The 115,343-nt window shown below is 36.0% G+C and carries 104 protein-coding genes, 1 tRNA gene and 1 other RNA gene (1 of these 106 running past the window's edge); 35 read left to right on the plus strand and 71 right to left on the minus strand.

Annotation, left to right across the window (positions count from 1 at the left end; all coding sequences use genetic code 11):
• Positions 1–13 precede the first annotated feature (13 nt).
• The gene (locus L1S35_RS06895) at positions 14–163 is read left to right on the plus strand and encodes a T9SS type B sorting domain-containing protein (protein ID WP_255700836.1); all 150 of its coding nucleotides are present in this window, start codon (positions 14–16) and stop codon (positions 161–163) included.
• Between the two features lie 239 nt (positions 164–402).
• Here the strand turns inward: L1S35_RS06895 and L1S35_RS06900 are convergent, their stop codons facing one another.
• The 19 genes from L1S35_RS06900 to L1S35_RS06990 all read right to left on the minus strand — a co-directional run bounded on the left by L1S35_RS06900 (position 403) and on the right by L1S35_RS06990 (position 17,596).
• Positions 403–1,101 carry a hypothetical protein gene (locus L1S35_RS06900; protein WP_236398374.1) on the minus strand — a complete coding sequence of 233 codons (699 nt, stop codon included), beginning with the start codon at positions 1,099–1,101 and terminating at the stop codon, positions 403–405.
• A 5-nt stretch (positions 1,102–1,106) separates the two neighbouring features.
• On the minus strand, positions 1,107–1,907 hold the full coding sequence (locus L1S35_RS06905) for an urease accessory protein UreD (protein ID WP_236398379.1): 801 nt from the start codon (positions 1,905–1,907) through the stop codon (positions 1,107–1,109).
• Positions 1,904–2,539 carry an urease accessory protein UreG gene (gene ureG, locus L1S35_RS06910; protein ID WP_236398382.1) on the minus strand — a complete coding sequence of 212 codons (636 nt, stop codon included), beginning with the start codon at positions 2,537–2,539 and terminating at the stop codon, positions 1,904–1,906. Before ureG ends, L1S35_RS06905 begins: the two co-directional genes overlap by 4 nt.
• A gap of 242 nt (positions 2,540–2,781) precedes the next feature.
• Entirely contained in the window at positions 2,782–3,465 is a 684-nt protein-coding gene (locus L1S35_RS06915) for an urease accessory protein UreF (protein ID WP_236398384.1), read from the minus strand.
• A complete protein-coding gene (locus L1S35_RS06920; RefSeq protein ID WP_236398387.1) occupies positions 3,462–3,953 on the minus strand; it encodes an urease accessory protein UreE in 492 nt (163 codons plus the stop codon). Before L1S35_RS06920 ends, L1S35_RS06915 begins: the two co-directional genes overlap by 4 nt.
• Complete coding sequence (gene ureC, locus L1S35_RS06925) at positions 3,953–5,674, minus strand: urease subunit alpha (protein WP_236398390.1); 1,722 nt, start codon at positions 5,672–5,674, stop codon at positions 3,953–3,955. Before ureC ends, L1S35_RS06920 begins: the two co-directional genes overlap by 1 nt.
• Positions 5,675–5,677: 3 nt before the next feature.
• Positions 5,678–6,037, minus strand: a complete 360-nt coding sequence (gene ureB / locus L1S35_RS06930) for an urease subunit beta (RefSeq protein WP_236398393.1) — start codon at positions 6,035–6,037, stop codon at positions 5,678–5,680.
• Positions 6,034–6,336: an urease subunit gamma gene (gene ureA / locus L1S35_RS06935; RefSeq protein ID WP_236398396.1), complete on the minus strand. Its 303-nt coding sequence runs from the start codon at positions 6,334–6,336 to the stop codon at positions 6,034–6,036. The genes ureB and ureA overlap by 4 nt, the downstream gene beginning before the upstream one ends.
• Positions 6,337–6,721: 385 nt before the next feature.
• Positions 6,722–7,119: a transfer-messenger RNA gene (ssrA, locus tag L1S35_RS06940) on the minus strand.
• Positions 7,120–7,384: 265 nt separating this feature from the next.
• Entirely contained in the window at positions 7,385–8,134 is a 750-nt protein-coding gene (locus tag L1S35_RS06945; RefSeq protein ID WP_305070381.1) for a maleate cis-trans isomerase family protein, read from the minus strand.
• A gap of 47 nt (positions 8,135–8,181) precedes the next feature.
• The gene (locus L1S35_RS06950) at positions 8,182–8,808 is read right to left on the minus strand and encodes a class I SAM-dependent methyltransferase (protein ID WP_236398399.1); all 627 of its coding nucleotides are present in this window, start codon (positions 8,806–8,808) and stop codon (positions 8,182–8,184) included.
• Positions 8,809–8,832: 24 nt separating this feature from the next.
• Positions 8,833–9,744 carry a fumarylacetoacetate hydrolase family protein gene (locus L1S35_RS06955; RefSeq protein ID WP_236398403.1) on the minus strand — a complete coding sequence of 304 codons (912 nt, stop codon included), beginning with the start codon at positions 9,742–9,744 and terminating at the stop codon, positions 8,833–8,835.
• A gap of 45 nt (positions 9,745–9,789) precedes the next feature.
• A complete protein-coding gene (locus L1S35_RS06960; protein WP_236398407.1) occupies positions 9,790–10,905 on the minus strand; it encodes a cupin domain-containing protein in 1,116 nt (371 codons plus the stop codon).
• A gap of 1 nt (position 10,906) precedes the next feature.
• Positions 10,907–11,887, minus strand: coding sequence for a carbon-nitrogen hydrolase family protein (locus L1S35_RS06965; protein ID WP_236398410.1), 981 nt, complete (start codon positions 11,885–11,887; stop codon positions 10,907–10,909).
• 60 nt (positions 11,888–11,947) lie between these two features.
• Positions 11,948–12,379, minus strand: coding sequence for an acyl-CoA thioesterase (locus L1S35_RS06970; protein ID WP_236398414.1), 432 nt, complete (start codon positions 12,377–12,379; stop codon positions 11,948–11,950).
• A 196-nt stretch (positions 12,380–12,575) separates the two neighbouring features.
• A complete protein-coding gene (locus L1S35_RS06975) occupies positions 12,576–14,159 on the minus strand; it encodes an AMP-binding protein (RefSeq protein ID WP_236398417.1) in 1,584 nt (527 codons plus the stop codon).
• A 74-nt stretch (positions 14,160–14,233) separates the two neighbouring features.
• The gene (locus tag L1S35_RS06980; protein WP_236398420.1) at positions 14,234–16,534 is read right to left on the minus strand and encodes an oxidoreductase; all 2,301 of its coding nucleotides are present in this window, start codon (positions 16,532–16,534) and stop codon (positions 14,234–14,236) included.
• A gap of 1 nt (position 16,535) precedes the next feature.
• Positions 16,536–16,988 (minus strand): SRPBCC domain-containing protein, encoded by a 453-nt coding sequence (locus L1S35_RS06985; protein WP_236398423.1) that lies wholly within the window; start codon positions 16,986–16,988, stop codon positions 16,536–16,538.
• Between the two features lie 2 nt (positions 16,989–16,990).
• Complete coding sequence (locus tag L1S35_RS06990) at positions 16,991–17,596, minus strand: flavin reductase family protein (protein ID WP_236398426.1); 606 nt, start codon at positions 17,594–17,596, stop codon at positions 16,991–16,993.
• A 142-nt stretch (positions 17,597–17,738) separates the two neighbouring features.
• Here L1S35_RS06990 and acs point away from each other — a divergent pair, with 142 nt between their 5' ends.
• Entirely contained in the window at positions 17,739–19,646 is a 1,908-nt protein-coding gene (gene acs / locus L1S35_RS06995; RefSeq protein WP_236398429.1) for an acetate--CoA ligase, read from the plus strand.
• A 58-nt stretch (positions 19,647–19,704) separates the two neighbouring features.
• Here the strand turns inward: acs and clpB are convergent, their stop codons facing one another.
• Positions 19,705–22,308 (minus strand): ATP-dependent chaperone ClpB, encoded by a 2,604-nt coding sequence (clpB, locus tag L1S35_RS07000; protein WP_236398432.1) that lies wholly within the window; start codon positions 22,306–22,308, stop codon positions 19,705–19,707.
• Between the two features lie 206 nt (positions 22,309–22,514).
• On the opposite strand from clpB, the gene ytxJ reads away from it, so the two are divergent.
• On the plus strand, positions 22,515–22,901 hold the full coding sequence (ytxJ, locus tag L1S35_RS07005; protein ID WP_236398435.1) for a bacillithiol system redox-active protein YtxJ: 387 nt from the start codon (positions 22,515–22,517) through the stop codon (positions 22,899–22,901).
• A 1-nt stretch (position 22,902) separates the two neighbouring features.
• Here the strand turns inward: ytxJ and proB are convergent, their stop codons facing one another.
• The 3 genes from proB to L1S35_RS07020 are packed head-to-tail and all read right to left on the minus strand — an operon-like array spanning position 22,903 to position 26,047.
• The gene (proB, locus tag L1S35_RS07010; protein WP_236398438.1) at positions 22,903–23,673 is read right to left on the minus strand and encodes a glutamate 5-kinase; all 771 of its coding nucleotides are present in this window, start codon (positions 23,671–23,673) and stop codon (positions 22,903–22,905) included.
• Complete coding sequence (locus L1S35_RS07015) at positions 23,657–24,853, minus strand: glutamate-5-semialdehyde dehydrogenase (RefSeq protein ID WP_236398442.1); 1,197 nt, start codon at positions 24,851–24,853, stop codon at positions 23,657–23,659. The genes proB and L1S35_RS07015 overlap by 17 nt, the downstream gene beginning before the upstream one ends.
• 9 nt (positions 24,854–24,862) lie before the next feature.
• Positions 24,863–26,047 carry a hypothetical protein gene (locus tag L1S35_RS07020; protein ID WP_236398445.1) on the minus strand — a complete coding sequence of 395 codons (1,185 nt, stop codon included), beginning with the start codon at positions 26,045–26,047 and terminating at the stop codon, positions 24,863–24,865.
• 252 nt (positions 26,048–26,299) lie between these two features.
• Here L1S35_RS07020 and L1S35_RS07025 point away from each other — a divergent pair, with 252 nt between their 5' ends.
• The gene (locus tag L1S35_RS07025) at positions 26,300–29,296 is read left to right on the plus strand and encodes a fibronectin type III domain-containing protein (protein WP_236398448.1); all 2,997 of its coding nucleotides are present in this window, start codon (positions 26,300–26,302) and stop codon (positions 29,294–29,296) included.
• A 71-nt stretch (positions 29,297–29,367) separates the two neighbouring features.
• On the opposite strand, the gene thrC is transcribed toward L1S35_RS07025, so the two are convergent.
• The 3 genes from thrC to thrA form a co-directional block, all read right to left on the minus strand.
• Positions 29,368–30,654, minus strand: coding sequence for a threonine synthase (thrC, locus tag L1S35_RS07030; protein WP_236398451.1), 1,287 nt, complete (start codon positions 30,652–30,654; stop codon positions 29,368–29,370).
• A 69-nt stretch (positions 30,655–30,723) separates the two neighbouring features.
• Positions 30,724–31,644, minus strand: a complete 921-nt coding sequence (locus L1S35_RS07035; RefSeq protein WP_236398455.1) for a homoserine kinase — start codon at positions 31,642–31,644, stop codon at positions 30,724–30,726.
• A gap of 98 nt (positions 31,645–31,742) precedes the next feature.
• Entirely contained in the window at positions 31,743–34,190 is a 2,448-nt protein-coding gene (gene thrA / locus L1S35_RS07040) for a bifunctional aspartate kinase/homoserine dehydrogenase I (RefSeq protein WP_236398458.1), read from the minus strand.
• A 198-nt stretch (positions 34,191–34,388) separates the two neighbouring features.
• Here thrA and L1S35_RS13315 point away from each other — a divergent pair, with 198 nt between their 5' ends.
• Positions 34,389–34,523, plus strand: a complete 135-nt coding sequence (locus L1S35_RS13315) for a hypothetical protein (RefSeq protein WP_255700832.1) — start codon at positions 34,389–34,391, stop codon at positions 34,521–34,523.
• 184 nt (positions 34,524–34,707) lie between these two features.
• A complete protein-coding gene (gene hutH / locus L1S35_RS07045) occupies positions 34,708–36,210 on the plus strand; it encodes a histidine ammonia-lyase (protein ID WP_236398461.1) in 1,503 nt (500 codons plus the stop codon).
• Between the two features lie 4 nt (positions 36,211–36,214).
• On the opposite strand, the gene L1S35_RS07050 is transcribed toward hutH, so the two are convergent.
• The 5 genes from L1S35_RS07050 to L1S35_RS07070 form a co-directional block, all read right to left on the minus strand.
• Positions 36,215–36,613, minus strand: coding sequence for a cupin domain-containing protein (locus tag L1S35_RS07050; protein WP_236398464.1), 399 nt, complete (start codon positions 36,611–36,613; stop codon positions 36,215–36,217).
• Positions 36,614–36,720: 107 nt separating this feature from the next.
• Positions 36,721–37,089 (minus strand): DUF1304 domain-containing protein, encoded by a 369-nt coding sequence (locus L1S35_RS07055; RefSeq protein WP_236398468.1) that lies wholly within the window; start codon positions 37,087–37,089, stop codon positions 36,721–36,723.
• Between the two features lie 71 nt (positions 37,090–37,160).
• A complete protein-coding gene (locus tag L1S35_RS07060) occupies positions 37,161–37,739 on the minus strand; it encodes a TMEM175 family protein (RefSeq protein WP_236398473.1) in 579 nt (192 codons plus the stop codon).
• Between the two features lie 17 nt (positions 37,740–37,756).
• On the minus strand, positions 37,757–37,966 hold the full coding sequence (locus tag L1S35_RS07065; protein WP_236398477.1) for a GldL-related protein: 210 nt from the start codon (positions 37,964–37,966) through the stop codon (positions 37,757–37,759).
• 59 nt (positions 37,967–38,025) lie between these two features.
• Entirely contained in the window at positions 38,026–40,572 is a 2,547-nt protein-coding gene (locus tag L1S35_RS07070; RefSeq protein ID WP_236398482.1) for an ATP-dependent Clp protease ATP-binding subunit, read from the minus strand.
• 264 nt (positions 40,573–40,836) lie between these two features.
• Here L1S35_RS07070 and gyrA point away from each other — a divergent pair, with 264 nt between their 5' ends.
• Positions 40,837–43,476: a DNA gyrase subunit A gene (gene gyrA / locus L1S35_RS07075; protein WP_236398485.1), complete on the plus strand. Its 2,640-nt coding sequence runs from the start codon at positions 40,837–40,839 to the stop codon at positions 43,474–43,476.
• A 67-nt stretch (positions 43,477–43,543) separates the two neighbouring features.
• A complete protein-coding gene (locus L1S35_RS07080) occupies positions 43,544–44,854 on the plus strand; it encodes a tetratricopeptide repeat protein (protein ID WP_236398488.1) in 1,311 nt (436 codons plus the stop codon).
• An 87-nt stretch (positions 44,855–44,941) separates the two neighbouring features.
• Here the strand turns inward: L1S35_RS07080 and L1S35_RS07085 are convergent, their stop codons facing one another.
• The gene (locus L1S35_RS07085; protein ID WP_236398490.1) at positions 44,942–45,304 is read right to left on the minus strand and encodes a hypothetical protein; all 363 of its coding nucleotides are present in this window, start codon (positions 45,302–45,304) and stop codon (positions 44,942–44,944) included.
• 298 nt (positions 45,305–45,602) lie between these two features.
• Here L1S35_RS07085 and L1S35_RS07090 point away from each other — a divergent pair, with 298 nt between their 5' ends.
• From L1S35_RS07090 to L1S35_RS07105, 4 genes are all read left to right on the plus strand, one after another.
• Positions 45,603–45,935 (plus strand): ribonuclease Z, encoded by a 333-nt coding sequence (locus L1S35_RS07090; RefSeq protein WP_236398493.1) that lies wholly within the window; start codon positions 45,603–45,605, stop codon positions 45,933–45,935.
• A gap of 8 nt (positions 45,936–45,943) precedes the next feature.
• A complete protein-coding gene (locus tag L1S35_RS07095; RefSeq protein WP_236398496.1) occupies positions 45,944–46,849 on the plus strand; it encodes a ribonuclease Z in 906 nt (301 codons plus the stop codon).
• Between the two features lie 31 nt (positions 46,850–46,880).
• On the plus strand, positions 46,881–47,525 hold the full coding sequence (gene pdxH / locus L1S35_RS07100) for a pyridoxamine 5'-phosphate oxidase (protein ID WP_236398499.1): 645 nt from the start codon (positions 46,881–46,883) through the stop codon (positions 47,523–47,525).
• A 323-nt stretch (positions 47,526–47,848) separates the two neighbouring features.
• Complete coding sequence (locus L1S35_RS07105) at positions 47,849–48,349, plus strand: CAP domain-containing protein (RefSeq protein ID WP_236398503.1); 501 nt, start codon at positions 47,849–47,851, stop codon at positions 48,347–48,349.
• Positions 48,350–48,436: 87 nt separating this feature from the next.
• Here the strand turns inward: L1S35_RS07105 and fumC are convergent, their stop codons facing one another.
• Positions 48,437–49,834 carry a class II fumarate hydratase gene (fumC, locus tag L1S35_RS07110; protein WP_236398505.1) on the minus strand — a complete coding sequence of 466 codons (1,398 nt, stop codon included), beginning with the start codon at positions 49,832–49,834 and terminating at the stop codon, positions 48,437–48,439.
• A gap of 208 nt (positions 49,835–50,042) precedes the next feature.
• Between fumC and L1S35_RS07115 the strand changes: the two genes are divergently transcribed.
• The gene (locus tag L1S35_RS07115; RefSeq protein WP_168710299.1) at positions 50,043–50,213 is read left to right on the plus strand and encodes a hypothetical protein; all 171 of its coding nucleotides are present in this window, start codon (positions 50,043–50,045) and stop codon (positions 50,211–50,213) included.
• Between the two features lie 54 nt (positions 50,214–50,267).
• On the opposite strand, the gene L1S35_RS07120 is transcribed toward L1S35_RS07115, so the two are convergent.
• Positions 50,268–52,727, minus strand: coding sequence for a TonB-dependent receptor (locus tag L1S35_RS07120; protein WP_236398508.1), 2,460 nt, complete (start codon positions 52,725–52,727; stop codon positions 50,268–50,270).
• A 78-nt stretch (positions 52,728–52,805) separates the two neighbouring features.
• Positions 52,806–53,150, minus strand: a complete 345-nt coding sequence (locus L1S35_RS07125) for an ArsC/Spx/MgsR family protein (protein WP_236398511.1) — start codon at positions 53,148–53,150, stop codon at positions 52,806–52,808.
• A gap of 63 nt (positions 53,151–53,213) precedes the next feature.
• Between L1S35_RS07125 and L1S35_RS07130 the strand changes: the two genes are divergently transcribed.
• Positions 53,214–54,170: a CPBP family intramembrane glutamic endopeptidase gene (locus L1S35_RS07130; RefSeq protein WP_236398515.1), complete on the plus strand. Its 957-nt coding sequence runs from the start codon at positions 53,214–53,216 to the stop codon at positions 54,168–54,170.
• Positions 54,163–55,203: an AMP-binding protein gene (locus L1S35_RS07135; RefSeq protein WP_236398517.1), complete on the plus strand. Its 1,041-nt coding sequence runs from the start codon at positions 54,163–54,165 to the stop codon at positions 55,201–55,203. The genes L1S35_RS07130 and L1S35_RS07135 overlap by 8 nt, the downstream gene beginning before the upstream one ends.
• Positions 55,204–55,247: 44 nt before the next feature.
• On the opposite strand, the gene L1S35_RS07140 is transcribed toward L1S35_RS07135, so the two are convergent.
• The 3 genes from L1S35_RS07140 to L1S35_RS07150 form a co-directional block, all read right to left on the minus strand.
• A complete protein-coding gene (locus L1S35_RS07140) occupies positions 55,248–55,673 on the minus strand; it encodes a DoxX family protein (protein WP_236398520.1) in 426 nt (141 codons plus the stop codon).
• Positions 55,674–55,754: 81 nt separating this feature from the next.
• Positions 55,755–57,386: a M1 family metallopeptidase gene (locus tag L1S35_RS07145; protein ID WP_236398522.1), complete on the minus strand. Its 1,632-nt coding sequence runs from the start codon at positions 57,384–57,386 to the stop codon at positions 55,755–55,757.
• A 56-nt stretch (positions 57,387–57,442) separates the two neighbouring features.
• A complete protein-coding gene (locus L1S35_RS07150) occupies positions 57,443–59,071 on the minus strand; it encodes an acyl-CoA carboxylase subunit beta (protein WP_236398525.1) in 1,629 nt (542 codons plus the stop codon).
• A gap of 443 nt (positions 59,072–59,514) precedes the next feature.
• Here L1S35_RS07150 and L1S35_RS07155 point away from each other — a divergent pair, with 443 nt between their 5' ends.
• The 4 genes from L1S35_RS07155 to L1S35_RS07170 all read left to right on the plus strand — a co-directional run bounded on the left by L1S35_RS07155 (position 59,515) and on the right by L1S35_RS07170 (position 63,691).
• A complete protein-coding gene (locus L1S35_RS07155; RefSeq protein ID WP_236398529.1) occupies positions 59,515–60,156 on the plus strand; it encodes a DUF47 domain-containing protein in 642 nt (213 codons plus the stop codon).
• Positions 60,157–60,181: 25 nt separating this feature from the next.
• Entirely contained in the window at positions 60,182–61,513 is a 1,332-nt protein-coding gene (locus L1S35_RS07160) for an inorganic phosphate transporter (RefSeq protein WP_236398532.1), read from the plus strand.
• A 116-nt stretch (positions 61,514–61,629) separates the two neighbouring features.
• Positions 61,630–62,853 (plus strand): porin, encoded by a 1,224-nt coding sequence (locus tag L1S35_RS07165; RefSeq protein WP_236398535.1) that lies wholly within the window; start codon positions 61,630–61,632, stop codon positions 62,851–62,853.
• Between the two features lie 70 nt (positions 62,854–62,923).
• On the plus strand, positions 62,924–63,691 hold the full coding sequence (locus tag L1S35_RS07170) for a dienelactone hydrolase family protein (protein WP_236398540.1): 768 nt from the start codon (positions 62,924–62,926) through the stop codon (positions 63,689–63,691).
• Positions 63,692–63,990: 299 nt separating this feature from the next.
• Here L1S35_RS07170 and lpxD read toward each other — a convergent pair whose 3' ends face one another.
• Both lpxD and prfB read right to left on the minus strand, forming a co-directional pair.
• Positions 63,991–64,989 (minus strand): UDP-3-O-(3-hydroxymyristoyl)glucosamine N-acyltransferase, encoded by a 999-nt coding sequence (lpxD, locus tag L1S35_RS07175; protein WP_236398542.1) that lies wholly within the window; start codon positions 64,987–64,989, stop codon positions 63,991–63,993.
• Between the two features lie 148 nt (positions 64,990–65,137).
• A protein-coding gene (gene prfB, locus L1S35_RS07180; RefSeq protein ID WP_236398544.1) for a peptide chain release factor 2 occupies positions 65,138–66,233 on the minus strand; the annotation gives its coding sequence in 2 pieces (ribosomal slippage) (positions 65,138–66,169 and positions 66,171–66,233; 1,095 coding nt in all).
• A gap of 145 nt (positions 66,234–66,378) precedes the next feature.
• Here prfB and L1S35_RS07185 point away from each other — a divergent pair.
• From L1S35_RS07185 to capA, 3 genes are all read left to right on the plus strand, one after another.
• Positions 66,379–67,404, plus strand: a complete 1,026-nt coding sequence (locus L1S35_RS07185; protein ID WP_236398548.1) for a threonine aldolase family protein — start codon at positions 66,379–66,381, stop codon at positions 67,402–67,404.
• Positions 67,405–67,502: 98 nt separating this feature from the next.
• Positions 67,503–69,554: a S9 family peptidase gene (locus L1S35_RS07190; protein ID WP_236398551.1), complete on the plus strand. Its 2,052-nt coding sequence runs from the start codon at positions 67,503–67,505 to the stop codon at positions 69,552–69,554.
• Between the two features lie 77 nt (positions 69,555–69,631).
• Positions 69,632–70,672, plus strand: a complete 1,041-nt coding sequence (capA, locus tag L1S35_RS07195; RefSeq protein WP_236398554.1) for a cysteate synthase — start codon at positions 69,632–69,634, stop codon at positions 70,670–70,672.
• A 50-nt stretch (positions 70,673–70,722) separates the two neighbouring features.
• Here capA and L1S35_RS07200 read toward each other — a convergent pair whose 3' ends face one another.
• The gene (locus L1S35_RS07200; RefSeq protein WP_236398557.1) at positions 70,723–71,142 is read right to left on the minus strand and encodes a hypothetical protein; all 420 of its coding nucleotides are present in this window, start codon (positions 71,140–71,142) and stop codon (positions 70,723–70,725) included.
• Positions 71,143–71,371: 229 nt separating this feature from the next.
• Between L1S35_RS07200 and L1S35_RS07205 the strand changes: the two genes are divergently transcribed.
• Both L1S35_RS07205 and L1S35_RS07210 read left to right on the plus strand, forming a co-directional pair.
• Positions 71,372–71,713 carry a PadR family transcriptional regulator gene (locus tag L1S35_RS07205; protein ID WP_255700833.1) on the plus strand — a complete coding sequence of 114 codons (342 nt, stop codon included), beginning with the start codon at positions 71,372–71,374 and terminating at the stop codon, positions 71,711–71,713.
• Positions 71,714–71,959: 246 nt separating this feature from the next.
• Positions 71,960–72,835, plus strand: coding sequence for a GldL-related protein (locus L1S35_RS07210; RefSeq protein WP_236398559.1), 876 nt, complete (start codon positions 71,960–71,962; stop codon positions 72,833–72,835).
• A 57-nt stretch (positions 72,836–72,892) separates the two neighbouring features.
• On the opposite strand, the gene L1S35_RS07215 is transcribed toward L1S35_RS07210, so the two are convergent.
• From L1S35_RS07215 to fahA, 4 genes are all read right to left on the minus strand, one after another.
• Complete coding sequence (locus L1S35_RS07215) at positions 72,893–73,606, minus strand: YebC/PmpR family DNA-binding transcriptional regulator (protein ID WP_236398562.1); 714 nt, start codon at positions 73,604–73,606, stop codon at positions 72,893–72,895.
• Between the two features lie 102 nt (positions 73,607–73,708).
• Entirely contained in the window at positions 73,709–75,733 is a 2,025-nt protein-coding gene (locus tag L1S35_RS07220) for a S41 family peptidase (RefSeq protein WP_236398565.1), read from the minus strand.
• 6 nt (positions 75,734–75,739) lie between these two features.
• Positions 75,740–76,822 (minus strand): glycine cleavage system aminomethyltransferase GcvT, encoded by a 1,083-nt coding sequence (gcvT, locus tag L1S35_RS07225; protein WP_236398568.1) that lies wholly within the window; start codon positions 76,820–76,822, stop codon positions 75,740–75,742.
• A gap of 68 nt (positions 76,823–76,890) precedes the next feature.
• Positions 76,891–78,174 (minus strand): fumarylacetoacetase, encoded by a 1,284-nt coding sequence (gene fahA / locus L1S35_RS07230; RefSeq protein WP_236398571.1) that lies wholly within the window; start codon positions 78,172–78,174, stop codon positions 76,891–76,893.
• A gap of 109 nt (positions 78,175–78,283) precedes the next feature.
• On the opposite strand from fahA, the gene glyA reads away from it, so the two are divergent.
• The 6 genes from glyA to L1S35_RS07260 all read left to right on the plus strand — a co-directional run bounded on the left by glyA (position 78,284) and on the right by L1S35_RS07260 (position 84,498).
• A complete protein-coding gene (gene glyA, locus L1S35_RS07235) occupies positions 78,284–79,558 on the plus strand; it encodes a serine hydroxymethyltransferase (RefSeq protein WP_236398575.1) in 1,275 nt (424 codons plus the stop codon).
• Between the two features lie 67 nt (positions 79,559–79,625).
• Positions 79,626–80,219: a MiaE family protein gene (locus L1S35_RS07240; protein WP_236398579.1), complete on the plus strand. Its 594-nt coding sequence runs from the start codon at positions 79,626–79,628 to the stop codon at positions 80,217–80,219.
• Positions 80,220–80,318: 99 nt separating this feature from the next.
• Positions 80,319–81,410 carry an efflux RND transporter periplasmic adaptor subunit gene (locus tag L1S35_RS07245; protein ID WP_236398582.1) on the plus strand — a complete coding sequence of 364 codons (1,092 nt, stop codon included), beginning with the start codon at positions 80,319–80,321 and terminating at the stop codon, positions 81,408–81,410.
• Positions 81,410–82,666: an ABC transporter permease gene (locus tag L1S35_RS07250; RefSeq protein ID WP_236398584.1), complete on the plus strand. Its 1,257-nt coding sequence runs from the start codon at positions 81,410–81,412 to the stop codon at positions 82,664–82,666. The genes L1S35_RS07245 and L1S35_RS07250 overlap by 1 nt, the downstream gene beginning before the upstream one ends.
• A gap of 3 nt (positions 82,667–82,669) precedes the next feature.
• Positions 82,670–83,344, plus strand: a complete 675-nt coding sequence (locus tag L1S35_RS07255) for an ABC transporter ATP-binding protein (protein ID WP_236398587.1) — start codon at positions 82,670–82,672, stop codon at positions 83,342–83,344.
• 113 nt (positions 83,345–83,457) lie between these two features.
• The gene (locus tag L1S35_RS07260; RefSeq protein WP_236398589.1) at positions 83,458–84,498 is read left to right on the plus strand and encodes a GMP reductase; all 1,041 of its coding nucleotides are present in this window, start codon (positions 83,458–83,460) and stop codon (positions 84,496–84,498) included.
• Between the two features lie 3 nt (positions 84,499–84,501).
• Here L1S35_RS07260 and L1S35_RS07265 read toward each other — a convergent pair whose 3' ends face one another.
• From L1S35_RS07265 to L1S35_RS07295, 7 genes are all read right to left on the minus strand, one after another.
• The gene (locus L1S35_RS07265) at positions 84,502–85,077 is read right to left on the minus strand and encodes a pentapeptide repeat-containing protein (RefSeq protein WP_236398592.1); all 576 of its coding nucleotides are present in this window, start codon (positions 85,075–85,077) and stop codon (positions 84,502–84,504) included.
• Positions 85,078–85,192: 115 nt separating this feature from the next.
• Positions 85,193–85,266: transfer RNA gene (locus L1S35_RS07270), tRNA-Arg, on the minus strand.
• Positions 85,267–85,323: 57 nt separating this feature from the next.
• Complete coding sequence (locus tag L1S35_RS07275; protein WP_236398595.1) at positions 85,324–85,470, minus strand: SsrA-binding protein; 147 nt, start codon at positions 85,468–85,470, stop codon at positions 85,324–85,326.
• 55 nt (positions 85,471–85,525) lie between these two features.
• Positions 85,526–86,422 carry a coiled-coil domain-containing protein gene (locus L1S35_RS07280; protein ID WP_236398598.1) on the minus strand — a complete coding sequence of 299 codons (897 nt, stop codon included), beginning with the start codon at positions 86,420–86,422 and terminating at the stop codon, positions 85,526–85,528.
• 101 nt (positions 86,423–86,523) lie between these two features.
• The gene (locus tag L1S35_RS07285; protein ID WP_236398601.1) at positions 86,524–88,392 is read right to left on the minus strand and encodes a M56 family metallopeptidase; all 1,869 of its coding nucleotides are present in this window, start codon (positions 88,390–88,392) and stop codon (positions 86,524–86,526) included.
• A gap of 1 nt (position 88,393) precedes the next feature.
• Positions 88,394–88,753, minus strand: a complete 360-nt coding sequence (locus L1S35_RS07290) for a BlaI/MecI/CopY family transcriptional regulator (RefSeq protein ID WP_236398604.1) — start codon at positions 88,751–88,753, stop codon at positions 88,394–88,396.
• Between the two features lie 116 nt (positions 88,754–88,869).
• On the minus strand, positions 88,870–90,093 hold the full coding sequence (locus L1S35_RS07295) for an MDR family MFS transporter (protein ID WP_236398606.1): 1,224 nt from the start codon (positions 90,091–90,093) through the stop codon (positions 88,870–88,872).
• A gap of 106 nt (positions 90,094–90,199) precedes the next feature.
• On the opposite strand from L1S35_RS07295, the gene L1S35_RS07300 reads away from it, so the two are divergent.
• Both L1S35_RS07300 and L1S35_RS07305 read left to right on the plus strand, forming a co-directional pair.
• Positions 90,200–90,790, plus strand: a complete 591-nt coding sequence (locus tag L1S35_RS07300; RefSeq protein ID WP_236398609.1) for a DUF1684 domain-containing protein — start codon at positions 90,200–90,202, stop codon at positions 90,788–90,790.
• A complete protein-coding gene (locus L1S35_RS07305) occupies positions 90,790–91,431 on the plus strand; it encodes a TatD family hydrolase (RefSeq protein ID WP_236398612.1) in 642 nt (213 codons plus the stop codon). The genes L1S35_RS07300 and L1S35_RS07305 overlap by 1 nt, the downstream gene beginning before the upstream one ends.
• A gap of 23 nt (positions 91,432–91,454) precedes the next feature.
• Here L1S35_RS07305 and L1S35_RS07310 read toward each other — a convergent pair whose 3' ends face one another.
• From L1S35_RS07310 to L1S35_RS07320, 3 genes are all read right to left on the minus strand, one after another.
• Positions 91,455–92,147, minus strand: a complete 693-nt coding sequence (locus L1S35_RS07310) for a T9SS type A sorting domain-containing protein (protein WP_236398615.1) — start codon at positions 92,145–92,147, stop codon at positions 91,455–91,457.
• 80 nt (positions 92,148–92,227) lie between these two features.
• Positions 92,228–93,895, minus strand: coding sequence for a T9SS type A sorting domain-containing protein (locus tag L1S35_RS07315; protein WP_236398620.1), 1,668 nt, complete (start codon positions 93,893–93,895; stop codon positions 92,228–92,230).
• A gap of 151 nt (positions 93,896–94,046) precedes the next feature.
• Positions 94,047–95,372 carry a DUF418 domain-containing protein gene (locus tag L1S35_RS07320; RefSeq protein WP_236398623.1) on the minus strand — a complete coding sequence of 442 codons (1,326 nt, stop codon included), beginning with the start codon at positions 95,370–95,372 and terminating at the stop codon, positions 94,047–94,049.
• A gap of 248 nt (positions 95,373–95,620) precedes the next feature.
• Between L1S35_RS07320 and L1S35_RS07325 the strand changes: the two genes are divergently transcribed.
• Together L1S35_RS07325 and L1S35_RS07330 are read left to right on the plus strand one after the other, a co-directional pair.
• Positions 95,621–96,343 carry a tRNA threonylcarbamoyladenosine dehydratase gene (locus L1S35_RS07325; RefSeq protein ID WP_236398627.1) on the plus strand — a complete coding sequence of 241 codons (723 nt, stop codon included), beginning with the start codon at positions 95,621–95,623 and terminating at the stop codon, positions 96,341–96,343.
• Positions 96,344–96,375: 32 nt separating this feature from the next.
• Positions 96,376–97,038 carry an HAD family hydrolase gene (locus tag L1S35_RS07330; RefSeq protein WP_236398630.1) on the plus strand — a complete coding sequence of 221 codons (663 nt, stop codon included), beginning with the start codon at positions 96,376–96,378 and terminating at the stop codon, positions 97,036–97,038.
• A 32-nt stretch (positions 97,039–97,070) separates the two neighbouring features.
• Here the strand turns inward: L1S35_RS07330 and L1S35_RS07335 are convergent, their stop codons facing one another.
• The 4 genes from L1S35_RS07335 to L1S35_RS07350 all read right to left on the minus strand — a co-directional run bounded on the left by L1S35_RS07335 (position 97,071) and on the right by L1S35_RS07350 (position 99,892).
• Positions 97,071–97,298, minus strand: coding sequence for a hypothetical protein (locus L1S35_RS07335; protein WP_236398633.1), 228 nt, complete (start codon positions 97,296–97,298; stop codon positions 97,071–97,073).
• A gap of 74 nt (positions 97,299–97,372) precedes the next feature.
• A complete protein-coding gene (locus tag L1S35_RS07340) occupies positions 97,373–98,659 on the minus strand; it encodes a cryptochrome/photolyase family protein (protein WP_236398636.1) in 1,287 nt (428 codons plus the stop codon).
• A gap of 62 nt (positions 98,660–98,721) precedes the next feature.
• Positions 98,722–99,420, minus strand: a complete 699-nt coding sequence (locus tag L1S35_RS07345; protein WP_236398639.1) for an SDR family NAD(P)-dependent oxidoreductase — start codon at positions 99,418–99,420, stop codon at positions 98,722–98,724.
• Between the two features lies 1 nt (position 99,421).
• Positions 99,422–99,892 (minus strand): SRPBCC family protein, encoded by a 471-nt coding sequence (locus L1S35_RS07350; RefSeq protein ID WP_236398642.1) that lies wholly within the window; start codon positions 99,890–99,892, stop codon positions 99,422–99,424.
• Positions 99,893–100,025: 133 nt separating this feature from the next.
• On the opposite strand from L1S35_RS07350, the gene L1S35_RS07355 reads away from it, so the two are divergent.
• Positions 100,026–100,880: a DUF2911 domain-containing protein gene (locus tag L1S35_RS07355; RefSeq protein WP_236398645.1), complete on the plus strand. Its 855-nt coding sequence runs from the start codon at positions 100,026–100,028 to the stop codon at positions 100,878–100,880.
• A 57-nt stretch (positions 100,881–100,937) separates the two neighbouring features.
• Here L1S35_RS07355 and L1S35_RS07360 read toward each other — a convergent pair whose 3' ends face one another.
• From L1S35_RS07360 to L1S35_RS07415, 12 genes are all read right to left on the minus strand, one after another.
• Entirely contained in the window at positions 100,938–102,659 is a 1,722-nt protein-coding gene (locus L1S35_RS07360) for a sodium:solute symporter family protein (protein WP_236398648.1), read from the minus strand.
• Positions 102,660–102,771: 112 nt separating this feature from the next.
• Complete coding sequence (locus L1S35_RS07365) at positions 102,772–105,261, minus strand: PIG-L family deacetylase (protein WP_236398651.1); 2,490 nt, start codon at positions 105,259–105,261, stop codon at positions 102,772–102,774.
• A 149-nt stretch (positions 105,262–105,410) separates the two neighbouring features.
• Positions 105,411–105,800, minus strand: a complete 390-nt coding sequence (locus L1S35_RS07370; protein ID WP_236398655.1) for a hypothetical protein — start codon at positions 105,798–105,800, stop codon at positions 105,411–105,413.
• 266 nt (positions 105,801–106,066) lie between these two features.
• Positions 106,067–106,561: a hypothetical protein gene (locus tag L1S35_RS07375; protein ID WP_236398658.1), complete on the minus strand. Its 495-nt coding sequence runs from the start codon at positions 106,559–106,561 to the stop codon at positions 106,067–106,069.
• A gap of 136 nt (positions 106,562–106,697) precedes the next feature.
• On the minus strand, positions 106,698–107,228 hold the full coding sequence (locus L1S35_RS07380; RefSeq protein WP_236398661.1) for a mechanosensitive ion channel family protein: 531 nt from the start codon (positions 107,226–107,228) through the stop codon (positions 106,698–106,700).
• 31 nt (positions 107,229–107,259) lie between these two features.
• Positions 107,260–108,471, minus strand: a complete 1,212-nt coding sequence (locus tag L1S35_RS07385; protein ID WP_236398664.1) for an AI-2E family transporter — start codon at positions 108,469–108,471, stop codon at positions 107,260–107,262.
• 27 nt (positions 108,472–108,498) lie between these two features.
• Entirely contained in the window at positions 108,499–109,092 is a 594-nt protein-coding gene (locus tag L1S35_RS07390; RefSeq protein WP_236398667.1) for a Maf-like protein, read from the minus strand.
• A complete protein-coding gene (locus tag L1S35_RS07395) occupies positions 109,079–110,002 on the minus strand; it encodes a geranylgeranylglycerol-phosphate geranylgeranyltransferase (RefSeq protein WP_236398670.1) in 924 nt (307 codons plus the stop codon). Before L1S35_RS07395 ends, L1S35_RS07390 begins: the two co-directional genes overlap by 14 nt.
• Positions 110,003–110,027: 25 nt before the next feature.
• Complete coding sequence (locus L1S35_RS07400) at positions 110,028–110,555, minus strand: KdsC family phosphatase (RefSeq protein WP_236398672.1); 528 nt, start codon at positions 110,553–110,555, stop codon at positions 110,028–110,030.
• Positions 110,539–111,300: a Rossmann-like and DUF2520 domain-containing protein gene (locus L1S35_RS07405; RefSeq protein ID WP_236398675.1), complete on the minus strand. Its 762-nt coding sequence runs from the start codon at positions 111,298–111,300 to the stop codon at positions 110,539–110,541. Before L1S35_RS07405 ends, L1S35_RS07400 begins: the two co-directional genes overlap by 17 nt.
• A 58-nt stretch (positions 111,301–111,358) precedes the next feature.
• Positions 111,359–114,700 (minus strand): tail fiber domain-containing protein, encoded by a 3,342-nt coding sequence (locus L1S35_RS07410; RefSeq protein WP_236398678.1) that lies wholly within the window; start codon positions 114,698–114,700, stop codon positions 111,359–111,361.
• A 61-nt stretch (positions 114,701–114,761) separates the two neighbouring features.
• Positions 114,762–115,343: the 3' end of a ligand-binding sensor domain-containing protein gene (locus L1S35_RS07415; RefSeq protein ID WP_236398681.1), read on the minus strand. It continues 2,409 nt past the right edge of the window; only the last 582 of its 2,991 coding nucleotides appear in the window; its start codon lies beyond the right edge, outside the window; the stop codon is at positions 114,762–114,764.

Genomic DNA, 115,343 nt, shown 5'->3' on the forward strand with positions numbered 1-115,343 from the left:
TCGTTATGGCAAACTGCTTAAACAAATCAGTCCGACAGGAGCGGGTTGGGATGGTACGTATAACGGACATCTGTTACCATCGGATGATTATTGGTTTACGGTTGACTTTGCAGAAGGCGGTGTGATGAAACAGTTTAAGTCACACTTTGCGATGAAGCGATAGAATTGCATCAATAAATTATAAATGAAAGCCCTGATTAAGTCAGGGTTTTTTTTATGAGAAAGAAAAATCAAACGCGATGATAGCCCCGACCTGCCTATCGGCAGGCTTGTAGGAGTGGAAATCCTTTTTTACCGTTTTGTACTTCGACAGGCTCAGCATGACAAAACGGTAAAAAAGATTGTAACGGATAGCGGGAGCAGGGTTGTAGAGAAATCTAAAACGTCTGCTTCTAAAAACTTTTACCACTCTAAAAAAACCATTCCGATGCCACAAATTACTATAATGGCGGCGCTAATTGTTTCGAGGTATTTTTCGGAATTTTTAAAGGTAAATAAGTGAGCGCTATAATAGCCTACTACCACCATTGCCAGCATGGTAATGACTGTCGAGAATGTGTAAAAGGCAATTAAAATTCCGACTTTACTCAAAGAATAATTGATAGATGGATAAATAATGAGCGGAATCATGGGTTCACTTGGTCCTGAAGCAAATATAAAAAACAGCACCCAAGGTGTCACTTTATAACGTTTATTGGCTTTTGTGTTTTGGTTATGCTGATGTTCGAAAACAAAAATATCTCCATTTTCAGAAGCATCAAAATGTTTGTGTATTTTATTTTTATTCAGGTTATATAGCGCATATAGCAAATATAAAATTCCAAAACCAAGTAACATCCAAGCAGCAAAGCCACCGCGAATGGCTTCGATATGGAATATTTTTTTTATGGACCATCCTAAAAAAATCCCTAAAATTCCTAAAATAACAGAACTTACTACATGTGCAATTCCACATAAAGCCGTCCAGAATAAAGTTTTCTTTAGACTCCATTTTTTGGAGCGGGAGAGTACAATAAATGGCAGGTAATGGTCTGGTCCGCTAAAAGTATGCACCGCACTAATGGATAAAACGGTTATAATTAGTAATGCGAATTCAGACATTTAAGTTAGAAATTAGTAGTTAAAGGTTGAACTTCACTAATAAAACTTTGAATCAATTCTTTTAACAACAAAAACAATTTTTCGGAATTGTGGTGTAAAATTTTAATAATTAAGCCATTGCCATTTGTCTCGGATGTTCCAAAAAGCAAATTTTCTTCTGCTGACAGAAAATCATCTATTTGTTGTTTGACTGATTTCAATTCCATGTTTTCATTAAAATAAATCAAACTGGCCTGATGTGTAAATCCTTCTAATTGCCCTAATTCTAATGGATTAATTTCTGATGGATTCATATATAAGTTTTCAAAAAGCACTAATTTGCCTTTTTTATAAATGGATGTTTTGTTTTGAAACTCGGTAAATTCAAACTGTTCGGCGTTTAATTTTCTTCCGCAAGTAAGTATTTCTCCCCAAATTAAAGTGGCATTTTCCTCTAAGTTAATAGTGTTGATTGCTTTGTAATTAGAATTTTTATGAGGAACTGTAGGATGTGGAAGGTATTTGAAAAAGCCGTTTTTACCGACTTCAACTTTCATATTTTGAGAAGCACATCCTTCCATAGTAAAAATGCGTTGAAACGATTGCGTTGAAAATTCCAATTGACAATTTTCCTGAACCTTAATTTCAAAGTCATAACAATCTCCATCTAAAATCCCCGGTGAAGAACTCATAAGCATCAGTTCTAAAATAGCTTGGTTTTTATCTTCACGGATTTCGGCGACTTTAAAAGGTGCCGTATGATAAGCCGATTTTAAATAGGTAATTTCATTTCGTAAAAAGGTGTCAATTTTAACTGTTGCAATCATCTCCAGAGTTTTGGTTCAGGAACTTCTTCCATTAAAGCATATTTTTTTATCCATCCAATGACATCGAATAATCCTTCACTTTTCATTAGATTGGTAAAAACAAATGGTTTTCCGTTTCGCATTTTTCTGGCATCGCGTTCCATGACACCTAAGTCGGCATTTACATAAGGCGCCAGGTCAATTTTATTTATCATTAGCAAATCGCTACGGGTAATTCCGGGACCTCCTTTTCGTGGAATTTTATCTCCTTCGGCAACATCAATTACAAAAATGGTGATGTCGGCCAAATCAGGGCTAAAAGTCGCCGAAAGATTATCGCCACCACTTTCTATAAATACTAATTCCATTTCCGGAAAGCGCTCTGCTAATTCTTCCACCGCTTCCAGATTCATACTGGCATCTTCGCGAATGGCTGTGTGTGGGCAGCCTCCGGTTTCTACACCTATGATTCGTTCGGCTGGTAGCAAACTGTTTTTTGTTAGAAATTCGGCGTCTTCCTGTGTATAAATATCATTTGTAATCACTCCGATAGAATAGGTACTGGCCAATTCGCGGGTTAGTTTTTCAATTAAGGCTGTTTTACCGGAACCTACAGGTCCTGCAATTCCAATTTTAATGTATTTTCTATTCATTTTAATTTTTAATTATCTCCTTGGGTGTAGTTCAATGTGATATTTTTTAACCACATAGGAACATAGTTTTTAAAAACTCTGAAAGACGTTTCACTTTATTTTGAGAAAATCATAGTTATATGAAACCAAGAATTGGTCTATCAAACTCTTTTTTTCTATGCTTCTATGTGGTTAACTTTTATATTTAGCAAATAATGTATTTTTCGATTAATTAAACTCAACTGTTTCTAATTGATAAAATTCTAAGACATGTATAATCGAGAATATAAATTTTCGTGTTGCATCGAACGAATGTCAAAGCCTACTGAACTTTTTCCTAATAATGCTTCGTTAGGAATCAATGCTTTTTCAGTTAACTGTTCCAATAAAGGCGTTATTTCAAACAACAATTTTTGTCCTGAATCCTGGCTTAATGGAATTAATTTCACTGCATTTGTAATATAACCTATTGCAGTATTATAGAAAAATCCTTCTAAGGCTTCCTTCTTTGGAATCTTTAGTTCGTGAGCATAGATTCCGAATAAAATGCAATAATGTCCAAATAGTTCTTTGTTCATAACAGCTTCTTCAATCTGAAAAGTAAGTGGAGATTGTATCCTCGGATTGAATATTTTCATTAGCCGCGTTCCAAGTTTCTGGCTTGCATTTCGGATTTCTTTAGGCAATTTTGAAGCATTACAAATCGAATCCAATTCGATTATTCTGTTCCAATTTTGATTCTTACAAGCCTCATATACTAAACTGACAAAGGCTGCTTCGTTGTATAGAATACTATTTGACAGTATTTGGGTTAAATATATCTTCATCGTTTCTGGCGAATTGACGATTTCTTTTTGCGTGTAGGTTTCCAGTCCGGATGAATGTGAAAATCCTCCAATAGGTAAGGTTGGGTCGCACAAATGCAGCAGATGTAATTGGGAACTCATACTTCTTTTTGTGTTAAATTCATGATTTTGGAAAATAAGGTTCCGCTTTCTCCATGAGGGGCAACACTTGTTTTTAGCGGATGCAACAGCGCTCTTTTTTCTTGATACACTTCAAATCCCATTGCAGTAAGTTGTCGGAAAAGTGGTTTTTCAAAAGGCACCAGCAACTCTTCCAGTTCATAAAATAAAGGCAGGTGTTTGTTGCCTATTTCGTAACATATTGAAGCCGTTTCAAAATTACTTTTGGGTTTGATTACTAGGCAATCGCAAGGAAGAATTCGAATTATATAGTCTTTCCCATTTTCTTGATGTATAATTTCTCCTTGCTGTAAATTCGGGTTTTCCTGTAAAAATTTGAATCGGAAATCTTTTCCGTCACCAGCGGTTTTATGTTGAATTCGTTTGTTGATTTCAAACCATTCCAAGTCAATCCAAATAGTTTCGGAATTAGGATTTAAGATGGTTTGTGGTTTTTGTGTAATCAGCATTAAAATAAAAAATAGCGTTGTGTTAATGGTAATTCTTTTGCCGGCTCGCAAGTAATTTTCTCTCCGTCTACTTTTACTTCATAGGTTTCTGGATTTACTTCAATATTTGGGGTTTTATCGTTGTGAATTAAATCCTTTTTACCAATGTTTCGACAGTTTTCAACAGGTAAAATGATTTTGTTTAATTCGTATTTGGCAATGGTTTTATTTTCAATAGAGATTTTGGAAACAAAGGTGATGCAGGTTTTATGCAGTGCTTTTCCGTAGGCTCCAAACATTGGTCTGTAAATTACAGGTTGCGGCGTTGGAATAGAAGCATTTGGATCGCCCATTCTTCCGGCTATAATCATTCCGCCTTTGATGATTAATTCAGGTTTTACTCCAAATAGCGCAGGTTTCCAGAGGATAATATCGGCAAATTTACCTTCTTCCAGTGAGCCAACATATTTGGAAATTCCATGAGAAATTGCCGGGTTGATAGTGTACTTGGCAATATATCTTTTTACTCTGAAATTGTCATTATTATTGGATTCGTCTTCTGCTAAAAATCCACGTTGCACCTTCATTTTATGTGCTGTTTGCCATGTGCGGGTAATGACTTCTGAAACTCTTCCCATAGCTTGAGAATCGCTGCTCATCATACTAAAAACACCCATGTCCTGCAGGATGTCTTCGGCAGCAATGGTTTCAGGACGAATTCTGGAATCGGCAAAAGAAACATCTTCAGGAACCGTTTTATCCAAATGATGACAAACCATTAACATGTCTAAATGTTCGTCAATAGTATTAATCGTATACGGTCTTGTTGGGTTTGTACTTGAAGGCAGGACATTAGGATACATGGCTGATTTTATAATATCCGGTGCATGACCACCTCCGGCTCCTTCAGTGTGGAAAGTGTGAATTACGCGACCGTTTATGGCTTTGATGGTATCTTCTAAAAAACCACTTTCGTTCAAAGTATCTGTATGGATTGCTACTTGAATGTCTAATTTATCTGCGACAGTAAGAGAAGCGTCAATCGTTGCAGGTGTCGCTCCCCAATCTTCATGTATTTTTAAACCCAAAGCTCCTGCTTCAATTTGTTCTATAAGAGGTTCAATTGTGGCGCAATTTCCTTTACCAAAAAAGCCTAAATTCATTGGAAAGGCTTCAGCAGATTCTAACATTTTTTGAATATTCCAAGCGCCAGGTGTTACTGTAGTTGCATTGGTTCCGTCTGCCGGTCCTGTTCCTCCGCCTATCATAGTTGTCACTCCACTGTATAAAGCATGGTCAATTTGTTGCGGACAAATAAAATGAATATGAGTGTCAATTCCACCAGCAGTAGCGATTAATCCTGCGCCACCGTGTACTTCTGTAGAAGCTCCGATAATCATATTAGGGGAAACTCCATCCATAGTATCCGGATTGCCTGCTTTTCCAATACCGACAATTTTGCCGTCTTTGATTCCGATATCACCTTTAACAATTCCCCAATGATCAATGACTATTACATTTGTAATTACAAAATCTAAAACACCTTCATTTCTGGTTGCTCTTGCTGATTGTGCCATACCATCACGAATGGTTTTCCCGCCTCCGAATTTGGCTTCTTCTCCATAAACGTTATAATCCTTTTCTATTTCGATAAATAATTCTGTGTCGCCCAAACGTACTTTATCACCAACGGTTGGTCCCAACATGTTGGTGTATTTTATTCTATTTATGTGTGTACTCATAATTTACTCTTTCAAAAACGCATTCAATTTTTCTTCAATAGAATCCAAATTCGCAGTATCAATAGTTCCGTCAACCAAATTATTAAATCCCACAAGTGTTTTTGTTCCGCCAATTTCGACTAATTCTATCTTTTTTTCTTCGCCGGGTTCAAAACGAACGGCTGTTCCTGCAGCAATATTTAATCGCATTCCCAGAGCTTTCATTCGGTCAAAATTCATTTTCTTATTGACTTCAAAAAAATGAAAGTGTGAGCCAATTTGTACTGGTCGGTCTCCAACATTGGTTACTTCGATAAAAATTGTTTTTTTATCAGAATTGATTTCAATTGGGTCGCTTTTTAAAATGTATTCGCCTGGTATCATTTGATTGGATTGTGAACAGTTACTAATTTAGTTCCGTCAGGGAAAGTGCCTTCTATTTGAATGTCGTGAATCATTTCAGGAATGCCTTCCATTACGTCATCACGAGTAAGAATGGTTGTACCGTAATGCATTAATTCTGCTACGGTTTTTCCATCCCGGATGGCTTCTAATAATTCGGAACTGATTAGGGCAATAGCTTCGGGATAGTTTAATTTTAAACCTCTTTTTCTTCTTTTTTGAGCCAATTCTCCGGCTGTATGAAGCAGTAATTTTTCTATTTCTTTTGGGGTAAGGTGCATTTATGAATTGAAAATTAATTTGATTTTAAACAAAGCATTAATAGATAAAATTATAATTTTTTTAATATGCTCGTGTAAAATCAGGGGTTCATTTTATAAAAATTGTATTTTCATTATTTTGCATATGTTTTTGATGGGGTATTGATAATTATTTAATGATTATTTGTGAAAAATGCAATAGAAGTTCGTGATTATAGCCCCGATTCCTTCGGCAGTCGCTCCACTCGTGTGCAGTGGAAATCCTTTTTTGTTTTTAAAGTAAAGCCCTTCGATTGCGCTCAGGGAGACAAACAAAAAAGATTGAAACGGATAGCGGGAGCAGTGGTGTAAAGAAGCACAAAGTTTCTGCTCCTAAAAATAAAAAATCCTGCCAATGACAGGATTTCTGTGGAGTCGCCGAGAATCGAACTCGGGTCCAAACAAGCAACTAAAGAGTTTTCTACACGCTTATTTTCTGATTGGATTTTCGATATAGTGATAGGCCAGAAACAGCCACACCATACTTATCTTCTTAAATTTTCGTAACAGCCCCGAAGCTTCACTGTTCTTAGGTTTATTTTTACGATTCACCTGTACCGACCGCCACAAACCAAAGCTATCGAGATGAATCCTGCTTTCCTACCTTGTAGGACGAGGCTAATCTTACTTTAATTCAGATTATGCAGCAAGAGCGTAGTTTCCTTCGCCGTTTATGTTTTTGTGAATTTGGATTTACGAGCAAAAAACACAATGCTCGACGTGCTTACAATTCAATTCGACTTGCTGTCAAAACCAGTCGACCCCAAGTGAATTTTTGAGTTATCAAAAATTGTTCCGCAAAAGTAGTCTATTAGATTAAAATTTACCAAGTAACCAGTAAATAATTATAAAAATTATAATCGTTGATAAGCAACCTCCACCAAGTTTTTTGGCTGTAACTCCGGCAATTAATGTTTTAAAGATTCCGTTCATGCTAGTGAAGTTATAAGTTTAATGTAGTTACAAAATTCTAAAAACAATCACTAGTTGTGTTATGGAATCTTTTTATAAAATTACATAATTGCTAGATTTAATATTTACCGCTTAACAATTCTCCACCAATGGCTGATTTGGCTTCGATGCCGAGTTTCTTCATCATTTCATAGGTTGTACAAACTGCGGCTGAAGTTACCGGAATTCCGATTTCTGCCTGGATTAAATCGATAGCCTCTAAAGAAGGCATTTGTACACAAGCTGATACTACTAAAACATCTACATTGGTTAAATCCAAGCGCTTATAAATTTCCAATAAATTCATCGGATTTTGAGCTGCGACTTCCAGATTATCCGGAATTTCAAGTGCAATACTTTCTTTTACTTTAAAGCCTTGATGTTCTATATAATCGACAACCATATCGGTTAACGGACGCATATACGGAGTAATAATCGAAACTTGTTTGGCTCCCAAAACTTTCAAACCATTAATCAAAGCTCCGGCTGAAGTTACAATAGGTGTAGGGAAATCATTGGCAATAGTTTCCTGGTGTAAATTCACTTCCGAAACACAGTGATAACCTCTTCCCATACTCATAATCGCCACCAAACACGCATAACCCATGACATCGACATGAGCATCGGATAATTCCTGAGCGCATTTTAAACTCATGGCATCCATGGCTTCAAGTTCTTCTTTAGTTACTTTTTTCATTCGCATTCTGCTTGAATGAAACGTAAAACGTTCCGGTAATATGGTTTCTCTAGAACGAAAAATCGCCGGGATTTCCGTTTCCATTGTTACGTTTGATGATGGTACAATTTGACCAATTCTGTATTTTTTCATTTATCAATTTGTTTTTGTCACCCTGAGCGCAGTCGAAGGGCTGTATTTCATTTTGTTGCAATAATAATTAAATCGGTAGTTCTTTCTTGGTTGTGAATATATTCTTTTCGATCAAGATAAATGATACTAAAATTATTTTCTTCAAGGGCTTTTGTCAAATAATCCGCTTGATGAAAGTTCTGGAACATTGTGTCACCGGTGCTTCCTGTTTTAAATCCAGATTTGGAATTGTTATCTTCCATTGTACTAATGTAGAGGATTCCGTTTTCATTTAATTTTTGACTGGCATCTTTAATAAATTTAATAGCTTCCTCTTTGGACAAATAAGGGAAACCAAAACCACATAGTATTCCGTCATATTTACGGGTAAGATTTTTTATTGCTCTGCAATCCATCAATTCAAAATGGGCTGTTGGATTATTGATTTTTGCCAATTCAATCATATTCGGAGCCAAATCAGAACTTAGAATTTTAAAATCAGGACGTTTTTCCAGTAGGTATTTTGTAATATTTCCGGGTCCGCAAGCCAATTCTAAAATTTCCGGGTTCCCTTTTTTTATCGAATTGCAAAACACATCGAGCGAATCATGGTACATGGAAACATCCATAAACTTGTCCTGATACACATTGGCAAGTTTATTAAATACTTCGATTGCTATTTTTGTCTGATCCATTGTCATTGCGAGGCACGAAGCAATCTAAATTTCCTTAACCGTATTAATTATTGTTCCAATTCCTTCCACTGTGGCTTCAATCACATCGCCATCGTATAACCATTCTTGTGGATCTCTTCCTGCGCCAACTCCGGATGGCGTTCCGGTTGCAATAATATCACCGGGTTCCAAAGTGAACACTGTGCTTAAATCTTCAATCAAATCATTTATATTAAATAGCATGAATTTGGTATTTGAGTTTTGCTTTTCAATACCATTTACACTTAAAGACAAATTCAAATCATGAGGATTTTTGATTTCATCTTTGGTAACCAAAATAGGTCCCATTGGTGCAAACGTATCTTGTCCTTTGGAAACAATCCATTGGCCTTCACGACGACAATCACGCGCCGAAATATCATTGATAACGGTGTAACCAAAGACATAATCAATCGCATCAGCTTTTGGAACATATTTTCCTTTTTTACCAATAACGACAGCCAATTCAACTTCCCAGTCTAATTGCGAAGTCAGTTTGGTGTTTTTAATGATATCAGTATTTGTAGCCGTAACTGTTGTTGGTGGCTTCGAAAAGATGATTGGTTTTTGAGGAAGTTTACCTGTTGTATCTAGTGTTCGGGCGCTTTCGGCAACGTGTTCGGTGTAATTCAAACCAATTCCAATAATGTTTTTTCTTGGTTTCGGAATTGGAGCAAGGAAGATGACTTCGTCCATTTCATAGGCGATTTCTGCAAAGAATGCCGGTTCAGTATCGGCAATCATATCGTTGAGTTCTTCCACTAATTCAAATCCCATATCAATTAATTCCAACATAGTTGACGGCAATGGAAAATTGGATATTTCACCAAAATCTTCCATATCGATAATTTGATTGTTGTGTATAAATCCGAGACGTGGTTCGTAGTTTTCTTTTATTGTATATGTTAGTAGTTTCATTTGTTTTAAGGTACTAAGGCTCTGAGGAGCTAAGGTTCTGAGGTTTTAGTTTGTTATTGTTTGATGTCCGTTGTTCTCTGTAAATTCTTTCCCTTGATACAATCCCAGTTTTTCAATTACCGGTAAATCGTTGAACGAAAACAAACACGCATCTTCAGTATCCGAAGCATTGTGATGTTCATGCCAAGCCCAGGACGGAACGCAGAAAATATCTCTTTCTTTCCAGTCAAAACGCTTTCCGTTGATTATGGAATAGCCTTTCCCTTTTGCACATTGATAGACAAATGAACCAGTATGTTTGTGTGCTTTTCCTTTAAATCCGGCCGGTAATAATTGGATTGATGCACCCATGGTTTGCATTACGTGACCGCCAGTCATTGGGTTGGTGTATTTCATCAGGATTCCATCGAAAGGATTTGGTTGATTTACTTTTGCAGCTTCAAGCAAAGCCGGATAAACTTTTTTCCAGGAATATTTGAATAAAGGCGAATAGGGTTTGTCCCAAACCAAATCAGCCGGAACCAATCCGTTTCCGTCAAACGATAAGGGCAAATGATTTACGGGTGAAATATGTGCCTGCTTACCATCGTAAACCGCATAATCATTAGCCTCTAAAGCATTCACTAACGGAATATCCAAACCATCCTGCCAGATACAGGTTTTTCCGCCTTCTTCAACACCGTGTTCGTGCCAGGTTGAATTGGGTGTAATCACAAAATCATTGACTTCGAGCATTATTTTATTGCCATCCACGACAGTGTAACCTTTGTCACCTTCCATGATAAAACGCAGAGCCGAAGCTTTGTGTCGATGTGCCGATGTACTTTCGCCCGGACGTGTTACTTGAATTCCGGTGTAGAGCCAACCAACTGCCGCTGAAACATCTTTTCTTTTGTCGTTTACCAAATACACAACTCTTCTTCCGGCTTGTTCCGGCGTAACCAATTCGGATGATTTTAAAACTAAGTCGCGTAAGCTTTCATATTTCCACAACATAGGAACCGATGAACTTCTTGGTTCCCATGGTTCGATATCGTTGGCAACGGTCCATAAGGCACCGGCACCAAGCGTTTCTAACTCTTTATAATATGCTTGTAATTCGGGTGAATCCTGAACTCTTGCTCTTCCAATTTGGTCGTCTGAATAGCTATTTGTTTCCATGCTATTTTTTATTAAATTCTTCGTGATTATCTATAAACGTAATTTTTCTGGTTGGAGCTGTATTTACTCTTAAATCAAAAATATCAAAGCGGTTGTAATGCCCAAGAATGTCGTGCATTTGTTTTGGCTGAATGCATTTTTCCAAATCGATATCAGCGTAAACAACTCCCTCGTCGTCAATTAAAGGTTTTCCAACGACAGCGCCATTTGGCCCAATGATACCGGAGAAAGCAGAGTTTTTTCGCGTAAGCAATTCATCCACATTTGGCACATCTTCTCGCAACGCATCCTTGATTTCCTGTGAAATAGTAGAACACGAAACGATTGTAAACAATTTCCCTTCGAATGAATGTGCGGCCGCTCTGATCTTAATAGCTTCAGCCATATCGTAATCTGGTGGCGCAACGGGAAGCGAAATATAATTGGCAATGTGAATCAATTCGCCTTGCGATAACAAAGTGAAACGCGCTAATGTATTTGTGTTTTCGCCACAAGCTAATGTTCCTATTGGACCAATTTCGGTATTATATACTTTTAGAGAAGAGCCATCACCGCTTGTCCAGGTTAGTTTTTCTGCCCATGTTGGAACCAGTTTTCGGTGTTTGCCAATTAGTTTTCCGGTGTTGTCAATGATTAAATTGGTGTTGTAAATTTCGCCATAGCTATCGCCGCGTTCATTGATTCCGATAACGATATGGCAATTGTGGTTTTTAGCTGCCTGAAATAAAGGCTGCATTAGGGCATCATCGACTTTTACAGCTGATTTATACAATTGTTCGTACCATTTGCTTCCCTGAACCGGCGTCATGATCCAATTCCAATATGGATAGCCAGTGACAAAAACTTCAGGAAAAGCAACCAAATTAGCTCCGTTTGCAGTGGCTTCTTTTACGAATGAAATCGCTTTGTCAATCGTTTTTTCTACGTTAAGAAAAACGGGTGATGTTTGTACTGCTGCGGCTTTGAATTTTTTAAATTCCATAAATAATTACGAATTATGACCCGAGGCGCAGCCGAATTGTATGGAGCGCAGCGGAATAAATTATGAATTTTGAACTATATATTTTGAAATCTTTGCTTTCATTTCATCCTTGAAAGGTTCCGCTTTAATGTTGTTTCGGTCCTCTGCAATAGCAACGTTTACCAGAGTAACATCACCTTCTAAACAGGTTTTTCCTTGTTCGTCTTCAAAACGGAAGCCGCAGTTTACCGAAGCGCCACCGAGATTGATAACCCAAAGTTTCTTCGTCAGCGTTTCTCCTAAGCGTGCCGCTTTTTTGAATTGCACTTTTAAATCTACTGTCGGAATTCCGTTCGTCTCGTGAATTTTTGAAAATGGTCTTTCTAACGCTTCTTCAAACCAATCTTCGACTAAGTCGTTTAGCATTTCCAGAAAACGCGGATAAAACACTATGCCGGCATAATCAACATGTTTGAAACGTATTTTTTCCTGTTTTGTAAAATAGTTGTTCATTTATCTTTTTTTTTAGCCCCGATAGCAGTGGAAATCCTTTTTACTGTTTTGTACTTCGACAAGCTCAGTATGACAAAACAGTAAAAAGATTGCAACGGATAGCGGGAAATAGCTCCTAAACTTCGACAGGCTCAGTTTGACAATTTAAATTTTATCTATTAAAGCTTTCTTCAAAAGTACAAAAATACTTTCGGTATTATTTGAGTTTAAATCGTTGTATTTTTCCGGTTTCGGTTTTGGGCAATGTTTCAGTAAAATAAATTACTCTCGGATATTTATATGGTGCAGCTACTTCCTTGAACCAGTGTTGAATATGGTTTCTCATATTATCTGTAGCTTTACTTTTTTCTTTAAGTACAATATGTGCACAAACCAACATTCCACGTTCTTCATCGGGCAGACCAACTACAGCACATTCCAGGATATCTTCGTGAGTTAAAAGTACGCTTTCTACTTCAATAGCAGCTATGTTATAGCCCGAAGAAATGATCATGTCATCGCCACGAGCTACAAACCAAAAATAGCCATCTTCATCCTGACGGAAAATATCTCCGGTAATATTCCAACCGTTTTCGACGTATTGTTTTTGCTTTTCAATTCGGTTTAAATATTTGCAGCCAGTGATGCCACGAACAACCAATCTTCCCGGTTCATTCCTTGGTAATTCATTTCCGTTGGCATCTATAATTTTTGCTTCATAGCCAGTAATAGCAAGTCCGGTTGCCCCTGGTTTCATGTTTTCGGTGTTAGATGAAATGAAAATGTGGAGCATTTCGGTAGCACCGATTCCGTCAATTATTTTTAATCTGGTGGCATCGTACCAATCCTGCCAAACCTTTAACGGTAGCGTTTCTCCGGCAGAGACACATTTGCGTAAGCTTGAAATATTGAATTCTTTTACTTTAGAAGTGATGACACGCCAAGCGGTTGGTGCGGTAAAGCAAATGGTGATTTTATGTTCCTGAATGGCTTGTAAAAGCATTTCCGGTGTTGGCTTTTCTATCAGGAAAGTAGATGCTCCAAAATACATCGGAAATAAAACCAAGCCGCCTAAACCGAAAGTAAATCCTAATGGCGGACTTCCGGTAAAAATATCGTTTTCTGTTGGTTGTAATGAATAGGGTGGAAATGCCTCGCAAATATTTAAAATGTCTTTGTGATAATGCGAGGTCATTTTTGGCAAACCAGTTGTTCCCGAAGTAAAGCCAATCAAGGCAATGCTATCGGATTTTGAGTGAAAATTAGAGAAAGTCTTTGGTTTGGATGCCATCAAATTTTCCAGTTCGTCATAAAAGCAAGTACTTTTTAGGAAATCGGATTTGACTAAATTCATTTCATCCTGCAAAGTCTTATCGCACAAAGCGTGTGAGATTTCGGCGCAATCAATAATCGTTGTTAATTCTTTAGAACGAAGCAAAGGCATAGTCGCAACGACAATTCCACCAGCTTTTAAAATAGCAAACCAACAGGCCACCATCATTGGGTTGTTAGCAGAGCGAATCAATACACGATTTCCGGAAACCAAACCCAAATCATCCACTAAAACATGGGCAATCTGATTGGCTTTTTCGTATAAATCGCTGTATGTCCAAGTCATTTCAAATGTTCGGATGCAAGGATTATTGCCTCGACCATCTTTGATGTGATTGTCTAATAATTTTTCCACACAATTCAGCATTTCCGGACGATTGAACTGAGGTAAATCCAGAAAAACATAATCAGGCTGCAAGTCTGGGTTTGGTAAATGTTCGTGAGCGAAATTGTCTGCGTAATGCTTCATTATAAAATTCCAATATTTAAATTCCAAATCCCAATTAATATCTGTTTTGGAATTTGGGATTTGTTTTTCGTTATTTAATCTTTTTTATTGCTCTTTGGTTTCAATGCTATTTTCATGCTTTCCGTTTGCTTTCTTTCGGCTGCTTTTAACGGATACAAATGAGAACTTCCCATTTTGTATTGATTTGGAATATCATCTGTTTGAAATTGTTCGTAGGCCTGAGCATTTCGAACAAAGTTTGCATCGGCCAATAATGGTCGGCCAAGTGCCACCAAATCGGCTCTTCCGTTAAGAATGATGGTATTGATTTGATCAATGTCCTGAATGTAACCCGTTGTAATAGTTGGAATATGAACTATATTTCGAACCAAATCGGAGAACGGTGTTTGCCACATTCTTCCTGTTTGTGGTTTCTGATTTGCTACCGTATTTCCGGTTGAAACATTTATGATATCGGCACCGGCATTTTTGAATGCGTTTGCGATTGTCAAAACATCTTCTTCTGAAATGCCGTTTTCTGCCCAATCAGTTGCAGATATTCTAACGGACATTGGTTTTTCTTTTGGAAAGGCATTTCGCATTTCGCTAAAAACAAGTAGCGGAAATTTTAATCGGTTTTCGATGCTTCCGCCAAATTCATCCGTTCTTACATTCGTCAAAGGCGATAGGAAAGAGGCTAACAAAAATCCGTGATGTGCTTGTAATTCTATCATGTCAAAACCGGCTTCGTCAGCATTTTTTGTTGCCTGAACAAATTGGGAAGTAACCAAATCCATGTCTGCTGAAGTCATTTCTTTTGGCACCGAATAATTTTCGTCAAATGCTATTGGTGATACTGAGATTAATTCCCATGGATTTTTAATTGGTTCGGTTTCCCATGGTTTTTTAGCGGCACCTTTTCGACCTGAATGACCAAGCTGAATCCCGATTTTTGTTTGGGTATTTTTATGGATAAAATCTATAATTGATTTCCACTTAAGTAATTGTTCTTGAGTGTATATTCCTGTACAACCTAAAGTAATACGTCCCGTTTCTGAGACAGCAGTCATTTCGGCAATAATCAATCCGACACCGCCTGTTGCCCGACTTCCATAATGCACCAAATGCCAATCGTCTACCAATCCGTTTTCGGCAGTATATTGTCCCATTGGTGACATTACAATTCGGTTGGGCAATTCTAAATTTCTTAGTTTGAATTTGGTAAAAGCCGGAGGCAAAATTTGATTATTGCCATTGCTATTGAAATTGTCATTGAATTCGGCAAGTACTTTATCTGTAAATGATTTATCTCGTAAGCGAAGGTTTTCATAAGTGACTTTCTTCGCTCTTGTCATGCATCCGAAAGCAAACTGATAAAATGGATGCTGATTGTTTCTGTCCATATTTTCAAACCAGTCTAATGAAACCAGAGCGGCGTGCTGAATCATTTCGACTGTATTTCTTCGGGTTTTGTCATACTGTTCAAAAGCATCTTGTACATTGGTTGGATTGGCAATTACAGCATCTGACAAACCAATAGCAGAATCCATAGCCAATTTAGTTCCCGAACCGATGGAGTAGTGCGCTGTAGCTTTGGCATCGCCAAGCAGCACGATGTTGTTGTGATACCATTTTTCGTTGGTAACATGCGGAAACTGGCGCCAATGTGATTTGTTTGTAATTAAGCCGTGACCGTCTAATTCTTGCTTGAATATTTCAGATATTTTGGCAATAGTATCTTCTTCATTAGTAACTTCAAATCCAAGCTTTTGCCAGGTTTCATCGCTACATTCAAAAATCCATGTACTCATTCCAGGTTGGTATTGATAAGTATGAGCAACTATAGTTCCGTGTGGCGTTGTTCTAAAGAAATAGGTAAAAGCATCTAAAGGTTTGGTTGATCCAAGCCAGACGAAGCGGTTTTTCTTTAATGAAATTTTGGTTCCGAAGTCATTGGCAAATTGCGTTCGGATTGCGCTTCCAATTCCGTCGCAAGCCACAATTATATCAGCAGCTTTGAATTGAGTTATGTCTTCTATGTTTTGCTCGAAGTGAAGATTTACACCTTCTTCGGTGCATCGTTGTTGTAATAATTGCAGTAGTTTTTTTCGGGAACAACCACAGAATCCGTTTCCGGCGATGCTTACGGTTTGACCGTCTCGGGCAATGATGATGTCATCCCAATAAGCAAAATTGCTCCTGATTAACTCATAGGATTTTAAATCTCTGGAAAGGAATTCGCCTAGAGTTTCATCCGAAAATACGACTCCAAATCCGAAACTATCATCGGCTTTGTTGCGTTCGTAAACATCAATTTGGCAATCGGGCATTGCTTTTTTGGTTAGTATCGAAAAGTATAATCCGCCAGGACCGCCACCTATTACTGATATCTTCATATTATTTTTTCATAAAATCAAAAGAACCTTTTCTGAGATTGATTCCGAATTCGAGATAGGCTTTTAAACAAGCCAGGAAATTGGACCAGCCGAATGAATTTCCTGAAAGCCATTTGAGTCCGGCTTCATTGTTTTCCATACTTTTTTCAGATATTTTTACCAAAGTAAAATTGTTGTCAACGGTGGAAAGCTTTATTTCGACCAAAAGATTTTCACCGCTGTTCTCCCAGTAATACGAAATCAAATTTGGCTCAGCTTTGACAATCTTTACAGGAACTTCAATGTCAAATTCGGGAAATTTCCAAATTAGCTCTTTGCCTTCTTCCATTCTTCCGGTGCTTTGTGAAATGAAATAATGGCACATTTTTTCCGGATTTACAATCGCTTCAAAGACCTCGTTTATTGGTTTTGAAATTTGCATTGCCACATTTATTTCTAAAACGTCTGGTTTCATAATTAGTTTCTTTTGACAGCGAAAATTTCTCCGATTTTTGCATAACCCGAACCTGCTAAACGTGCCACAGGCTTATAATTTTCAAGGTTTATTTTGTAATTATCCATCAAGACATCATCTGCAAAATGCATCATTACAATACGGCCAATTATAACACAAGCGCCGCCATTTTTGTGGTCTTCGAGAAAGTAATGATGAACCAACTCACATTCAAAAGTGATTGGGCTTTCTTTGACACGCATTGATTTTATTTTTAAAGACGGAATCGGAGTTACTCCGGCTAATTCAAATTCGTCAATATCAGAATGAACTGCCTGTGCGGTAGAATTCATTTGTTCTGTCAGTTCTTCGGTTACCATATTCACTACAAATTGTTTGGTTGCCAAAACGTTATTGAGTGTGTCTTTATTGGTATTATTTCCTCTGCCTGTAGAAAACATGACATGTGGAGGATCATCTCCGACAGCATTAAAATAAGAAAAGGGTGCTAGGTTATTGACTCCATGCTCGCTAATACTTGAAATCCAACCGATTGGTCTTGGAATTACGGAGCCTGTTAAAAGTTTATAAACGGCAGTATGGTCTAATTCGTTTGGGTCAAATTGCATGGTGTTGTTTCTTTACTACAAATTAAATAAAAAATAGGCAAGTACTATATCGTTTTAGTAAAATATTGCAAGTATTTTGAGAATGAATTTCTTTTTAAATTACAATAAAGTAGTATTTTTATAAAAATATTATTCCAATACTATGAGCTACTATAAAATTCTCAATTTAGAGCATTATTTCAAGATGTATAAAAAATCTGTCCGTGAACCTAGAAAGTTTTGGGATAAGATTGCCGAAGAAAACTTTACTTGGTATCAAAAATGGGAGAAGGTTTTCGATGTTAATTTTTCTGAAGCCAGTTTCAAATGGTTTGTTGATGCCAAAGTTAATATTACCAAAAACTGTATTGACAGGCATTTAGCGAGACGTGGCGATAAAACGGCTATCATCTTTGAACCAAATAATCCTGATGAAGAGGCACTTCATATTAGTTATAACGAATTGTATGAACGAGTTGCCAGAATGGCTAATGTGCTTCGTGAACAGGGCATACAAAAAGGAGACAGAGTTTGTATTTATTTGCCAATGATTCCCGAATTAGCGGTTGCTACATTGGCTTGTGCCCGAATTGGAGCCATACATTCAGTAGTGTTTGCCGGATTTTCTGCATCGGCGGTAGCAGCTCGTATTAATGACTGTGAATGTAAAATGGTTATTACATCTGATGGAAGTTATCGTGGAGATAAAACCATAGATTTAAAAGGGATTATAGATGAAGCTTTAGAAAAAGTAACTTGTGTGGAAAAAGTATTGGTGGTGAAAAGAACCAATACCGAAGTAACTATGAAAGAGGGAAGAGATCTTTGGTTACAGCCATTACTGGATGATGCAATTCCGAATAATGTTGCCGAAATCATGGATGCTGAAGATCCGTTGTTTATACTTTATACTTCGGGTTCAACCGGAAAACCAAAAGGAATGGTGCATACCACAGCCGGTTATATGGTTTATACGGCCTATACTTTTAAAAATGTTTTTGCTTACGAAGAGAATGATATTTTTTGGTGTACTGCTGATATTGGTTGGATTACCGGACATTCTTATATTCTTTACGGACCATTATTAAACGGAGCCACAACGGTGATTTTTGAAGGTGTTCCTTCTTATCCTGATTTCAGCCGTTTTTGGGAAGTAATCGAAAGACATAAAGTTACCCAATTCTATACTGCGCCAACAGCTATTCGTTCGTTGGCAAAAGAAAGTTTAGATTATGTACAACGTTTTCCGATGAAATCGTTAAAAGTTATTGGCTCTGTTGGTGAACCAATAAATGAAGAAGCCTGGCATTGGTATAACGATCATGTTGGAGGTAAACGTTGTCCGCTTGTAGATACTTGGTGGCAAACCGAAACCGGAGGCGTTATGATTTCGCCAATTCCGTTTGTAACGCCAACCAAACCAACTTATGCATCATTACCGTTACCTGGAATTCAACCTGTTTTGATGGATGAATTACGAAACGAAATAGAAGGTAATCAGGTTACAGGAGCATTGTGCGTTAAGTTTCCATGGCCATCAATAGCTCGAACTATTTGGGGCGATCACCAACGTTATAAAGACACCTATTTTAAGGCTTTCCCTGGTAAGTATTTTACCGGAGATGGCGCTTTGCGAGATGAAGTAGGGTATTACAGAATCACGGGTAGAGTGGATGATGTGATTATTGTTTCGGGACACAATCTTGGTACAGCTCCTATTGAAGATGCTATCAATGAGCATCCTGCTATTGCTGAAAGTGCTATTGTTGGTTTTCCACATGATGTTAAAGGAAATGCTTTGTATGGTTTTGTTATACTCAAAGAAGTTGGAGAAACCAGAAATCAAGATAATTTAGCCAAGGAGATAAATCAGATTATTTCTAACCAAATTGGTCCGATTGCCAAGTTGGATAAAATCCAATTTGTATCGAGTTTACCTAAAACACGATCCGGGAAAATCATGCGTCGAATTTTGCGAAAGATAGCAGAAGGCGACTTTAGTAACTTTGGAGATACATCAACTTTACTGAATCCTGAAATTGTGGATGAAATTAAAGATGGAAAAGTATAATAAAAAAGCCTATTCAATTTGAATAGGCTTTTTACTAACAACTAATCTTTTATAAATATTATGAAACCAATTCACTTTGGTTTCTAAACACCAATTGTCCGTCAAAACTATCCAAAAGTACAACGCTGTCAGTGGTTATTTTCCCTGCCAGAATTTCTTTGGAAAGTTGGTTTAATACTTCTCTTTGAATGACTCTTTTTACCGGACGCGCTCCAAACTGTGGGTCATAACCTTTCTCTGCTAAATACTCAATGGCTTCCGGCGTAGCATCTAATGTAATGTTTTGATGCGCCAGCATTTTGATAACGCTTTTTAACTGCAAGCCTACAATCTGTTTGATATTGGCATTGGTCAAAGGTGTGAACATGACAATCTCATCGATACGATTGATAAACTCCGGACGAACCGTTTGTTTTAATAAGCCTAAAACTTCAGCTTTGGCAGCTTCGGTTGCGGCTTCCACAGAACCCTTTAGGTTCTCGAATTTATCCTGTATAATAGCACTTCCCATATTGGAAGTCATAATAATTATCGTGTTTTTGAAATCAGCCAAACGTCCTTTGTTATCGGTTAATCTTCCTTCGTCTAATACCTGCAATAGGATGTTGAAGGTATCAGGATGCGCTTTTTCAATTTCGTCTAACAATACTACAGAATACGGTTTTCTACGAACTGCTTCAGTCAACTGTCCGCCTTCGTCATAACCCACATAGCCCGGAGGTGCACCTACTAGTCGGCTTACGCTGTGACGTTCCTGATATTCACTCATGTCAATACGTGTCAGAGCGTTTTCATCATCAAATAAATATTCTGCTAATGCTTTAGCTAATTCGGTTTTCCCAACTCCGGTTGTTCCCAAGAATAAGAAGGTTCCGATTGGTTTTTTCATGTCCTGTAATCCTGCTCGACTTCTGCGAACCGCATCGCTTATCGCTTCAATCGCTTCTTCCTGACCTACGACTCTGTTATGCAGTTCATCTTCTAGTTTTAAAAGTTTTTCTCTTTCGCCTTGGAGCATTTTCATTACCGGAACCCCAGTCCATTTGGCAACGACTTCGGCAATATCCTCACGAGTAACTTCTTCTTTGATTAAGGATGTTCCCGCTTGGTTTTCCTGTAATTGTTTCAGTAATACATCTAAACGTTCCTGTGCCTCTTTAATCTTTCCGTAACGAATTTCGGCTACTTTACCGTAATCACCATCACGTTCAGCACGTTCGGCTTCGTATTTAAAGTCTTCGATTTCGGTTTTTACTAATTGGATATTATCCACAACGTCTTTCTCTGATTTCCATTTGGTGAAAATCTCATTTCTGTCTTCTTTGAGGTTTGCCAAATCCATTTTCAGCCCTTTCATTTTGCTTTCATCATTTTCGCGTTTGATGGCTTCTAATTCGATTTCCAATTGCATAATCTTTCTATCCAAAACGTCTAATTCTTCAGGTTTTGAATTGATTTCCATGCGCAGTTTTGAAGCCGCTTCGTCAATTAAATCGATGGCTTTATCCGGCAGAAAACGATTCGTAATATAACGTTGTGACAATTCAACAGCAGCAATAATAGCTTCGTCTTTTATCTGAACTTTATGATGTGTTTCATATTTTTCCTTAATACCACGAAGGATAGAAATTGCACTTTCGGTATCAGGTTCGTCAATCATAATTTTTTGAAAACGACGTTCCAATGCTTTATCCTTTTCGAAGTATTTTTGATATTCGTCCAAAGTTGTGGCACCGATTGCTCGCAATTCACCACGAGCCAAAGCCGGTTTTAAAATATTAGCTGCATCCATGGCGCCTTCACCACCACCGGCACCAACCAATGTGTGGATTTCATCAATGAAGAGTACAATATCGCCTTCAGCTGAAGTAACTTCTTTTACTACGGCTTTTAATCGTTCTTCAAATTCACCTTTGTATTTGGCACCGGCAATCAGCGAACCCATATCAAGCGAATAAACGACTTTGTCTTTAAGATTTTCGGGAACGTCGCCATCTACGATTCTATGTGCTAAACCTTCGGCAATGGCTGTTTTACCAACACCAGGTTCACCAACGAGCATCGGATTGTTTTTAGTACGGCGCGTTAGTATTTGCAACACTCTTCGAATTTCCTCATCACGTCCGATTACCGGATCCAGTTTCCCCTGACTTGCTAATTCGTTGAGGTTTTTTGCATATTTGTTCAAAGCGTTATAGGTTTCTTCGGCAGAAGCAGAAGTCACGCGTTCGCCTTTTCGGATTTCGGCAATAGCCGATTCTAAACCTTTTTCTGTAACGCCTTGGTCTTTTAAGATTTGGGCGACCTTACTTTTAGATTTGAATATGGCCAAAATTAAATGTTCGATAGAAACATATTCATCGTTCATTTTTTTGGCAATGCTATTCGCTTCATTCAAAGCATTGTTAGCCTCACGAGACAACATGAGTTCACTTCCTGAAACTTTTGGAAAGCTTTGAATAGTGCTGTCTAAAATCTTTTTAAATAAATCGACATTCACATTGAGTTTTTTCAAAATGAATGGTGTTACGTTTTCGTCAACCTCCAGAATTCCTTTAAAAATATGTTCGTTCTCGAGTTGTTGCTGACCAAAACCTTGCGCAATCTGCTGTGCTTGTTGCAAAGCCTCTTGCGATTTGATTGTTAAATTATTTATGTTCATTTTTTTATTGTTTGTAGTTTTATTCCGCTACGCTCCATACAATTTGGCTACGCCTCGGGTGTTGTTTATAGATTATGCTTAAAAGTTGTTTACTTTTGCCGTAGATTGGTCAATTTGTATTCCAATGTAAAATTACAGACAGAATGTCTTTTTTTAAATGATTTTTATCATATAAGCAAGACAAAGTGTCTTAAAAACAGACAATTATGGGTATTTTAAATAACATTTTTAGTTCTTCAGAAGAAAACCAATCCGATTCAAAAGTAGGATGGAGGCAGTTGGCTGATTTAGGTCAACTGAATGAAATAATTACCGAGTCAGCAGAAAAGCCCGTTATTATTTTTAAACACAGTACGCGTTGTGGTGTGAGCCGAATGGTTTTGAAGCAATTTGAAAACGAGTTTGATTTACAAGAAAAAATTACACCTTATTTCTTAGACTTGTTAGAACACAGAAATGTCTCGAACGAAATTGCCAGTCGGTTTGGCGTATTTCATCAATCGCCACAACTAATTGTTATCAGGGATGGAATTGCGGTTTACAATGAATCGCATGGAAGTATAGATGCCGGACAATTAGAGCAGTTTATTTAAGTTATACTATTTTAGTAAACCTATTTTCATTATTTAAAGCTTTCAGGATAAAGTTATCTTCTAATCCATTGACAATCCAAGTTTCTATTTTGCCTTCTTTGGCAATGGTTGCCGCTTCAATTTTAGATTGCATTCCGCCTGTGCCATGTGAAGACTTTGAATCACCGATTTCTTTTTCCAATACTTTTAAATCGGTTACTATAGAAATGGTTTCCGGAATTTCATTGTTGATGGAAGCTTTGGTATAAATTCCATCAGTATTAGTGGCAATGATTAATATATCAACATTCAATAAAACAGCGGTTAGTGCCGCCAACTTATCATTATCACCAAATTGAATTTCATCAGTAGCTACCGTATCATTTTCATTGATGATTGGAATATAATTATTCTTTAATAATACGTTTATGGTGTTTACAATATTGACTTTGGATTGTTCTTTCTCAAAATCGGAATAGGATAACAGGCATTGGGAAATGAGCAAACCCAAATCGCTAAAGTTTTCCTGATAAATGCGCATCAAATGAGGTTGTCCTATAGAAGCCAAGGCTTGTTTTACAAAGACTTCCTTATCCTGACTTTCTAATTTTACAAACTGTTTGGCTGCAGCAATAGCGCCGGAACTTACGATTACAAATTCGTAGTCGTCTTTTAATGCAGCAATTTGTATCCCAATATCTTCAATCTTTCCTCTCGAAATATGATTGGTTTCTTTGGTTAAGGTATTGCTTCCTATTTTTAAAAGTATTCTTTTTTTACCTGATTTGTCCATTGCCGTAAATATACCATTTATTAGTCACTAAATGTTGCAAACCTAATGGTCCACGTTGGTGAAGCTTATCGGTACTGATGGCTAATTCGCCTCCAAGTCCAAATTGTCCGCCATCTGTAAAACGTGTTGAAGCATTTTGATATACTGCTGCTGCATCTACATTTTCCATAAAATCTTGTGCAATTGCATCATTTGAAGTGATGATTGATGCCGAGTGTCCACCACAGTAAGTGTTGATTTTATCAATGGCTTCCTGGTTTGAGTTAACCGTTCCAATGACAATTTTATAATCTAAAAACTCTTCATGCCAGATAGAATCCGATTCAATTTGAGGAACGTTGGTTACTTTTGAAATAGTGGCATCGCCCAAAACAGTAACATTTCGCTGCTGTAATTCCGACACTACATTTTTTGCAAATACTTCCCAATTTGGAAGATTTATATCGATAAGTACTTTGTCTAACGCATTGCAAACTGAAATATTAGATGTTTTACCATTAATGATGATTGCTAATGCTTTTTCTATATCAGCTTCCGGACTTACATACACAAAATTATTACCTCTTCCGCTAACAATTACTGGGCAAGTTGCGTGTTTTTTCACAAACTCTATTAGCGATTCTCCACCTCTTGGAACAATTAAATCTACTTTTTGAGAAGGCTTTTCTAAGAACTGTTGGGTTTCTTTTCTATCAAAATTTAAATAGTTAATCCAACTATTTGGGATGCCGTTATCTGATAAAGCCTGATGCCATAAAGACATAATCTTTAGATTAGAAAGCAGAGATTCTTTACCGCCTTTCAATAGAATTCTGTTTCCGGATTTAAACGCTATAGCTGTTGCTTCAACTGTTACATCAGGTCTTGATTCATAAATGATTAAAATAGTTCCGAAAGCGGCTGTTTTGTTTTGAATTTTCATGCCATTTTCAGAAGTAAAATTGTATAGGACTTTCCCAACAGGATCTTCCTGACCGACTAATTCCAATAAGGAAGCAATCATACCGTCTATTTTTTGATCATCAACCAAAAGTCGTTTTTTCATTGCCAAATCATCACCGGAATAGTTAGCAATATCTTCCTGATTAATAACTTTGATGTTGGCTCTTTCTTGCCCAAGAAGTGCTGCCATTCTGGTTAGAACGGTATTTCTTTTAGCTAATGTGACGGAATTAAGCATAATTGATTACTATCTTCTAAATTTATTTCTGGAAATAATATCTTTTAGTTTGGCTTTTAAATCGTTTCCGGTATCAAAAACCATTTGCTCGTTGCTTGGGAACGGAACGACTTTTCTATCGAAGTTAGGATAATACGTTTCTTCACAAGCACGTTTGTCGCCTTTATATCTAGAGTAAATATTGGTAAATACAAATTCACTTGCTAGCGGAAAGGTTTCGATTAGTTGATTACTTTTAAAGTTGATATAATCTACTTTAGCGGTTACCTGACATGATTTTATTTGTGAAAACTCATAAATACTGATACGAATTGTTTTCATATTATCGACTTTGATGGGATTTCCTAAACTGTCTTTTACAATATTTCCATTAGCATCTAAAAGGTTTTTGACACCATCTTTAATCAGTTTCTCTTTGTCAAATTGCTTTTCTTTTACCTGCTCAGGTGAGATATTGATTTGACGGAAGTTGACAATCAATCCATAATCATAATCAATTCCTTTTTGACGGTTGCTGTGATAGACAGTCCATTTATCATTCAAACCATAAGTGCTGAAGTCCAACAAATCATTTTCTAAACGAACCGGAATCACCATATTGGTTTCGTTTTTGGTATAAACACTAACAAAATCGGTTCCTTTGAACTTGGCTTCTTCTGTTAGTTTGGCAACATCTTTGAATCCGGGATTAATACTTTCTAAATAAACCAAATCATCATAAGCACGGCGAATAGTCATTTTGTCTTTCGTAACCAAAAGCGCTTTAGAATTGTCATAAAGGAATTTTGACAAGGCGTTTTTGCTACTCACAATTTGGTCGGTATAATCATCAAAAGGAAATTGAGCGTCACGACCTTCTTTAAGTAATTTTAATGGCAATAAAGGTCGGATTTGTTCCTGACGATAATTCAACTGAATATAAGTGTTGTATATTTTTTCTAAGTTCTGTGGATTGGCATCTTTAAACCAAGCATTAATTTCACGCAAATCGCGTTCTTTGGCTTTGGCAAAAGCTTCTTCAAGCATATAGACATAGTCTTGTCTGCCTTTTGCATTTTTATTGCCACGCAAACCATCAACTGCGTTTCTGATGGCAGCATCATAATCACCGGAAGTTAACAATTCACGGGTTTGTCTAACACCACAAGATGTAACAATAAGTAATAAGGCTAGCAGAGAAGTAATTTTTTTCATGGGATACTTGGTTTAGAGACAAAAATAGGAAAAATCGTTTTAAACTATAAGTCTTTACTTTGTTTATTGTTTATAAGATAATATGGTTCTGTAGGAACTAATTTTAGTCTGTTTAATTTAAATTGTATAAATGTAAGAATATCGCGTATTCATTGAGTTATTTGCTATTTTTTAACAAAAAAAAGAATGTAAATGATTTCAAAGTGTAAATATTAACTAAATTTACATGTTAAACAAACCAATATAAACCGTATGAAAAAATGCTACACTCTTGTAACCATTTTGTTATTTGCTCTTCAGTTGCTAGTACCAACACAGTTAGAAGCGCAATGTAATGCACCGGTAGAATTATCGGCAGCTAATGTAAGTCAGACAACAGCTTATTTACATCTGAATACAACAACGGCAAATGCCCTTTTGTATAATATTCGTTATCACGTTTCCGGAACTGCTACCTGGACGGTATTGGAGCGTGTTGGTTTACCATATCAGTTAGGAAATTTAACTTGTGGAAGTACTTATGAATGGCAGGCACAATTAATTTGCACAAATTCAGAAGGAACAACATTAAGTGATTGGTCATCTGTTTCAACATTTGCTACTCTGGCTTGTACAATTCCACCGTGTAATGCGCCAACCGGATTATCGGCGACTAATGTAAGTCAGACAGGAGCATCTTTATATTTATCTCCAACATCGGGTAATACGGGTACATTTCATATCCGTTATCACGTATCCGGAACTACTACTTGGACAGTTCTTGAGAATGTTACACTGCCTTATCAATTGGGTAATTTGACTTGCGGTACAGCTTACGAATGGCAAGTGAGGTTAGTGTGTCCAGCCGGTTCAGCAACCACTGTTAGTCCAATATCGGAGGTAGGGACTTTCACGACTTTAGCTTGTTCAACACCTTGTAATGCCCCAACTGAATTAACAGTTACTAATGTTAGTCAAACCGGAGCTTATCTATATTTATCTCCAACTTCAGCTAATACAGGAACATTTAATATTCGCTATCTTGGAGGACCTACAACAACTTGGACAACGCTTACTAATGTTACTTTACCTTATCAATTAGGGAATTTGACATGCGGTACTACTTATGAATGGCAGGTGCAACGAATTTGCACAAATTCAGCAACGGGTGCAACTACTACATTCAGTGATTGGTCAACAGGAGCAGCGTTTACCACTTTGGCTTGTACGCCAACACCATGTAATGCACCAATAGGTTTAACTGTTGGTAACATTAGTCAAACCGGAGCGAATATCTATTTAACTCCAACATCAAATAATATAGGTTTATTTACTATTCGTTATCATGTTGGTACAAGTACCACATGGACAGTTCTTGAAAATGTTACCTTACCATATCAACTTGGAAATTTAACTTGCGGTACTACTTATGAATGGCAGGTAAGATTAATTTGTCCGGGAACTACAGGAACAACAACTACAACTAGTCCTTGGTCAGCAGGAGGGTTGTTTACTACATTAGCTTGTACACCAGCACCATGTAATGCGCCAACAGGATTATCTGCAACTAATGTTAGTCAAACAGGAGCGTATTTGTATTTATCTCCAACATCAGGCAATACGGGTAGGTTTAATATTCGTTATAACGGAGGAGGCACTATGACTTGGAGAGTGGTAGAAAATGTTACGCTGCCTTATCAGTTAGCTAATTTAAGCTGTGGTACTACATATGAATGGCAGGCTCAGCAAATTTGTACAAATACTCCAACAGGAACAACTACCACAGTTAGTCCTTGGTCAACAGGAGGAACATTTACAACTTTGGCTTGCTCATCACCATGTAATGCTCCAACAGGATTATCAGCCACTAATGTTAGCCAAACCGGAGCGTATTTGTATTTATCTCCAACATCAGGTAATACGGGTGTTTTTAATATTCGTTATCATGCTGTAAACGTTACAACATGGACGGCTGTTGAACGTGTTGCCTTACCTTATCAATTAGGAAATTTGGCTTGTGGTACAACTTATGAATGGCAAGTGCAACAAGTTTGTACAAATTCAGCAATAGGAACAACTGCAGTTAGTACTTGGTCAACTGCCGGGACATTTACGACATTAGCTTGTACACCAGCATCATGTATTGCCCCAACCGGATTATCGGCAACTAATGTTAGTCAAACCGGAGCGTATTTATATTTATCGCCAACTTCAGGCAATACGGGAATGTTTACTATTCGTTATCATGCTGCCAATACTACCACATGGACAGTAGTTGAACATACAACCTTACCTTATCAATTAGGAAATTTGGCTTGTGGAACTGCTTATGAATGGCAGGTAAGACGAATTTGTACAAATTCAGCGGGTACAGCTACGTTGAGTGATTGGTCAACAGCAGGAGTGTTTACTACATTAGCATGTACTACAGTTCCATGTAACGCCCCAACAGGGTTAGCAGCAACTAATGTTAGTCAGACCGGTGCTTATTTATATTTATCTCCAACTTCAGGTAATACAGGAATCTTTAATATTCGTTATCACGCTGCAAATGCCACAACATGGTCAGTAATTGAGCGTGTTAATTTACCATATCAGTTAGGCAATTTAACTTGTGGCACCACTTATGAATGGCAGACACAATTGATTTGTATGGATCCTTTGACAGGCGCACCTTTATCAACAGTTAGTCCATGGTCAGTTGGAGGAGTGTTTACGACTTTGCCTTGTACAGCAACAGCATGTGGCGTTCCGATAGAATTGAGAACAACAAATATCAATCCGACAAGTGCTATGCTTCATTGGAATCCTGTCCCTGGCGCAGTTGCTTATATTGTTCGTTATAGAAGAGCCAATAATACAACTCTTGATTTTATTTCGGTTACTTCTAATACGAACTCGATTGCTCTTAACAATTTGTTAGCTGGTTCTAATTATATCTGGCAGGTTCAGGCAGTTTGTTCGACTACAGTGGGAGGGTTAAGTGCATTTTCAGCAACAGCTACTTTTGTAACAACATCAGTAAGTGTATATCCAAATCCAGCCACTGGGTACGTAAATGTATCTTTTTGGTTACCTAAGGCATCGAATGTATCTCTTGTATTGCGAGATAGTTATGGGCAAATAGTCTATTCATTAACGAGTTTGATGCCGGAAGGAAATAATACTATTCAAATAAATACTGCAGGCTTGAGTATTGGTTTGTATGTTTTAACCGTACAGACCGAATTTTATACTACTACTTCTAAAGTCGTCATTGGTCGTTATTAACATAAATCTATAAAATGAAAATACCCGAAATACTAATTGCATTTCGGGTATTTTTTATAGTTTAATAATAATTAGCCTAAAAACGTTTTAAACTCTTCATAAGTCTTAATCTTAGTGCGTACTTTTTCTTTGCCTAAAACACTTTCTATTTGTGTTGGAATTGGCAACTTTAGATTTAATAAGGGCTCAACCGTATCTAAGAATTTAATTGGATGTGCGGTTTCTAAAAACACACCAACGCTGTTTGGCTGTTTTGTCATTTCTTTTTTCAGACCGAGATAACCTACAGCGCCATGTGGTTCGGCTATGTATTTTGTCTGGTTGTAAATGTCTTTGATGGCAATTTCGGTTTCAGCATCTGTATAGGAATAAGAGGAAAAGTCTTTTTCAAATTCAGATAAATTGTTGTGATATAACTCCTGAATTCGGACAAAATTACTCGGATTCCCCACATCCATTGCATTGGAAATAGTAGCGATAGATGGCTTTGGATCGTAATTTCCTTTTTCTAAAAATCTTGGAACAGTATCATTTGCATTAGTAGAAGCCACAAAATGAGCTATAGGTAATCCTAATCGTTTTGCCATGATACCTGCGCAGATATTACCAAAGTTTCCACTTGGACAAGACAGAATAATTGGTTTGTTGTGTTTCTTTAATTGTTGGTACGCAAAGAAAATATAGAACATTTGCGGCAACCAACGTGCAATATTAATCGAATTGGCTGAGGTTAGATTTTTGTGTTTCAAACTGTCATCAAGGAAAGCTTTTTTGACCATGTCCTGACAATCATCAAAAACACCTTCAACTTCGAGAGCTTTTATATTTTGACCTAAAGTTGTCAATTGTCTTTCCTGTATATCGCTCACTTTACCGGATGGATAGAGAATAATAACTTCTACACCTTTAACACCTAGAAAACCACTGGCAACGGCACCACCAGTATCACCGGAAGTTGCTACTAAAACGGTATTTTTAATATCTTTATCTTTGTTAAAATACGCCAAACATCTCGACATAAATCTTCCGCCAACATCTTTAAACGCCATTGTTGGTCCGTGAAAAAGCTCTAGAGAAAATACATTGTCTTCTACAGGCACACATGGAAAGTCAAAACAAAGAGTTTCCGCTATAATGCGTTTAAGTTCCGTTTCCGGTATCTCATCACCTACGAATTGTTTAATAGCTTCATAAGCAATTTCTTCGTGAGACAAGTTTTCAATATTGGAAAAGAAAGAGTCGGGTAGTGCAGTTATGCTTTCCGGAAAATACAAACCTTTATCAGGTGCTAATCCTGCAACGACCGCTTCCTGAAAACTAACTTTATGCGATTTGTTATTTAAACTGTAATATTTCATTATTAAGTACGATTTACGAAGTTGGAAGTACGAAATAAACTTTGTATATCGTACCTCGTACTTCTAACTTTATATAATTTTAGTTCCCTCATCATTCACTTTTGAAATATGAATATCAAAGGCAATTCCTGTATCTGTGTATGCGTTACTCATACTTTTGGCAACAGTGTCAGCAATGATTTTTCCTTTGCACAATGCAAAAATTGATGGTCCGGCACCTGAAATTCCTGCACCTAAAGCGCCGTTGTCGAGTGCAGCACTTTTGACTTTATCAAAATTCGGAATTAAATGTTTTCTTGCTGGTTCAACTATTACATCGTTCAACGAACGACCAATTAGTTCATAATCTTTGATATATAAACCGGCAATTAATCCACCAAGGTTTCCCCATTGCGTAATAGCAGATTTTAATGGAACTGTTGGTGATAAAACGGCACGTGCATCAGAAGTCTTTACTTCGATATGCGGATGCAAGACAACAGCATAAATTTCACTTGGACTTTCAATCTTAATCACATCTAACGGATTGTAACCGCGAACCAAGGTAAAGCCTCCAAGAATACAAGGTGCTACATTATCAGCATGTTCGCTTCCGCTGGCAACTGCTTCGCCTTTCATGGCAAAATCAACTAATTCATGTTTGGTAAATGGTTTTCCCAAAAGTTCGTTGATGCCAAAAACTGCTCCGGCCGCACTGGCAGAAGAACTTCCAATACCACTTCCGGCTTTTATTTTTTTATGGATTTCGATTTCAAAACCAAAGTCAGATTGTGTAGCATTTAATAATGCTAAACCCGCAACACCAGCGACATTCTTTTCTGTTTCAAGAGGTAAATCTGCTCCGGTGATTTTGGTTATTTTGATGCCTTTTTCAGCAACTTTCCGAATAACCATTTCGTCACCAATACCATCCAGACATAATCCCATAACATCAAATCCGCAATTGAGATTGGCGATAGTGGCAGGACAGAATATTTTTATTTCGTTCATTTTTTGAGGTTCTGAGGTTCTGAGGTTTTGAGGTTCTGAGGTTCTGAGGTTTTTCATTTTCCTTAGTTCCTTAGCGCCTTAGTCTCTTAGAACCTTAGTTATACATTTCCAATTCTAATTACGTCAGCAAAAATTCCTGATGCTGTTACTGCAGCACCGGCACCGGCACCTTTTATGATTAAAGGTTGATCAACATAACGGTCAGTATAAAACTCAACGATATTATCTTTTCCTTCCAGATTGTAAAACGGACTTTCTTTTGGAATGAATTGCAATCCAACCGACGCTTTTCCGTTATCAAATTTGGCAACAAATTTAATGCGACTGTCTTTTGATTTGGCTTCTGCTAACAGTTTGTTGAAATGGTCGTCGTGCTTCGTTAATGATTTAAAGAAATCGTCATTATTGGTTGTATCCATGCATTCTTTTGGCAGGAAACAATTATTTTCGATTTCTTCAATATCCATTTTGTAACCGCTTTCGCGGATAAGAATTAATATCTTTCTGGCAACATCTACACCGCTCAAATCTATTTTTGGATCTGGCTCTGTAAATCCTTGTACACCAGCTTCTTTTACAACATCATGAAAATTATAAGTTTCACTGAAATTATTAAAAATAAAGTTCAAACTTCCCGATAAAACCGCCTGAATTTTATTCACTTTATCACCCGAAGCAATCAAATGTTTTAGTGTATCGATGATTGGTAATCCGGCACCGACATTTGTTTCGAAAAGGAAAGGAGCATTATATTTTCGGGATAGATTTTTAAGGTTTTTGTAATTGTCATATTCAGATGAACAGGCAATTTTGTTACACGTTACCACGGCAATATTTTGACTTAAGAACTTATCATAAATGCCAGCAATGTCATAATTTGCCGTTATATCTACAAAGATGCTGTTGCGTAAGTTGAGGTCTTTTACTTTGGTAATAAAGCTTTCAACGTTTGCTTTTTCACCTTCGGCAAGGGCCGTTTTCCAGTCTTTTAAATTGATTCCTTCTTCATCAAAAACCATTGTTCTTGAATTCGACATAGCAATAACGCGAAGATTTATTTTTAGGTTTTCTTTTAGGAACTTCTTTTGTTGTGCAATTTGGTCAATGAATTTCTCACCCACATTTCCAACACCCATTACGAATAAATTCAACTGTTTGGTATTGTCTTCAAAGAAACGCTCGTGCAATGTGTTAAGTGCTTTCTTAACATCTTTTTCATTAATTACCACAGAGATGTTTCTTTCGGAAGCACCTTGTGCAATCGCTCGGATATTCACATTGTTTTTACCTAAAGTGCTAAACATTTTACCGCTGATTCCTTGATGGTTTTTCATGCTTTCGCCAACAAGTGCTACGATGCACAGATCTTTTTCCACAATCGTTGGGTCAACTCTGTTTTGAGCAATTTCGATTTCAAAGGCTTTATCAATTGCTGCTTTAGCCCTGTCAGCATCAGCATTCAGAATACCAATGCAAATAGAGTGTTCCGAAGAAGCTTGCGTAATAAAAATCACATTGATGTTATTTTGCGAAAGCACTTCAAATAATCGTTTGGATGAACCTGCAACACCAATCATACCCGAACCTTCGAGTGTCAGTAATGAGATGTTATCGATATGCGAAATTCCCTTGATTGGATTCGTTGTAGCTTTTGGAGTATCAGAAATCAGTGTTCCGTAAACTTCAGGTTCAAATGTATTTTTGATAAAAATAGGGATGCTGTCTTTTAACACTGGTTGTATAGTTGGCGGATACAATACTTTGGCACCAAAATGCGACAACTCCATTGCTTCCTGATACGAAATAGTCTCTATAGGTTGTGACTGTTTTACAATTCTTGGATTAGCAGTAAACATACCATTTACATCGGTCCAGATTTCTAAAATATCAGCTTTTACCGCTGCGGCGATAATTGCTGCAGTATAATCAGAGCCGCCACGACCAAGCGTTGTTGTATTGCCATCGATTGATGAAGCAATAAAACCGGGAAATAATACGACTTGATTGGTATCGGACTTAAAATAATCGGCAATTAGTTTATTGGTTACGGTAAAATCAACGGCCGCTTTTCCGAAGTTAGAATCGGTTTTGATTAGCTCGCGACTGTCTTTAAACGTTGAGCTTTTTACTTTTTGTTTCAACGCAACGGCAATGATTTGAGACGATAATAATTCACCAAATCCAGCCACAATATCAGCTGTTCTGTTAGACAATTCACCTAAAAGAAAACATCCATCAAGTAAAGTTTTTAAGTGATTGATATTGCCATTAATCGTATCGATAAGATTGCCTTGCTCGCTCAACGGAATTAACTCGTCGATAGCATCCTTGTGTTTTTTCTCTATTTGACTGACAATGTCTTTGTAATTTTTGTCTTTAGCAGAAGCCGTTTTTCCGGCTAAGATTAACATATCAGTTACACCACTGAAAGCAGAAACCACAACGGCTAGTTTATCTTCTTTGCTTTTATTGGTTACAATGGCTATTGTTTTTGAAATATTTTCTGAATTGGCTACTGATGTTCCGCCAAATTTTAATACTATCATAATTTAAATTTAAATTCCAAAGAATTAAATTCCAAATTCCAATTAAATTTCAAACTCTAAGAGTTCAAAAAAGCATTTTATGCTAGTATTTGAATTTTGGAAAATTGTCTTTTGTGTTTTATTTGTTATTTGTATTTTATCATTTGTGATTTGCATAACTTACTTACTCTCTACCGAAAGTCCATGAATAAGGATTATATGAAAGATTATACCCCAAACGGGGTTGTAGTTGATGTGGTAGCAATAATAATTACAGCCAATAAATTAGCTGCTGATGCTGAAGTAAATATGTTTTTATTATTCCACATGATTTTCAAAAATACTACTTTTTGAATAGTAAAAAAGTTTTAGCGCCATTTTTATCAAAATCGTAGTAATATGGATAGTCGTAAAAAAAAATAAACTTTTTTCCAGTTTAGATAGGCTTTCATTATTAAATCCTCAATAAAATACTATGAACAAAACTTGTTTTTTAACGTTTGTTTATTGAATTTTGGGGACAATTTGCAAACTAAAAATGGAAAACACGCATTACATCAGTTCGGAAGTATTGACTTTAGAGACTTTACAGGAAATTATCTCTCAACATAAATCGCTTTCGCTTTCTGAAGAAGCCAGAATAAATATTCAAAAATGTAGGGAATATTTAGACAAAAAAATGGCAAGCAATGACAAACCAATTTATGGTATTAATACCGGTTTTGGTTCGTTGTGTAATGTAAAAATTTCTAATGAAGATTTATCCCAACTTCAGGAAAACCTTGTAAAATCGCATGCTTGTGGAACTGGAGATGAAGTTCCGGCTGAGATTGTAAAAATCATGTTGCTGCTTAAAATCCAGTCATTAAGCTACGGACATTCCGGTGTGCAATTGGTAACTGTTGAGCGTTTGATTGAATTTTACAATAACGATATTCTTCCTGTAATTTATACGCAAGGTTCGCTTGGTGCGAGTGGCGATTTAGCTCCTTTAGCCCATTTGTCATTGTCATTATTGGGAGAAGGTGAAGTTTATTATGATGGATTCCGTCAGCCTGCTAAAAAGGTTTTGGATAAAATGGGTTGGCAGCCAATCGTGTTGCAATCTAAGGAAGGTTTGGCGTTGCTGAATGGAACACAATTCATGAGTTCATATGGTTGTTATATCCTGATGAAAGCTGCTAAATATTCCTATTTTGCCGATGTTATTGGAGCGATTTCATTAGAAGGATTTGATGGCAGAATCGAGCCGTTTGATGAATTGATACACATGGTTCGTCCACACAAAGGACAAATTATAACAGCAAGAAGAATGAAAGAACTTCTCGAAGGAAGTAAGATTGTAGCGCAACCAAAAGAACATGTGCAGGATCCGTATTCTTTCCGTTGTATTCCGCAAGTGCATGGTGCTTCGAAAGATGCAATTGATTATGTAAAAAAAGTGTTTAAAACCGAAATCAATTCGGTTACCGATAACCCAAATATTTTTATTGGAGAAGATGTTATCATTTCGGGCGGGAATTTCCACGGACAGCCGTTAGCTTTAGCGTTAGATTTTCTGGCGATTGCTTTATCCGAATTGGGAAGCATATCTGAAAGAAGGACTTACCAACTGATTTCAGGTTTAAGAGGTTTACCGGCATTCCTTGTTGACAATCCGGGACTGAATTCAGGCTTTATGATTCCACAATACACAGCGGCAAGCATTGCCAGCCAGAACAAACAATTAGCTACTCCGGCCAGTGTTGACAGCATTGTTTCCTCAAACGGTCAGGAAGATCATGTGAGTATGGGAGCAAACGCTGCTACAAAGTGCTTAAAGGTTATGGAAAATCTGGAAAGAATCTTGGCGATTGAATTGATGAATGCTTCTCAGGCAATCGCTTTCAGAGAGCCTTTGAAATCGAGTGAATTTATTGAAACGTTTTTGAAATCATACAGAGCTGAAGTGCCATTGGTTAAAGAAGACAGAATTCTGCATTACGATATTGAGAATTCAGTAGCGTTTTTGAATAGCTTTATGGTGGAGTTGGAGGATTAGCAATTTAATTGCTTTTAATCGCAACAGCCTTTGTTTTACCAGTATGTTTTATAATGGTAGTTATCATTTTGAATTCGCTGTTGGCTTTAAAACAATGTTTTGCATTTACCGGAATTATTATGCTATCTCCCAAATTAAGTTTCAAGTCTTTATTGCCAATAGTCACTTCCGCTTTCCCATCAATGATTTGAACATACGTATCATATTCCGCTGTTTTTTCACAAAATTTTTCCTTTTTATCAAAAGCAACGGCAGACATTTTGCCACCAGTATTCTTTATAATAGTTTTGCAAACTATGGTATCGGGAACATATTCTACTATTTCAAGTATGATATGAGACTTAGATTTTGGTAATTCATTATCATCATCTATTTTACAATACTTTGGGGATTTTGATTGCATTTTATCTTTTAATCAAAGTTCATCAAACTGATTAAATTATAGGTTGTGAAAAAAAATAAAAAAGTTTTATAATTCATAGAATTTGGAGGAATGTTATTGATAAAGAATTAATTCAAATGCAGCATAAAACTCAACAATCCCAAAATAGCAGGAACTGCCTGTACAAAAAAGATTCTTTTAGAAGCTGTCATAGCGCCGTAAATTCCGGCTGCCAATACGCAGGAAAGGAAAAAGATAGCGATGTTTTTACTCCAATCAATATTAGTAATGCAAAGCGACCAAATCAATCCGGCAGCGAGAAAACCGTTGTATAAGCCTTGGTTTGCAGCCATGACTTTTGTTTTTTCAAATTGGTCTTCGGGTATGGTTTTAAAAACTTTTCTTCCGCGAGTTGTCCACGCAAACATTTCGAGCCAAAGAATGTAAAGATGCAAGACTGCAATAAATCCGATGATGAGTTGTGAAAGTGTGTTCATTTGGTTATTCGGTTATTTTATTCCGCTGCGCTCCATACAATTCGGCTTTGCCTCGGGTGGTTATTTGAAAATCATTCTTCATTGAAAATACGTTCAATTCTGCTATCGGGAATTAGCCACATCAAAGCCACGAATATGTATATTCCGCCTGCGATTGCAGGAAATTTATAAGCAAAAAGAATGGCGATTAAATATAATATAGGAGAAGATTTTCCTTTGTAATCTTTGCCTAGAGCTTTGGACAATAGCGAATCATTACCGTGTTGTTTTATAATTAGATTTTGCAAAATAAAATAAGCCAGACCATTCATCAAAAGGACAAATCCGTAAAACATCATTGGGAAAGGAGCAAAGTGGTGCTCGCCAATCCATGCGGTAGCGAAAGGAATCAGTGACAACCAAAACAACAAATGCAAATTGGCCCAAAGAATTTTTCCATTAACTCTTTTTACCGTGTGCATCATGTGATGATGGTTGTTCCAATAAATGCCTACATAGATAAAGCTCAGTATATAACTCAGAAATTTATGCAATAATGGACGAATGGCTTCATAACTTACGCTGTCAGGAACTTTGAATTCCAAAACCATAATAGTAATTATAATTGCTAAAACGCCGTCGCTAAAAGCTTCTAATCTGTTTTTATTCATAATTTATCTAGCATTCATTATTTATTCAGAAAATCGGATTTATTATCTTTGGTTATTTTGAGTATCAAGAGCACAATAACTATGGCTTCGGATAATAATCCAACAGAAAGCATAATGTTAGCAGTTATTCCAGCAAATTCCCAATGCATAATTTTGAATAAAGCGCCAATGACAACTAATATCATTGCTATAAAAAAGAGAACTAAAAGATGTTTGTTTTTTATCATTGTTTTAAAATTAAAAAGCCACGAATAAAATTCGTGGCTTAAAGTTACTTTATTATTTCTTAACTCGTAGATTTTTTAGCTTTTTGGATGGCAACGGTCAACTCTTGAGAAGCCTCGTCTAAATCCATAAATATGGTATCTCCGGTAGCAATTTTGGAAGTGATAATTTCCTCAGCTAAAGCATCTTCAACATACTTTTGAATGGCTCTTTTAAGCGGACGTGCACCAAACTGTTTGTCAAAACCTTTTTCGGCAATGAATGCTTTGGCTTTGTCTGAAAGATTTAAAGTATATCCTAATTCAGAGATTCTGCCAAATAGTTTCTTTAATTCGATTTCGATAATCAAATCGATATCGTGTTTTTCTAAAGGATTGAAGACAATTACGTCATCAATTCGGTTTAAAAATTCAGGAGCGAAGGTTTTCTTTAAAGCATTTTCGATAACACTTTTTGAATTCTCATCTGCGGAAGCAATTTTTGCTGCAGTTCCAAATCCAACACCTTGACCAAAATCTTTCAATTGACGTGCACCAACATTAGAAGTCATGATGATAATCGTATTTTTGAAATCGATTTTTCGACCTAAACTGTCGGTCAAATAACCGTCATCCAAAACTTGTAACATCATATTGAAAACATCCGGATGTGCTTTTTCAATCTCGTCTAAAAGCACTACACAATATGGTTTTCTACGAACTTTTTCTGTTAATTGTCCTCCTTCTTCATAACCAACATAGCCCGGAGGCGCGCCAATTAAACGTGAGATGGCGAATTTCTCCATGTATTCGCTCATGTCGATGCGGATTAAAGCATCTTCTGAATCGAATAATTCTTTGGCTAAAACTTTGGCTAACTGGGTTTTCCCAACTCCGGTTTGTCCTAAGAAAATAAACGAACCAATCGGACGATTCGGATCTTTTAAACCTGCACGATTTCTTTGGATTGAACGAGAGATTTTTATTACGGCTTCGTCCTGACCAATTACTTTTCCTTTAATTAAATCAGGAAGATGAGCCAATTTATTACTTTCGGTTTGTGCGATTCTATTCACCGGAATTCCGGTCATCATCGAAACCACATCGGCAACATTGTCTTCGGTAACTTTGATACGATTGCTTTTAGAATCTTCTTCCCATTGTTCTTGGGCGATTGCAAGGTCTTTTTCTAAACGTTTTTCATCATCACGAAGTTTGGCCGCTTCTTCATATTTCTGTTTTTTAACGACAGAGTTTTTCAAATCGCGTACTTCTTCCAATTGACGTTCTAAATCTAAAATTTGTTTCGGAACATCAATGTTAGTAATGTGAACACGTGAACCTGCTTCATCCATCGCGTCAATAGCTTTGTCCGGAAGAAAACGCTCTGACATGTATCTGTTGGTTAACTTAACACAAGCTTCAACAGCTTCGTCAGTATAAGTAACATTATGATGGTCTTCGTATTTGTTTTTGATGTTATTCAAAATCGTAATGGTTTCTTCCACCGAAGTTGGTTCAACAATTACTTTTTGGAAACGTCTTTCTAACGCACCGTCTTTCTCGATATACTGTCTGTATTCGTCTAGCGTTGTAGCACCGATACATTGTATTTCGCCTCTTGCTAACGCCGGTTTAAACATATTAGAAGCATCAAGCGAACCTGTTGCACCACCGGCACCAACGATAGTATGGATTTCATCAATGAAAAGAATAATGTCGTCATTTTTCTCTAACTCATTCATCACGGCTTTCATTCTTTCCTCGAACTGTCCACGGTATTTCGTTCCGGCAACTAAAGATGCTAAATCTAAAGTTACGACTCTTTTGTTAAACAAAATACGGGATACTTTCTTCTGGATGATACGCAACGCTAAACCTTCGGCAATGGCAGATTTACCAACGCCAGGTTCTCCAATCAATAATGGATTGTTTTTCTTTCTTCGGCTAAGAATCTGAGAAACTCTTTCTATTTCTTTTTCACGACCAACTACCGGATCGAGTTTTCCTTCTTCTGCCATCTCGGTCAAATCACGTCCAAAATTATCCAAAACAGGCGTTTTAGATTTTTTGTTGGTTTTGTTCGCCGGATTATTAAAATTGCCTTCTTTCAAACTGTCATCTTGTCCTGAGTCATCATTGTATGACGATTCGTTTGTTGGCAAATTATCATTAAAATCTTCTTCGTTTGGTGTCATATTTAAATACTGTTCTTTAACTACGTTATAGTCAATTTTCAGACGATGCAGTAGTTTGGTTGTTGGATCATTCTCATTTCTTAAAATACACAATAATAGATGTGCCGTACTGATAGACGAACTTTGAAAAACTTTAGCTTCTAGAAAAGTAGTTTTCAAGGCACGTTCCGCTTGACGAGTCAAGTGTAGATTTTTCTTTTCGTTACTAATTTCCACATTTGGATTCGCCGGGCTGAGTACTTCAACCTTCTTTCGCAAATGTTCCAAATCAATGGAAAGATTATTGAGAATAGTAATTGCTTTACCATTTCCGTCTCTTAAAATACCAAGCATCAAATGCTCAGTCCCAATAAAGTCATGACCTAAACGCAAAGCTTCTTCTTTGCTGTAGGTAATCACGTCTTTAACTCTAGGTGAAAAATTATCATCCATAAATATAGTATTGGTGATGTAAATTTAGTTATTCAGAATCATTCTAACAAAAACTATTCCGACTAAATGTACTGTCAGCTAATTGACAAAAAAAAAGCCAATAATAAAAGTGGTATTACAACTAACTTATTAACCAAAAATCGTCCCTATTTTGTTAATAAATCATTGAAATTTGTGGTCAAAAAATGCATCTAAATTTTTTTAATTAGCCTATATTAGCACGTTTCGAATTAAAAGTAATTTTTATTAAATAATTTATAAAATATGTCTGACGGAGAAAGGTTAATTCCGATTAACATCGAAGATGAAATGAAATCAGCTTACATCGATTATTCGATGTCAGTTATTGTCTCAAGAGCATTACCTGATGTGCGTGACGGTCTAAAACCAGTACACAGAAGAGTGTTATACGGAATGTATGATTTAGGAGTTTTTTCAAATAGAGCTCACAAAAAATCCGCAAGAATTGTTGGAGAAGTTTTAGGAAAGTATCACCCACATGGAGATACTTCGGTTTATGATGCCATGGTTCGTATGGCACAGGAATGGAGTTTACGTTATTTATTGGTTGACGGCCAAGGTAACTTTGGTTCGATTGATGGTGATAGTCCGGCAGCGATGCGTTATACGGAAGCCAGAATGAAAAAGATGTCGGAAGACATTATGGCAGATATCGATAAAGAAACGGTTGACTTTCAATTAAACTTTGATGACACGCTGCAAGAGCCAACGGTTATGCCAACACGTGTTCCAAATTTATTAATCAATGGAGCATCAGGAATTGCAGTTGGTATGGCTACCAACATGGCGCCACACAACTTAACTGAAGTCATCGACGGAACTTTAGCCTACATCGATAATAATGATATAGAAATTGATGAGTTAATGCAACACATCAAAGCACCTGATTTTCCAACCGGAGGAACCATCTACGGAATGGAAGGTGTTCGCGAAGCATTCAAAACAGGAAGAGGAAGAATCGTTATTCGGGCCAAAGTAAGTTTTGAAGAAGCTAACGGGAGAGAATGTATCATAGTTTCTGAAATTCCGTATCAGGTTAATAAAGCCGAAATGATTAAGAAAACGGCTGACCTTATTAACGAGAAAAAAATCGAAGGTATTTCAAACATTCGTGATGAATCGGATAGGAACGGAATGCGTATTGTTTATGAATTGAAACGTGATGCAGTTCCAAACGTAGTTTTGAATACCCTATACAAGTTTACACAATTGCAATCTTCTTTTAGCGTTAATAACATTGCGCTGGTAAAAGGAAGACCACAAATGTTGAACGTAAAAGATTTGATTCACTATTTCGTTGAGCACCGTCATGATGTTGTGGTTAGAAGAACGCAATTTGAATTGCGCAAGGCGGAAGAAAGAGCGCACATTTTAGAAGGTTTAATCATTGCTTCGGATAATATCGATGAAGTAATCGCATTGATTCGAGCTTCTAAAGACGGAGATGAAGCAAGAGCTAAATTAATCGAAAGATTTAATTTGTCAGATATTCAGGCTCGTGCTATTGTTGAAATGCGTCTTCGTCAGTTAACCGGCCTTGAACAAGACAAATTAAGAGCGGAATACGAAGAAATCATGAAATTAATTCAACGTTTGAAAGATTTGTTAGCCAACAAAGACCTGAGAATGGAATTGATTAAAGAAGAGTTAGTAGAAATCAAAGATAAATATGGCGATGCACGTCGTTCTCTAATTGAATATTCAGGTGGAGATGTAAGTATCGAAGATTTAATTGCCGATGAAAATGTAGTAATCACCATTTCGCATGCAGGTTATATCAAACGTACTAACTTATCGGAATACAAAACACAGAATAGAGGTGGAGTTGGACAAAAATCCGCAGGAACAAGAGATCAGGATTTCCTTGAGCATATGTATGTGGCAACCAACCATCAATACATGATGTTCTTTACACAAAAAGGAAAATGTTTCTGGATGCGTGTGTATGAAATTCCGGAAGGAAGCAAAACCGCGAAAGGAAGAGCGTTGCAAAACCTTATCAACATCGAATCTGATGATAAAGTAAAAGCATTTATCTGTACACAGGATTTAAAAGATAAAGAATATACAAATAGCCACAACCTTATTATGGTTACCAAAAAAGGTCAGGTTAAGAAAACCTCTTTAGATAAGTATTCTAAACCTAGAGTTAACGGAGTTGCAGCAATCACCATCAGAGAAGACGATGAATTGTTAGGAGCACAATTAACCAATGGTGAAAGCCAAATTATACTAGCTGTTAAGTCCGGAAAACTAGTTCGTTTTGAGGAAACTAAAACGCGACCGATGGGAAGAACTGCTTCGGGAGTACGTGGAATTACCTTAAAAGATGAAACCGATGAAGTGATTGGCATGGTTACTGTAGACAAGGAGGACATCAATGATTCACAGATTTTAGTGGTGACCGAAAACGGATATGGTAAGCGTACCAAATTGGTTGATGATGATGGTGAAGATGTTTACAGAATTACAAACCGTGGTGGAAAAGGAGTAAAAACGCTTAACATTACAGAAAAAACAGGAAAACTAATTTCTATTAGTGCTGTAACCGATGCTGATGATTTAATGATTATCAACAAGTCTGGTTTAACAATCAGAATGGCTATTGAAGATTTGCGTGTAATGGGACGTGCTACACAAGGGGTTAAATTAATTAATCTTAAAGGAGGCGATTCTATTGCGGCGGTAACCAAAGTAATGAAAGATGAAGAACAAGAACTCGATGAAGACGGAAATGTAATTGTTGACGATACTATTGAAAGAGTAAAACCGGTAATGGAAGTACTTGAAGATGACGGCTCGGCTGTTGATGAAGATGAAGAAGATGACGACGATATCGTAGAAGATGATGATGCTGAAGACGATTCTGAGGATGATGAATAAAAACCAAAAATCACCAATTAGCTTATTTTAATTGGTGATTTTATTTATAAATTAAAAATAAAAAAAAATGAGATTACAACGCATTATACTTGCTTCGGCAGTATTAGTTTCAGTTTCATCTTTTGCCCAAAAAGATGAGTTAAAAAAATTAAAAAAGATTTATGAAAAAGAATCACCTTCAGCTAGTGATTTGTCGGATTATAAAGCCAATTTAGATAAGCTGGCTTCACTTGCAACAGAAGAAGGTGATAAGATTTCTTATAACTACTATAAGGTAAGTGAACCTAAGATTGAAATGGCATTGCTTGGACCAACTGCAAATCAAGTTCAATTTGCTAAATTTTTTACCCCGAAATCTATTACCGAATTAGCTAACGTTTACAATGCTACTTTAGATTATGAAAGGAAGATAGGGAAAAGAGTTTACTCAGATGATATAGCAAAAAATGTAGCTTTTGTGAAACCTATAATTATAGAAGTTGCTATTGCACTTGCAGATGCAAAGCAATACAAGCAAGCTTCAGAAGTTCTTTATGCATCTTATCAATTAGATAAAAATGACCAGGACAATTTATTTTACGCTGCAAGTTATGCTGCTAATGCTGAGGATTTAGATAAAGCATTGGAATATTACAATGAGTTAAAAAGACTTAAATATACAGGAGAAAGAAGTATTTATTTTGCTTTCAATACAACTTCTAAAGTGGAAGAAAATTTTGGTGGTAACAAAGACTTACGTGATTTAGCCATAAAAGCCGGTTCACATACAAAGCCAAGAGAAGAAAAAATACCTTCTAAAGCAGGAACAGTTTATAAAAACATTGCATTGATTCTTGTTGAAAAAGGGAAAGTTGATGAAGCCAGAGCAGCAGTTGCTGAAGCAAGAAAAGCCAATCCTGAAGACAACGGTTTGATTATAACTGAAGCTGAATTGTATTTGCAGATTAAAGATTATGATAATTATACCCGTTTAGTGAATGAAGCATTGCAAAAAAATCCAAATAATGTAGATTTGGTTTATAACCTTGGAGTAGTTAGTGGTAATGCAAATAAGCTTGAAGACGCCGAAAAATATTATAGAAGAGCAATTGAATTAGACCCAAATTATTTTAATGCATTACTTAATTTATCGGAATTGCTATTAAGAGCTGATGAAAAATTTGTCACAGAAATGAACAAATTAGGAACTTCTGAAAAAGACAATAAAAGATATGAAGTAATCAAAGCAGAAAGAAATAAAAATTTTAAATCAATGCTTCCTTATCTTGAAAAAGCATTTGAATTGAAACCCGATAATGATGCAGCAAAGAAAACTTTATTAAGTGTTTACAATGCACTCGAAATGACTGATAAATACAAAGCTTTAAAAGCAAAGTAATAGCATTTCAAATAAAAGCATAAAAAAGTCCCGATTTTAATCGGGACTTTTTATTTCCTAAACTAACCAAAATATATTAAAAAATAATTATGCGACTGCGTTTCCTTGAGTGCTTACTTTTTTCAAGAAAGATCTGATTAATACACTGTTGGTATTGATACCAGAGTTAATTAATTGTTTTTTGCTGAATGTTCCGTTTGATGCATCATTTGTAGTTTTTTTAGAACCCATAAACCAAACTGCGAAATCCATTGAAGTAGAAGCAACAGCTTTATCAGTAGCGATAACCGTTTTTACTTCGTTAGAAACAGAAACCTCAGTTGAAGTAGTTGCAACAACACTAGCAGTGTTTGTTTGAGCAAAAGCTCCAGTTGATGATAAAACTAATAATACAAAAGCAACAAATAATTTGATGTTTGTTTGAGTTCTGTTGTTAGTAGTTGTTTTCATGGTGATTTGGTTTCGTTGTTATTTCTGATTCAAAACTACACCAACACTTCTCCGACTGAAAATATTTTCGATAACTAACCTTAAAAGTCGTTTAATCGACAAAATCAATGAATTCAAGGGTTTTCAACGTTTTTTTTATGCAGTTCGTCTATAAAATGTTAAAAAAACAGGTATTTCATCGATGAAAAACCATAATTTTCCATGAACTACATCATCAAATTGATTATCGGAGCAACAAAGCAAGGATTAGTGACAAAATCTTAGTAAATTAGCATCATAATATAATTTTGCTCTCAAAATGAAAGTTGAACAAAAAGGACATACCACAATTATTAGAAACACCCAAGGCAATACAGCCGAGTTTTATCAGAAGTTGCACCACGAATACAATAGCTTTAAATCACAAAACTTAATAGTTGATTTATCGCATGATAAAGCATTGACTATGGACGATATAAAGCTTTTTTCCGACTTGAGTAAAACGCATACCAAAGCAAAGAAGTCGTTTGTACTCGTATCTAATAATGTAAATTTTAATGCTGTTCCAAAAAACATTACGCTTGTTCCCACAATTTTAGAAGCTCATGACATCATAGAAATGGATGAGATAGAACGCGATTTAGGATTTTAATAGATATAATGAAGCTAACCATTCTTGGCTGTTATGCAGCAACTCCACGAACCATAACTAATCCGACTTCGCAAGTCCTGGAAATTAGAAGCCGAATGTTCTTAATAGATTGCGGAGAAGGAACTCAAGTGCAGTTGCGCAAAAACAAACTCAAGTTTTCCAAAATCAATCATATTTTTATCTCGCATTTACACGGCGATCATTTTTATGGATTGGTTGGATTGATATCGACTTTTATGTTACTCAACCGCCAAACTGATTTGCATGTATATGGACCAAAAGGCATAAAGGAAATTGTATTGCTTCAGTTGCGCTATTCGAATTCCTATACTGGCTATAATTTATATTTTCATGAATTGGATTCTAAAGAGAGCGAGATAGTTTATGAAGATGAAAAGGTTGTCGTTAAAACAATTCCGTTAAAACACAGAATATATACTAATGGATTTCTGTTTCAGGAAAAAGTTGGCGACAGAAAACTGAATGTCGATGCTGTTCAGGAATATAAAATTGATACTTGTTATTATCAAAAAATTAAAAACGGAAGAGATATCACGCTGGATGATGGAACTGTAATTCCAAATGACGAATTAACCTTTGATCCAATCCAACCTAAAAGCTATGCGTTTTGTAGCGATACGATGTACGACGAATCGATAATTCCGATAATTGAAAATTGTGATATGTTGTATCACGAAACAACATTTTTAGAATCGGAAGCTGACAAAGCCGAGAAAACGATGCACAGTACTGCAAAACAAGCAGCGGCTATTGCAGCAAAAGCAAATGTTAAGCAATTAATTTTAGGACACTACAGCACTCGATACGATACGATTGATTTGTTCCGACAAGAAGCAGAAACAATTTATTCAGATGTATTACTTGCCGATGATGGCAAAACATTTGAATTTTAAATTAATTTTGTATTGATAAATAAAAAGTAAAATGGAAGACTTAAGCAATTACAGAAAGTCCTACGAGAAAAGCCAGCTTCTGGAAAATGCTATTCCGGAAGATCCAATCAATTTATTTCACCGATGGTTTCATGAAACCAAAGAGTGTGGTGGAGTGGATGAGGTCAATGCTATGACTGTTGCAACCATTGGCTTGGATGGTTTTCCAAAATCGAGAGTGGTTTTACTTAAACAGTTCAATGAGGAAGGCTTTATATTTTATACCAATTATAATTCAGAGAAAGGAAAAGCCATTCTAAACAATCCTAATATTTGCTTATCATTCTTTTGGCATAGTATGGAAAGACAAGTTATTATTAAAGGAATAGCTGAGAAAACTTCGGAAACCATTTCAGATAATTATTTTGGCTCAAGGCCAGATGGAAGTAAATTAGGAGCCATAGTTTCTCCGCAAAGTGAAGTCATTCCGTCAAGAGATTATTTGGATGATAAGCTAAAGGAATTAGAATCGGCTTATGAAGGGAAAGAAATTCCACGACCGGAATATTGGGGTGGTTTTTTAGTTCGACCAATAGCAGTAGAATTCTGGCAGGGAAGACCAAATCGATTGCACGATAGGATTAGATACCAACTTCAGGACGATTTCGGTTGGAAGATTGACCGACTTTCCCCTTAAATTGTATAACTATTACGCTAAATTATATAAACCACTCTTTGGAGTGGTTTTTTAGTTTTGTGAACAGTTAAAATAACTATCGATGAAATGCATTAAAGTAGGAAAAATACCTTTAGTAAATTAAAAAAGATGTATTTTATCGATTTTATTTGTACTTTAAACGGCAAAAGTTGTAGAATTGTCTAACGAAAACAAACAATACGTTCTTAAAAATAAAATATATAAAGTGTTTGCCCCACATCTACTTTATTAAAAACTGTCAATATTAATCGAAATAAAGTGTTTGCCCCACATCTACTTTATTAAAAACTTAACCTACTACTATGAAAGCAAAAATGTTTAGAGCATTGTTGCCGTTAGCAATCGTGTTCACTATGGTATCTTGTTCTTCTGACGCTTCAGAAGAAACTTCAACAGACAACAAAATTGTAACTACCTACAATTACAATGACACCGAGTTGAGACTTGTAACACTTATCAATGATTATCGTGCAAGTATTGGATTGAACCGACTTGAAGTTATCAATCACATCTCTTACAAATCACAAGAGCACAATATTTATATGATCGATAATTCGGTTGTAAACCACGATTATTTTCAACAAAGATCTAACAACCTAATCCAAGTATTAGGAGCTGCAACAGTAGGCGAGAACATTGCTTACAACTACCAAACCGCAGAAAGCGCTATGAGTGCCTGGTTAAACAGCCCGGCTCACAAAGACAACATCGAAGGTAATTACACTCATTTGGGTATATCCGTAACAGTTGATGAAACAACCGGAAGAAAATATTACACCAATATGTTTATGAAGAAAAAATAGTTTGATTATTGTTTTGTTTGATTTTGACAGATCGAAAAATCCCGATGTAAATCGGGATTTTTTTTATTTAATTATGTCGAAGTTGAACTATTTCAAACTGCCAACCATATCTTCCGGTTTTACCCAGGCATCAAAATCTTCAGCAGAAACATAACCTAATCGAACGGCTTCCTCTTTTAAAGTTGTTCCGTTTTTATGCGCTGTTTGTGCAATTTCGGCCGATTTGTAATAGCCAATTTTAGTATTTAAAGCGGTTACGAGCATTAATGAATTATCAACTAATTCTTTGATTCGTTTGTGATTTGGTTCGATTCCGCTTGCACAATGTTCGTCAAAAGAAATACAAGCATCACCAAGTAAACGAGCCGATTGTAAAAAGTTGGCTGCCATTACCGGTTTGAAAACATTCAGTTCATAATGACCTTGCATGCCACCAACAGCAATTGCAACATCATTACCAATAACCTGAGCGCAAACCATAGTCAAAGCTTCGCATTGTGTTGGATTTACTTTTCCGGGCATAATAGATGAACCTGGTTCGTTTTCCGGAATTAGGATTTCCCCAATTCCAGAACGTGGACCCGAAGCCAACATTCTAACATCATTTGCTATTTTATTTAAAGAAACGGCTAATTGTTTTAATGCACCGTGAGCTTCGACAATTGCGTCATGTGAAGCCAATGCTTCGAATTTATTTGGAGCTGTTACAAAAGGATGTCCGGTAAATTTGGCAATATATTCGGCTACTTTTACATCATAACCAGCTGGCGTATTTAATCCTGTTCCAACTGCAGTTCCACCAAGGGCAACTTCTGATAAATGTGAAAGTGTATTTTTTAAGGCTTTGATTCCGTAGTTTAATTGAGCAACATAACCCGAAATTTCCTGACCAAGTGTTAATGGAGTTGCATCCATAAGGTGCGTTCTTCCAATTTTCACTACGTTCATGTATTCCTTTGCTTTTGCGTCTAACGTGTCGCGAAGTTTTTCAACTCCGGGAATTGTAGTTTCTACAACCGCTTTATAGCAGGCAATGTGCATTCCTGTTGGGAATGTATCGTTTGAGGATTGTGATTTGTTTACGTCGTCATTGGCTTTTACTACTTGTTCGCCTTCGCCAATTTTGAATCCGGCTAAAACCTGAGCGCGATTTGCAATGACCTCATTCACGTTCATATTGCTTTGTGTTCCTGAACCGGTTTGCCATATTACCAATGGAAATTCATCAGCTAATTTTCCGGCTAGGATTTCGTCGCAAACGGCAGCTATGGCATCGCGTTTCTCGGTAGATAAAACCCCCAAATCGCAGTTGGCGTAAGCGGCAGCTTTTTTTAGATAAGCAAAACCTTCTATGATTTCTTTTGGCATTGATGCTGATGGCCCAATTTTAAAATTATTTCTGGAACGTTCGGTCTGTGCTCCCCAATATTTATCGGCTGGAACTTTAACTTCGCCCATAGTATCTTTTTCTATTCTGTATTCCATTTTGTAATGATTATGTTGTTAATAAAGTAGTTTTGAAACTAGCCCCGATTGCAGCTAGCTACCATGTAGCGCGGAAAGCGGGAAACAGCTCCTAAAAAAGCATTGCAAAATTAGTGATAAAAAGTAGTTAATAAAAATTGATTTTGTTTTTGGTTAGCTTAAATATTCAGCTTACATTTGCGTATAATTCAAAAAAATTCCGGAAAACATGTTTGAATTTCAACAGTATTTAGGTTTCTTAGCTTTCTTAACCATTTTAACCATTGGTTTTTGGTTGATGATGTTCTTGGTAACTTTCGTTGTTCCTTTTTGGATCTACGGAGGTGTTAAAGAATTATTGCAGGAAAGAAAAGCAAAAAGAGACGCAGAACAAGCTTAATTTTAAGTTTTTGTTTATGAAAAAGCCCCGAATTTCGGGGCTTTTTTCTTTTGATTATCCGGGGAAATCCCCGTTGTCATCTTGTTGTTGACCACCTTTTGGTCTTTTGTCTTTTTCATTTTTCTGAACATTGAATCTGTAGGTAAATGACAGATTGATTTGTCTTACTCTCCATTGCATTTCACTATGTGATTCTACAACTCCGGCAAGATAAGTGTCCATAATTCTTTTTCTCGAATTGAATACATCGCTGATATTAAGGGCAACTGTTCCTTTGTCTTTAAGGACATCTTTACTGAAAGCCAAATTCATGCTAAACACACCAAGTGAACTTCCCTGTGCATTTTTTTGTTCTCCGTTATAAGTCATGTTGGTTTGCCAATCGATTTTGTATGGCAACGATACTTTAGAAGAAAGTCTCGTAAACCATGAGCTTGTTTTAAAATCAAAGTTTTGATTAACCAAATTATTGTTAAAGTCGGTGTAATTATAGTCACCATCCGTTTCGATGTAGAAATAATTAAAATTTCCGTTTAATTTCCACCATTTGTATGGAGAATAATTTAAGGTGAATTCAAATCCGCTTCTATACTCTGTTGCTAAGTTAATTGGCGATGAAATAATAACCGGAATTCCGTTTTCGAAAGTTCCTGTTTCTCTTCTCACAAACTGGAAAACATCGGTTGTTTTATTTACATACAATGACGTGTTGAATGTAACTTTGTCCCAACGTTTTAGATAACCCAAATCAATTGCATCAGTAAAGGCAGGATCTAAATCGGGATTTCCAACAAAAATATTTACGTTGCTTGATAAGTTGTTAAACGGATTCAACTGTCTTCCTCTTGGTCTTTGGATTCTTCGGCTGTAACTTAAAGAAGTACTGCTTTTATCGTCGATTTCGTAAGTGAAGAAAGCGCTTGGGAAAAAGTTGTTGTACTTTTTATTGTTGAAATCGTTTGTTACCAATTGGTTTACATCGATATTTGAATCTTCCCAACGAAGTCCTAATAGCGTTGAGAATTTTTTGATTTTGAAACCGTACTGCGTATAAAGCGCATTTACTTTTTCTTTGTATTGTAATGTGTTTGTGAAGTTTGGAACCGGAATGCCATTTTCATCAACGGCATAATCAGTTGTATTTGCCATAAAATTACCGCGATAACCTGCTTCAAACTGGCTTCCTTTTCCGATTGGCAGCACATAATCTGCCTGAATGGTATTTCTGCTTTGTACTTGATTGTTTAGCGTTTCATCGATACCAATTGTGCTGTTAGCTGTTGACGTATCTGTAATTTTAGCTAAATTTTTGTCGATATTAGTAGAAAAAGAACCATCGATGGTTAATTTATGCCCGTCTTTTTTGAAGTTCTTAGTTAAGGTTGTATTGAATTCTACATTTCTACTTTTACTATCCTCTTCGTTTATTCGGTTTCTTGTATAAGTATAATCATAATTTACGTCATAATAATTTTGGAGAACATTGTCGAGGTTATCACCACTGCTTCTTCTGTAATTAAATATATTGGTCCAAGTAGTCGACTCGCTTAAGAACCAATCCATTCCAAAATTAGCATTATAAGATTTGTTCAATCTTTCATTCTCTCTTGTTTCATTCATATAATCTCTGGTAGTATTATCGGAGTTCAAATATCTTGAATCAGTGAATGCATTTCCGGGGTTATTACGATAATTATAACCTTGTGTAGTAAACAAGTTAAATTCTTTTGTTTTGTAATTTATGGTTCCGGTTAATCCGTAGGTTTCAGGATCGCCTGCGGTTGCTATGGCAGTTCCGTTTAGACCGAGATTTTTACCTTTTCTCAGTACAATATTTATGATTCCACCGCCACCTTCAGCATCATAGCGTGCCGATGGATTGGTGATTACTTCTACTTTATCCAAAGCATCAGCCGGAATAGATTTAAGTGCATCAGCAATGCTAATAGCATTTGATGGTCTTCCGTCGATAAGTACTTTCACATTATCATTACCACGTAAAGCTACATTTCCTTCTGCGTCAACGGTAACAGATGGGACGTTGTCTAATACATCGCTGGCAGTTCCTCCTTTTACAATCATATCCTGACCAACGTTATATACTTTTTTATCCAGTTTTATTTCAACGGTAGATTTTTCGGCACGAACAACCACTTCGTTAAGTTGGGTAGCATCTTCTTCCAAAGCCGTAGTTCCCAAATTCGTGGCTTGATTCAGTAGTTTTTGACTAATGGTAGTTGGTTTGAACGAAATAAATTCTAAAGTGATGTCATAAACTCCAGGTACAACATCAATAGCATAATCGCCTTTGTTATCGGTAATTCCACCAAAGATTAACTTTGGGTTTTTAGTGTTTTTAAAAGTTACTGTAGCGTATTCAAGTTGTAGTTTACTAGTCTTTTCGACAATTTTTCCAGTGATTGTGACTTTGGCACGTGCAGGCTTTTCTTGCCCGAAGACGGTTATTGATATAAGTAGTACAAGAACTGATAAAATGAACTGATTTTTTTTCATGAAAATATTTTTAACTAGCTTAAAGACTGCAAAAATACGGAGCGGTTTAAACCACTTTTCACAAATCTTTGTTAAAACTTATTTCAGAAAATTCTCGAGCTTGTCAATTTCTCTGCCAATTATAGCTTTATCTCCATTAATAACTATTGGTCTTTCTATCAAAATAGGATGTTTGGCTAATGCTTTTATAATTGCAGTATCTGTTAGCGATTTGCCTTTGTAGTTTTCAATCCATATCGTTTCTTTTTGACGAACTAATTCGATAGGCTTTATTTTCAGTTTCTTAATCAATGCTTTAAGTTCATTAACAGATAAAGTGTTTTCAAGATAATTGATGATTTCAAAAGCAGTGTTAGTTTCGGTCACAAAGGCCAAACAGTTTCTCGATTTTCCGCATCTTGGATTATGAAGTATTTGCAACATATTTTTTTTACAAAGTAATATATTTTAAAAGAAAAAAGTTAATTTAGGCGAAACAAAAAAGCTATGTTTTTAGAAAAGGGATTTTTACCAACAAATAAATTTTGGATGTATTTAGTTGGTTCACTTATAATTTTTGTTGCTTCAACGATAGGTCAATTGCCTTTAGTTATTGGCATTCTGATTAAATCATTCAAAACAGGAAAGCCTTTTCCAAGGACAGAAACTGATGTAATGACTTTTTTATCATTAAACACAACTTTATTTCTGTTATTGTTTTCATTTGCGGTTGCCTTTGTTGCCATAGTTTTAGTGATTAAATATTTCCACAAGCAAACCGTCTTGTCGGTCACTACTTCCCGGGAAAAAGTGGATTGGAAAAGAGTCTTTTTTTCGTTTTCACTTTGGGCAATTTTTACCGTTGCTTCAACATTGCTCATGGTTTATTTGAGTCCGGCTGATTTTGTTTATAATTTTAAACCTATTCCGTTTTTAATTTTGGCCATTATCGGAATTGCTTTAATTCCGATTCAAACCAGTACAGAAGAATATGTTTTTAGAGGTTATTTGATGCAGGGATTTGCCGTTTTGACAAAAAACAGATGGTTTCCGTTGGTAATGACTTCGGTTATTTTTGGAACTATGCATATTGCCAATCCGGAAGTGGAAAAAATGGGTTATATTGTTTTGGTATATTATATAGGAACAGGTTTTTTTCTTGGCATTATAACTTTGATGGATGAAGGAATGGAATTAGCGCTTGGTTTTCATGCAGCGAATAACCTAGTTGGTGCTTTATTGATTACTTCCGATTGGTCGGCTTTTCAAACGAATTCGATTTTTAAAGATGTTTCTGAACCGTCAGCAGGATTTGAAATTTTGGTACCTATCTTTATTATTTTTCCACTACTATTATTTATCTTTAGTAAAAAATATAATTGGACCAATTGGAAAGAAAAACTGACCGGAACGATTAGAATTGAAGTTATAGAACCAATCCAAAATACAGAAAATAATGAGTAGTCCAACCTATGAAAATGTGCATAATTTATTCAAGTTGAATGGATTTCATCTCGATAGAGAAGACCTATGTCGTGTGGCGTACAGTTTTATCAAAGAAGGCGAAGATTTTGAAAAACCGGTTGGGGATTTTTTATTAGACTGGTTTGATAGTAAAAGTTTTATTGAAATGGAAACTTCGGGAACAACCGGAGCACCAAAAACAATTTCTGTCAGTAAGCAAGCCATGGTAGATTCGGCATTGGCAACTGGTGATTTTTTTGAATTGCAACCAGGTAATAAAGCACTGCAATGTTTGCCTGTAAAATACGTAGCCGGAAAAATGATGTTGGTTCGCGCTATGATATTGGGACTCGATTTAGAGTTTGTGGCTCCAAGCGCACATCCATTAGCAAACAACGAAATTGATTTTGATTTTGTAGCAATGGTGCCATTGCAGGCTCAAAATTCAATAGCTGAATTGAAGAAAGTGAAAAAGATGATTGTTGGTGGTGCGGCAGTAAATAAAGCATTGGAAAAGCAACTATTAAAATTACCTACTGAAGTTTATGAAACCTACGGTATGACTGAGACTATTACTCATATCGCAGCCAGAAAGCTGGGAGAAAAAGCCTTTACGGTTTTGCCTTATGTTACGATTTCGTATGATGACAGAAATTGTCTGGTTATTCACGCACCAAGAATTTCGCCTGAAGTTATTGTGACTAATGATATTGTTGAATTGGTTAATGAGAATCAATTTATTTTTCTTGGCAGAATGGATAATGTTATCAATAGTGGTGGAATCAAATTAATTCCGGAGCAAATAGAAGGTAAGCTTGGCAGTAAAATTCAACAACGTTTTTTCATTGCTTCAAAACCTGATAATGAATTAGGAGAAAAAGTAGTGTTGGTTATAGAAGGCGATAAATACGAGCTTGATAGTTCTATTTATGAATCTTTAGACAAATATGAAAAGCCAAAAGAAGTGGTTTTTATTCCCAAGTTTAAAGAAACGACAACAGGAAAAATTTTGAGGAAAGAAACAATGGAATAATAAAAACGTCCCAATTATTTGGGACGTTTTTATTTTTAAGTAAATTATTTTTGCATTTTAAAATAATAATCGGCTGAATGTTTTCCGCTGCCGTATACGGTATAAAAAAAGCTAACAGCTAAGGTTACTAATGAAATGATTAAGTTGGCAACATTCATCTCTCCGATGAAATTTATTAAAACTGCACCAACAAGAATAGGCAATTGTGCTATTAAAGCCCAACGGGTTAGCAATCCGAAAACAATCATAATACCACCCATTATATGAGCTGCTGCGATGTAGTGGAAAGTAAGCATACCTCCCATAAAATTACTTGCGGGAGCAATTAAATCTTCAAAATCTCTACTGTTACTGACGAAGTAGCCGCCTTTGTAAATTAAAAAAATACCTAAAATAATTCTGATGGCATCAAACCAAAATGTAGAGTGTGCATTGGCCCATTTGTTCAAACCTTTTACTGAAGTATCCATAATAACAAAGTTTAAAATTTAATCTAAGTTACTATTTTTTAATTAGATATAAAAGATTACAGCAATAAAGTTATGGATGTATTATTCAACATTGATATAAAAATCATTAGTCAGAATTTCGACATCTTGAATTTTATTGACACTATATTTTGTTTTTTTCCAATTATTTGATGGGTAAAGTCGGTATTTTTTTCCTTTGATTTTGACATCAACCGGCATATTGAATTTAGCTTCATCTGTTTTCCAGCGAAATTCTAAATTGCTTTTGTTTTTTCTCAATTCAAGTTTCGGAATGGCAGCATATCTCAAATACTGATTAAAAACAGGAGTCAGATTCATTCCTGTTTCGGTATTAAAAAAGTTGACAACTGTTTCTGTGTCAATAATTTTATGACGGAATGTTTCGGAATATTTCAATAGTATTTTCCACCATTTATCATCGTTGTTTACAATGTGTCTCAGCGTGTTTAATAGTATAGCCCCTTTTTCATACATATCGGTTGAACCTTCTTTATTCACACCATAAGTACCAATAATCGGACTTAGATTTTCAATATTTAATTTACAACCATTGATGTATTGTTGCGCTTTATCATAACCATATTGACATTCGATATAAACGGATTCGGTGTAGGTTGTAAATCCTTCGTGTATCCACATATCGGCTGTATCTTTAGATGTAATGCTGTTACCAAACCATTCGTGTCCACTTTCGTGTATAGTGATATAATCGAAAAGCAACCCAATTCCGGTTTCCGATCTATCGACTCCTAAATAACCGTTTACATATTTATTACCATAAGATATTGCACTTTGATGTTCCATACCTAAATAAGGAGTTTCCACCAATTTGTATCCGTCATCGGCAAAAGGATAAGTACCAAACTTACTTTGAAAACAATCCATCATGGGTTTTACTTCTTCAAAATGCATTCGGGCAGCGGTTTCGTTGTCACGTAAAACATAGTAATCTAAATCAAGGCCTTTGTAGTTTTCGTGAATATTTACATAGTCACCAATGTTTACGGTTATCGAATAGGTGTTTATTGGGTTTTTGACTTCCCAATCCCAACGTGTGTAACCATTTTTTATCCCGTTTTCTTCTAGCGGGACGCTACCAATGAATCTTCCGTTGGACACATTCATCAACCCATTTGGAACAGCTACTTTTATTGTTGCACCAAAATCGGGTTCATCGCTTTGAGAATCTTTTACAGGATACCATAAACTGGCTCCGATGCCTTCACAGCTAACAGCAACCCATGGTTTTCCGTTTCTGTCTTTTGAATATGTAAATCCGCCATCCCAAGGCGCATTTTTAGCAATGATTGGTTTTCCGGAATAGTAAAACTTCAAACTCTGTTCAGATTTTGGAGTTAAAGCGGAAGGGAAATCAATAAAAACGGCATTGAATTCTCTTTTATAATTTAATTTTTTAGTGTTGAAAACGATAGAATCTACCTGCATGTTTGCAAATAAATCCAATTGTATTTTTGAAGTAGCATTGACTACTTTAAAGCTAATGTTGTTATAGCCAACTATTGATTTCTCTTCCAGATTAATCTTGATGTTCAAATCATAGTGCAACACATCAAAACAAGTTCGTTCCGGTCGCAATCCGCCTTGAAGCGTGTCTTTACGGGTTGTTGTTTCTTGGGCAGAAAGAAGTTGCAAACTGCTTATGATAAAACTTAGTGCAAGTATTTTTTTCATGGAATAAGAATAGAAAATCTAAAACATTAGTAGGACTGATTTTAGTTTTGTTACTATTAAACCTGAATCACACCCAAATTAAATTTCTTTTCAATAGGAGAGTGGTTAGCAGCTTCTATTCCCATTGAAATCCATGTTCTCGTTTCTAACGGATCAATAATCGCGTCTGTCCAAAGTCGCGCTGCGGCATAATAAGGAGAAACCTGTGCATCATAACGCGCTTTGATTTTATCGAAAAGTTCTTGTTCTACTTTTTCGTCTACGGTTTCGCCTTTGGCTTTTAAGGATGAAGCTTCTATTTGTGCTAATACTTTTGCGGCTTGAGTTCCACCCATTACGGCAAGTTCAGCACTTGGCCAGGCGAATATTAATCTTGGGTCATATGCTTTTCCACACATGGCATAATTTCCTGCGCCATACGAATTACCAACAATCACAGTGAATTTTGGCACAACCGAATTGGAAACCGCATTGACCATTTTGGCTCCGTCTTTAATGATTCCGCCATGTTCACTTTTGGAACCAACCATAAATCCGGTAACGTCCTGCAAAAATACCAACGGGATTTTCTTTTGGTTGCAATTGGCAATAAAACGTGTCGCCTTGTCGGCTGAATCCGAATAAATTACGCCGCCAAATTGAATTTCTCCTTTTTTGGTTTTGGAAACCGTACGCTGATTGGCTACAATTCCGACTGCCCAACCGTCAATTCGGGCATAACAGGTAATTATTGATTTTCCGTAATCGGGTTTGTACATATCCATTTCGGAATTGTCAACCAGGCGTTTGATGATTTCCATCATGTCGTATTGGTCGCTTCTTGATTTTGGAATAAGACCGTAAATGTCTTCTTCTTTTAACTGAGGCTTTTGGGGTTTTTCTCTGTTGAAACCTGCTTTTTCATAATCGCCAATTTTTCCGACGATGCTTTTAATTCGGTCTAAAGCGTCTTTGTCGTCTTTGGCTTTATAATCGGTAACGCCTGAAATTTCACAGTGTGTTGTGGCTCCGCCAAGCGTTTCGTTATCGATATTTTCACCAATCGCCGCTTTTACCAAATAACTTCCCGCAAGGAAAATACTTCCGGTTTTATCTACTATCATTGCTTCATCGCTCATAATTGGAAGATAGGCACCACCGGCAACACAACTTCCCATGACAGCTGCAATTTGGGTAATTCCCATACTGCTCATGATAGCATTGTTTCGGAATATGCGTCCGAAATGTTCTTTGTCGGGAAAAATTTCATCCTGCATTGGTAAATAGACTCCGGCAGAATCAACCAAATAAATTATAGGCAAGCGATTTTCCATCGCGATTTCCTGTGCCCGAAGGTTCTTTTTACCAGTAATTGGAAACCATGCGCCGGCTTTAACCGTTGCATCATTGGCAACTACTATACATTGTTTTCCTTTGATATAACCCATTTTTACAACAACACCGCCGGAAGGGCAGCCTCCGTGTTCGGCATACATTCCGTCGCCGACAAAAGCGCCAATTTCGATGCTTTTGGCTTTTTCGTCAAGCAAATAATCGATGCGTTCACGCGCTGTCATTTTGCCTTCGGCGTGGAGTTTTTCGATGCGTTTGACACCGCCACCCAGTTTTACTTTAGCAAATTGACTTTTTAAATTGGTTAATAAAAGTTTGTTGTGATCTTCGTTTATATTGAAGTTAATGTCCATGATTTATATCTAATATTCCCTGATTAATATTCTAAATACTTAACTATAGTTTAGGAAACGAACTAAAGTTCGTGTACCTGAAGCCCACAGGGCTTCCTCCTCTTAATCTCAAATGTTTTTATTGAAGTCGATATCCATGGGTTGTATATTTGCGCTTCGTTTAGTGTGTGCTAAAATACGAAAACGTTTTCAAAATTATCTTAAAAACAGCAAGTCGTGAATTTTAGCCCCGATGGTAATGGCATCCTTTTATCCTGAACTTGTTTCAGGATAAAAGATATAATGGACAGCGGGACTTTACATCCTGAAAAAGATAATGCTGTGCTACTAATGGAGAAAAAATTAATGTTAACAAATTGTAAAGTTGGGTACTTTATTGAATCGATAAGTTAATATTGAGTTAACATAAGAAAGATACCTTTGCAGCATCAAAAACAAACAAAATGACTTTAAATAACATTTTCCAATTTTTAGTTCCAAAGGATAAAAAATTCTTTCCTTTATTTGAACAAGCCTCAACAAATTTAATCTTATTAGCGGAAACAGTTCACGAATTAGTGAATGCACCAAAAACCGAAAGAGAAGAATCTTTCAGAAAAGTAGAAGAGCTTGAAGCTGTAATTGAAGAGATTACCCATAAAACACATCTTGAATTAAGCAGAAACTTTATTACACCTTTTGACAGAGAAGACATTCACTCATTAATAAAAGCTATTGATAATGTTGCCGATAATATGCATGGTGCAACCAGTAGAATGCGTTTGTACCAAGTAGAGAAAATCACAAAATCGATTCGTAAATTAACTGAAATTAATTTGGAAGCTTGTCAATTAATTGGTGTTGGAATCAAGGAATTGAAAGACATGAATCACAAAGCGATAAAAGACACCTGCAAAAAAATCAACAAATTAGAAAGCAAAGCAGATTCGGTTTTTGATAAAGCGGTTGCTGATATTTTTGAGAATGAAACTGACGCTAAAAATGTTATTAAATATAAAGAAGTACTTTCGGCATTGGAAATGGCATCAGACAAATGCAAAAGCGTTTCGAATGTAATGGAACAAATTTCAGTAAAACACTCATAAATAGTTTTAATCAAAATAGGCTTTTATGGATTTTACTTTATTATTAATTATTATCTTTCTTGCTTTAGTATTTGACTACATCAATGGTTTTCACGATGCGGCCAATTCGATTGCAACGATTGTAGCGACAAAGGTTTTGACCCCTTTTCAGGCTGTGCTTTGGGCTGCGCTTTTCAACTTTATGGCGTATTGGGTTTTTGGTTTTGGAGTTGCCGATACGGTTGCCAAAACAGCTCATACCAGCAGTATTGACTTAACGGTGATTTTAGCCGGAGTCATCGCGGCCATTATTTGGAACCTCGTTACCTGGTGGAAAGGAATTCCATCTTCATCATCTCATACTTTAATTGGTGGATTTGCCGGAGCAGCGATTGCGCATGGTTTCCGTGATGTAACCGATCCTGAGCATGCCGGATTTAAAATTGTAAACTGGTTGAAGGATGCTAAAGAAGGTGAGCTATTGCCTTCAGGTGTATTCATTGTTATTCTGTTTATCGTATTTGCACCATTGTTGGGAATGTTGATCTCTTATTTCATTTCACTTTGGTTGATGTATTCTTCGAGAAAAAATGTATGGCCAAAAGTTTTAACAGGTGTTTTGATGGTGTTGGTTGGATGGTTTTTAAGCACTGTTTTAAAATTTGATGTTGAGCCTGAAAAAGCGTTGTTTCATAATAAATTCTGGTATATCGTTAGCGAACCGTCTAACATTAAATGGTTTTTGGTGGCGATAATTTTCTATAGCTTGGCGATTTTTAATTTGTTTTTCAGTAGTTTTTCTACTGCTAAAGCCGAGAAGGTTTTAAAGAGAATGCAGTTGTTATCTTCAGCAGCCTTCAGTTTAGGACATGGTGGAAACGATTCGCAAAAAGTAATGGGAATTATAGCAGCTGCGGTTGCTGTATATATTAAATCAAATCCAAATATTGACTTGTCTGCAGGTTGGTTAGACTTAAACGTTGTATTGCCTTCAGATAAAGATGGAGTTCATGTTGATGGCGTAATGCCGGGTTGGATTCCGCTAACTTGTTATACTGTAATCGCTTTAGGAACCTTAAGTGGTGGATGGAAAATTGTAAAAACAATGGGTTCTAAAATCACTAAAGTAACTGCTTTTGAAGGTGTTGTAGCCGAATCAGCCGGTGCTTTAACTTTGTTTTCAACGGAGCATTTTAAAATTCCGGTATCGACTACACACACGATTACAGGTTCTATAATTGGTGTAGGAGTTACTAAAAGAGTTTCAGCTGTTCGTTGGGGCGTAACCGTAAAACTATTGTGGGCTTGGGTTTTGACCATTCCGGTTTCAGCTTTATTAGCTGCTTTAGTATATTATTTACTGAAATTATTTATCTAAACTTTTAAATACACAGAAGCCAACTGCATTGTTGGCTTTTTTTATAGCTAATCCTTACTTGTTATTAAATCGTTTTGATAACATCAAATAATTGTAAAAACAACACACAACCAAAAATGAAAAAATTACTACTGATTGTTACTTTACTCGTATCAATTACAATGACTGCTCAAATCTCTATCGAGCAAACCAAGCACGACAACGATATTAAACTATCGGCTTTGCCTTATTATAGTTTCGGAAAAGGAATCGGAATTACATCGCCTGATAGCTTGTTTCAGTTAAACATTCGTTTCAGAATGCAAAATCGAGTTTCCTATATTGAAAATGATGGAGAAAACGGAGCGTATGACGGGCAGGTTCGTCGTTTGCGTTTGCGTTTTGATGGTTATGTTGGGAATCCAAAATTTCTTTATGCTTTGCAATTGTCATTTGCGCCCGGTGATGTCGGCGAAATAAAAGATGGAGAAAATATTAATATTATTAGAGATGCGGTAGTGTTTTACCGTCCGAATAAACATTGGAACATCAGTTTTGGTCAAACCAAATTACCCGGAAACCGTCAACGTGTGAATTCTTCCGGAGGTTTACAATTAACTGACAGAACAATCAACAACGCTAAGTTTACTATCGATAGGGATTTTGGTTTTCAGGTGCATCATTTGAATGAGTACAAAGATAAATTTTCGTATAATTTCAAAACCGCACTTTCAGGCGGAGAAGGAAGAAATCAAACCGGTAAAGCCGATGATGGAATTGCCGTTACCGGAAAAGTAGAGTTGTTTCCACTTGGAGCTTTTACCAAAGACGGGACATATTTTGAAGGTGATATCCTGCGCGAGAAAAAACCAAAATTATTGGTATCGGGCGCTTTTCAACAAAACAACCACGCACAGCGTACACAAGGGCAGTTGGGTAATGATTTGTTTGAAAGAAGAACGATGAAATCCGTTTTATTGGATGCTATGTTTAAGTATAACGGTTGGGCTGCGATGATGAGCTATATGTCGAGAACTACTAATGAAAGCGCAATTACTATAAATCCTGATGATATAACTGAAAGTAATTATGTCTTTGTTGGAAGTGGTTTTGATTATCAATTGAGTTATAATTTAAAATCAAATTATGAATTAATAGGAAGATATTCTATTCAAAAAGTAGGAGATGATATTCAGACTTTGGCACCAAACACTAAAGAATATAGTTTTGGTGTAACAAAATACATTTGGGAACATGCCTTTAAACTTCAGGCGGAATTGAACTATGATACCTTAGATTATTTTGACGGAACCTCAAAAAATAATTGGTACCTGCGTTTTCAGGTCGAAATAGGCATATAATTTATTTGCTTACTTAACAATTGTTTATCGCTTTATTCTTTACTTTTATCTAAATTCTAAAACAGTCAAGATGAAAAGTAAAATTGCCTATATAGTATTTTTTGGACTTATTATTTCAAAAAGTATTGCCCAACCAAAAGCTGTTGAATATAAAGATGGAAATCAGGTTTTAAGTGGACTTTCTATTGTACCGGCAAAACAGTTGAAGAACAAGCCCGGAGTTCTAATCCTTCCGGCTTGGATGGGAATTCAGAATCATGAAAAAGAAGTTGCCTACAAATTGGCAGATTTAGGATATCAATCTTTTATCGCTGATATATATGGTGTTGACCAACGTCCAACAAACACAAAAGAAGCCGGAGCCAAAGCCGGTTATTTCAAAAAAAATATAAAAGAGTACCAAACCAGAATTCAGTTAGCACTTGAACAATTAGTGAATCAAGGTGCCAATCCTGATGACATTGTGGTCATTGGTTATTGTTTTGGCGGAACAGGTGCTATAGAAGCTGCGAGAGTTAACATGAAAGTCAAAGGAATAGTTTCTTTTCATGGTGGTCTTGGTCGCGATAATACCAGAACAATTGATACGATTAACCCAAAAGTTTTAGTGCTTCACGGAGCTGATGATTTTTTTGTTCCGAAAGAAGAAGTAGATAAATTTCAAGACGAAATGCGAACTGCCAAAGCCGATTGGCAAATGGTATATTATGCAAATTCAGTTCATTCTTTTACCCATAAAGATGCAGGAAACGATAATTCAAAAGGAGCTGCTTATAATGAAAAAGCGGATAAACGTTCCTGGGAAGCGATGCTGACCTTTTTAAAGGAAGTGCTGTAAATGTTATGATATTAATATCATCCCTAACAGGATTTAATTTGTTGTTTGTTGAATATCTGCTACTCATATATAATTCCTAACGGAATTATGTATCGCTAATTACAAAATCAAAAATCCCGTTAGGGATTTAATACGGGTAGACAATCGTTTAAAAATAAATCGGAATCCCTTTAGGGATGATATAAAAATACAAAAGTCGATCTGGAGCGATCGACTAGTGCGGTGAGGTGTAACTTCCTTTCGGAATCCTCGATGCAAATATATATCTTAATTACTAATTATCAATTACGAATTACGAATTATTTTTTAGGTTCGTTTGCTAATCTTTTTAAGATTGCCCATTGTTTAAGTGCATCACGAGCATCAACTGCCGGATAACCTAAAACCACTTTTCCGGCTTCGACATCGGCTGCTACTCCGGAACCTGCACCAACAATGGCACCATCGCCTATAGTTAAGTGGTCTTTTATAGAAGCACTTCCCCCAATCATTACGCCGTTTCCTAAAGTTACCGAACCGGCCAAACCTGAATTTCCTGCCATAATGCAGCATTTTCCAAGCTTAGAATTATGTCCAATTTGCACCAGATTATCAATCTTGCAGCCATCACCAACTACAGTCGAACTGAATTTCCCTCTGTCAACACAAGAGTTGGCGCCAATTTCTACCGCATTTCCAATGATTACGTTTCCGATTTGTGGAATTTTTACCAAACCTCTTTCCGGACAAGGTCTAAATCCGAAACCATCAGCACCAATGGTACAGTTTGGATGTAGAATGCAATACGCTCCAACATGGCAACGCTCACGAATTACAGTTCCAGACCAAATAGTAGTGTTTTTTCCAATGCTGCATTCGTCAAGAATGGTAACATTTGGATATATAGTAACATTTTCTCCTATTGAAACATTTGGACCTATATAACTTCCGGCTCCAATTTTAGTTCCGTTTCCTATGGTTGCCGATTTATCGATTATGGCTGTCGGATGAATATCAACTTCAAAAACAGGTGGAGCGGGAGCGAAGAGTTCCAAGACTTGTGACATCGCTAAATCGGCATTTTTAACTTTTATAAAAGCTCGATTTTCTCCGGGTTCAATAGCAATATCCTGATTCACTACCGCAACACAAGCTTTAGAATTAGCCCAAAACTTTTCATATTTTTTACTTCCGATAAAAGAAATCTCGGTTTCGGTCGCTGCTTCTAATTGTTCCGGTGCTGTAATTTTACAGGATGTTGTACCAACTATTTCGCCTTGCAAAACGCTATTAATTTCTTGAATTGAATAAGAACTCATATTTAGGATATCTTTTGATTATTTCTCAAATTAAGGCAATTGAATTTGAAAATCCTATAATATTAACCTAAAAAAATTATAATTCTGTATTCAAAACAGAATAATTATCTACTGCTGCTGATGACCTGTCTGCTGTCAGGCAGGCTGATTACTCTTCTTTCTGTCCCATCATCATCAGATAGGCTTTCAAAAATTTATCAATATTGCCATTCATTACACCATCAACATCGCTGGTTTCATAACCGGTACGAACATCTTTGACTAATTTATAAGGTTGCATCACATAGTTTCGGATTTGTGAACCCCATTCGATTTTCATTTTTCCTGCTTCGATGTCGGCGCGTTGTGCCTGTTGTTTTTTGAGCTCAATTTCATACAACTGCGAACGCAACATTTGCATGGCTCGTTGTCTGTTATCTTGTTGAGAGCGCGTTTCCGAACACTGAATCTGAATTCCGGTTGGCTTGTGAACCAATTGCACTTTGGTTTCAACCTTATTTACATTTTGTCCACCCGCACCGCTAGAACGTGAAGTTGTGATTTCAATATCAGCCGGATTAATATCAATTTCGATACTATCATCAACCAGCGGATACACATAAACCGAAGCAAAAGACGTATGACGTTTGGCATTGCTGTCAAAAGGTGAAATCCGTACCAAACGATGTACTCCATTCTCGCCTTTTAAATAACCAAAAGAGTATTCGCCTTCAAATTCTAAAGTCACCGTTTTTATTCCCGCAACATCGCCTTCCTGAAAGTTGAGCTCTTTAATTTTATAACCTTCTTTTTCGCCCCACATCATATACATACGCATCAGCATCGAAGCCCAATCACAACTTTCGGTTCCACCGGCACCAGCCGTAATCTGAAGCACTGCACTTAAACTATCGCCTTCATCAGAAAGCATGTTTCTGAATTCTAAATTCTCGATATGCGTATTTGTGAGTTCGTACTGTTCATCGAGTTCTTCCTCGGTTGCATCACCTTCTTTGAAAAATTCGTAGATAATCTGAAGTTCTTCCGCCATGGCATTGCCTTTTTCAAAATCTTCGACCCATTTTTTCTTTGAGCGTAAGTTTTGAACTATGGCTTCGGCTTCCTTTGGATTGTTCCAAAAATCGGGCGCAAAAGTCTTTTCTTCTTCGTTGGTAATTTCTATAAGTTTGGCATCAATGTCAAAGATACCTCCTCAACGCACCAAGGCGTTCTACAATACCTTTAATTTGTTCGGTATTTGTCATAAATAATGTAGTTTTGTGTTTTTATTATTTGAAGCTATTCCCGCTATACGTTCCAATCTTTTTCTTGTTTTATCAAACAATAAAAAGGATTTCCACTACTATCGGGGCTAGGAATTCACTACAAAAATAGACTAATATTCTTTAAATGGAAATAAATTTAATCAGCGATACCGTTACCAAACCAACACCCGAAATGCTTCAGGCAATGTTTAATGCCAATGTAGGAGACGATGTGTTCAAACAAGATCCAACCGTAAATGCTTTTGAAAAAATGGTAGCCGATTTATTCGGAATGGAAGCCGCTTTGTTTTTTCCAACCGGAACGATGGCAAACCAAACCGCGATTAAATTGAATACCAATCCGGGCGACCAGATTATTTGTGATAAATGGTCGCATATTCATTTGTATGAATCGGGTGGTGCCTCAGCCAATAGTGGTGTGAATTTCAATTTATTGGACGGAAACCGTGGAATGATAACCGCCGGACAAGTAAAAGAAGGGATAAATGATCCTGAATTTTATCATGCACCTTTATCAAAAATGGTTGGCATTGAAAACACTACGAACAAAGGTGGCGGTGCTTGTTATGAAATTGAAGAACTCCAAAAAATAAAGCAGGTTTGTGTTGACCATAATTTGAAATACCATTTAGATGGTGCACGTTTGTGGAATGCCATGATTGCTAAAAAGCAGCAACCCAAACAATTCGGACAACTATTCGATACTATTTCTGTTTGTTTTTCTAAAGGATTAGGTGCACCAATTGGCTCCGTATTAATTTCTGATACTGAAACGATGCATCGTGCGTTGCGTATCCGAAAAATATTTGGTGGCAATTTGCGTCAGTCAGGTTATTTGGCAGCAGCCGGTATTTACGCCTTGCAAAACAATATCAATAGGTTAGAAGAAGACCATCGCAGAGCAAAAGAATTAGGCAGTGCATTGCAACAATGTTCTTGGGTTGCTGTTGTTGAACCTGTAGAAACCAATATTGTTGTCTTTTCGGCTCAACCACATATTAAGGATCAGGAAGTTATTGATAAGCTAAAGCAAAAAGGTATCGCTATCAGTTTGTTAGCCAAAGGAAAACTTCGCATCGTTACGCATCTTGATTACCGCCAAGTGATGCATGAATATGTTTTGGAAGCGTTGGAGAAAATGAATTTCTAAGTTTCAAAACTTGTTAATTTCTAGGTTTATAACTTCCTTTAGCATCCAAAACTTATGCAGGCATAATACTTATTTTTGTAACTACAAAAAACCTGTAAATGCCTAAACCACCGATTGCCAAAATAATTCCACATACTTTGGAAAAACACGGACACGTCCGTACCGATAATTATTATTGGTTAAACCAAAGGGAAAATCCCGAAGTGATTGATTATCTTAATCAGGAGAATGCTTATTACCAGCAATCGACGGCGCATACGAAGGATTTTCAAAAGGATTTGTTTGAAGAAATGAAAGCCCGAATTAAGGAAGATGACGAGTCGGTTCCGTATTTCTACAACGGTTATTATTATATTACGCGTTTTGAAAAAGGGAAAGATTATCCAATTTATTCGCGCAAAAAAGGAAGTCTGGAAGCCAAGGAAGAAATTCTTTTTGATTGTAATGAAATGGCTAAAGGTCACACCTATTTCAATTTATCAGGCTTAAGCGTTAGCGAAGACAATACGATGGCAGCTTTTGGAATTGATACGGTCTCGAGAAGACAATATACGATTCAGATTAAGAATTTGGTTTCGGGAGAAATTCTTGCGGTGAAATTAGAAAACACCACCGGTGGTTCGACTTGGGCAAGTGATAATAAGACGTTGTTTTATTCCCGAAAAGATGAAGTAACGCTTCGTGCGGATAAAATTTACAAGCATAAAATAGGTACTGCTGCCGATAAAGACACTTTAGTTTATTTTGAAAAAGACGAAACTTTTGATGTTTCGGTTTACAAATCGAAGTCGAAGAAATATTTGATTATCAATTCGAGCAGCACATTGACAACCGAATACCAAACGGTTTTATCGGCAACGCCGGATGCTAAATTCAAAGTGTTTCAGAAAAGAACACGTGGATTAGAATATTCGATGTCGCATTTTGGAGACCATTTTTATATCGTAACCAATAAAGATAAGGCAACCAATTTCAAGTTGATGAAAACGCCTGAAGGCTCGACTTCAAAAGAAAATTGGGTTGATGTTATCGCGCATCGAGAGGATGTTTTACTTGAAGATATAGATATTTTTAAGGATTATTTGGTAGTTTCGGAACGTTTCAACGGTTTGAATCACATTCGCATTATGCCTTGGAGTGGGAAAGGGGAATATTACCTGCCTTTTGACAGCGAAACTTATATGGCATACACGACAACCAATCTCGATTTTGACACTGAGATACTTCGTTATGGTTATCAATCATTGGCAACGCCGGCTTCTGTGATTGATTTCAATATGAAAACGAAAGAGAAAACAGTATTGAAAGAACAGGAAGTTTTGGGTGGGAAATTCGATAAAAACAACTATAAAGAAGAACGTATTTGGGCAACCGCCAAAGACGGAACCAAAGTGCCAATCTCGATGGTTTATCGAAAAGAGAATACTAAAAAAGGTAAAAATCCGTTATTGTTATATGCTTATGGTTCGTATGGTGTGACTATGGATTGCCATTTTTCATCGGTGCGATTGAGTTTGTTAGACCGCGGGTTTATTTATGCAATTGCTCACATTCGAGGTGGAGAAGATTTGGGAAGAGAATGGTATGAAAACGGGAAGCTGTTAAAAAAGAAAAATACGTTTACCGATTTTATCGATTGTTCTCAATTTGTGATTGATGAAAAGTATACATCAACCGAACATTTATATGCTGAAGGTGGCTCTGCCGGTGGACTTTTGATGGGAGCGATTATCAATATGGCACCAAATTTGTACAACGGCGTCGTCGCACAAGTGCCGTTTGTTGATGTTGTTACGACGATGTTAGACGAAACAATACCGTTAACAACCGGAGAATATGACGAATGGGGAAATCCAAATATTAAAAAATATTATAATTATATGCTTTCGTATTCGCCTTATGATAATGTTGTTTCTCAGGCGTACCCAAATTTATATATTTCAACAGGTTTGCACGATTCACAGGTACAGTATTGGGAACCAGCGAAATGGGTTGCCAAACTACGCGTTTTGAAAACAAATAATAATCAATTATATTTGGATACTAACATGGATGCAGGACATGGTGGTGCTTCGGGAAGGTTTGAAGCCATCAAGGAAATCGCCAAAGAATACAGTTTTTTGTTAGATTTAGAAGGAATAAAAAAATAGTTTAAAATATTTTATTAAATTTGCAAAGTTTAGAAGTCCGTAAATTGGCTTCATAATATGCCTTGACTAGTTTATTTATGAAACAAGATATAAAAGCACACGATAATGTATTAGGTCTGATTGGAAATACTCCATTAATTAGACTTAACAAAATCACAGAATCTTTACCAGGAAATTTTTACGCTAAGGTTGAAGCTTTCAATCCAGGTCATTCCACCAAAGACAGAATTGCATTATATATTATAGAAGAAGCTGAAAGACAAGGAATTCTTTCTCCCGGAGATACTATCATTGAAACAACATCTGGAAACACCGGATTTAGTTTGGCGATGGTAAGTATCATCAAAGGATACAACTGTATCTTGGCAGTTAGTTCAAAATCATCTAAAGATAAAATAGATATGTTGCGCAGTTTAGGCGCAAAAGTTTATGTTTGTCCAGCGCACGTTTCTGCTGATGACGAGCGTTCTTACTACAATGTGGCTAAGCGTTTGCACGAAGAAACTAAAGGTTCTATTTATATCAATCAGTATTTTAACCAATTGAATATTGATGCGCATTATAAAACAACCGGCCCTGAAATTTGGGAACAAACTAACGGAAAAATTACACACTTAGTTGCGTGTAGCGGAACAGGAGGGACAATCTCCGGCGCAGCCAAATATTTGAAAGAGAAAAATCCAAATATTAGAATTTTAGGTGTTGATGCTTTTGGTTCGGTATTGAAAAAATACCACGAAACCAAAGAGTTTGATGCTGATGAAATCTATCCATACCGAATAGAAGGATTGGGTAAAAATCTTATTCCAACGGCAACCGACTTTGATTTGATTGATCATTTCATGAAAGTTACCGATGAAGAAAGTGCTCACACTACAAGAGAAATCGCCAAAAATGAAGGTTTGTTTGTAGGTTACACTTCAGGTGCGGTTATGCAGGCAATTAAGCAATATGCTGAAGAAGGAGAGTTTACAGAAGAAAGTAATGTTATTGCAATCTTCCCTGATCATGGTTCTCGTTATATGAGCAAAGTATTTAGCGATGACTGGATGAATGAACAAGGTTTCTTTGACAGCATCAACGCTGAAGAAGTTCAGAAAGTAGAGTTTATTAAGTAATCATACTATCAGATATAAAAAAACCTCCGAGATTCTCGGAGGTTTTTGTTTTATCGCATGGTTTTGTTTACATCGTTATCATCGTATTTTGCCTTGAATCGGTTTAGGTTGTCAAGGTTAATGTCACCATTTAGGTCAATTACTTTTTCCTCGATTAGCAAAGCAATGATAAAATCCCATTTTCGGGTGCGAAAGACTTTTGATTGGATGGTAACTTTTTGTTGTTCAAAAATTATTTTCTTGCCATCATCCTGTTTGATTTCGGTACCGTTGGTGTCAACCAGCATATGCACCAATACTTCTTTGGTGTTTAATTTATATACATACAATTCGTTGTTAAATGATTTTTTAGCAAAACTAAAAGTCGGTTTATCACCTGAATAAACGACATCGTCCTTTAATTTGATTTCCTGAGCGTATAGTATAGATGTTGCAAAAAATAGTATCGTTAAATAAACTTGATTTTTCATAATTTATGATTTTATAGTATAGATTGTAATTGAAAATCTTCTCTAAAGTCTTTATATAGATATTTTTTTTAATATAATGCTAAATTACTAAAATAAATATACAATACATTTAATATTTTAACAAACTGAAATACAGTAATTTATAATTTTTTTTTAAATTTTTAATACATAATTGTCAGATACATAATATTCTTATGTATATTTGTCTTATTAAACTAAAATACTGATTATGATTTATTCATCAGAATTAATAAAAGGAACATTAAAAACCATTGTCCTAAAACAACTGGAAAACAACAAACGAATGTATGGTTATGAAATCACGCAACGAGTAAAAGAGTTGTCTTTGGAAAGGATTTTGATTACTGAAGGCGCTTTGTACCCAACATTACATTCCTTAGAAGCTGAAGGTTTGGTGACTACCGAAACCGAATATATAGGGAAACGTGTGAGGAAATATTATAGTTTGAGTCCGGAGGGAAAGACTAAGATTGGCGAAAAGATTAGCGAATTGGCTGATTTTATGAATACAATGAAATTTTTGTTGGACATAAATCCACAGACAGTATAAATGTATTGCATCAGTGATGAACAAATTAATTTTATTCTCAGTGACATTAGTGCACGTGGCATTGAGATGGTCGGCCTGCAGCAAGACCTGTTAGATCATATTTGTTGTATAATTGAGCATAATCTCGATGATGATGGTGATTTCGAGAGCTTCTATGTCGCGACTATAAAGGATTTTTATAAGAGCGATTTAAAGGAAATAGAAGAGGAGACCATCAATTTATTAATCCATAAAAACTATTACGTTATGAAGAAAATAATGTTAGTCAGTGGAGGAATTTCTACTGCATTACTGACTTTGGGAATACTCTTCAAATTTATGCATTGGCCTGGTGCCATGATGTTTATCTTTGTCGGTATTCTTGTTTTGAGCTTTATTTTTCTGCCTCTATCATTTGTCCTTAGAGCCAAAGAGAAAAAAGAAAGTAAAGATAAAATTGTTATTGCACTTGGCGCTATTGCTGCTATGTGTTTAAGTTTAGGTGTTTTGTTTAAAATTATGCACTGGCCATTTGCCAATTTGCTATGCATGATTTCACTGTTGATTATGGTATTTCTTTTTTTACCGATTTATTATTTATCAGGAATCAGGAATCCGGAAACCAAAGTTAATACAATGGTATCTTCTATGCTTATTGTTGTTGGCTCTACATTGATTTTAACATTGATCAGAAGTCCACAAGGTACAAAAAACAGGTATATTGAAATCACAAGTGCTTATGTACGAAATGAACAGATTCTGGAAAACGAAAAGAAAATCACTGCACTAACAAAGAATTCTATTTCTGATGATTTTTCAAAATCAAGTAATGAAATTTATGCTTTGTGTGGCGAACTGAAAGCTTATCTTTTGAAAAAGGAAACCGGATTGGATAAAATTGGCACCGATTTCGAAGCCAAAAACACACTTATTGGTGATTCCTATACGAGTGATTTTCTTTCTCCACATCAATCGGCTATGCTAAAAGGTAAAATCGAGGATTATAATTCGAAAGTAGCAGCATCACAAAAGATTCCTCTAGACAATTCTATATTTGGGAAAAACAGCCAAAGAATAGAGGAATCCTTAAGCAACCTCACGCAGATTCAGATGCTGGTATTGCAAAATCAAAGATTGAATTAGTTAATCAAAAAAAGCGCCGTGATATAACGGCGCTTTTTCTATAGTATGATTCGGAAACTATTCCTGCATCGTATGATATACATTCATCACATCATCGTCTTCTTCAATTTTTTCCAAAAGTTTTTCTACGTCTGCAATTTGCGCTTCTGTAAGTTCTTTGGTGATTTGCGGAATTCTTTCAAATCCCGAAGATAAGATTTCGATACCACGACTTTCCAATTCTTTTTGAATGGCTCCAAAACTCTCAAAAGGTGCATACATTAAGATCCCGTCTTCCTCATCAGCAAAAATTTCTTCAACACCAAAGTCAATCATTTCCAATTCTAATTCTTCAACATCCTGACCGGCTGCCGGAATACGGAAATTACAAGTGTGGTCAAACATAAATTCAACCGAACCCTGTGTTCCCATTGTACCATTGCATTTGTTGAAATAACTTCTGATGTTGGCAACCGTTCTGTTGTTGTTATCGGTTGCGGTTTCGATTAAGATTGCAATTCCATGAGGAGCATAGCCTTCAAATAATACTTCCTTATAATTTGCGGTATCTTTATCGGTTGCTTTTTTAATAGCACGCTCAATGTTTTCTTTCGGCATGTTTGCCGATTTTGCATTTTGAATAACGGCACGTAAACGGGAATTGGCTTCCGGATTTGGTCCGCCTTCCTTTACCGCCATTACAATATCTTTTCCAATACGTGTAAACGCTTTGGCCATGGCAGCCCAACGTTTCATTTTTCTTCCTTTTCTAAATTCGAATGCTCTTCCCATTGCTAAGAATGTTTGTTGTTGCTAAAATTGAGTGCAAAAATAAAGTATTATTCGGTTATTGCAAATGATTAAATAGTTCATTTTGTTAACCTAATTGTTGATTTAAGGTTTTAGATTATTTACATCAAATAAAATATGAGCAGCTTCTAGTATGTGAAAGTTCTGCTTAATATTTTTTATTCTTTCCGTCGTGTTAGTTTTCATAAACGCATCCTTTTTTTGCTTTTTTTCATCGGCTGTGTTTAACTCAACAGTAATCGGATATACTTTTTCGTTTTCCTTTTTTATTTCTTTCCAAAGCGAATTAATTCGGTTTACATCATCAAAAACATAACTAAATTGAAGCGTTACCGGAGGTAAATCAGCATCGTACAACGGATTTATTTTAGTGTTCAGGTTTTCTATCTCTTGCGCGTCAGTGCTTTCGGTGATTCTTTTTTTACTGGCTGCAATCGCATCGGCATAAATGGCGTTTTCTATATAATTGTATTTTCCAACGCCACGTATTTCATCATTTTTAAGTGCCGTATCATTGCTGTTTTCTCTGGGCATTTGTTTGTCAAACAGTAACGGAATTTCAACATCAGGAGTGATGCCATCGTATTGATTGCTTTTACCGGTTAAACGGTAAAATTTTTCCAAAGTCAATTTCAGAAACTCATCGTTGTTTTCATTTATCGGAAAGATGCGTTGCATGGTAGCTTTTCCTAAGGATTTGTTTCCGATAACAATCGCCCGATTGTAATCCTGCATCGCATTGGCAAAAAATTCACTTGCCGAAGCTGAAAAGCCATTAATCATTATCACCATCGGACCATTATAAATTGTGCCATAAATCGAATCCGGGATAACTTCTTTATTATTTTTATTATTGTTCATGATTGCCAACGGACCATCGTTTATAAACAAGCCCGAAAGCCGCACAGCTTCTTCCATTGAACCACCACCATTATTCTCAACATCGATAATTAATCCGTTGATATGGTCGTCTTCTAATTTGTAAATCTCATTAGCAACATCAATTGTGATACTCGATTTTCCGTTTTCAAAAGTGGAATAAAAGCTTGGGATTTTGATATAACCAAAAGTTGCATTGTCCGTTTTTAGTTTGAAACTATAAACATTGTTCTGGTAATCTTTCAGAATTTTTTTTACCAAACGAACCTTATATATCTCACCGCTTTTTTTTCTGAATGTAAAAATGGCGCTTTTATAGTCTTTGGAAGTGAAGATTTCTTCAATTTTTTTCATCGAAGCACAAGCAATTTCATACTCTTCATCTTTGTATTTGATTTTTAGTAATTGATCACCAACATTTATTTTATCACTAAAATAGGCTGAACTTCCGGGAAGAATGTCATCAACTGTCAATTCATCTTTTTCAGATAAGGACACATAAAGTCCAAAAGTCAGATTGTCTGAACTAACCGTTGAAAAAAATTCCGATTTATCGTTTTCAGAAAAATATTCGGTATGTGGATCAAAATAGGAACAAAAAACCGAGTAAAAGACTGTGTTAAACTCATCTTCTGACATCTGATAACTTTCCGTTTTACATTCGTATTTGTCAAAGACTTTCAGTTTTCCGGAAGCAGCTAGGGTTTCAAAATTTGCCGTCAAAGAATCTTTATTAGTGCTCAATTCAGCAACATCACGCAGTACAGCAAACAACATTCTTTTTTTGTACAAGCGTTTTAAATCGGCTTCATTTTCTGCATATGGAAATGCTTTTCTGGAAAACACTACTTTTTCATCACTGGAAAAAGGAAAATCTTCACTTTTGATAGAAGCGATAATTTCAGAATAACGCTTGATAGATTTAGAATAGGCAGTATAAAATTCATGGAGAAAAGCACAATCATGCCCATTGATATAATCATCAATTTGGTATTCGTGTTTCTTTAGTTTGTTGATTTCCGGTGCAATGAACAATCGATTTTCTTCATCTAACCGACTCAGAAAAGTTTTAAAAACATAAACCGATAAACTATCGTCGATTGGCTTCGGGCGATAATGATTCTCCTGAATTAATGCATTGATGCTTGCTAAAGTCTCACATGGATTTTTCTCTTTTTGGCTCGATGCCAAAAGAGGCAGTAACAGCATTAATTGCAAAAGATTTTTCACACAGCATTATTTTTTATAGAAAGGCATTTTTACCACTTTGGCAGCGACTTTGTTGTTACGGATTTGAATAAAAATATCACTGTCAACCGCTGAGAATTCGGTTTTTACATAACCCATTCCGATTCCCTTACCCAAAGATGGTGCCATTGTTCCCGAAGTTACGATTCCAATGTTATTTCCATTTGCATCAACAATTTCATAGTCGTGACGAGGAATGCCTCGTTCTGTTAATTCAAAACCAACAAGCTTTTTGGTAACTCCGGCTTCTTTTTGTTTTTTCAGATTTTCAGAATTGGTAAAGTCTTTAGTGAATTTGGTAATCCAACCCAAACCGGCTTCTAATGGTGAAGTCGTGTCATTGATGTCGTTTCCGTATAAACAAAAACCCATTTCCAAACGCAAGGTATCACGTGCCGCCAATCCAACTGGTTTGATTCCGAAAGCTTTTCCGGCTTCAAAAACTTTATTCCAAACATGCTCTACATCTGAATTTTTGCAGTAAATTTCAAATCCACCCGAACCGGTGTAACCTGTAGCAGAAATAATTACATGCTCAATTCCGGCAAAAGGTCCAACTTCAAAATGGTAGTATTTTATCGCAGACAAATCAACTGAAGTCAAAGATTGCATCGCTTCAACTGCTTTTGGCCCTTGAATTGCAAGCAAAGAATAGTCTTCAGAAATGTTTTTCATATCGACACCTAAATCATTGTGCGACGAAATCCAATTCCAGTCTTTATCAATATTGGAAGCGTTTACCACCAATAAATATTGATCTTCCTTCATTCGGTAAACGATTAAATCATCTACAATTCCACCATCATTATTTGGCAGACAGGAATATTGTGCACGACCAATTTCCAAAACAGAAGCGTCATTAGAAGTTACTTTCTGAATTAAAGCCAAAGCATTTTCACCACTAAGCAAAAACTCTCCCATATGCGATACATCAAAAACACCGACACCATTTCTGACTGTTTCGTGTTCTGCATTTACGCCTTCATATTGTACCGGCATATTGTAACCTGCAAACGGTACCATTTTCGCTCCTAAACTTTCGTGAACATGCGTTAACGCTGTATTTTTCATTGTAATTTGTATGTTGTTTGTATTGTAATTTAATTTTTTCGACTTGTCGTCCTGAGCTTGTCGAAGAGTTATTTTCTAACGAAAGGCGGTAATAATTTGCTTGAAACTTCTCCAAAGCCAATTCGAACCGAACTGTTTTTACAATATCCTTTCATGATTACCGTGTCGTTATCGTTGATGAATTTACGCTCGGAACCATCATTCATTTTAATTGGGTTTTTTCCGCCCCATGTTAATTCGAGCATCGATCCAAAACTATCCGGTGTTGGACCCGAAATAGTTCCCGAACCCATCATATCGCCTGAATTGATTCGGCAACCGTTAGAAGTGTGATGCGCCAATTGCTGCGACATCGACCAATACATATATTTAAAATTGGATTTAGAAACCAAGGATGCTTCCACATTTTCGGGTTCTATATAAACTTCTAAATTAATATCGAAAGCGTTTTTTCCTTTTTGTTGTAAATAGGGAAGTGGCATTGGCTCCTGATTTGGTCCTTTGCATCGGAAAGGCTCCAAAGCATCCATCGTTACTATCCATGGAGAAATTGAGGAGGCAAAGTTTTTTGCTAAAAATGGACCAAGCGGAACATATTCCCATTTTTGGATATCTCTTGCGCTCCAATCGTTTAATAACACCATTCCGAAAATATAATCTTCGGCTTCATTTATTGGAATATTTTCTCCCATAATATTAGCGTCGGTAGTAATAAAAGCCGTTTCCAATTCAAAATCGATAGAACGTGACGGACCAAAAACCGGTGTGCTTTCGCCATTTGGCAATGTTTGTCCCATCGGACGATGCACCGGAATTCCGGAAGGTACTATGGTCGAACTTCTTCCATGATAACCTACAGGAATATGAAGCCAGTTTGGCAACAACGCATTTGCCGGGTCACGGAACATTTTACCTACGTTGGTAGCGTGCTCTTTACTCGAATAGAAATCGGTGTAATCTCCAATCAAAACGGGTAGTTGCATCTCTACATCTTCCATTTTAAATATGACAATATCTCGGTGTTCCTGATTGTCTCTAAGTAGCGGATTGCTTTGCTCAAAAATATCACTAATTCGATTTCTGACTAAGCGCCATGTTTTTTTTCCGTCTGAGATAAAATCGTTCAAAGTGTCCTGCATGAACATATCATCGGTCAAATCAATTCCATCGAAATAGTTTAATTGCTGTAATGCACCCAAATCGATAGCGTAATCACCAATTCTTGTTCCAATTGTGATGACGTCTTCTTTGGTTAAGAAAACGCCAAACGGAATATTCTGAATTGGGAAGTCGCTGTCTTTGGGGACAGTAAGCCAAGATTTTCGTTTGGGATTATTTGTAGTTAAAGGCATGATGTGTTGTTTAAATTGTTGAAAAATTCAGTAATCAAATATATCATTTCCTATTAATTTACCAAACCATTTTTGTAATTTTGAGCACAATTAATCGAAATAATTTCAAATGCAACGCGACAAACAAATTTTTGACCTTATCCTTGAGGAACAAGACAGACAAATTCACGGAATTGAACTAATTGCATCAGAGAACTTTGTGAGCGACCAGGTAATGGAAGCTGCAGGTTCGGTACTAACAAATAAATATGCCGAAGGTTATCCCGGCAGAAGATATTATGGTGGTTGCGAAGTAGTAGATGTTATCGAGCAAATTGCTATCGACAGAGCTAAAGAGCTTTTTGGAGCAGAATATGTAAACGTACAACCACATTCAGGTTCACAGGCAAATACTGCAGTTTACGCAGCTTGTTTGAAACCTGGTGATAAGATACTTGGTTTTGATTTATCACATGGCGGCCATTTAACTCATGGTTCTCCGGTCAACTTTTCAGGAAAATTATACCAACCGGTTTTTTATGGTGTTGACCAGGAAACAGGTGTTTTGAATTATGATAAAATTCAGGAAATAGCTAAAAGAGAAATGCCAAAAATGATTATTGCGGGTGCATCGGCTTATTCACGTGATATGGATTTTAAACGTTTTCGTGAAATTGCAGATAGCGTTGGAGCACTTTTATTAGCGGATATTTCGCATCCTGCAGGTTTAATTGCTAAAGGTTTGATGAGTGATCCAATTCCACATTGTCATATCGTAACAACTACGACACACAAAACCTTGCGTGGACCAAGAGGTGGAATCATTATGATGGGTAAAGATTTTGAAAATCCATGGGGATTAACGACTCCAAAAGGCGAAATCAGAATGATGTCTCATGTTTTAGATATGTCGGTTTTCCCTGGAAATCAAGGTGGTCCGTTAGAGCATATTATTGCAGCGAAAGCAGTTGCTTTTGGTGAATGTTTATCAGATGAGTTTTTCACTTATGCGATGCAGGTGCAAAAAAATGCCAAAGCTATGGCAGCAGCCTTCGTTAAAAGAGGTTATCATTTAATCTCTGGTGGAACGGATAATCACATGATGTTAATCGATTTGCGCAACAAGGGAATTTCGGGTAAAGATGCCGAAATTGCTTTAGGCAAAGCCGAAATCACCGTGAATAAAAATATGGTTCCGTTTGATGATAAGTCACCATTTGTAACTTCAGGAATTCGTGTGGGAACACCTGCTATTACTACGCGTGGAATGGTAGAAAGTGATATGGAAGTTATAGTTGATTTAATCGACAGAGTGCTTTCAAATGCAACTAACGACGAATTATTAGAAGAAATTGCAGACGAAGTAAATGACATGATGAGCGAAAGAGCCATCTTTGTTTACTAAATTTATAAAATAAGACTACTCAAAACCTTCAAAATTACTTTTGAAGGTTTTTTTAATAAAGAAAATTATGGGAGTATTGCGTTTAGAATTACCCACCGATCCAAGATGGGTAAACATCGTTGAGAAAAACATTGAAGAAATTCTAACGGATCACGCTTGGTGTGAACAAAAAGCGGCTACAAATGCGATAACCATTATCACTAATAACTCGGAGCACGAAGATTTGGTTACCGATTTATTGGCTTTGGCCAAAGAAGAGCTAGACCATTTTGAGCAAGTGCATGATATCATCAAAAAGCGCGGATTAAAACTCGGTCGCGAGCGCAAAGACGATTATGTAAACGAATTGGCGCAATACATGAAACGAAGCAACAACGGAAGCAGAGTTTCAGGTTTGGTTGAGCGATTGCTTTTTTCCGCCATGATTGAAGCCAGAAGTTGCGAGCGTTTTAAAGTACTTTCCGAAAACATTCAGGACGAGGAATTGTCAAAATTCTACAGAGAACTAATGGAAAGCGAAGCCGGACACTATACTACTTTTATAACCTATGCCCGCAAATATGGCACCGGAATCGATGTTGAAAAACGCTGGCGCGAGTGGATTGCTTTTGAAGCGCAAATCATTGCAAATTACGGAAATAAAGAAACCATTCACGGTTAAAGGTAATCCTTCGAAAGAAGGATTTTTTTATGATAATTGTCAATTAATTAGAAACGAATTATCGTAAATTTGATTACTAAATTCAATTGATTGTAGTTTATGAAACTAATTAAAATCTTTTTCTATTCCACCATACTTCTTATTGTTTCCTGTTCTAAAAAAAGCGATGATGAATTTCAAGTTAAAAAAGGAATTATTACCGAAAGCGTCTATGCGTCCGGAATTATAAAATCTGAAAATCAATATACTGTTTATTCGACTGTTAATGGTGTTTTGCAGAAGATAAATGCAGCTGTTGGTCAAACTATTGTTAAAGGACAACCTCTGTTTGAAATTGAAAGTGAAAAAGCCAATCTAACTACCGAAAATGCCCGTTTGGCGTATCAGCTAAGTCAGGAAAGCAATCATTACACACAAGACAAGATTTCAGAAATGGAAACGAAACTGCAAATAGCCAAAGACAAACTGGATTTAGATCAATCGGTTTACAATCGCAATAAAAATATCAAACAATACAATGTCATTTCAGAAGTAGAATATGAAAGAGTGGAATTGGCGTATAAAAATTCAAAATCTAATTATCAAGCAGCTTTAAAGCAATTATCTCAGTTAAAAGCACAGCTTCGCAATGAGCAAAACAGAAACAGCAATAATTTAAAAATCGCCGAAAAATCACAAAGCGATTTCACAATTAAAAGTGCTTTTTCAGGAGAGTTATTTGATATTTATCTAAAAGAAGGAGCCATGGTCACACCTCAAACACCTTTAGCAATTATCGGGAAAAAGAATTCTTATTTACTCGAATTAGATGTGGATGAAAACGATATGGTGCGTGTTAAACTGGGACAGACTATTGAAGTTACCATGGATAGCTACAAAGGGAAAGTTTTTGAAGCCACCGTTGATAAAATTTATCCAATTATGGATGAGCGCTCCAGAACATTTAAAATCGAAGCTCATTTTGTAAATCCGCCACCTCAATTATATCCAAATTTAACTGCTGAAGCAAATATTGTAATCCAAACCAAAAATGAAGTATTGACTATTCCAAAAAGTTATCTGGTAGATGGAGCTCATGTTTTGGTAGATAAAGATGAGAAACGAAAAGTAAAAGTAGGATTGAACGATTATCAAAATGCAGAAATCCTCGAAGGTCTGAAAGCCGGAGAAACTATTTATAAGCCAAAATAATGAACTTCCGACTCATTCTCAATATTGCTGTTCATTTACTTCGGGCGCGACTAAAACAAACTGTTGTAGCTGCTGTCGGAGTAACTTTTGGCATCGCGATGTTTATCACTTTGGTAAGCTTTATGAATGGTATGAATGATTTGCTTGATGGATTAATGCTTAATAGAACACCACACGTTCGGTTGTACAATGAAATAAAACCTTCAGAAGAACAGCCCATTTCATTATCGGAAAAATATAAAAACAACACCAATTTCATTAGTTCTATAAAACCAAAAGACAGGGGAAAAGCTATTTACAACAGTCAGGTAATTATTAAAAATTTAAAAGCGGATAGCAGAGTTATTGATGTCGCTCCCAAAATTACCGAACCCGTTTTTTTTAATTCAGGCACGATAGAAATATCGGGAGTCATAAACGGAGTTGATGTTGCTGCTGAAGAAAATTTATTTCAACTGAGCGATTATATAGTCGAAGGTAAAATTTCTGATTTAAAGCAAAATAACAGTATAATTATTGGAAAAGGTTTGGCTGATAAAATGTTACTCATTCCGGGTGATATTATCAAGATTACTTCTGCCAAAGGGAATCTGGCTTCATTGAAAATTGTCGGAATTTCTCAAGTCGGAATTGCAGATATCGATGATAAAACGAGTTATACTTCTTTAAATACAGCTCAAAAATTAATGGGCGAATCAACCAATTACGTTACCGATATTCAAGTGAAGTTATTTGACATTACTACAGCACCTGCTTTGGCAAAAGAATTCAAAACAAAATTTGATTTGGACACCATTGATTACCAAACTACCAACTCACAATTTGAAACCGGAAGTACCATTAGAAGTATTATTTCGTATGCCGTTGGAATTGTCTTGCTGATAGTAGCAGGTTTCGGAATTTACAACATCCTCAACATGATGATATTTGAAAAAATGGATAGTATTGCCATCCTAAAGGCTACCGGTTTCTCGGGCAGCGATGTGAAGTGGATTTTTATTTCGTTATCCTTAATCATCGGAATTACAGGTGGTGTTTTCGGTTTGTTTTTTGGTTATATCTTTTCGTCGATTATTGATGCGCTTCCTTTTAATACGGCTTCTTTACCAACAGTCAAGACGTATCCCATAAATTATAATCCGATATTTTATGTTATCGGAATTTCATTTGCTTTACTTACAACAGCAGTTGCCGGACTTTTTCCGGCACTTAAAGCCAGTAAAGTCGATCCTGTGGAAATAATAAGAGGTAAGTAGTATATGAGCAATAAAGTTTTAGAAACAAAGGGATTGTCCAAATACTTTTATGACCCGATAAAATTTCAGGTGTTGAAGGAAATCAGCATGTCTGTAAATCACGGTGAATTTGTTTCTATTGTTGGAAAATCCGGTTGTGGAAAATCTACTTTATTGTACTTGTTATCTACAATGGATACCGAATATGAAGGGGAATTGTTTATTCATGAAGAATTAATTACGGGAAAGTCTGATAAGGAGTTAGCTGTAATCCGAAATGAAAAGATAGGCTTTGTGTTTCAGTTTCATTACCTGCTTTCTGAATACAATGTGCTGAAGAATGTTATGCTGCCCGGAATGAAATTGGGTAAACTGTCTGATGCCGAAATCGAACACAATGCAATGGAGCACCTGAAAACCCTGGATATGGAAGACCAGGCGCTGAAAATGCCCAACCAATTAAGCGGCGGACAAAAACAGCGTGTCGCAATTGCCAGAGCTTTAATCAACAACCCTTTAATTATTATGGGTGACGAGCCAACCGGAAATTTAGATAAAAAAAACAGCGATATGGTTTTTGATATTTTTAACCAATTGACCAAAGAACACAATCAAACCTTACTCATAGTAACTCACGACCATGATTTTGCCAACAGAACCAATAGGATTGTTACTATGGAAGACGGTAAAATTATTTAAACAGTCTTGACTTTTAACAAATTACTGTTGATAAATTACTGATTACTTTTTGAATAAATTCACCCGCTTTTTGCATCTTAATTCTATATTTGAATCAATAGAATTTTAGCAAAATGAGAATTGAAACGGATATAAAACTGGGATTTAAAGATGTGATGATTCGCCCGAAACGTTCCACTTTAAATAGTAGAGCACAAGTGAGTCTGGAACGCGAATTTAAGTTTCTGCACAGTACTATTACCTGGACAGGAGTTCCGATTATGGCTGCCAATATGGATACGGTCGGTACTTTCGAAATGGCAATGGCTTTAGCCAAAGAAAAACTGTTTACAGCCATTCACAAACATTATACGGTTCAACAATGGAATGATTTTATAAAATCGGCTCCAAGCGATATAAGCGATTATATTGCGGTAAGCACAGGAACCGGAAAGAATGATTTCAAGAAAATTGCCGAAATATTCGAACACAATCCACAGCTAAAATTCATTTGTATTGATGTTGCCAATGGTTATTCGGAACACTTTGTTCAATTCCTGCGTCAAGCGCGAAAACAATATCCTAACAAGGTAATTATTGCAGGAAATGTTGTTACCGGTGAAATGGTGGAAGAACTACTTTTAGAAGGTGCCGATATAGTTAAAGTAGGCATTGGTCCGGGTTCTGTTTGTACGACAAGAGTAAAAACGGGTGTTGGTTATCCGCAGCTTTCTGCTATTATTGAATGTGCCGATGCGGCTCACGGACTTGGCGGACATATCATCAGCGATGGTGGATGCACAACTCCGGGTGATGTGGCCAAAGCTTTTGGTGCCAGTGCCGATTTTGTGATGCTTGGCGGAATGTTAGCTGGTCACACCGAAAGTGGTGGAAAAACTTTAGAAATAAATGGTGAAAAGTTTAAGCAGTTTTACGGAATGAGTTCGGAAACAGCTATGAAAAAACACGTTGGCGGTGTGGCCGAATATCGCGCCAGCGAAGGAAAAACAGTTCAGGTACCATTCAAAGGCGATGTAATTAATACGCTACATGATATTCTAGGTGGAATTAGAAGCACATGCACTTATGTCGGAGCTTCAAAACTCAAAGAACTAACCAAACGAACTACGTTTATCAGAGTTATAGAACAGGAAAACCGAGTGTTTACGAAGTAATTTTTAATCTTTAATAACCAAATTATACTTTTCTAAAAGACCTTTTAAACCATCTGTTGAGAAAACAGCTTTCTTTAGTTTGTTTTTTTCAGGGTCAATGATATAATCATAACTTGTATAGAAATCCGTTTTGTTGGCAATGGTGTCAATAAAAACAGCTCTTCTCAGATTACAATTATCAAACACAGCTTCGGTTAAATCGCTTGCCATAAAATCTACCGAAATCATACTGCAATTGATGAACTGCATTTTCTTGAGTTTAAGTGCATAGAATTTGGCATAATCCAACAAACAATCTTTAAAGTTGAATTCATAAATCACCTGATCTGTCATTGCGAAGTTTACATTGGTGAAATTACATTTGGTAAACTGCACACCACGTAAGGAAACATAATTTATTTTGGTATCGTTAAAATTGCAATCAAAGAAATTACAATCTATAAAAGCCACACTTTGAAAAGTGCAATCGGTGAAATCGCAGTTATGAAAGGTACAGTTTTCATATTCTTTGTATTTGATATCGGCTTCGAGAAAGAAGATGTCTTCAAATTTTTGGTCAATTAGGTAATCTGAGTGCATATGGTGTTTTTTGGAAAGTAAAACTAATAATTTTTTATTGTTATCCTGAATAGGAAACAGCAGTAGATACAAATAAAAAAGCTCTCATAATTGTGAGAGCTTTTTATTTTTAAAGTGACCTCGACAAGATTCAAACTTGTAACCTTCTGAGCCGTAATCAGATGCGCTATTCAGTTGCGCCACGAGGCCTTTTTTGTGGGTGCAAATATAGGTAATACAATTAAATTCCCAAATGAATACCGAAATTTATTTTGTTTTTAATGCCCGTGTAGTTACATAATAACGCCAGCCAATAATAGCCATTTGCCATTTTTTGGCTTTACTTAAATCCAATTGTTGTTTGGTAAAGCTGGGTAAGAGGAGTTTGTTTAGTTTGGCTAATAGTTTGTACATCAATAAATAGTTTTTGTAAAAATAAAAAAGACCGCTGAATTAGCGGCCTTTTTATTTATGCTTTTTGAGTTTTTAAACTTGATTTGGCATTCTGAAGTTCTTTCTTAGCCTTTTCCATTTCGGCTTTTGCTTTTTTCATTTCTTCAGTAGCTTTTTTCATTTCTTCAGTAGTGCTTTCAACATCTGATTTTTCTTTTTGTGAATTGGAAAAAGGTTGCTGAGACATCATTTGGTCAATTTGTTCCTGCATTTTTTTCATTTGTTTTTCTATGTCCATATTTCCAAACGCTTTACTATGGCTGCTGAAAGACTCCACTTTATTGTCTTTCTTGATTTGCTCTAGTTCTTCTTTGGTATAATCATCGCCTCCTTCAACAACATTTCCGTTCTCAATCACCAACGGCTTTTTACCATCTTTTTTAATAATTATTTTAGAGTTTGATTCTCCAAAGGCATTCCCGTTTGGAAATTCAAAATGATATTGCTGCCCTGGTAAACCATCTTCATTGCCATTAAACTGAAATCCCTTCATCATATCATTCGGATTAAAGCCATAAGCGAAGTTGTTTCCGTTAATAAAATCAGAACCGCTTGGCTCGCCAAATCCTACTTCATCATCCTGCTTGTAGATTTTTATAGTGTTAATAGGTTTTGGACTGTTTAATGACATACTGCCGTTGCTTCCGTTGATGTCAGCGTATTCCACTTTAATAGCAGTGATTTCTCCTTTGCTGTTGCGTTTTATATCCGAATAGGAGATAGTCACACCATGTTCTTTTAAAGCCTTGATGTCATCATTCATTTCACTTTCAGGCGTGTCTTTATTCCACGTCATGTAAATATTGTCAAAGGACTTTTTATCTGATGAATCAGTTGATTTTTTGTCCTGCGCAAGTAATGTAAATTGAAATACTACGATGAATAACAGCGAATAAAACAATCTGGTTTTCATAACATTAAAAATTAAAAAAGGTTTATGAATGTTTACTAATTATTGGATAACAAACTTAAAAAGTTTCATTTTTTTGAAAAAAAGCTTTTGCAATTTTTTAACTATTTTTTCTGATTCTTGAGTTCGGCTCTTGCTTTTTCGAGTTCAACTTTAGCCGCATCCATCTCGGCTTTTGCTTTTAGCATTTCTTCTTTGGCCTTTAGCATTTCGGCTTTTGCTTTTTCCATCTCTGGTTTGGAAGCATCCATTTCACGTCTGGCTCTTTCTATTTCCGGTTTAGCTTTTTCCATTGCTTCTTGCACTTTTTTCCAATCACCGTTAGCAATTTTAATTTGCTTTTCCATCATTGGTTTAAGTCTTTTCATTTGAATTTTTGCATTTGCCATGGCGTCAGTTCTGATTTTCATCACATCCTTTCCATTGATAATGATTCGTGCATCGCTATCGCTGCTTTTACTTGAGGAATTTATTAATTCGTCTAATTCTTTTTTGCTGATAACACTTTCGTCACCTTCGATTACTTTTCCATTCAGGATTACTAAAGGTTTTGAACCATCCTTTTTGACAATTATTTTGGTTTCTGTATCAGAGTCATTCCAAAAATGTTTAGGAAACGGTGCTTCAGCAGGCTCTGGTGCTTCAGCTGCTTCTGGTGCTTCTGGTGCTTTCGGTGTCTCAATATCAAAATCAAAATTGAAATCGAAGTTGTCGGCAACTCTGGCACTGTCTTCTGTAGCGAGTTCGATGATTCTGTCTTCATTTCTTCCGTTAGTGAAGATTCTTACTTGCTTTGGACTTCCGAAACCAATATTGTTGTTGTTTTTGAAGAATTGAATTGGTTTTATTGGTTCTTTTCCGTCAACCTGAGAAACGCCCTTGTTACCCTCTTTGTCTTTATATTCTACTTTTATTCCCGTGATTTCGCCGGCACTATTTCTTTTTATTTTAGAACATTTTAGTGTAATACCGTGCTTTTCCTTTAATAAGGCAGCTTCTTTTTTCAATTCAGCGTCAGTAGAATTCTTGTCAACAACGAGACGGATTTCATTTCTGTCCTGAATTCTTCTGGCAAAGGTTTGCGCTTCTTTTTCCTGGGCAATGGTTTTTATCTGGAATAAAAAGACAAAGCCAATTAATGCCGGAATAATTAGGGCATACTTCCATGAATTTCTTTTGTGCGATTGATTTTTGTTTAACATAACGATTCGTTTTTTGATTAATGATTGATAAAAATTATTGGTTATTGATAAGCAGCTTTGATGAGAAACTACTTTTAATAAAGCTCTTTGATAAGACTTTTTGTCTTCCAATTGTTCGATGGCTTTTTGGTCGGCGATGTATTCTAAATTTTGAGTTATTGCTTTTTTGTAAAGCCAAACAAACGGATTAAACCAAAACACTATACAGAACAATTTAACAACCAAAACATCAATCGAATGTTTTTCCTGGCTGTGGATTTTTTCGTGTAATAAGATGCTTTGCAGCTCATCGTTTGAATACAAATCAGAGTTGTAAACGATATAGTTAAAGAAGGAAAAAGGTGCTATATTTTCATTTAAATTAACTAGCTTAAACTTCTCTTTTCTAATGACTTGCTGTTGATAAAGCATTCGATAAAGCGAAGTAAAATTGAAAACAATTTTAATCACTAATGCGCAGGCAATAAGGACATAACTAACCCAAATAAGTTGCATCCAATCAAATGCTTCAACAACAGGAACATCTTGTATTGTTTTAGTAGATTGTTGCGAGTAGGCAACTAAATCTTCCATGGATATTTTAGGTCTTTCAACCAGTATGATTTTCTTGATAAAAAAGAATGGCAATAGGAGTGAAGTGACTAAACCACTTAATAAAAACCAACGATTGCTGTTGAAAAACGTTTCCTTTCGAACCAAAAAATGATAGGCCAAATAGAAAACGGCAATCAGTCCGCTGGATTTTAAAAGATAAATGAATACTGATTCCATATTACTTCTTATTTTCTATAATTGCTAAAATTTCTCGTAATTCCTCAGCAGAAATCTTTTCTTCTTCCGCAAAAAAGGATACCATATTTTTATACGAACTATTAAAATAATTGTCAATAGCAGTATTCATAAAGCGTTTTCTGTAGTCTTCCATTTTTACTTTTGGAAAATACTGATGTGTGTTTCCAAAAGCATTGTGGGAAACAAAACCTTTGTCTTCTAAATTTCTTATAATGGTTGAAAGTGTATTGTAATGAGGTTGATCTTCGGTGATTTCTGCCATAACTTCTTTTACAAAAGCTTTTTTCAGCTTCCATAAAATTTGCATGATTTCTTCTTCCTTGTTGGTTAACTTTTGCATAGTTCTTTAATTTGAAATCAAAACTATAACTATTTTTTTAGTTACACAACTATATTTATAGTTATTTAACTATTTTTTAAGGTTTAAAAGGCGGAATTATTGTTTAAGGATTTGATTTATAGTATTTTATGTTCCATCTGAATCAAACGAAAAACCCAAATACCAGAAATGACTCCAAGTAAACCAAGGATTCCCATAACGAACCAGTTGACTTGATAGCCCCAATATTCGATGATTTCCATACCAACTTTAGAGCTAAATATGTGAGCCAAACTATAACTCATGGTATAAATTGCCATGTATCTTCCTTCATGGCCTTTTGGTGCCCGACTTAAAGCAACCGAATTCGAAAAAGGAAAAGCAAACATTTCGCCAACAGTCATAAACAGCATCATTATGACTAAAACTCCAGCCCAAGTATTGATTAGCATCAGAAATAAACTGATTGCCATTAAGAAACAGCCCATTGTTACTACTTTGACTTTACTTATTTTATGCCGTTCTACATAACTTACAAGCGGCATTTCGAGGAAGAAAATCATCAGGCCATTCATGGTCAAAAGCAAACCTGTTTGAAACTCGGATAGATTAAATTGCTCTCTGTGATACAACGGAATCGTGGTGAATACCTGAAAAAACAAAATACCCGAAACCAAACACGTAAAGAGGAAAATCCAAAATGGTTTGTCTTTAAATACAGAATGGGTAAGCACTTCACTCGGATGTTCTTTGTCGGTGAAAACACTTTTTTTCTTTTCTTTTACTTTTATCCAAAAAATGAGAATGGCAATAATACAAGTTGCCCCATCAACCCAAAACAAGCCACGATAGCCAATACTCATAATAATTAATCCTGCTAGAGCCGGACCTGCAGCAAAACCAAGATTTATAGCCAGTCGAACTAAAGTCAATGCCCGGGTTCTATTTTCGGGTTTGGCATAAGCACCAATTGATACAAACATGGCAGGACGATACATATCGGCAACGACCATAATCAAAAACATACTAATGCAAAGACCGACAAAGCTGGTAATGAATTGTATCACAAAAAACATCAGTCCGCTGGTAAGCAAACTAAAAATCATAATTTTATAAAATCCGATTTTGTCAGAGAGTTTGCCACCAAGCCACGAACCAATAATAGAACCGATTCCAAAACAAACCATTATCCAACCGACTTCACTATAGCTAAAATGCAAATCTTCCTTTAAATATTTTGATAGAAATGGCAGCACCATAGTTCCGGCACGATTGATAAACGTGATGAACGCGAGTATCCAAATTTCTCTCCTAAATCCTCTGAAGTTATTGATGTAGCGTTGAAAGGCAGTTTTGAGCATTGATGATTGGTTGATAGGGTAAAGTTACAAAGTTACAAAGTTACTGTGTCGCTAAGTTTCTGAGTTTGCAAACAATTTTTATTCTATTTTTGTTGAAAACTGTCCGATGAAAAAAATACTTTTCCTTTTGTTATTGCTGAACATTGTTACGATTTCAGCCCAAGAAATATCTTCGAAAGAATTCCAACAAACACTTAATAAAGAGTATGGCGATAGGGACGAAAGTCCATTAACTGAGGAAGATTTCAAGACCTTCAAGGGTTTGGATTTTTATCCAATAGATGAAAAGTATATAGTAGAAGCCAAATTTGTCCGTACACCCGATGAAAAAATCTTTAAGATGAAAACTACCGGTACGCGTACACCGGAATATGTGAAATACGGTCAATTGTTTTTTAGCCTTGACGGTCAGGAATTTAAATTAAATCTGTATCAGAATATTGATTTGATTAAAAAAGAAGGATTTGCCGACTATCTTTTTCTGCCATTTTCAGACTTAACATGTGGAAAAGAAAGTTATATTGGCGGACGTTATATCGATATGAGAATTCCGAAAAGCGATACGGTAACTATTGATTTTAATAAAGCATACAACCCTTATTGTGCTTACAATCATAAATATTCCTGTCCGATTGTGCCACTTGAAAATGATTTGGAAATTGAAATTTTAGCTGGTGTCAAAAAGTTTCATGACTAATGCAATTTTACAATTTACATACACATAAATTTACCAACGACGCTACTGTTTTGGAATTGGTCAATCAATATCCATGGGAATTTGATAACGCTATTCCACAGTATTCTATAGGTATTCATCCTTGGTATATAAGCGAGGATCGATTGGCAAGTGATTTAAATTGCATAGAAGAGAAGCTTAGGTTAAAACAATGTTTGGCTCTTGGCGAGTGTGGATTGGATAAACGTATTGAAGTTCCGATGGGATTACAAATTGAAGTTTTTGAAAAGCAAATTGCTTTGGCTGAAAAGTATCAAAAATCTCTGGTGTTGCATTTAGTGGCTGCCTTTGATGAGCTTCTTGAAATCAAAAAACGCTTGAAGATTTCTGTGCCTATAGTTATCCATGGGTTTTCTAAAAATGAACAAGTCGCCAAACAACTTATTGCTAACGGATTTTATTTATCTTTTGGTAAATACCTATTGCAAAACCCAGAGATGAAAGAAGTTTTTCAATCTATTCCAAACGATAGATTCTTCCTTGAAACTGATACTGTTGAAAAGACTTTGGAAGAAGTTTATAGTTTAGCCGCTGAGTATAAAGGCATGACCTTAGCTGAAATGAAGGCGCAAGTGGAAAGGAATTGGAAGATTGTTTTTTGACCTGATGCACATTATCTGCTTTATCACTCCTTAATAATTTTCTTGTTTATCGTTCCAAATGAGGTGTCCATTTTTAAAATGTAAATTCCCGTAGTCAAATCAGCAGTAGCTATAGTTTCAAAATCATCGTTTATAGTTTTGATATTTTGCCCCAATGAATTGATGATTTGAATTTTGGAAATGGCTAATTGACCGGCATTTACATGAACAAACTCTTTAGCCGGGTTTGGGTAAATTGCTATTTGTTCTAATTCAAAATTTGGTGAGTGAAGCTGTGAATTTCCAAATACATAATTCATAAATATTGGGGTTGAAATAACCAGCGACATATTATCTCCTTCACCTGAGATGAAATACTGTCCTCCCCCTGATTGCAAAAAGGAAAAATAAGCTCCTTCAAATGATGTATGACTAGAATAACCGCAAAGAAGCAACGTAGCTGAAAAATTGTTGAATTGCACAACATCATCAAATGGAGAAGTAAAATTTCCGTTAAATGAATTACATGCTCCCTGCCCACTAAAACTCAATGATGCTTCTGTAAAAGTAAGATTGGGTGAAATGGAAGGAGTTATAACTGAAACCGGATGATGAATGTTATCGTCAGTAGAGTAGTAATCGTATAGATACCAAGTCTGGAATAAATCCGGATTTGGAGTTTGGGAGAAACAGTTTATACTGTAAAGTATAGAAATTAAAGTGATTATGTGTTTCATTTGGTATTGGACTTAATTTACGTTTTTAAATTTAATGTACCAAGGCTTCATAGATACTATAAACCGCGGCTGTGGCATATTTATTCTTTCAATATTTTTTTTCGATAAGTATTTTTTCCTGTTACTAAAACAATTATATAAGTTCCTACTGATAAGTCTGAAACATTTATTTCTGCTGAAACATTTATCAAATTTTTTAAAAGTCTCCCACTCATATCATAAAATTTAACAGATTTTGGTAACTCATCAGTTTTAATCTCCAACACATTTTTTACAGGGTTAGGATAAAGTTCTAAATAAGGACTTTCTATACCAATTGTAGATAATGCACTTGAAATAAAAATAATAAAATCTTCTGTTTGCCCATATTCTAAAGTACCGCATGATAGCGGGAATTGAGCGGAATAATAATCAGAAGCCAATCTCATGCGTAGTGAGGTGTCAGTCACAGCAGAAAGAGGAACGGAAAAGGTAGCAGTGTGAGTTTGATTACTTGTTGTCCCTGCGCTGTTTATTACAAGTTCTGTACTTTGAAAGACCCCATTATTGTTGAAATCAATCCAACCTCGTACATTTTCAATGTTAGCTGGACCAGTAGTGACAGTAATGGTATAGGAGGAGTTGACATTTAAATTTGCTTTTGGGGGATACATTGGGCAACTAGTACTAGATATGGTATTGTCTATATAATATTGATAGTTATCACCAGTATATCCCGCGGAATTATAAAGCATATTTGCTAATGTTACATTTCTTAAACCAATATCGAAACCATTACCTATATTGCTAATAGAGGAAGGGTTACAAGTTGCTGCAATGGGAGTAGAAGCTGTTGTGTAGTCAAATGAATTTAAATAATTTATTGCATTGTTTGAAATCGGCCATCTCCACAATTGAAATAAAGAGGTTAAATTAGTGCGTGCAGCTAATGATGAAGCGATAATGAAGTTATCCACAGCATCTTGAGTTGTTAACCTATCCACTCTTTTTCCGGCATATTTCCATACGTTTTGTAACCAACATTCACCATAAGTATCTTTCAAATACCAACAAAAAGATGCAAACAAATCAGTTCCACCCAAAGAAGAGCCAGGAACACCTTGCCCTATTCCCAGTGTATTTGCCCAATTTAAACTTGGATCAGCCATATAGGAGGCTAGTAATCCCCTAACATTGTTTTGAAATTGGGTAAATGTCCAACTTCCAAAATTTGAACCTTGTAATCCTAAATGTTCCATTGCCATAAATCGCATAAATACCGCATATCCTGTAACAATTGGATCATTTGAGGTATATTGTAGTTTATTAGTATAGAACCAAAAGTTCCTTCCAAATTCATAAAAAGGCTCTTGGCTGTATTGATTATAGTTTAGCAAATCATTATAAAAATCATCAAAGTAAGCAGACTGTAATTCAATTCCAGTTGCCCCAAGATATCCGCAACCAGCACCACAGGTAGAGTTTACTCTTGCAATTGTTGAGCGGTTATTGATGTATGTAGCATTAAGAAAAGAAGGTTGCTTTCCGGTACATGACATGTAGAAATTATAGGTACCATCCATTGCATTAACCCAGTTACTCATTGTTGCAGGGTTTAAGGAGGAAGAATTTGCCAAAACCATTGTTTTAACTCCTTCATACTTGTACAAATTAAGGACTGCTCCGTCAAATGTTGTATAGACTTGAGGTGTTTGCGCAATACAATAATTTTCAAAAATAAAAAATAATAAAAATAATTTTGATTTCATATTTACAATATTTTATTTGCCTAATCTTTTAAAAATGCGGTTTTCGGCATTTCCCGTATGGACTTTTATTTTGTTCCTATATGTAATCGCCAATAATTGCGTACATCTAATAGATAACTATCACACATTCGATTCTAAAGTAAGTCAAATACTAATTTTCTTCTCTTTTAAAAGGTTGTAATTTCCAATACGTTAAACTACGCCAAAGCCATTCCAGTGGTCCAAAATAAAAATGACGCAACCATATCGGACTTACAATCAATTGCAAAATCCAAATGGCAAAGGCGACATAGTAGATTTGATAAAATTCGAATACGCCATAATAATTCAATCCATAACCAAAGAAGAACAAAGTGCATATAATCGAGTGCATGATGTAATTGGTAAACGCCATTTGTCCAACGGCTTCAAGACGACGGAAAGCACCTTGTATTGCTTTTGATTTATACAATAAAATGATTGCGGCGGTATGCGCCATTACCAATAAAATACGTTGAAAAGGATAAATTAAATTAACCCAATCTATCGAAACCGTCTCCATTTTTTTGAGGTTCGCTTCTAAAGTAGAATAGGTGACAAAATAATGATACGAACTATATATTACTAATGGAAGTCCAACGCCATAACCGATTAGCATAACTTTCCGGTAGTTGTCATTGGACCAATTTCCGGTAAGGAATCCCCATTTATATAGCGCAAAACCAAGCAGCATAAGTGCGATGGAATCCCAGATTCCGTAGAATAAGTATTTCGTCTGACCATCAAAAGCCATTGGGCGTAGATAGCTGGCTACTGTGCTGTAATCGGACTTCATTTTTTTGGTATTTTCTTTAGCATCCTCACGGTTTGGAATCATGCTTTTCTCGACTTCTCTCCAAGTAACCAGCGCTTTTTCTTGCTCGGCAGTTAGCGTTTTGTTTTCGTCCTGTGCTTTTTTGGCTTCAACATAATCGAGACGTTTTTCCCGAAGCCCTTGGTAAAAATAAGTTCCCATTCCAAAATCAACTATAGCTACTAAAGGAATTGCCAGCACTAAGTATTTTGGATTTACGTTTCGAAACAAATAGACAATCATTCCACAAACGGCATAGAGGTATAGAATGTCGCCAATCCATAAAACTAAATGCGCATGAATTAATCCAAACAGCAACAGCCAAAACATACGGCGGTAAAACAAACCATGAGTTGACAATCCGTTTTTTACTTTCTTGCCAATAAAAAGCAATACGCCGGCTCCAAAAATCATACTGAACATGGCGCGCATCTTACCTTCAAATAGAACTCCAATAATGGTGCTTACCCAGAAGTTGATGTTGGTCGGGTCATTTTTATAGACTTCTGAAGAATAATTAGGCATAGAAAATCCCGGAATATTCATCAATAAAATACCCAAAAGTGCAACGCCACGCAAGGCATCAATAAGTTTGATTCGATCGTTTTCCGAAACTGGGGCATCAGTAATAGAATTAATTTTCATGCTGTTTATTTTATTGATTGGTTAGGTCTGATTAATTTGAAAAATAAATCTACAAATTATCTTACTAAAAATAAAAGTGACGATTGAAAGTTGTTAACAAATTGCTGATTATAAGGTTTTAATGAAAACTTTCTGTCGCTTCAATAAGTTCCGAAAAGGCTATGGTTTGTATCACACGATTGATGATTTTTGCTTATTTTTGCCACTTCAAAAATGTTTAAAAATCTAATTATCTAACAATCTTAAAGATGGCTAAGTGGCAGGAAAGAGCTGAACTTTTATTTAAAACAGAAGGTTTAAACAATTTAAAAAACGCTAACGTTTTGGTCGTTGGGTTGGGTGGTGTTGGTTCGTTTGCAGCTGAGTTTTTGGCTCGTGCCGGAGTAGGAAATTTAACCATTGTTGACGGTGATGTTGTTGATATTACAAATATCAACCGACAATTGCCTGCGTTACATTCAACTGTTGGCATGCCCAAAGTTCATGTTGTTGGTGATCGATTGATGGATATTAATCCCGAGCTGAACTTAACTCGAGTAGAGGAGTTTCTTTCTCCTGAACGTTCTTTAGAAATTGTAACTCCCGATTTTGATTATGTTTTAGACTGTATTGATAGTGTAACGCCAAAGCTAAATCTGATTGCTGCCTGCAAAAGAAAACGCGTCAAAGTAATTTCGAGCATGGGAGCAGGAGGAAAGATGGATGCATCAAAGGTAAAGGTTGCTAACATAAAAAACACAGCGCATTGTCATTTGGCGAAGACCATAAGAAAGCGTTTAAAAAAGATTCATATCGATAAATTGAAAGTTGTCTACTCTTCAGAAATACAGGATTCCAGCAGCTTAAAAATGACTGACGGAACCAATTACAAAAGGTCTTTTTACGGAACCAACAGTTATATGCCTTGTCTTTTTGGTTTGTATGCTGCAGAGACGGTGATTCGATATTTATTAAAGAAATCTGAGGGATAAGAAAACTCATAATTTATAAATCATAACTTTTAATGATTAAAACAGTAATCTTCGACATGGATGGTGTTATTGTCGACACTGAACCGGTGCACCATTATGCTTATAACACCCACTTTAAGCAACTAAATATTGATGTTTCTCCCGAAATGTATGCTTCGTTTACAGGCAATTCTACCAAGAATATTTTCGAACGTTTAAAAGCCCAGTTTAATTTGACAGAAGATGTGCAAACTTTGGTAGATACCAAACGGAACTTGTTTAACGATGCTTTTGACAGTAAGACAGATTTGTATTTATTGGATGGCGTTGAAGATTTGATAATAGATTTGCACAGCAATGGTATGCAATTGATATTAGCTTCATCTTCGGCAAAGGTCACTATTAATAGAATTTTCAACCGTTTTGGACTGTATAAGTATTTCTCGCATATCGTTTCCGGAGAAGATTTTCCAAAGTCGAAACCGCATCCTGCAATTTTTCTTAAAGCTGCTGAACTAGCAAATACGCTCGTTGAAAATTGCATCGTAATAGAAGATAGCACCAACGGAATAATGGCAGCCAAAGCAGCCGGAATTTATTGCATTGGTTACGATAGTTTTCATTCTAAAATGCAGGATTATTCACTTGCCGATAAGGTAATTAGTGATTTTAAGGAGTTGAGTTTTGAGAAGATTGTAAATATAAAAAGCCAGTAGGAACTGGCTTTTTTTTGATTTGATGTCAAGTTTTATTTCTTGATTTCCACATCTACGTCTTTACTATCAACGTCAACACCGTCATTGCTTACTTTTACAGATGTTCCTTCCTCTTCTTCCTGAGCAGGAACTTCTTTTACAACCGTGTCTTGAACTACAGTTGTGGTTTCAATAGTTTCGGTCGTTTTTTCTACTTTTTTATCGCAAGATGTTATCATTAAAAACGAGAACAATCCAATGCATAAGACAATTTTTTTCATAGTAATATTTTTTAAGTGAATGCTAAAGGTAGTTTAAAAGAAAGGGATAAACTATTTATTCTCAAAGTATTAATTTATCCAACGGCTATTTTATAAACTCTCAGGCATTTTTCCCGTGCTTCTTTGTGATCTACGATTGGATTTGGATAATCCAAAGTATTCAATTCGGGAATCCATTTTTTGATGTAGACTAAATCTTTATCAAACTTCTTGATTTGTTCGGTTGGATTGAATATTCTGAAGTAGGGCGCAGCATCAACACCGCTTCCGGCTGCCCATTGCCAGTTGCCCACATTGCTTGCTTGTTCGTAATCTAAAAGTTTTGAAGCAAAATAAGTTTCGCCCCAACGCCAATCGATTAATAAATGTTTGCAAAGGAAACTGGCCACTATCATTCGAACCCGATTGTGCATGTGTCCGGTTGTGTTGAGTTCACGCATTCCGGCATCTACAAAAGGATAGCCGGTTTTTCCTTCGCACCATTTTTGAAACAATTCTTCATTATTATCCCAAATGATTTCGTCATATTTTGGACGGAAACTTGAATTAACTGTATGTGGAAAATGCCAAAGAATTTGCATAAAGAACTCACGCCAAATCAATTCTTTTAGAAAGGTTTCATTTTTACTTTCGATTGCTTTGGCAACCATCTTCCGAATCGAGACTACTCCAAATCGTAGATAAATTCCAAGATAAGATGTTTTATTCAGTGCGGGAAAGTTGCGCGTTGCTTCATAATTATCGATTAAAGTATCGGAAATATCATAGGACGAAACCTTGATTTTTGATGTTTCAAAACTAATAGCTTCCAAACTCAAAAATGAATAGGAGTGATCTGTAATTTTATTTAGTAAATCTTCTGATTTGTAATGAATTAATTTAGTTTTTCTAAAGTTATCTTTCCACTTATTAGAGTAAGGTGTATAGACAACATATGGCGTTCCGTCATCCTTAACGACCTCACTTTTTTCGAAGATGACTTGGTCTTTGCTCGTTTTGAATTCGATGTTATTATCTTTGAATAGATGGTATATTTCTAAATCTCTTTTGCGTGCATAAGGTTCGTAATCGTGATTGGTAAAAACAATTTGAACTTGATTTTCCGAAATGAGTTTGTTAAAAATATCAATTGGTTTTCCGTGAAAAACTGCCAATGATTTTCCAATTTCTTGAAGTTGATTTTGTATTTTTTCTAACTGTTGGTGAATAAAGGTTAAACGCGCATCGTCTTTGGGTAATTGAGAAAGAATAGTTTCATCGAATATGAATATCGGCAACACTTCTTCTCCGCTGTTTAAAGCGTGAAAAAGTCCAACATTATCATCTAACCGCAAATCGCGACGAAACCAGAATAGGTTCATTTTAGTTATAAGTTATGTGTTGTAAGTTATGAGTTTTAAAAACAGATAACAAAATAATATTTTTATGAATTTACTAATAAGGTTGACATACCTCCATCTACATGAAAAATTTGACCTGAAATCCAGGAACTCCTTTCGTTTAAAAGAAAACTTGCCATTTGCGCAATGTCTTCCGTTGTACCAAATCGTTTTAATGGATGGCGTTGTGCAGACTTTTCTCTTTTCTCTTCACTGCTTAAAAATTTATCTGCTAATGGGGTATCCGTCAATGATGGTGCTATTACGTTTACTCTAATTTTTGGAGCATATTCTGCCGCTAATGCTTTTGCAAATCCTTCGATTGCTCCTTTTGAAGCACTAACACTAGTGTGAAAAGGCATTCCCATTTTTACAGCAACCGTGCTAAATAAAACAATACTCGATTGTTCTGAAGCAGTCAATTGTGGTAAAATGCTCTGGATAACTTTTACCATCGAAAAGAAATTAAGTTGCATATCACTCTCAAATGTTTCTAATTTTAGTCCACGAAAAGGTCGTAAATTAATACTTCCCGGACAATATACCAATCCGTCAATAACAGTCGGTAATTTAGAACTATCTAGCGTATCTGTTGTGGCATCAAATGAAATATGTGTAACGTTTAAATTAGCCAAGTTTTCATTGGTTCGAGAAGCAACAAAAACATTGTTTTCGTTTTGTAATTCTTTAGCTAACTCATATCCAATACCATAAGAGCCACCAATTAATAGTAAGTTTTTCATCTTATTGTTCTTTATATTCTCCAAAAAGTTCTACTAATTTTTGTCTGCGATAAGCAAATATTTCCTCGAGTTTTGGTTTTACCAAAAACGGATGCACGATTTGCCCCAAAATTCCCATCGGAACTTTATAATCAACAATGTCTTCCATTTCAACACCGCCCGGAATTTCTTTTAGAAAATGTTTGTGGTGCCAAAGTGCGTATGGTCCGAAACGTTGTTCGTCTACAAAGTATTTTTTATCTACGACATGAGTAATTTCAGTAACCCATTTCATTGGAATTCCAAAAACCGGCGTAACGATATATTGAATTATTTGCCCGGCAAACATATCCCTTTCGTCTCCTGAAAGGGTTTTAAATCCCATATAATCAGGAGTTATTATTTTTAGATTTTTTGGACTTGACAAAAATTTCCAAGCCTCATCCAATGAAATGGGTAAATTTTGTTTGGTATGTAAGGTATAAATCTTCATTGTATTTTCTTGTAAAAGTAATAATTTTTGTTTAATTATTATCGTAAAAAATTAAACAAAATATTTAAGTTATTCTTAACACACATCAATTCATAGTATTTATAAATTTGGGAAACTTCTAAACCATCAACTCATGAAAAGAATTATTTTCGTTTTAGCAACCATAATTGCTAGTTATGTCCTTAACGCTCAAGTAAAAACCCCACAATCAAGTCCACATGCTACGCTAACACAAGTTGTTGGTTTGACAGATGTAACCATAGATTATTCTCGTCCGAGTGCTAAAGGAAGAGTAATTTTTGGAGATTTAGTTCCGTTTGGCAAGTTATGGAGAACTGGTGCCAATGCAAATACTACAGTTTCTTTTAGCGAAGATGTAGTAATTAATGGTACTACGCTAAAAAAAGGAAAATATGCTTTATTCACAACGCCAAAAGCGGATATGTGGGAAGTTGTTTTCTATACCGATACTGATAATTGGGGAACACCGGATAATTGGGATGCTAATAAAGTAGCTGTTTTAGTTAATGTTGATCCTAAAGCGCTCAACAATGCTGTAGAATCGTTTACTGTTTCGGTTGGAAATTTAACAAACGATAGTGCAACAATAGATATTGCTTGGGAAAAAACCATGGTTTCTGTAAAGTTTGATGTGCCAACACAAAAAGCTGCTTTGGCAAGCATCGAAAAAGTATTGGCCGGACCAACAGCAGGAGATTATTTTTCTTCGGCACAATACCTTTTTCAATCCAATGGCGATTTGAATAAGGCACTTGAATATATAAACAAAGCGACTTCAATGACTAAACCTGGTGCTGATACACCGTTTTGGTACTTACGTCAAAAATCATTAATTCAAGCTAAATTGGGTGATAAAGCCGGAGCTATTGCCACAGCAAATTTATCGTTAGCCGGAGCAACAAAAGCAAAAAACGATGATTATGTTAAGATGAATAACGATAGTATAAAAGAGTGGAGTAAAAAATAGTTTTTTCTCGTTTCAATAAAACTGACCACGATTTCCGTATAAGATATCGTGGTTTTTTTATGTCATTACTTTTTGTTTTCCCTTTATGACAAATTGAGAAAGTATAGATAAGATTACAGTTAGCGACGCACCAATAAAATTCAGCCATAAATAACCCAATTTTTCCTGACCATTCGGATAGATGTGAATGGTGTAATAGTAGATAAAAAATATCGTGATTTGACTGACAACAGCGCTGTAAAAAATAGCATTTGCTTTTACAAATTTGATATAGAAACCAACAAGGAAAACTCCTAAAACTGTTCCGTAGAATATAGAACCTACGATGTTTACCAACTGAATTAGGTTTTCAAACAAGGTGCCAACACAGGCAAAACCTATCGCAATTACGCCCCAAAGCAAAGTGAAAGCCTTTGTAGCATTCACAAAATGCTTTTCAGATTTTTCTTTTTTGATATTTCTTTTGTAGATGTCAATAGCAGTGGTGGAAGCCAAAGCGGTTAATCCTGAGGCGGAAGATGACATTGCGGCAGAAAGAATAACAGCCAACAAAAGTCCGATTAAACCCGAAGGCAGGTAATTCAGAATGAAATAAATAAACACATAATCTTTATCATTGGTTTCGGCTTTTTCATCAACTTTACTAATGATTACTTTGGCTTCGTCATGTAAATCTTTTTCTTTTCCGGAAAGTGATATTAATTTTTGTCTCAGGATTTTATTGTCGTAACCTTGGTTAAGATGGTCAATATAAATTAGGTTAAACTCTTTCTTTTCTTCGGATAATTGGGCTAATTGTTTTTCTAGTGAATGATATTCAGCTGCATATTGAGATTTTTCAATCGCAGCTTTATTAACCGGATTAAAGTTAAGCGGTACAGGATTAAACTGAAAAAACACAAAAACCATTACGCCGGTTAATAAAATAAAGAACTGCATCGGCACTTTCAGAAAGCCGTTCATGATTAAACCCATTTGACTTTCTCTGTCTGACTTCCCGGATAAATATCTTCCAACCTGCGACTGATCTGTTCCGAAATAAGAAAGCATAAGGAAAAAACCACCCGTAATTCCACTCCAAAAAGTATATCTGTTTTCTGGATCGAATGAAAAGTCGAGTATGTTCATTTTATCATTGGCGCCGGCAATATGCATGGCATTAGAAAATGTCATGTCGTTAGGTAACAAATGCAATATCAAAAAGAAAGTAGCAAACATACCTAACATGATTACAAACATCTGTTGTTTTTGGGTAACATTCACTGCTTTAGTTCCACCGGCAAAAGTGTAAATAATAACCAATATTCCAATGATAATATTGAGCATCGTTAAATTCCAGCCTAAGATGGATGACAAAATAATAGACGGTGCATAAATGGTCAAACCGGTTCCTAAACCTCGCTGGATAAGAAATAATATAGCAGTAAAAGATCGCGTTTTTAAATCAAATCGTTGTTCGAGATATTCATAAGCTGTGAATACTTTCAGCTTGTGATAAATCGGAATAAAAGTCATAGAGATAACTACCATTGCTATTGGCAGTCCAAAATAGAATTGCACAAATCCCATTCCGTCATGATAGGCTTGTCCCGGAGTTGAAAGGAACGTTATTGCGCTGGCTTGTGTCGCCATTACCGAAAGACCAACTGTCCACCAAGGTGTTTCTTTGTTGCCAAGAATGTAATCTTCTACATTTTTGCTTCCTTTTGTTTTATACACACCATAGAAAACAATAAATAAAAGCGTTACCGATAAGACAATCCAGTCGAGTTGTTGCATGGCTTAAAAGAATAATTGCATTAGTATGAAAAAGATAATAATGTAAATAGCATTAATCACTAATACCCAAGTGTAACTGTTCTTCCAGACGGTTGTTTTTTTATTTTCCATATTATTTTCCGATTGCGATGATGTTTGCCAATAATCTAAAAGCGCCCGAAACACCTTCGGGTAATTCTCTAAAGAAACTTAAGCCTGTGTAAACATAATTTCCTTTGTCGTATTTGGCAATCAACAGCGCACCATTTTTTGGTTTTTCACCTTTGTCATTGGATGAAAGAATAGGAGTAAAGGCAGCATCCCATTCACTTGGATAATACAACCCCTGTTCTTGTTTCCAGCCTTTGAAATCTTCAGTAGTAATTTTGTTTGGATAGTTTAAAACTCTATGATTCGCAGCTAAAAAGCGAACTTCAGCATTCTCTTCGGTGACTCTGTCTCGTGAAATTTTTAATGGGAAAGGTGACATGTCTTTGGTTACCAAATCGTCTGTTGTGTTGTATTGTACAATCATCGTTTTGCCGTTTTTTACAAAATCCAATAAAATGTTTTGTTTAAAAGCTAAAGCGTTTACTGTATTATAAGCTCGAATTCCGGTCATAACAACATCATAGCTTACGAGTTTTTCAGTTGAAATTTCCTCTGGTTTGATGATGTCAACTTCATAACCCATTTGCGTTAAGCTTTTCGAAACTTCATCTCCGGCACCCATGATATAAGCAATCTTTTCACTCTTGGTTTTAATTTTCAGACGAATGGCTTTTGCTTCCGCCGGTTTCAAAACCATTTGCTTATAGATATGCGGATAATTGATGTCGATTTTGTTTTGGTCAAATGTTTTACCGTCAACGCTTACAATACTTTTGATGCTTATTTCACTGGCTTCCTCAGATGGAGAAATACTGAAAACAGCTACTACTTCTTGTCCTTTTTTATCTATGGAAAAAGGAATTTCAGTTGGGGAAACTTCCCAACTTTCAGGTACATCTAATTTAATGTTACCGTTAACAGCGTCTTTACCGGCTTTTACTTTTACGGTAACAGTCTTATCTCTATCGCTGTTGAAAATATAAACTTTCTCCGCGAAAGCTGATGTCACAGCTGGAATAATATCCAACGGTTGATAGACTTCGCCTTTAACGTCATCGTTGTATTTGTAAACCACATTTCTTTCAAACGGAATTGTTACTCCGTTTATTTCAATCATAAAAATAACTTTGACATTTCGCAATACATCAGCTTTACCAATATTTTCTTGATTGTCTACACGATACATGCCTTCGGTTCCTTTTTGGTTTAACCAATAAGCATTCGTGAATTGCTCATCATTTGGCAATTCAACATCAATATTTCGGGTAATGGATTTGTTGTTGGTCAATTCGGTTACGGATTGTATTGTCATTGAACTTGGAAATGTCTGAACAGTATTCAGGTTCATTTTGACAGTACTTCTGTTGATTGCTTCCAGTTTTATTTTTATGGCACTTCCCGGAGTTGCTTCTTGATTCTCGGTAACCGCTTCAAGGTATAAACCAGCGCAACCGGCAACTATCTTTTTTATTTCTTCCGATTTGATAGCTTTCCAATGGTCATCATCCAGTTTTTGGATTAAATCGTAAGCTTTAACTAATTCCGGAATAGAAGCAGCCGGATTTTTAAAGTCAAAATTCTTTTCTGTATTAGACAGAATGTCTCCGATTGCTTTTCCGCCTTTCACACGGTTCCAACTTGTATCAATTCCGTCAAAAATGTTGGTTTTATCTTTGAGAGCATCGCCCTTTAGAAATTCCAAATACTCATCTTCTTCGCCACGAGTTCCGGTAGAACCAAAGCCTTGTGACTGATGACGACTTCGACTCAGCGCTGCAATTTCCTGATTAGATTTACCAAGCGATTGGTAATAGGTTCCGATTTGTAGTTTGCTTAAATTGCTTTTATCGGCAGCTTCAAACTTTTCTTTGCTGCCATAAAACCACCAAGATGTATTAAAAAACAAACGTTTAGGCTGCCAAGTGGTTGTACTTTGTAATTGATTTGGAAAAACAGTCGCATCATTAACTTTGTCAAAAGCTTCATAACTCAGCATAGCAGAGGATGTATGATGACCATGAGTTGTTCCCGGTGATCGGTGATCAAAACGATTAATAATTACATCGGGTTGGAATTTACGAATGACCCAAATGATGTCACTCAGCACTTGCTCTTTATCCCAAATTTGCAATGTTTCATCCGGATTTTTAGAAAAACCAAAGTCATTGGCACGCGAAAAGAATTGAACGCCGCCATCGATTTTTCGGGCTTCAATAAGTTCTTGTGTTCTGATTACGCCAAGTTGTTCACGCAGTTCCGGACCTATTAGGTTTTGTCCGCCATCTCCACGAGTTAATGATAAATATCCGGTTTGTGCTTTAACATCATTAGACAAATAAGCAATCAATCTTGTGTTTTCATCATCAGGATGCGCTGCAATGTATAAGACAGAACCTAGGAAGTTTAGTTTTTGAATTTGACTGTATAGTTCTACTGCGTTGGGTTTAGCCGGTTGTTGCGCTATGCCTTTTAGGCTTAGTATAAGTAATGAGAATAGTATAAAGTGTTTCATTGAAAATGGTTTGCCATTGCTCAAATATAGTAATTTTAGTTTTCAGAGTTCAGAGAATGGTATTCAGTTTAACAGTTTTTTAGTCTTTCTTTTCCACAAAAAAACCTCTTAAGAAAATAAGAGGTTTTTAATGTAATGAAGTATACGTTTTACTCAGTAGAAGCAGAAGCTGTTTGATTTGTAAATCTGCCTTTGGCATTGTATGGATACATTTTTTTATGGGTTTTGAGAAGTTGGTATGGTTCATCTCCATCAAAATCGGTTATGGCAACTCTTACTTTATTGTATAAGGAATAACCGCCATAATTCGTCGGTAAATTTTCTGCTTTTTCCCATTTTCCGTTTACCTTATAATGATATACTAATTCAAGATTATCAAAATAGGCTTCAAGGTTTGGAAAATAATAGTAACGAACATAGCAGTTCGTTTTAGAATCAATTGGTAACGATGACACATCATCATTTTTAGAATCCTGTGCACTTGATAAATAGCAAGTGAAAAGAAACAATACTAGTGATAGTTTTTTTAATGATTTCATGATTTTGACATTTTGCTTTTAAGTTTTGGGGCACAAAAACGATACAATCATTTTACAAAACATAAAAAATTATTAGGACAAAGATATAGAACTTATTCTACAAATAACTGTCAAAATACTTAAAAAATCGATGAAATGCACTTTATTTTATTTTTTTTAAGAAAAATATTATATATGTTATTGATTATCAGTGCGTTTATATTTGCAATTTTACAATAAAAAAAGCAAAGAGGTTAGTCTTTGCTTTTAATAAATGTAGTTGTATTTTATTTCTTTCCTTTACCTTTTGCTTTTCCGTTACCGTTTCCATTTCCATTCCCGTTTCCATTATGTTTACCAACTGGTTTTCCTTTTCCTTTTAGTTGTCCATAATGGTTACCATTGTCATGACCATTTGCTTTCCAAGGTTTTCCAACATATTTTACTTTATGTTTACTATAATAGGTATATGGAGTTTTTCCTTTATAATCTGTTAAGTAAACAGTTTGACCTTTGTATAAGTCATAACCTCTGTAACGGGTTGGAAGGTTTGCGCTACGAACCCAAGTACCATTACTTTGATAGATATAACGTTGAGCCGGTGCATCATAATAGGTTTGAATATCAGGAAGATAATAGTAGCGAGTTGTAGCCGGAGCTTTTGGTGCCCATTTTGGAGCTACCGTTGGTCCATATTGTCTATCTACTTTTACTATCTGAGCCTGAGTATTAAATGCCAATACTAACAAAGCGGCAAGCATTAATAATTTAATTGTTTTCATAATTTTAGTATTTTAGTTATTCTTAAACATGAGCATTATTGCTGGTGTAAAATTGCAATTAAATCAAATAAAAGATGTTACACATAAATCGCTTTAAGTTATGTAATTCACATCTCATTATAAGCTTGTATAATTATCAATCTGTAAACTCTTTATCTTCAAATTCAGATGTGATAATGGAAATGCCCTTTTGCAGCAGTAAGTTATTTGGATAGGTAATTCTTTCTCCTTTATCGGTTTTAAGGTAAATATGAAACGCTTTTATATCTTCAATTTCGGCCTGAATGGGGAAGTCTTTATCATGTACCTGAATAATATCTCCAATTCGAAAAGGAAAAAAGAAAAACAAAATAATGCCCGAAGTAATATTGCTCAGGATAGACCATTGGGCAAACATTGCCACGCCAACAACAGTGGTTACGGATGATAAAGTAAAAAGGATATCTTTTTTTTGAACACCCCAAATAACAATAAGGCTAATTATTGCCAAGATATTTATTAACAGATGAATGTATTTTATAACCAAATTAGTCCGGTGTTCCATGATGGACGATAATTTGGCGTAACGGCGAATTAGTTTGGCTGAAATTACTCTTAAGAATATAATAGCGGCCAAAACAATTCCTGTTGCAATAACTTCTATGGTTAGATTAGAGAAGAATGACATAATTTTTTTATGTAAAAATACTTAAATAAAACTATTTAGCAACGGTATCATTTGGGCTATTTTCATCTTCTTTAAAACTATCATCAGTCAGAATCGCTGGTGTTGAATCAGTATCAACATCAGCGTTTGTTGACGTAATATGATAACTATAATGTGGAAATTTGATTTTATGCCATTCATAGGTTTTTGGCAAATCATCACCCAATAAATAGCCCCAGGGTTCAAGCGAATCTATCCGGTCAAAAATTACTTTTATAATAGCAATTATTGGAATAGCTAAAAACATTCCGGTTATACCTCCCAAAACGTTGCCGACAATAATACCAACTATTGAAACAAATGCGTTGATCTGCACTTTTGAACTGACAAACATAGGAACTAAAATGTTGTTATCAATAAGCTGTACAATAATATTAACAACGATTACCCCTAAAACTATAGATAAATCGGTAGAGCCTGAAAGCGAAACTACGATGCTTAATGCTCCGGCAAATAATATTCCAATATATGGAACCAAATTTAAAATTCCGGTTATGATTCCGAGTAAAATGAAATATTCAACTCCTATAAAATACAAACCAATAGTAGTTAGTAAGGAAACCGCAATCATTTCGAATAATAATCCAACCACATAGCTTTGTACTGCAATTTTTATTTGAAATAGAATTTCACGTAGTTTTTTATGATTTTCAGGTTTGTATAGTTTGGTTAAAAAAGTGATAAAAAGGTTTTGATACAATAAAAACAGAAAAGTATAAATCGGAATTAGTGTTAAGTCAAGTAATAAATCACTGAAAGAAATTAAGGTGCTGCCAACAATTTCGTTACCGGATTTGAGTCCGCTTTTTGCAGCATTGTCAATAATTTCATTTTGCTCACGTTTGCTCAAATGAAAATTATCCCTGATTAATTGCTGAAAATGTTCTATATGATAGTAGAAATTTTTTTGAATTTTTCCCCAATCATCAGCCATATCACTAATCTGAAGCGAAATAAAATAAAAGACTCCCAGAAAAAAAAAGACGAACAAAAGAATAGCAAAAATTACCGCAATAAAATGTGGAAACCGCAGTCTTTTTATCAGAAAAGAAACTACAGGTCGCAAAATAATAGCAAAAAGCAAAGAGAGCAGTATTGGAAAAATAATATCCTGTCCAAAGTACAAAATAACAAATATTCCTATCAGACAAAGTAGTATTGCTGCGAGCCTTATAAAGAAAGGATATTTCAATGTTTCTGACATAGTATTTTTTTTAAAGATAGTTAATCTTTACATATTCGCATCGTACTGACTTAAATAATGATATACTTTTTCGGTTGGTAGTCCAACAACATTGGTGTAGGAGCCATCAATTCTGGTAATGCCAACCAACCCAATCCATTCCTGAATGCCATAAGCTCCGGCTTTATCGAAAGGTTTGTAATTTTCAAGATAATAATGAATGGCCTCATCTGAAAGTTGATTAAAAGTCACTTTGGTTATGTCAAAAATGGTTTCTGTTTTTTTAATGGATTTAAAGCAAACGGACGTAATTACTTCATGAGTTTCATTAGATAATGATTTCAAAATAGCAAAGGCATCATCATAATCTTTGGGTTTTCCCAATGCTTTGTTATTTAACCAAACAATAGTGTCGCTGGTGACCAAAAGTTCGTTTGCTGCTATTTCACCATTAAAAGCATTGGCTTTGAGTTGGGCTAAATAGTTTGTAATTTCAACACCTTGCAAATTATCAGGATAAATTTCTTCAATATCTTTTAACCGAATTTCGAAATCCAAATCTAAATCTTTGAAAAACTGTTGCCTTCTGGGTGAACCTGAAGCTAAGATTATTTTATAAGCTTTGAGTTTATCCCTTAACATTCTGCATTATGTTTAAATTGATAACTAAAATGGAGAGTATTCCAAAAAAGATTATCCATTTCAAGACATTGCTTAGCAAATGAAACTCTTCCTTTTCTTTGGCATTCCAAATTTTAACCACAAAGAAAATCATTGGCGCCACAACAAAGAGTAAGCCATAAATGACAGCATAATAAAGCTTTGATGACATTAAATTAGAATTCAAATACCAAAGCAAAATTACTGTAGCAATTATACCTAATACTGCGACTATTTTAGAAGTTTTATTTAATCCAACTGCAATCGGTAAAGTGCTCATTCCGGCATTTGTATCACCCTCAACATCTTCCATGTCTTTAACTATTTCGCGAATCAGGTTTATGATAAAAGCAAAAATTGCATAGTCAATCAATACCGAAAAAATTAGCCCCATTTGTTTTTGGTTGCCTTCATAAGTAGCAGGCAATAAATCGAAAAGCCCAATGATAATCACACTAAACGATAGGAGCAGTGCGACAATGATATTACCTATCAAAAGCATTTGTTTCAAACTCGTAGCATACATATACAATGTAGCAGAAATTATTATAAAAGCTCCCGCAAAGCTGGGTTTTTGAATTATGCTGGCTAAATAATATCCTATTCCAACGCCAGTTATATTTAGTATAAAGTATAAGTTATAAGCTGCTTTTTCTGAAATGAATTTGCCAACAATTACTTTATCATTATCATAATCAGTTGCCTGATCCAAAATATCATTGATAACATATCCGGCGGCTGCAATTAAAACGGTTGCCAAAACCAATAATCCGTATTGCCAATCACTTAATGATAAATAGGTATTGAGTTTTAAGAATCCATAACGAAAAAGTAACTGCATAAAAGCAAGCAGCAGTAGGTTTTGGTAACGTATTAGTTTAAGGTATTTCATTTATTTATATTTTCTAATTGTCTCTTTAATCGTGTTTTCCATTATAGTACATATGCCATTTGCCTTGGACTTTCATCACTTGTTCAATTATTTCACGAACAGCACCTTTACCGCCTTTTTTATGTGAAATGTATTTGCAGATAGCTTTTATTTCCTGGCTTGCATCTTGAGGACAAACAGGAAGCCCAACTAGCTGCATCACATGATAATCCGGGATATCATCACCCATATATAAAACTTGTTCAGGAATTATATTGTATTGTTTAATGTATTCATTAAAAGTAGCTACTTTATCAGGTGAAGCCAAATGAATATCAGTAATTCCTAAATTTTGCAAACGGATGCGAACACCTTCATTATTTCCTCCCGAAATGATGCATACATGATAACCACTTTCAACAGCAGCCTTCATCGCAAAACCATCGCGAATGTTCATGATTCGAAGCATTTCACCGGTTGGAGTAACATGAACGGAACTATCCGTCAAAACGCCATCGACATCAAAAATAAAAGTCGTGATGTTGTTCAGTATTTCTTTATAGCTTTTTCCCATTATCGATAATAGATTTTGTTAGCAATTTATAGATTTCCTTTTGATTATCATCAGTCAAAAAGTTCAAATGTGCATTTATTATTTGAGTGTCTTTACGCTTGGCTGGTCCGGTTTGCGCTTCATTTGGCGAAAGCCTTAAAATTTTGTTAGCGGTTTCCTGAATTAATGGCTTTAAAATGTCAAATGATAAATCATTTTCGATGCAAATATCGTTACCAATCTGATACAAATGATTGACAAAATTAGACACAAAAATAGCGGCTATATGCAATGCTTTACGCTGTTCTGAATCGACTTTGTAAATAATGTTTGAAATGGATTTAGCAACGGTTTCCAGAGTTTGAAAGTCATTTTCGTTTTGCGCTTCGAGGCAAATCGGAATTATTTTAAAATCGACTTCTTTTGATTTGGAAAACGTTTGCAGCGGATAAAAAACACCTTTGCGATTTTTGTCGTTTAAAGCATCAATACTCATACTTCCCGAAGTATGAACTATCAATTGATTTTCGAATTGAATTTGATTTGAAACTTCAGAAATAGCATTGTCAGAAACCGCAATAATGATTACATCTGCTTTTTGAAGTTTGCTGTAATCAGTTATGATTTTTTTGGAATCGAGTAGGTGGGACAGACTATTTTCCTGGCGGGACATTGCTTGTTTTAACTCGATTCCTTCTGCTTTTTTTAAAGCAGTAATCAAGTGTTGCGCTACATTTCCGGAACCAATGATGCTGATTGAAATCATTCCGTAAAAGTAGTAAAAAATGAAGTTATCAGACAAGCAAAACCGTATTCAGAAAAAACTATTTGTTTATTTTTTCTTCCAACGCTTTTAGTCGTTCTTCCAGTGATTGGATTTTGGCTTCTTGTGTTTCAATCAGCTTTTGTTGCTCCTGAATGGCTTTGGTCATTGGTGCTATTAAATCATTGTAGCGAAGTCCATAAAACCCATTATCATCTATGGTCAAAATTCCGGTATTTTTCGCTCCAGATAAGGCCAACGCTTGTTCTACTTCCTGCGCAATAAAACCATATTCCAGTTTTTTCATCTTATCATGCGTACGGAAATAAGAAACCGGATTCAATTTTTTAATAAAATCCAAACCCAAATCAGACGGAACTATATCGCTCTTCCAGCGTCTGTCTGATGTAACGGTTAGCGCCACTTGACAGCCCAAGTATCCTATAAAAATATTGCCCAAACGAATTTGATCATTGCCGGCCGCATTGGGTACAACCGCATTATCACCCAGACCAAGGTTGTTAGAGCCCGTAGTAACATTGTTCAAAGCACCTTTTCCAACGGCTGTATTGTAACTTCCGGTACTATTGTAAAGCGCATTAATTCCAACTGCCGTATTTTCCCAGCCGGCACTGTTGTTATATAAAGCGCTAATGCCAATAGCAGTATTGCTAAATCCGGTAGTATTGTTATAAAGTGAACTGTGACCATTTGCTACATTGTAATAACCGGTGGTATTTTTATAAAGTGCATTAACTCCTGTGGCAGTGTTGTAATAGCCAGTAGTGTTGCCGAATAAGGAATTCACTCCGTTAGCAGTATTTTGTTCCCCTGTTGAATTGGTAATTAAAGCATTGACGCCAATGGCAGTATTATAACTTGCGGTTGAGTTACTTTGAAGAGCATTGATTCCAACAGCTGTATTTAGAGTTCCTGTGCTATTGGCATACAATGCATAGTAGCCGTTAGCCGTATTAAAGGATGCAGTAGAGCTATAAGCTAATGCAAAAGCGCCAGTAGCTGTATTTTGGATACCTGTTGAATTGGAAGATAAAGAATTGAACCCAATGGCAGTGTTGTAGCTGGCAGTTGTATTAGATTTAAGAACGTTGGTTCCAAAAGCCGTATTATGTGTTCCGGAACTATTACTTTGCAAGGCACTAACTCCAAAAGCACTGTTATTAGTGCCTGAGGAGATTGCGAGGGCAGCATTATTTCCAAAAGAGGTATTGCTGGTGCCAATTCTTCCTGAAACTACTCCTGATCTTTTAAAAAGTAAATCCACATCATCATTAGTGCCAATAAAATGGATTCCGGCTGTAGTTCCTGAATTCCCCGTTAGACTCCACCAAGTAGTAGGAGGAGAAGCAGGGTTTTGCCATTGCGGACCATAACTAGACATGGTCAGAACTTGTCCGCCCATTCCTCCGCCAATTGGTAAAATATTTCCATCTTCATCTCCCATCAAAGCATAGGAAAATAAGGGTCCTGCGGCCAATGCACTCGAACGGATAGTTCCCGCTACATGTAAACGTTCTTGGGGATCAGTTGTTCCAATTCCAACCTTTGCCGTATTACTGGCAGTATTAATTCCGGCAATACTTCCCAAAATTAATGTGTTATCGTATTGAGCTACCGAAAAAGCTCCAATCGCCGAGGCATTATTAATATTATCCGAAACGGTAGCATAATACCCTAATGCAGTGTTGTAATTGCCTGTGTAGTTCCCTGCTAAAGTTTGATAACCAACAGCTGTGTTATGACTACCATTGGTAATGTGTTGAGCAGCATTGTAGCCATTTACAGTATTTCCGAAACCGTTATCACAATCTCTAAGCGCATTGTAACCTGTCGCCGTATTTTCATAGCCTGTGGAATTGCTGTATAACGACCTAAAACCTAAAGCAGTGTTACGGGACCCGAACGTGTTGGTGTATAATGATTCTTTTCCAACCGCAGTATTTTGGCTGCCTTCAGTGTTCGATGACAAGGAATAAACTCCTAATCCTGTATTGTTATCTCCAAATGTATTATTTTGTAATGCAGAAGCACCAAGTGCGGTATTGAATTCTCCATTATAACTGTATTGTAACGTATTATAGCCAATTGCAGTATTTCCCCAACCATAATTTTCAGCAAATGAGTTTATTCCAAAGGAAGTATTGTTGTATCCAATTTGTCCCGAAAAGACATTGTTTCGTTTAAAAATGACATTGTTGTTGTCTGTGGTTCCAATAAAATTGGTTGAAGGGTTTGTTCCGGAATTTCCTGATAAACCCCACCCGCTATTTCCCGCTGGATTTTGCCATGAGGCTTTACCATTGGCATCAGAGGTAAGGACTTTTCCGTTCCCCTGATTGCCGTCAACCATACGGATATTGCCTACCACATGCAATTTATCGAGTGGGGTTGTAGTTCCTATTCCAACATTAATATCGCTGGTCGCACCATTCACACCATTGATACTGCCCAAAACCATTGAATTACTCGCTCCGACAGATGCTCTGGAACCTATGGCAGTTGCATTGGTATATGTAGTACCTGAAATATCAGCAAATGAACCAACAGCAGTATTGTCGGTGCCACCACCATTGCTGTATAATGATCGATATCCAACTGCTGTATTGTAACCTCCGTCGTAATTATTAAATAAGGATTCGTTGCCTAGACTCACATTGCCATCGCCTAAAGTATTGTTTTTAGCAGCATTGTATCCGAAAGCTGTGTTGAAAATGCCATCATAATTGGAGTACAATGAATAACTGCCTACAGCACTATTTTCATTTCCAAAGTAATTTGAATTCAAGGAATATTTACCGATCCCGATATTGGAATTTCCTGAATAATTTTGAATCAATGAATTGTATCCAATGGCAATATTGCTGTTTCCGGAATTATTACTATATAAAGCTCCTACTCCAAAAGCACAATTTTCGGTGCCTGAGGTTGGTGATTGCAATGAATTTTGTCCAAATGAAGTATTGGACTCGTCAATAATGCCGGAAATGTTTAGATTTCGTTTAAAGATAACATCTGCAGCATCACGTGTACCAATGAAGTCATTTAAAGGATTTGTGTTGGTATTTCCCGAAAGCTTCCAACTCTTATCACCGTCAACCCTTTGCCATGAATTACTAGGGGCTTCCCAAAAATAGAATCCGGGTTCATACGTCCCGTACTGCACTGTTAAATAAACGAGCATGCTGTTTTGAGCTGCAGTAGGTGAACTCAAAGGGAACGCAGAAACTCTGGGAATTAGCAACCCTTCATTGTTGAAAGGATAAGTAAGATTCATGGAGCTGATATCGAGAGTAGCTTCGGGTGTTGTGGTTCCAATGCCCACCTGGGCTTGTGAGGTATTGAGGCAAACAAGAGTTGAAAAAAGGATGTAGAGGTTTTTCATAACTACCGTGGTAAAGTATTATGTACCCAACGAAGTTATGGTATTAAGTAAAACTGTTCAATCAACCTTTCGGTTGATTTTTATATGGGATTTTGAATAGGATAGTGGTGCCATTGTCATTGACAATAGTAAATTGGGCATTGATTTTTTCCATTCGTTTGTGGATGTTATTTAAACCGTTTCCGCCAATGTGCTTTTCTGAATTGACTGTCATTCCCTTTCCGTCATCTTGAATGGTAATGTCAATAGTTGCTTTCTTTTTAATTATTATAGTAACATTTTTGGCCTCAGCATGTTTGACTATATTGTGCAGGCATTCTTTAATAGCTAGGAAAATATTGCGTCTGACTTCACCAATAATTTCGAAGTTCATTTCCTCTTCAGGATAATCAAAACTAATATTCAAATGATTATTTTGACAATACTCCTGAGCATATAATTTGATATACGACAGCAATTCTTCACAACTGTTATTCTCTTCTTTCATCGCCCAAATGATTTCACTCATGCTTTCCACCAATTCGGTTGATGTACTTTTGATATTGGACAATAATGCTGCGTTATTCTCTTTTTGTAAAGCCATTTGACTTAAGTAGGTGATTTTAGTCAATCCGCTGCCTAAATCATCGTGCATATCAGCAGC

Source organism: Flavobacterium anseongense, from assembly GCF_021608185.1.
Classification (GTDB): Bacteria; Bacteroidota; Bacteroidia; order Flavobacteriales; family Flavobacteriaceae; genus Flavobacterium; species Flavobacterium anseongense.

Excerpts from the sequence above, each read along its gene's own strand:
- L1S35_RS06900 (WP_236398374.1), bottom strand. The coding sequence starts at position 1,101 with ATGTCTGAATTCGCATTACTAATTATAACCGTTTTATCCATTAGTGCG.
- L1S35_RS06905 (WP_236398379.1), bottom strand. The coding sequence starts at position 1,907 with ATGATTGCAACAGTTAAAATTGACACCTTTTTACGAAATGAAATTACC.
- ureG (WP_236398382.1), bottom strand. The coding sequence starts at position 2,539 with ATGAATAGAAAATACATTAAAATTGGAATTGCAGGACCTGTAGGTTCC.
- L1S35_RS06915 (WP_236398384.1), bottom strand. The coding sequence starts at position 3,465 with ATGAGTTCCCAATTACATCTGCTGCATTTGTGCGACCCAACCTTACCT.
- L1S35_RS06920 (WP_236398387.1), bottom strand. The coding sequence starts at position 3,953 with ATGCTGATTACACAAAAACCACAAACCATCTTAAATCCTAATTCCGAA.
- ureC (WP_236398390.1), bottom strand. The coding sequence starts at position 5,674 with ATGAGTACACACATAAATAGAATAAAATACACCAACATGTTGGGACCA.
- ureB (WP_236398393.1), bottom strand. The coding sequence starts at position 6,037 with ATGATACCAGGCGAATACATTTTAAAAAGCGACCCAATTGAAATCAAT.
- ureA (WP_236398396.1), bottom strand. The coding sequence starts at position 6,336 with ATGCACCTTACCCCAAAAGAAATAGAAAAATTACTGCTTCATACAGCC.
- L1S35_RS06945 (WP_305070381.1), bottom strand. The coding sequence starts at position 8,134 with ATGAAAAAATACAGAATTGGTCAAATTGTACCATCATCAAACGTAACA.
- L1S35_RS06950 (WP_236398399.1), bottom strand. The coding sequence starts at position 8,808 with ATGGATCAGACAAAAATAGCAATCGAAGTATTTAATAAACTTGCCAAT.
- L1S35_RS06955 (WP_236398403.1), bottom strand. The coding sequence starts at position 9,744 with ATGAAACTACTAACATATACAATAAAAGAAAACTACGAACCACGTCTC.
- L1S35_RS06960 (WP_236398407.1), bottom strand. The coding sequence starts at position 10,905 with ATGGAAACAAATAGCTATTCAGACGACCAAATTGGAAGAGCAAGAGTT.
- L1S35_RS06965 (WP_236398410.1), bottom strand. The coding sequence starts at position 11,887 with ATGGAATTTAAAAAATTCAAAGCCGCAGCAGTACAAACATCACCCGTT.
- L1S35_RS06970 (WP_236398414.1), bottom strand. The coding sequence starts at position 12,379 with ATGAACAACTATTTTACAAAACAGGAAAAAATACGTTTCAAACATGTT.
- L1S35_RS06975 (WP_236398417.1), bottom strand. The coding sequence starts at position 14,159 with ATGAAGCATTACGCAGACAATTTCGCTCACGAACATTTACCAAACCCA.
- L1S35_RS06980 (WP_236398420.1), bottom strand. The coding sequence starts at position 16,534 with ATGAAGATATCAGTAATAGGTGGCGGTCCTGGCGGATTATACTTTTCG.
- L1S35_RS06985 (WP_236398423.1), bottom strand. The coding sequence starts at position 16,988 with ATGAAACCAGACGTTTTAGAAATAAATGTGGCAATGCAAATTTCAAAA.
- L1S35_RS06990 (WP_236398426.1), bottom strand. The coding sequence starts at position 17,596 with ATGCAATTTGACCCAAACGAATTAGACCATACTGCCGTTTATAAACTT.
- acs (WP_236398429.1), top strand. The coding sequence starts at position 17,739 with ATGAGCTACTATAAAATTCTCAATTTAGAGCATTATTTCAAGATGTAT.
- clpB (WP_236398432.1), bottom strand. The coding sequence starts at position 22,308 with ATGAACATAAATAATTTAACAATCAAATCGCAAGAGGCTTTGCAACAA.
- ytxJ (WP_236398435.1), top strand. The coding sequence starts at position 22,515 with ATGGGTATTTTAAATAACATTTTTAGTTCTTCAGAAGAAAACCAATCC.
- proB (WP_236398438.1), bottom strand. The coding sequence starts at position 23,673 with ATGGACAAATCAGGTAAAAAAAGAATACTTTTAAAAATAGGAAGCAAT.
- L1S35_RS07015 (WP_236398442.1), bottom strand. The coding sequence starts at position 24,853 with ATGCTTAATTCCGTCACATTAGCTAAAAGAAATACCGTTCTAACCAGA.
- L1S35_RS07020 (WP_236398445.1), bottom strand. The coding sequence starts at position 26,047 with ATGAAAAAAATTACTTCTCTGCTAGCCTTATTACTTATTGTTACATCT.
- L1S35_RS07025 (WP_236398448.1), top strand. The coding sequence starts at position 26,300 with ATGAAAAAATGCTACACTCTTGTAACCATTTTGTTATTTGCTCTTCAG.
- thrC (WP_236398451.1), bottom strand. The coding sequence starts at position 30,654 with ATGAAATATTACAGTTTAAATAACAAATCGCATAAAGTTAGTTTTCAG.
- L1S35_RS07035 (WP_236398455.1), bottom strand. The coding sequence starts at position 31,644 with ATGAACGAAATAAAAATATTCTGTCCTGCCACTATCGCCAATCTCAAT.
- thrA (WP_236398458.1), bottom strand. The coding sequence starts at position 34,190 with ATGATAGTATTAAAATTTGGCGGAACATCAGTAGCCAATTCAGAAAAT.
- L1S35_RS13315 (WP_255700832.1), top strand. The coding sequence starts at position 34,389 with ATGAAAGATTATACCCCAAACGGGGTTGTAGTTGATGTGGTAGCAATA.
- hutH (WP_236398461.1), top strand. The coding sequence starts at position 34,708 with ATGGAAAACACGCATTACATCAGTTCGGAAGTATTGACTTTAGAGACT.
- L1S35_RS07050 (WP_236398464.1), bottom strand. The coding sequence starts at position 36,613 with ATGCAATCAAAATCCCCAAAGTATTGTAAAATAGATGATGATAATGAA.
- L1S35_RS07055 (WP_236398468.1), bottom strand. The coding sequence starts at position 37,089 with ATGAACACACTTTCACAACTCATCATCGGATTTATTGCAGTCTTGCAT.
- L1S35_RS07060 (WP_236398473.1), bottom strand. The coding sequence starts at position 37,739 with ATGAATAAAAACAGATTAGAAGCTTTTAGCGACGGCGTTTTAGCAATT.
- L1S35_RS07065 (WP_236398477.1), bottom strand. The coding sequence starts at position 37,966 with ATGATAAAAAACAAACATCTTTTAGTTCTCTTTTTTATAGCAATGATA.
- L1S35_RS07070 (WP_236398482.1), bottom strand. The coding sequence starts at position 40,572 with ATGGATGATAATTTTTCACCTAGAGTTAAAGACGTGATTACCTACAGC.
- gyrA (WP_236398485.1), top strand. The coding sequence starts at position 40,837 with ATGTCTGACGGAGAAAGGTTAATTCCGATTAACATCGAAGATGAAATG.
- L1S35_RS07080 (WP_236398488.1), top strand. The coding sequence starts at position 43,544 with ATGAGATTACAACGCATTATACTTGCTTCGGCAGTATTAGTTTCAGTT.
- L1S35_RS07085 (WP_236398490.1), bottom strand. The coding sequence starts at position 45,304 with ATGAAAACAACTACTAACAACAGAACTCAAACAAACATCAAATTATTT.
- L1S35_RS07090 (WP_236398493.1), top strand. The coding sequence starts at position 45,603 with ATGAAAGTTGAACAAAAAGGACATACCACAATTATTAGAAACACCCAA.
- L1S35_RS07095 (WP_236398496.1), top strand. The coding sequence starts at position 45,944 with ATGAAGCTAACCATTCTTGGCTGTTATGCAGCAACTCCACGAACCATA.
- pdxH (WP_236398499.1), top strand. The coding sequence starts at position 46,881 with ATGGAAGACTTAAGCAATTACAGAAAGTCCTACGAGAAAAGCCAGCTT.
- L1S35_RS07105 (WP_236398503.1), top strand. The coding sequence starts at position 47,849 with ATGAAAGCAAAAATGTTTAGAGCATTGTTGCCGTTAGCAATCGTGTTC.
- fumC (WP_236398505.1), bottom strand. The coding sequence starts at position 49,834 with ATGGAATACAGAATAGAAAAAGATACTATGGGCGAAGTTAAAGTTCCA.
- L1S35_RS07115 (WP_168710299.1), top strand. The coding sequence starts at position 50,043 with ATGTTTGAATTTCAACAGTATTTAGGTTTCTTAGCTTTCTTAACCATT.
- L1S35_RS07120 (WP_236398508.1), bottom strand. The coding sequence starts at position 52,727 with ATGAAAAAAAATCAGTTCATTTTATCAGTTCTTGTACTACTTATATCA.
- L1S35_RS07125 (WP_236398511.1), bottom strand. The coding sequence starts at position 53,150 with ATGTTGCAAATACTTCATAATCCAAGATGCGGAAAATCGAGAAACTGT.
- L1S35_RS07130 (WP_236398515.1), top strand. The coding sequence starts at position 53,214 with ATGTTTTTAGAAAAGGGATTTTTACCAACAAATAAATTTTGGATGTAT.
- L1S35_RS07135 (WP_236398517.1), top strand. The coding sequence starts at position 54,163 with ATGAGTAGTCCAACCTATGAAAATGTGCATAATTTATTCAAGTTGAAT.
- L1S35_RS07140 (WP_236398520.1), bottom strand. The coding sequence starts at position 55,673 with ATGGATACTTCAGTAAAAGGTTTGAACAAATGGGCCAATGCACACTCT.
- L1S35_RS07145 (WP_236398522.1), bottom strand. The coding sequence starts at position 57,386 with ATGAAAAAAATACTTGCACTAAGTTTTATCATAAGCAGTTTGCAACTT.
- L1S35_RS07150 (WP_236398525.1), bottom strand. The coding sequence starts at position 59,071 with ATGGACATTAACTTCAATATAAACGAAGATCACAACAAACTTTTATTA.
- L1S35_RS07155 (WP_236398529.1), top strand. The coding sequence starts at position 59,515 with ATGACTTTAAATAACATTTTCCAATTTTTAGTTCCAAAGGATAAAAAA.
- L1S35_RS07160 (WP_236398532.1), top strand. The coding sequence starts at position 60,182 with ATGGATTTTACTTTATTATTAATTATTATCTTTCTTGCTTTAGTATTT.
- L1S35_RS07165 (WP_236398535.1), top strand. The coding sequence starts at position 61,630 with ATGAAAAAATTACTACTGATTGTTACTTTACTCGTATCAATTACAATG.
- L1S35_RS07170 (WP_236398540.1), top strand. The coding sequence starts at position 62,924 with ATGAAAAGTAAAATTGCCTATATAGTATTTTTTGGACTTATTATTTCA.
- lpxD (WP_236398542.1), bottom strand. The coding sequence starts at position 64,989 with ATGAGTTCTTATTCAATTCAAGAAATTAATAGCGTTTTGCAAGGCGAA.
- L1S35_RS07185 (WP_236398548.1), top strand. The coding sequence starts at position 66,379 with ATGGAAATAAATTTAATCAGCGATACCGTTACCAAACCAACACCCGAA.
- L1S35_RS07190 (WP_236398551.1), top strand. The coding sequence starts at position 67,503 with ATGCCTAAACCACCGATTGCCAAAATAATTCCACATACTTTGGAAAAA.
- capA (WP_236398554.1), top strand. The coding sequence starts at position 69,632 with ATGAAACAAGATATAAAAGCACACGATAATGTATTAGGTCTGATTGGA.
- L1S35_RS07200 (WP_236398557.1), bottom strand. The coding sequence starts at position 71,142 with ATGAAAAATCAAGTTTATTTAACGATACTATTTTTTGCAACATCTATA.
- L1S35_RS07205 (WP_255700833.1), top strand. The coding sequence starts at position 71,372 with ATGATTTATTCATCAGAATTAATAAAAGGAACATTAAAAACCATTGTC.
- L1S35_RS07210 (WP_236398559.1), top strand. The coding sequence starts at position 71,960 with ATGAAGAAAATAATGTTAGTCAGTGGAGGAATTTCTACTGCATTACTG.
- L1S35_RS07215 (WP_236398562.1), bottom strand. The coding sequence starts at position 73,606 with ATGGGAAGAGCATTCGAATTTAGAAAAGGAAGAAAAATGAAACGTTGG.
- gcvT (WP_236398568.1), bottom strand. The coding sequence starts at position 76,822 with ATGAAAAATACAGCGTTAACGCATGTTCACGAAAGTTTAGGAGCGAAA.
- fahA (WP_236398571.1), bottom strand. The coding sequence starts at position 78,174 with ATGCCTTTAACTACAAATAATCCCAAACGAAAATCTTGGCTTACTGTC.
- glyA (WP_236398575.1), top strand. The coding sequence starts at position 78,284 with ATGCAACGCGACAAACAAATTTTTGACCTTATCCTTGAGGAACAAGAC.
- L1S35_RS07240 (WP_236398579.1), top strand. The coding sequence starts at position 79,626 with ATGGGAGTATTGCGTTTAGAATTACCCACCGATCCAAGATGGGTAAAC.
- L1S35_RS07245 (WP_236398582.1), top strand. The coding sequence starts at position 80,319 with ATGAAACTAATTAAAATCTTTTTCTATTCCACCATACTTCTTATTGTT.
- L1S35_RS07250 (WP_236398584.1), top strand. The coding sequence starts at position 81,410 with ATGAACTTCCGACTCATTCTCAATATTGCTGTTCATTTACTTCGGGCG.
- L1S35_RS07255 (WP_236398587.1), top strand. The coding sequence starts at position 82,670 with ATGAGCAATAAAGTTTTAGAAACAAAGGGATTGTCCAAATACTTTTAT.
- L1S35_RS07260 (WP_236398589.1), top strand. The coding sequence starts at position 83,458 with ATGAGAATTGAAACGGATATAAAACTGGGATTTAAAGATGTGATGATT.
- L1S35_RS07265 (WP_236398592.1), bottom strand. The coding sequence starts at position 85,077 with ATGCACTCAGATTACCTAATTGACCAAAAATTTGAAGACATCTTCTTT.
- L1S35_RS07275 (WP_236398595.1), bottom strand. The coding sequence starts at position 85,470 with ATGTACAAACTATTAGCCAAACTAAACAAACTCCTCTTACCCAGCTTT.
- L1S35_RS07280 (WP_236398598.1), bottom strand. The coding sequence starts at position 86,422 with ATGAAAACCAGATTGTTTTATTCGCTGTTATTCATCGTAGTATTTCAA.
- L1S35_RS07285 (WP_236398601.1), bottom strand. The coding sequence starts at position 88,392 with ATGGAATCAGTATTCATTTATCTTTTAAAATCCAGCGGACTGATTGCC.
- L1S35_RS07290 (WP_236398604.1), bottom strand. The coding sequence starts at position 88,753 with ATGCAAAAGTTAACCAACAAGGAAGAAGAAATCATGCAAATTTTATGG.
- L1S35_RS07295 (WP_236398606.1), bottom strand. The coding sequence starts at position 90,093 with ATGCTCAAAACTGCCTTTCAACGCTACATCAATAACTTCAGAGGATTT.
- L1S35_RS07300 (WP_236398609.1), top strand. The coding sequence starts at position 90,200 with ATGAAAAAAATACTTTTCCTTTTGTTATTGCTGAACATTGTTACGATT.
- L1S35_RS07305 (WP_236398612.1), top strand. The coding sequence starts at position 90,790 with ATGCAATTTTACAATTTACATACACATAAATTTACCAACGACGCTACT.
- L1S35_RS07310 (WP_236398615.1), bottom strand. The coding sequence starts at position 92,147 with ATGAAACACATAATCACTTTAATTTCTATACTTTACAGTATAAACTGT.
- L1S35_RS07315 (WP_236398620.1), bottom strand. The coding sequence starts at position 93,895 with ATGAAATCAAAATTATTTTTATTATTTTTTATTTTTGAAAATTATTGT.
- L1S35_RS07320 (WP_236398623.1), bottom strand. The coding sequence starts at position 95,372 with ATGAAAATTAATTCTATTACTGATGCCCCAGTTTCGGAAAACGATCGA.
- L1S35_RS07325 (WP_236398627.1), top strand. The coding sequence starts at position 95,621 with ATGGCTAAGTGGCAGGAAAGAGCTGAACTTTTATTTAAAACAGAAGGT.
- L1S35_RS07330 (WP_236398630.1), top strand. The coding sequence starts at position 96,376 with ATGATTAAAACAGTAATCTTCGACATGGATGGTGTTATTGTCGACACT.
- L1S35_RS07335 (WP_236398633.1), bottom strand. The coding sequence starts at position 97,298 with ATGAAAAAAATTGTCTTATGCATTGGATTGTTCTCGTTTTTAATGATA.
- L1S35_RS07340 (WP_236398636.1), bottom strand. The coding sequence starts at position 98,659 with ATGAACCTATTCTGGTTTCGTCGCGATTTGCGGTTAGATGATAATGTT.
- L1S35_RS07345 (WP_236398639.1), bottom strand. The coding sequence starts at position 99,420 with ATGAAAAACTTACTATTAATTGGTGGCTCTTATGGTATTGGATATGAG.
- L1S35_RS07350 (WP_236398642.1), bottom strand. The coding sequence starts at position 99,892 with ATGAAGATTTATACCTTACATACCAAACAAAATTTACCCATTTCATTG.
- L1S35_RS07355 (WP_236398645.1), top strand. The coding sequence starts at position 100,026 with ATGAAAAGAATTATTTTCGTTTTAGCAACCATAATTGCTAGTTATGTC.
- L1S35_RS07360 (WP_236398648.1), bottom strand. The coding sequence starts at position 102,659 with ATGCAACAACTCGACTGGATTGTCTTATCGGTAACGCTTTTATTTATT.
- L1S35_RS07365 (WP_236398651.1), bottom strand. The coding sequence starts at position 105,261 with ATGAAACACTTTATACTATTCTCATTACTTATACTAAGCCTAAAAGGC.
- L1S35_RS07370 (WP_236398655.1), bottom strand. The coding sequence starts at position 105,800 with ATGAAATCATTAAAAAAACTATCACTAGTATTGTTTCTTTTCACTTGC.
- L1S35_RS07375 (WP_236398658.1), bottom strand. The coding sequence starts at position 106,561 with ATGAAAACAATTAAATTATTAATGCTTGCCGCTTTGTTAGTATTGGCA.
- L1S35_RS07380 (WP_236398661.1), bottom strand. The coding sequence starts at position 107,228 with ATGTCATTCTTCTCTAATCTAACCATAGAAGTTATTGCAACAGGAATT.
- L1S35_RS07385 (WP_236398664.1), bottom strand. The coding sequence starts at position 108,471 with ATGTCAGAAACATTGAAATATCCTTTCTTTATAAGGCTCGCAGCAATA.
- L1S35_RS07390 (WP_236398667.1), bottom strand. The coding sequence starts at position 109,092 with ATGTTAAGGGATAAACTCAAAGCTTATAAAATAATCTTAGCTTCAGGT.
- L1S35_RS07395 (WP_236398670.1), bottom strand. The coding sequence starts at position 110,002 with ATGAAATACCTTAAACTAATACGTTACCAAAACCTACTGCTGCTTGCT.
- L1S35_RS07400 (WP_236398672.1), bottom strand. The coding sequence starts at position 110,555 with ATGGGAAAAAGCTATAAAGAAATACTGAACAACATCACGACTTTTATT.
- L1S35_RS07405 (WP_236398675.1), bottom strand. The coding sequence starts at position 111,300 with ATGATTTCAATCAGCATCATTGGTTCCGGAAATGTAGCGCAACACTTG.
- L1S35_RS07410 (WP_236398678.1), bottom strand. The coding sequence starts at position 114,700 with ATGAAAAACCTCTACATCCTTTTTTCAACTCTTGTTTGCCTCAATACC.